The sequence below is a fragment of the Bacteroides sp. 3_2_5 genome (genome assembly GCF_000159855.2).
Classification (GTDB): domain Bacteria; phylum Bacteroidota; class Bacteroidia; order Bacteroidales; family Bacteroidaceae; genus Bacteroides; species Bacteroides fragilis.
In genome coordinates, this window is sequence record NZ_JH636043.1 from 1 (window position 1) to 115,343 (window position 115,343).

Genomic DNA, 115,343 nt, shown 5'->3' on the forward strand with positions numbered 1-115,343 from the left:
AAAAGTATTGTTATATATCCCATAAGGGATGATATTAGCTCTGTTCAGGATGTCGAAAATTTATTGACGGTCATTTTTATATACCTATATAATAAGTATTGACGGTTCTAAATTTGACTTGTACTACTTGTATTGTTTATCAATTTTTCAAAGAACTCTTCTTTTTTAAATTCAGCTTCGTTTCAAAAGCGGGTGCAAAGGTAAGGGGTTTATTTTAAACTGCCAAATGTTTTGGGAAGTTTTTTTTCAATGCCCGTCTTTTATTTCCAAGCCTCTCTGTGCGAAAGGGAAAGAAGAGACAGCCAAAGGCCCTCGCTCTGCGAATCGGACTGCAAAGATAACGACTTTTATAATAATGATCCAAATAAAAAGGAAATTATTTTTGTTATTCTTTAAGGCAAATCCTACGCCGTTGCAACATGTCAAAATCTAAAGACTTTCCGTCTCTTGGAAAGCGGATGCAAAAGTAAGGCATTAGGAGATAAGAGACAAATATAAAAGGGGATTTTTTTGAAAATATTTTGAATAAAAACGTAAAGGGCTGAGGGAGAGGAAGGTTCTGATAATTGATTATGGAAAAGGGAAAGGCCGGGGAAGGAAAGATACACATTATTATATTATATAGGGGAAATTTATCGGGGAGAGGGAAAAGGGGATTTGCCGAGAAAGGGGGAAGGAGAAGTGTTTGCGGGAGGAAATTGAGGAGAAAATAGGGAATTTAGCGGGAACTTGACGGAAATTAAACGGGGTTTAAGCAAAAAACTCGGTGGGACCTTGGCGGGAATCAGACAGGAATCAAACAAAAATTGAACGGAAGACCGCGTTAACATTGTTAATGCGGTTGGGAAGATATTTATTTCAGGGGCGGAAAGAACAAAGCTTTGGCTTCGAAAAGACTTGTTATTTGGAAACAAAAGGCTTGATTTAACAGAAGGTTAAATCAAGTTATAGGAAGAGGAAAAACAAAAGGAGAAAAAAGATTGAGAATGAAGGAAATAGAGAAAAAAGGGGGTCTTTCCTGGAAAAAGGGATAAGTCGCGGGTAGAAAGGGATAGTTGCGATTAGGGCAAGTATAGGGGCAATCCGAAAGAACGCATTTGCGGTCCGGGAAGCTAAGTTGCACAATATTTTCATCAGCGAAGTTCGGGGCGGAAACGGAAGAAGGCTACCTTTCAAACCAAAGACATGTTAGTTTGAAACCAAGAGGGCGTTGATTTAAAAGGTAAAGGACCTTGGTTTGAAACTAAAAGGAAACAGCCGGAGCACAGTACCCCACCCGCTCCCGAAACCGGCTCCTAAAGCAAATGTCTTCCTGTTAAAATCACCCTTTCAGAAAACAAAATCCCCTACCCCATGTTACATAACCAACTTAATTTTTATAACCTAAACCAAAAGAATTATGGCTAAAGAAAGTGTAAAAATCCTGCAAGGAAAGCTCGATGTAAAAAGTTTGATTGATCAGCTGAATGCTGCATTATCTGAAGAATGGTTGGCATACTATCAATATTGGGTAGGTGCATTGGTAGTGGAAGGTGCTATGCGCGCTGATGTACAAGGGGAATTCGAAGAACATGCTGAAGAGGAGCGTCATCACGCACAATTGATTGCTGACCGAATCATAGAATTGGAAGGAGTTCCGGTACTCGATCCGAAAAAATGGTTTGAACTGGCTCGTTGTAAATACGATTCTCCAACAGCATTCGATTCTGTCAGCCTGTTAAATCAGAACGTCTCTTCCGAACGTTGCGCAATTCTCCGTTATCAGGAGATTGCTAACTTTACAAACGGTAAAGACTACACTACATGCGACATCGCAAAGCATATTTTAGCTGAAGAAGAAGAGCATGAACAAGACCTACAGGATTATCTGACTGACATTGCCAGAATGAAAGAATCGTTTCTTAAGAAATAAATATTAGTTTCTTCAGAAATAGAAAGAGGAAATACCCCACCTGAGGCTGTTTCCTCTTTTTATTGTTTATCTCCATACAATAACTTCTCCTTTACTCCCCGGTTATACTCAAATATTCACATTTTATATGTCGCAACCGTGACAAAACAAAAAACTATGCGACTTATGGGATGAATTTCAACTCAATTATTTATCTTTGTTAGCTTTAAAAGAGCTGGCATAAAAACAATATGTACAATGAAAGATTTCTTTAAATTTACGCTTGCTACAGTGACCGGCATCGTGTTATCGGGCATTGTTTTATTCATTATCGGAGTCGTAACGCTTGTTGGAATCATTTCGTCATCGGATACAGAAACTGTGGTAAAGAAGAATTCTGTGATGATGCTCGACTTAAAAGGTACACTGGTTGAGCGCACTCAGGAGAGTTTAGAAGGTTTACTGGGTAAATTTACCGGTGAAACAGCCGATACATACGGACTGGACGATATACTGGCTTCAATCAAGAAAGCTAAAGAAAATGATAACATCAAGGGCATTTATATACAAGCCTCATGGCTGAATGCTTCGTACGCTTCGCTACAGGCGATACGTAAAGCATTGGATGACTTTAAGGAGAGTGGCAAATTTATCGTAGCATATAGCGACAATTATACGCAAGGACTTTATTATCTTTCGAGTGTTGCCGACAAGGTGATGCTCAACCCCAAAGGCATGATCGAATGGCGCGGACTCGCTTCAGCACCTATTTTCTATAAAGATCTATTACAGAAACTGGGAATTGAGATGCAGGTATTCAAGGTAGGTACTTACAAGTCGGCAGTGGAGCCTTTCACCGCCACAGAGATGTCTCCAGCCAACCGGGAACAGGTTACAGCTTTCATCGGTTCTATCTGGAATCAAATATTGGATGGTGTTTCCGCTTCACGTAAAATAGGAAAAGATTCACTGAATATGTATGCTGACCGCATGCTGATGTTCTATCCGTCAGACGAAAGCGTAAAATGCAGACTGGCCGACACGCTGATTTATCAAAATGACGTACGCGACTATTTGAAAACACTTGTAAAAATCGACGAGGACGATCGCCTGCCCATCTTAGGACTTGAAGAGATGGTTAACATTAAAAAGAATGTTCCTAAAGACAAGAGCGGGAATATTCTGGCTGTTTATTATGCTTCCGGTGAGATAACCGATTATGCCGGATCAGCAGCGTCTGATGAAGGTATTATAGGTAGCAAAATGATTCGTGACCTGCGTAAACTGAAAGAAGATGACGATGTAAAAGCTGTTGTATTACGCGTAAACTCTCCGGGAGGAAGTGCTTTTGCGTCCGAACAGATCTGGCATGCCGTAAAAGAGCTGAAGGCTAAGAAACCGGTCATCGTCTCAATGGGCGACTATGCCGCATCCGGTGGATATTATATCTCTTGTGCTGCCGACAGTATCATAGCCGAGCCAACCACTCTGACGGGTTCTATTGGAATCTTCGGCATGATTCCGAACGTTAAAGGATTAACCGAAAAAATCGGATTGACATATGACGTAGTAAAAACCAATCAATTCTCAGACTTCGGCAATCTGATGCGCCCGGTAAACAGCGATGAAAGAGCTTTGCTACAGATGATGATCGGCCAAGGATATGATTTATTTGTAAGTCGTTGTGCCGAAGGACGCCATATGTCTAAAGATAAAATTGAGAAAATAGCTGAAGGACGTGTATGGACCGGAGAGATGGCTAAAAAAATCGGATTAGTAGACGAATTGGGTGGAATAGGTAAAGCACTGGAAATAGCTGCACAAAAAGCCGATTTAAAAGGATACACCATTATATCCTATCCTGCCAAAAAGGATATTCTGTCTACATTGTTTGATGTACAACCCGGTAATTATGTAGAATCCCAAGTGCTGAAAAGTCAACTGGGAGACTATTATAAAGATTTCAGCCTGCTGAAAAATATAAAAGAACGCGCCATGATTCAAGCACGCGTTCCGTTTGAACTGAATGTGAAATAGCAAACTGCATGGAAGAAAACTCTATCAAGATACATAAATGGCTATATCCGGCTTCATGGTTATATGGAGCAGGAGTAGCATTACGAAATAAACTCTTTGACTGGGGAAAACTTCAGTCAAAGAGTTTTAATGTTCCTATTATTTGTATCGGGAACATCGCAGTGGGCGGTACGGGTAAAACGCCGCACACAGAGTATCTGATAAAGTTGCTTCATGATGAATTCCAAGTGGCTGTATTAAGCCGGGGGTACAAGCGCCATACCAAAGGATTCGTACTATCAACAGCAGAAAGTGACGCCCGCAGTATTGGCGACGAGCCTTATCAAATACAATCGAAATTCTCCGATATCCAGGTAGCAGTTGACGAAGACCGCTGCCATGGCATCGAAAGGTTACTCACACTTAAAGAGCCTCCGGTCGAAGTTATCTTGTTGGACGATGCGTTTCAACATCGATACGTGAAAGCAGGACTAAATATTCTTCTGACAGATTATCACCGTCTGTTCTGCGATGACACCTTGATGCCTGCGGGACGCTTGCGGGAGTCTGCACAAGGCAAAAATCGGGCACAGATAGTCATCGTAACCAAATGTCCGCCGGATATCAAACCTATTGACTACAATATTATTAAGAAAAGGTTGAATCTGTTCCCCTACCAGCAGTTATATTTCTCGTCTTTCCGATACGGAAACCTGCGGGCAGTCTTTCCCGATTGTGCCACTGTACAAGAGAGAAAATTATCCTCTTTACAGACAGAGGAACAGATACTGCTAATTACCGGCATTGCATCTCCCGATACGATCATCCGTGAATTGGAAATACATACACGGAACATCGACTTACTCGCTTTTAGTGATCATCATAATTTCAGCCAGCGAGACTTGGCGCAAATAAAAGAGAGATTCGGTAAATTAAGAAAAGGGCAACGCCTGATTGTCACAACCGAAAAAGACGCGACACGCCTGATATGTCATCAGGAGCTGGATGAAGGGCTGAAACCATTTATTTATGCCCTACCCATTGAAGTAGAAATATTACAAAATCAACAAGATAATTTTAACCAACACATTATTGGCTATGTTAGAGAAAATACAAGAAACGGCAGCCTTCCTGAAAGGAAAGATGCACACAAGTCCTGAAACAGCAATCATTCTGGGAACCGGACTTGGCAGTCTGGCAAACGAAATTACGGAAAAGTATGAAATAAAGTACGAAGATATCCCCAACTTTCCTGTGTCTACCGTAGAAGGGCACAGCGGTAAGCTTATTTTCGGTAAATTGGGTAATAAAGAGATTATGGCAATGCAGGGACGCTTCCATTACTACGAAGGTTACTCTATGAAAGAAGTGACTTTCCCGGTACGCGTGATGCGTGAACTGGGTATCAAAACATTATTTGTGTCCAATGCCAGTGGAGGCACCAATCCTGAATTCGAAATCGGTGATCTAATGATTATCACTGATCATATCAACTATTTCCCCGAACATCCGTTACGTGGTAAAAACATCCCGTACGGCCCCCGTTTCCCGGATATGAGCGAGGCATACGATAAGGAACTGATCCGCAAGGCAGATGCCATTGCAGCAGAAAAAGGCATTAAAGTACAGCACGGAATATACATCGGTACACAGGGACCCACATTCGAAACACCTGCAGAATACAAACTGTTCCATATCTTAGGAGCTGATGCGGTAGGAATGTCTACTGTCCCCGAAGTGATTGTAGCCAACCACTGCGGCATCAAAGTTTTCGGCATTTCCGTCGTAACAGATCTTGGGGTAGAAGGAAAGATTGTAGAAGTATCACACGAAGAAGTTCAGAAAGCAGCCGATGCTGCCCAACCGAAAATGACCACCATCATGCGCGAACTGATAAACCGTGCATAGATACTTCCTTATCATAAAATAAGATATATGAGAACAGAGATAGCAACCTTAGGTGAATTCGGACTGATCAAGCATCTCACCGAAGGAATTAAATTAGAAAATGAATCAAGCAAATATGGAGTAGGCGACGATGCAGCCGTCCTCTCCTATCCTGCCGACAAGCAAGTGTTGGTGACTACCGACCTCTTGATGGAAGGTGTACATTTCGACCTAACCTACACGCCGTTAAAGCATTTGGGATACAAATCTGCTGTGGTTAACTTCTCCGACATCTATGCGATGAATGGAACGCCCAAACAGATTACAGTTTCACTTGCTCTCTCCAAACGCTTCAGTGTGGAAGATATGGATGAATTTTACTCCGGACTCCGTCTGGCATGCCAACAATATAAAGTCGATATTGTAGGTGGTGACACCACCTCTTCTTTGACAGGGTTTGCCATCAGTATCACTTGTATTGGTGAAGCCGACAAAGATAAAGTAGTTTACCGTAATGGCGCCAAAGATACCGACTTGATCTGTGTCAGTGGCGACTTAGGTGCCGCCTATATGGGGCTGCAACTGTTAGAACGCGAAAAAGCAGTCTTTAAAGGCGAACAGGATGCTCAGCCGGATTTCTCCGGAAAAGAGTATTTGTTGGAACGACAGCTCAAACCGGAAGCCCGCAAAGACATTATTGAGAAACTGTCCGCCGCAAACATCGTTCCGACTTCTATGATGGATATCTCTGACGGACTTTCTTCGGAGCTATTGCATATATGTACTCAAAGTAAAGCAGGTTGCCGTGTCTACGAAGAGCATATCCCTATCGATTATCAAACTGCAGTTATGGCAGAAGAGTTCAATATGAACCTCACCACCTGTGCCATGAACGGTGGTGAAGATTATGAACTTCTTTTCACTGTTCCCATTGCCGATCACGAAAAAGTATCGGAAATGGAAGGTGTCCGCCTGATCGGACATATTACAAAGCCCGAATTAGGCTGCGCACTGATCACACGCGATGGTCAGGAATTCGAGTTAAAAGCTCAGGGATGGAATCCCCTACAGGAAAATAAATAAAAAATTCCGAAAGAAAAACACTGATAATAAGCAGAATAGCTTTTTATCAGTGTTTTTTATTACCCTAAGGTTTGCAAAATCAAAAACTTTCACTACCTTTGCAACCGCAAACGAGAAAGGTGCCATAGCTCAGTTGGTAGAGCAAAGGACTGAAAATCCTTGTGTCCCCGGTTCGATTCCTGGTGGCACCACTTTTCAAGAAAGAAAAACGATGTAAATCCCTGAATTTCAAAGAAGTTCGGGGATTTTTCATTTCCAAGAATAGGCAAAATCAGTGGGATTAGAGCAAACTATACGTCCTTATTCAAGGGACTGTTTTCAAAAGCCCGAAATGTTCCACTGCGAGGTATTTACTTCATTCTTTTACAGCATGTTGCACTATTTTACATAACAGGGTTCCCGGTTCGATTTCCTAACTTTGTATCATTAAAAATTGAGCCGTATGGAAAGAAAAAGATTCAGCGTGTTGTTCTTCATCAAGCGTAGCAAACTGTTAAAAAACGGGGAAGCACCCGTGCGTGTGCGTGTCACTTATGACCGCCTATACGTGGAACTTCAACTAAAGCGGAGCGTAAAAGTCCCACTTTGGTCGCAGGAAAAAGAGAAATCGACAGGCAAAGACCGAAACTCCGTGGAACTTAACCATTACATTGACGCCCTGCGTGTAAAATTCTATCAGATTTACCAAGACTTGGAACTGGAGGGAAAGATTATCTCCGCACGTGCCATAGTGAACCGCTATCAGGGAAAGGACGAGACTTTCAAGACATTATACAATGTGTTCAAGGAGCATAACGACAACTGCCGGAAGCTAATCGGGACGGACTACGCCGACATCACCGTAAGACGTTACGATAACTGCCTTAAATATCTCATGGAACTGGTTAAACGAGATTACAAGGTAGATGATATGCTACTGCGTGAGGTAAACGGGGAACTGGTGCGTAAATTCGATTTATACCTAAAGACGGAGAAACATTGTGCACAGAACACCGTTATCCGGTACATGAAATGCTTCAAGAAAGTGATAAACCTTGCCATTGCCAACGAGTGGCTGACAAAGAACCCATTTGCCGGAATCAAGTTTCACGAGGTAGAGGTAAACAAACAGTTCCTAAGCCAAGCCGAGATAAACCGGATATGGCAGAAAGAGTTCAGGATTGAACGGCTGGAATTGGTACGGGATGTTTTTATCTTTTGCGTATATACCGGGCTGGCATTCATAGACGTGTATAATCTGCGCCCCGAACACATTTCAGAGGACAGCAACGGCAACCTGTGGATAGTGAAACCCCGTGAAAAAACAAACAACCTTTGTAACATCCCGCTTTTGAGCATTTCCAAACAGATACTTGAAAAATATAAGGATAACCCCTACTGCATGGATAAAGGAACTTTGTTGCCCGTTCCCTGCAATCAGAAGATGAACAGTTACCTGAAAGAGATTGCCGACCTGTGTGGAATCAAAAAGAACCTGACCACGCACACAGCCCGCCACAGTTTCGCATCGGTTATCGCACTGGCTAACAACGTGTCACTGCCGAACGTGGCTAAAATGCTGGGGCATTCATCCACCCGAATGACACAGCACTACGCAAAGGTATTAGACCAAACGATACTAAGGGATATGCAAGCCGTTGAGAAACAGCTATCCGTATAAACACGAAGAAGCCAGCAACACCGTTTTCAAGAAACCGTGATTGCTGGCTTTCAACCAAACAATATAGAAAACAAGACAGCTATATTTCAATACTTCAATATTTCAAGAAAGCAATAAAACAAGATTCCATGTTTTCAAGATTTCATTTCTGATAGAACCTTTCCAACAAATCCATGATGTCACTTTCCCGGTAGATGATTTTTCCCGGAAGCTGCACGTAGCCCAGCAGCCCCGTGTCCCTGTAATCCTGCAACGTCCGTTTGCTGATGCAAAGCCGCCTGCACACTTCATCGCCCGTCAGGTAATGTTCACCGTTCAATACCGGGCGATAGTTCGTTACCACGTACTCCACATTTTCCAGCACCCTGTCAAGGGAGGAAAACAGTACCAGCGTAGTATCGGAATCTTTCGTTATCAAATCCATACGCCTACTTTTTAGAATTGTCCCTTACTTGGTTAAGCAGAAATGTTTCCACGTCCGAAGCCTTGTAATAAATCTTATTGTTAATCTGCGAATAAGGCAGTTTCCCCGTATCACGGTAGGTCTGCATCGTCCGGGCTGAAACGTTCAGCAGGCGGCAGGTCTCGCAGTTATCCAGCCACTTGTCACGCTTCCTGCGTAAAGGCACGCAGAGCGCATCCACACGCCCCACAAAATTTTCAAACCTCTGTTTCCAGAGTTCAAAGGTTCTCTTTTCAATCGTCACTATTTCCATAACTGATACATTTATTCTTGTCAATACTCCGTTTTTCTTCACTGGTGCAAATATATAAGGCTGAACGGCAGGTTGTTTCTTTCTGTCCTCAAATGACCTTGCGTGTCTGAAAATGTCCACCACTGCCCCAAGCGAACAGGAAAGAAACAATAAGAGAACAGAAATCCCGGTTTCCCCCACTTTCTAAATAAGTAAGGTAATAAACACAAAGCCGTTTTCTATTTGCCGACATTAATTTGGTGCAGAGCGCAGCAAAGCGATTCCAAACGGCTGACGCTTTGTTTTTTACCGATTTTTCTTATTTTATTTGTGGTGCTAATTCAAAAAACAAGCACCTATGAATAATCCTTTCGAAGAAATTTTCAAACGGCTGGAGAACATCGAAAAGATGATTGCCCCGGTCATGGGCGCACAGCCCGAAGAACGGCAGGACGGAAAAGAGCCTGTGTTAGTCAAAATATCCGTTGCCAGCGGCATAACCGGGTATTCGGTCAATTACCTGTACCACTTAGCCAGCAAGGGACTGATACCATGTGTCAAGCGTGGGCGTACCCTGCGTTTCGACATGGAGGAACTCAAAAAGTGGATGCAGCAGCAGTATGTCCCGGCTTCTAACAGACTTCCCGATGAAAAAGAAAAGAAGTGATGATACACGGCACATCGAGGGCCGGCAGTCCAAGAACGAGCGCATCGAAAGCCTGTTGAACGTCCTGTACGATTTCCGGTTCAATACCGTAAAGAGCCGGACGGAATACCGGGCTACAAGTTCTTCGGGCTTGTACCAGCCCGTTACGAAATTTGTTCTGAACTCGTTCAGGCGCAGGCTGGATGCGACCGCTGGTATTGTCACCTCTGCCGAGAACATCCGTACCATACTGGAAAGCGATTTCGCAAGAAAGGTACATCCCATACGGGAATACTTCAACGCCCTGCCGCTTCTCAATCCAACCGAACACGGGCATATCGGCAAACTCCTGAACACGGTACAGGTAGCCAACCCCGGCAAATGGGAGGAATATTTTACGAAATGGCTTATCGGTGTGGTAGCCAACGCCATGAACGACACGGGGTGTCAGAACCATACTTGTTTGGTGCTGACCGGGGACAGGCAGGGGCAGTTCAAATCGTGGTGGCTGGACAACCTTTGCCCGACACCGCTTAAGAACTACCTGTTTACCGGAAAGATAGACCCGCAGGGCAAAGACATCCTGACACTGATAGCCGAATACCTGTTCATCAACATTGACGACCAGCTAAAGGAGCTCAACAAGCAGAACGAGAACGCATTGAAGAACCTTATCACCACCCCGGCGGTGAAATACCGCAGACCGTATGATGTTTACATAGAGGAATACCCCCACCTCGCCAGCTTCATGGCTTCGGTGAACGGCAACGAGTTCCTGACCGACCCGACAGGTAGCAGGCGTTTTTTGCCGTTTGAAGTCCTGCACATAGACAAGCCCACGGCAGAAAGTATTCACATGGATAACGTCTATTCCGAAATCATGTACCTGTACCGTCAGGGCGTGCGCTACTGGTTCAATGATGCGGAGATTGGAGAACTGCACCTGAACAATGCAGAATTTGAGGTGCAGACAATCGAGTTTGAAATGCTGACACAATATTTTGAGAAGCCGACAGAGGAAGAAGAACCCCATTTTTTTATGACAACAGCGCAAATACTGGCACGTTTACGGGATATATGCGCCATGCAGCTATCTGAAAAACGGCTGGGGGAAGCGTTACGTAAAGCCGGGTTCAAACGGGTACAGAAACGCATCAACAAACAGAATTATTCGGTATATGGGTACAGAATAAAGCCAGTCCCGGCATCCTCTACAAATGACGATTACGGTTAGCACGGTCATTTTACGATTGGTTATTACTGTAACGCAGTAACCGCCACAGTAAGATGTATTTTCACTTTATAGTATGTATATCAAACATTTAACAGTAGCGCAGTAAGCAGTAAGATAAAACCGTAAACTTTTGGAAAAGTTTGGAAAAAGAAAAAACGCAGAAAATATCAAGGTTATATTTCTATCTTCTTTTGAAGAAAGAACTTACTTATCTTACTGCATAAGGGATAATCCGCTGAAAGAAAAAGAATTGTGCGCAGAAACATAGTAACTTTTCTTCTTACTGACTTCTTACTGTGCTACTGCAATTTATCAACATCAAAAATAAAGATTATGACCTACAAGGAAGCCAACAATATCAGTATCAAAGACTACCTGAACTTTTTGGGAATCCAGCCAGTCACGGAAAAAGGAAGTTACGGGATGTACCGCAGCCCCTTACGGGAGGACAACACGCCAAGTTTCAAGGTGGATTATAACGCCAATTTGTGGTGTGACTACGGAACTGGCGAGGGCGGGACGCTCATCGACCTTGTGATGAAGCAGCACCAGTGCAACGCCTACGGCGCTATCTGCCGACTGGAACAGGGCAACACCGCCTCTTTTTCCTTTCACGGGAAAGACCTGCCTGAAAGGGACACGAAAAGGCAGGCTACCAGCCCGATAGAAATACGCAGAATACAGCCGTTACAGAATCCGGCACTCATGCGCTATTTGCAGGAAAGGGGGATTTCTCCCGGAACGGCAGCCCCATACGTGCAGGAAATGTATTACCGCATCGGTGGAAAGCCTTATTTTGCGCTGGCGTTCAAGAATGATTCAGGAGGTTACGAGCTTCGCAATCCCCGTTTCAAGGGCAGCACATCGAAAGACATTACCCATATACGGCAGCAGGGAGAGCCGAGAGATACCTGTTTTGTGTTCGAGGGCTTTTTGGATTTCCTCTCGTTCCTCACTATCCGGCAACAGAAAAGCCCGAACATGTCCTGCACCGACTGGCAGGACTACGTTATCCTGAACTCCACCGCCAACACGGATAAAGCCTTATATCCGTTGGCTGGTTACGGGCATATACATTGTATGCTTGACAATGACGAGGCAGGCAGGAAAGCGGTTGAAGCCATAAGGCAGGAATACAAATGGCGTGTCCGTGACGCATCATACCTGTACAGCGGTCACAATGACCTGAACGACTATTTGCGTAGTCTTAAAGTGAAACAATCCCAAGACTTGACAGTTGCCGACAAGCCCCAGCCGGAGCAGGATAACAGACAAAATCCGGGTGAAAAAAGAAAGAGAGGGCTAAGGATGTGACCTGCAAGACTGGCGGCATGAACAGGCGGCAGGCTGTGTGATTAGGGAGAGCAAGGTTATGTTTCGGTAAACCGAAACACCTTGCTTTGCCTGACAGCAAAGAAAATTTCTCCCGTTGGTCGCAATTTTTAAGATACCACCTAAAAGCAAAAACGTATGATAGAAATAAGGAACAAACCGGGAGGTCGCCCGGCAAAAAGCCGGATAGACAAGCAGAACCGGGTAGTCAGCACGAAGCTGACCGAGTTACAGTTTTACGCAATCAGGAAGCGAGCCACCGAAGCCGGGCTGCGTGTCAGCGAGTACGTCCGGCAGGCTGTCGTTTCGGCAGAGATAACGCCCCGGCTGAACAGGCAGGATGCGGACACTATCCGCAAGCTGGCGGGCGAAGCCAACAACATCAACCAACTGGCGCACCGGGCGAATGCCGGAGGGTTCGCACTGGTGGCGGTGGAACTGGTGAAACTCAAAAACAGGATTGTTGAAATCATAAACCAGTTGTCGGATGATTGGAAAAATAAAAAAGGGAAGCGGATTTAAAGGCTGCGTGAACTATGTACTCGGCAAGGAACAGGCAGCTTTGCTTCATGCGGAGGGAGTGTTAGCCGAAAGCAACCGGGACATCATACGCAGTTTCATACTGCAAGCCGGGATGAACCCCGACCTGAAAAAGCCTGTCGGACATATTGCACTAAGCTATTCCCCGGTGGACGCACCCAAGCTGACAGACGGGAAAATGATACAGCTTGCACAGGAGTACATGCGTGAAATGAAAATCACCGATACACAGTACATCATCGTGCGCCACCAAGACCGGGAACACCCACACGTGCATATCGTGTTCAACCGCATAGACAACAACGGCAAGACCATTTCGGACAGGAACGATATGTACCGCAACGAACAGGTATGCAAGAAGCTGAAAGCCAAACACGGGCTTTATTTCGCTAAAGGCAAAGAGCATGTAAAGCAACACCGTTTGAGAGAACCGGACAAATCCAAATACGAGATTTATAACGCTGTAAAGAATGAAATTGGGAAATCAAGGAACTGGCAGCAGTTGCAGCAGCGGTTAGCGGAAAAGGGTATTACTATCCGGTTCAAATACAAGGGACAGACAAGCGAAATACAGGGCATATCCTTTTCCAAAGGTGAATACACGTTTAAAGGCTCGGAGATAGACCGCAGTTTCAGTTTTTCCAAACTGGATAAGTGTTTCGGGTATGCAGGACTGAACACTGCCGGAAACAACCGACAGACGGTTTTCGCACCTGTTCAGGAGCCAGCACGGACACCGGGCAAAGCTGACAGTCCGTTACTGGCAGGCTTGGGCGGTCTGTTCTCCGCTTCATCCTCTCCGGCTGATGAAACGCCCGACAATCCCAATGAAAGAAAAAAGAGGAAAAAGAAACGACACTTAAAATTATAGGACATGAAAGATAATTTAATTTTGGAGGGGCTTCTCTCTATGGTTACGGAATTGAAAGAACGGCAGGAGAAGCAGGTAACACCAGCCAGCCGAGAGGAAACGATTAACCGACTGGACGTTATCGAACAGCGCATTTCGGATATGCAAAGTAAATCCGGCATTCCTGAAAACACGGTGCAGGAGATTCTGAACCAAATCGGCAGTATCAGAAAAGGGCAGTCCGAGAACCAAAAACAAGACCTTGAAGATATTAAGGGGCTTATCGTGACCTCGCACCGATATTTCAAGGAGCGGTTAAAAGTATTATTCCCGGTTGATGATACAGCACTGACCGGAGAAGTAACGCCCGTTTCATGGTACGGCAAACTGACATACCGGGTAACTCCCTATCTGAAACCTAAGTTCTTTCTTCTTTCAACAGGGTTTATTATCTGTATCACTTCGCTAATCCTGAATGTTCGTTTTACGGAACGGATGCAGCGGTTACAGGACAACGATATAAAATACCGCTATATCCTGATGAAAGGAAAAGCAGACGGTAGCAGCCTTGATTTGCTGGAAACGAAGTTCAGCCGGGAACGGGATAACGCTTTCGTCCGAAGCCTGACCGATTCGGTGAAAGGGTTTGAATACCGTAGCAGGAAGCAGGCAGAAACGTTGGAACGGGCAAGGCTGTTGAACGAGCAAGCCGAGCAGCTAAAGGAGGAAGCCGACAAGTTGGGCAAGCCATAAACCAAAGCAAAGCCGGAGCAGAACCGCCCCGGCTTTTTAACTCACTTCTTTTTCTTCGTGCAGTGTTCTTTCTCGAACTGGCGCAGCGTGGTAACACTGAACCGTTCTTTGATAAACTCCCGGACATCGGAAGCCTTGTAATACACTTTTCCGCTGATTGTGAAGTATGGTAGCGCACCGATAGCCCGGTAGCGTTGCAGAGTCTTGATACTCACTTTGAATAACAGGCACAAGTCTTGATTATCCAGCAGGTTGTCATCTTCCGGCAGTACCCTGTCGGCATTGCGCAGTACCCGTACATCCTTGCAGAGTTCTTCCAGTTTGGCGTACAGCTTCTGCATCCATACGCTGAAATCGTCATTGTCTATATACATGATTGCTTCATTTTTCTGATTATACATTATTGTTTGTCAATCGATTGATGAAGCAAAGTTCAGAAAACAAGCGCAAAGAAATTACGGGGGAACTAATGGAATCCCCTATAAATAAATCATAAGTCGTTGATTATCTATATCCTTTTTTGTCATGTTCCTTTTTGATAAGCTCTGCCAGTCCATTAAGAAACTCGGTCAGTTTGCCCGGCTTCCGCTTTATCACATCCTCATGTTTTTGGTAACAGTCGCCTATCTTGATATTGAACAGCCATTCAAAGGCTTTGGATAAGTCCACCAAATAGGCGGGTTTTCCGTTCTGATATACGATGTCTTTGGAGAGGAACAGACCGCTTACCATTTCCATGATGTTGATAAGGGTTGTCTTGTCAGCGAGAAAGAGAGGTGAAAGAGATTGCTTATTAGCACGTTGCTGTAGCTGTTCCGGGTACTTGATACGCCATTCGATAAGGCGTATTTCAGTGTTTAAAAGCCCTATCGCTTCATCAATTAAATGTAAATAGGGCATTTTTTTCTTGCTCAAACCGTACACGATACGATTTAAGACGGTGTAAACCAAAGGAAAAATAGCGGAGCAAAACGCTGTAATCCTGTTCATTAATACTAAAATTGGCTACATGCGTAGCCAATTCCTCGATAGCTTCTACAAACTCAGATGCAGAAACTTTGCGCTGCGAGTATTCCGACAATAGCCGAAAAAATCTCTGTTGTAATAACTGTTTCATAATATTTATATTTAAAGGCTATTTTGGAAATAACCTTTATTTGAACAAATTGAATTTTGCCAAACTCTTTATTAGTGACAACATCTACGGTTGTTTCTCACTTTATAGGAATGTCCATAATTACAGTGATTATCATGTTCACAATACCTGCGATATTTATATACAATACTATCATTGCATTTATTCTCATTCATACAATCTGCACATTCCTTATGTTTTAGACATGTTTTGCACTCCGTACAATTTATTCCGCACAAGCATTCTTTGCAATAACATTTCTCACAACAGCATTCTGTTTTTTCTTCTTTTTTATTTTCTGCATTTTGTCCCACTGCGACTAAAGTTGTTCCTAATATCACAACTAAAGCCAATAATAACATCTTTTTCATTTTCGTTTTCTATTTAAAATACAAGAATTTGGTATGGTTTCCCAGCATTTATTACAAGATATACATTTAGGTGTATAGTTTGGATTATCTTCCCATTTATTAATTAAATCAGGTTCGGAAAATAGGGTACGAGCCAAAGAGAAAAGAGGAATATTATCATTGTTTAATATATCATCCATGACAGCAATATTACGATTTCCACCAACAAGAATCAATGGGGTTTGAATATTTTGGGCTATTTCAGATACCTGCTTTTTAAAATAAGATTGTTTCTCTATGGAGCGTGCAATGTGCGGAAAAGATTGAGTTATCCCATTACCTGACGATAAATTAGTTCCACTTGGTTCTATAAAATCAAGTCCTAACGTATCTAAGTGTTTAAATATCTCAAGTGATTCAGGAAATGAAAGACCTTCTCCGGCAGACATATAATCATCAAAATTTACTTTTATCATAACGGGAAAATCTTCACCGACAGCGGAACGTACTTCTGAAACGACCTCATAAATAAGACGAGCACGATTATGTATAGAGCCGCCATATTCGTCCTTTCTTCTATTATAATAAGGGGTAAGAAACTGACTAAGTAGATAACCATGTGCAGCATGAATTTGTACAGCGTCAAAACCTGCTTGTTTCACTCTTAAAGCTGCTCTTTTGTGGCACTCTATTACATGCGAAATATCATCTTTAGTCATTTCTTCTGGCGTAATGCCTGTTACCCTGTTTAAAACGGCTGACGGTCCTATCATCCGGCGGTATTTAGAAGCGACTAAACCACTTTGAGAGCCCCCCGATGCAATTTGGCATGCAATTTTCACTCCTTTAGCGTGAGCATAATCTATAACTTCTTTCCATTCGGAAATAAAAGAATCGTCATACATGCCAATCATGCGAGGATTCGGCTGGTCATTAATGTCTATATAAGCGTATTCAGTAATGATGAAACCAACACCGCCATCCACTAAGGCTTTATACACATTTATCAAATCAGGGGTTAAATGACCTTGTTCATCAGTCATTTCCATCCAAACCCCGGAACGTACAAATCTATTTTTTAGCGTCAGTTTTGGAAAACTAACTTGTTCAAAAAGAGCTTTTCTTTTCATTCTCATTAATTTTTTGTGCAAAATTATAGCTCACATAAGAAATTAACAATAAGGGATAATTTTTTCAGAGGGTGATAAATTTATCACTTTCTGATTATTAGAAATTTGCATTACCTTTGCAAAAAAAAGACTATGTACGAACGGAAAATACCTATAAATTTAGGATGTGGAATAGAAGTAACAATGAATATCATTGGGGGAAAATGGAAACCGTGGCTTATAAACCGTATAAGAGAAGGGCAACATCGTCCGATTGAGATACAACGTGCTATTCCCATTGCTGATAAGCGAGTATTAACACAACAACTGAATGAATTAGAGAATATAGGTATCGTGCGTAAAGTAGTATATCCTGTCATCCCTACGAAAGTCGAATACTTTCTTACTGATTTAGGGAAAAGTTTACTGCCTATTATAGATTTAATGGAAGAATGGGGGCGTAATCATCGAAATTTATTAAAAAATGAAGATTTGTAACTTATTACATTTTGATGTTATAATACTTTATTTATCAAGACATAACGCAATTTTTCATTTTAAAGAAAACATATATTGGAAATTTTCAATTAAATAAATGCGATTCAGTCCTTAAAATATTTTTCTGAAAACATTGATAATTCCAAATAAATATCTACCTTTGCACGCAGAAATCGAACCTAAGACACAAAATTGTGTTGAACGGTGCAAAAATGTGAAAACCTTATTCAAGGGACTAACATCGTAATAAAGATATAACTTGTTGAGAAACAGTGCTATACAAGCCGATTTTCGGTTGCTGGTGGCACCACTTTTAAAAGACTTCAAATTTGGTAAATCCCTGAAAATTAAACATTTCAGGGTTTTTCTTTTTCCCCTAATCCGCATATTTTGGGCAGAATTACGCACTTCCGTAGTGCTAAATCGTGGACAATTTTAGTCTCGAAAAAAGTGTCCACGAATTGTATCATAAGTCGTTGATTGTCTTATCGTTTAATTCCTGCTATTCTGCACGATTCAGTAACTTTAAACATTAATTTTTTGAAGTATGAAACATTGATTTCAAGATGACTAGATGGCTAATCAATTAGATAATTGGCTGGTTGATTGATTAGTTTCGCAGATAGTCACCAAGTGATGAAAGATTAAGCACATCTTTCACTGGATCATAATCTATATAAAACCGTTTAGGAGCAGGAGCTATAAAATACAGACTACCTTCTTTCTGTATTTCATAAGTGGCAGGTGAAGCCTGTTTGGTGGTTTCCGATACATAGATAATAGAGAGAAGATAATCGTTGTCGTTCCGGTAGATGATAACCGTAGGATTCAGATTAATGCTTTCCCATGTGCCAACAATGGAAAACAGGTTGAAAGACGGATAATTTTCTTTAGTTCTTTTCATAAGGCGTGGCTTGTTTGAGTGATTGATTTTGTGTTTCACTATCCGCAATAATTCTTTCCACATCAGAAGACTTATAATAAATCTTGCTTCCTATTTGAGAATAAGCCAGTCGCCCACTACTTCGATAATATTGCAGCGTTCGTTTACTAAAACCTAACAACAGGCACATTTCCTGACTATCCAGCCAGTTTTCGACTTCCTGAGTATGAGTATTGCACAAACTTTCTATTCGTTTAGCAAACTCCGTGAACCTCTCGCAGATATACAAGAATGTTCTTTTTTCAATGGTTACTACCTCCATACTTTTACTTTTAAATGGTTTATAAAACGTGTTGATTCTATTTCACCAGCAAATGAAAGAAGAATCAAGAGCCGTTTTCTAAACTGTCTAAGGATGGCATAGTAAGTTCAGCATTGGCTTGATAGCAAAAAACTTTCTACCACTGCAAATTTACCAAGCATATTATTTGCATGTTTCCGACAAGTAACATATATTTGTTCCCGAATAGTAACAACACGTAAAATGAAAGGAAAAAGCATAACAGGAGAAAGAGATCGGGAAGCTACCGAAAAGCGGTTGCTAGATACTATCGGTAAAATGATTGCCGAAGATGGCTTCGAAAAAATCGGCATTAACGCTATAGCTACCCAATCAGGTGTTTCAAAGATATTGATATACCGTTATTTTGGTTCGGTAGAGGGACTTATGGCTGCTTACATACGGCAACATGATTTTTGGATCAATTTCCCTCTTGAATATCCCAGCCGTGAAAAACTACCTGCATTCGTGAAAAGTATGTTTCAAGGACAGATTGAGCAATTAAGGAATAATCCTACTTTGAAAAGGCTTTATCGCTGGGAATTATCTTGTAATAATGATATGATTGTAAAGCTAAGAGAGCAACGGGAAAAAGTAGGAATAGACCTTGTAAAGAAAGTAAGCGAACTAACAGGACATCCCCAAAAGGAAATTGCAGCGATAGCCTCTATGCTGACAGCATCAATTACTTATTTGGTAATGCTGGAAGATTTTTGTCCGGTTTACAATGGCATTCCTTTGAATGAGAATTCAGGATGGGAACAGATAAACGAAGGAATTGAAGTTTTAATAAATAAGGTATTTCAAGATGAAAACTGATTTCATACAAATAGCCAGTTATGCTTCTAAAGCTCCTTCGGGACATAACACACAGCCTTGGAAGTTTCATATTACGGACAGTACTATTACGGTTCTCCCCAACTTAGATGTAGCGTTACCTGTCGTTGATAGAAACAATCGTGAGTTATTTATTAGCTTAGGCTGTGCTGTTGAAAACTTATGCATCGCTGCCAGCTATTTCGGTTACACTACCCATATAATAGAATGCAGTATAGAAGCAATTATTCTTGAATTAACGAAAAATGCTCTCACAATTGAAGATTCCCTATTCCATCAAATTGAGAAACGACAGACAAACCGCAATATCTATAATGGCAATAAAATATCAGATGGAATTCTACAACAACTTCAATCCATTCCAAAAGAAAATGGTATTCAATTCTACTTTACTGAAATAAATACGCCATTTGCAAATACAATAACCCAATACATAATGAAAGGGAATGAAATTCAAATGGCTGACATTGCTTTCAAAAATGAATTGCTTTCGTGGATGAGGTTTAATAAAAAACAAGTTGAGGCTACACATAACGGGCTAAGTTATTTGGTTTTTGGAAATCCACCACTTCCTAGAATATTAGCACGTCCCATAGTTAGCTTATTCTTAAAACCTAATGCGCAAAACAAATCGGATAGAAAGAAAATAGATTCTTCCTCGCATTTTGTTGTATGCGCCACACAACGAGATACAATTGAAGAGTGGATTAACTTGGGGCGAACACTCCAACGCTTTCTGTTAAAAGTAACTGAGATCGGGATTTCTTATGCTTTTTTGAATCAGCCGTGTGAAGTTGCGGCATTAGCTTTTGACTTACGAGAGAAATTACCTGTCAATAAGGAACACCCAACATTAATAATGAGAATTGGTTATGCAAAGCAAATCCCTTATTCTCCCCGTAAAAAGATTGAAACATTACTAGTCTAATATTTTTTTGCTTACTATGTTCCCGGTTAGTAACAATGATAAAATAACAATTTAATAAAACTAATATGAATAAAATGGGATTGACATTGATTTATTTATGGCTTGTCAGCCTTTGTTCCTGCCAACAGGAATTGATTGAGTATGAGAAAGGAGATGTAAAGGTATGTATCGAACAGGGTGAACAATGGCTGCATGACTTTCCTTTGTTCTTAGGTATCAACAAAAAGAACCCACCTCAAATTGCTGTCTGGTTGGAAGATACACAAGGGAATTATCTTTCAACGGTCTATGTAACTCATAAGATCGCCACTCAATCTTGGCAAGCATCGGGAGGAAACCGACGAAAAGAAGCTCTACCTCATTGGTGTTATTCACGTGGAATAAAATACGATGATGGACTTTATTTGCCCACAAAGAAAGAACCATTAACAGATGGCATATCAGGGGCAACCCCACATGGAAGTTTTGATATCAAATTAAGTCCGACAACAGCACTAAAGAAATTTGTGGTAAAAATAGAAATCAATCACTCTACCGATTTCAATGAAGCCTTTCCCAAATTAGCCAAAGAAGGAGAAAGCAACTATTCTGGTGGTAAAGAAGGAAGTGGACAACCAGCGATTGTATATACTGCCAATGTCGATTTATTATCAGGAGAAAAATCATTTGAAGCAAATTTGATCGGGCATAGTAGTCCAGATGGAAGTTCGGGAGAGATTAATGAAGATACATCCGGGCTTACAACAGCTTTACACATTGTAAAACGCATAACTGTAACGATCCAATGAAAAAGATTATTCTACTAATTATAGCAAGCTGTACTGTTGCAATGGCGACAGCCCAAAAGAAAGAACACTTCACTTTTGCAACAAGTGTAGGAACAGGTATTGACATGAGCGAGCCAGCAGCTACTCCTTTTTCATTACAGGTTCTGGGTTATTATGCCATCAACAAACGGTTCTCTGTCGGTGTCGGGACAGGATTATCTATTTATGAGAAAGTTCTGATCCCGTTATTTGCCGATACAAAATTTTTAATCATAAAACCTAGAAAGTTCACTCCTTATATAGAATGTGGCGTTGGATATAGTTTTGCACCGAATAAAAATGCTAATGGAGGTTTTTATCTGAATCCGTCTGCTGGGGTAGAATATTCTATTTGTAAAAGTAAGAAGTTATTCTTGGCTTTAGGATATGAATCCCAGAAATTTGAACGACTGAAAACGCAAAAGCAATCATTGTTTACAGCCGAGTTTGCAGAGAAGCTAAGCCATAATGCTATTTCAATAAAGATTGGATTCATGTTTTAAAGATATACAGAAATCATTCAGCAACATGTAACAGACTTTAGTCTGATTATTAATACTCATTAATTATTAAACACTTCATGCTTATGAATGATTTATCAAAAACGAGGATTATCATCTTATTGACTGATTCCTCACAAAAAGTAACTGACACAGAAATGCAAGACGCTTATGACGAATTTATCAGGTGCATAGCAACAATTGGCAATTCAAAAGATAACTCCAACATCTTTCGGATGCTGAATCTCACTCGTATTGAGATAGCACCCTTAAAAGAGCTATATCAGTGCGAGCAGGGGGAAAAATGCGCTTAAAAATTCTTATCTGCATAAAGTGCTAGCTATTATCAATGTAGAATTGGAACTATTAAGTCTAAAAATTAAGCATCCTGAATCATTTGTTTCACCTATCTCACCAACATTCGAATCAGATCTATACGTAATCCCTAAATCAAAGGACTTGGGGATTATTGGTATTGCTGAAATAGTAATAGGGTTATCTTTTTTAGGCGAAGTAGTCGGAAAAGACGGAAAGCCCGTCCCATTAGTTCGTTTAGCTCACGGTTTTGAAGTCCTTTTCAATTTGAGATTTGGAAGTATATACGATAAACTGGATGCTATTTTTATGCGTAAACCATTCAATCTGACCAAAACATTAGATGCTTTAAAGAATGCAATTAACAAAGAAGCCCGTAAACGATCTAATAAACATTAGACAAAATGGTTTTATAATTTTCTCATTTACAACTATTTGAATTCTATTTTCAGGGGAGTAGGTAACTACTCCTCTTTTTCTGATTCTCCATTCTGCCGATTTTTGCATCATCAATCGATTGACATTCATAATGTATCACCAAAAAATGAAGCAAAATGTATATAGACAACGAAAACTTTGAAAAATGGATGGAGAAGCTATCCAAGAAACTCACTGAAATAGGGAAAGACTTAAAATCCCTAATCAATACCGATAAAGTATTAGATGATAATGAAAAGATACTCGATAATCAGGATTTAGCCTTTCTTCTGAAAGTATCTTTCCGAACTCTTCAACGTTATAGGGTAAGCGGGCTACTACCTTTCTTTACCATCGGAAAGAAAACTTATTACCGTGCTGGTGATATTCGGTCTTTCGTTCGTGAACGTGCTGATTTCCAAAGCTACAAACAGTTTGAAAAAGCCAATCAATTAGAGAATCAGCCGTGAAAGCAAAAGGTAGCAAATTTAGGAATGAAGCATTACTGCTCCTTCCTTGTACTATCACCCCAATTTAGCAGAAACAGCTACGCCTTCCGGCTTCGCTCGTTTCGCTAAATTGAGCAAGAGGGAACTAGACTTTGTCCTGTTCTCCCTCTTGCCCTGCGGGGCAAAGCCTTCGGCTTTAGCGTGTTACAAGAACACGCTGTAATGACACCTGTAATAAGCATTTTCTTTGCAACGCTTATTATCAGGTATTTATCTATTCATATTTCTATAAAAAAGTAATTATCATGCCCAATAGCAGTCGAAAAACAATATTCACTACCATTTCCATAGACAAGGAAACAGCATCTTTGGTAGAGAAGATATGCAAACGCTATTCACTGAAAAAGAGCGAAGTTGTAAAGTTGGCGTTCGGGTATATAGATAAGGCGCATATCAACCCATCCGAAGCACCTGAATCCGTAAAATCGGAACTGGCGAAAATAAATAAGAGGCAAGATGATATTATCCGCTTCATTCGTCACTATGAAGAAGAACAGCTGAATCCCATGATACGGACAACTAATTCTATCGCTTTGCGTTTTGATGCTATCGGAAAAACTTTAGAGACTCTTATTCTCTCTCAACTGGAAGCCAATCAGGAGAGACAAACAGCCGTACTTAAAAAGTTAAGTGAACAGTTCTGTAATCATGCTGATGTGATAAACAGTCAGTCCAAACAGATTAACGCACTTTACCAGATACACCAACGAGATTATAAAAAGTTGTTTCACTTAATACAACTCTATTCAGAACTTTCTGCTTGTGGAGTAATGGATAGCAAAAGGAAAGAGAACATGAAAGCAGAAATCAGTAATCTGATAAATATATAGAGCTATGCACATAGATTTTGCCCCACCATCGAAGGGTACATATAATAATGCAGGCAGTAGCCGGCAGTTAGCCAATTATTTAGAACATGAGGATTTAGAACGAATGGAAAAGGATATCTATACAGAAGGCTTTTTCAATTTGACAGATGATAACATCTATAAATCAATGGTTATAAAAGATATAGATAGTAATATCGGGCAACTCTTAAAAACGGATGCTAAGTTTTATGCCACTCACGTCAGCCCATCGGAAAAGGAACTCCGAGCAATGGGTAGTACAGAGAAGGAACAAGCCGAAGCAATGAAACGCTATATTCGTGAAGTGTTTATTCCTGAATATGCCAAAAATTTTAATAAAGAGCTATCCGCCTCGGATATAAAGTTTTACGGAAAAATTCATTTTAATCGTAGCCGTTCCGACAATGAGTTGAATATGCACTGTCATTTAATTGTAAGTCGGAAAGATCAGTCTAATAAAAAGAAGCTATCACCACTTACCAATCACAAAAATACCAAGAACGGAGTGATAAAAGGTGGTTTTGACCGAGTGAACCTATTCCAACAGGCAGAACAAGGATTTGATAAACTGTTTAATTACAATAGACAATTATCCGAAGCGTTCGAGTATTACAACATCATGAAGAATAGCACCATCACAAATAAACTACGACTTCAAAAACGAGAGCAGAACACCCCTAAACAGAATTTTACAAGTGAAAAGAAAGACAGTATGCAAATATGTAAACATACAGATAAGCAAGCCGACATGATTGAAAACATATTTACAAATCAACAAGAAAACAATCTTGAAAATAAGTATGATTCTAATTCGACCAATTTCGGATTATCTTCTCTATTTTCCACACTTCTATCAACTACAGATATTAATTCAACGGATAAACAACAAGAACTGATAACCAAGAAAAAGAAAAAACAAAGACCAAGATTAATCTGATAATACTTCGTTTGTAATATGGCACAAGTTATTTCCTATTCATTACTTGCTCAACATTTAGGAGTTGTAAATCTGGGAAAACAACTGTATAATAAGAATAATCTTTGCTAGTTTAATGACCGCTTACAAAGTTTTTGTTTTTTGCACGATAAAAAAAATAGTAAAAATTGCACAACTAATAATTAATCAATATATTTGCAATATACATCAATAATTTTGCAAATGGAATTAAATCGAATAAAAGTCGTACTTGTGGAGAAAAAGAAGACAGGGAAATGGCTTGCTGAAACATTAGGTAAAAATGAGGCAACTGTATCTCGCTGGTGTGCAAATGTATCTCAACCTTCAATCGAAACTCTATTTGCTATTGCAAAAGTGTTGAATGTAGATATGAAAGATTTGCTTGTTTCAGCAAAGAAAACATAATAAGTCTATTATCTACAACAAAATAAAACCTGCTGTAATATGAGTTAATAGAAGAAGAAGAAACAAAAATGTGGAATTGATAAACGAACAAATAAACCATGATAAATAAATTGCAATTTGACGAATTCCAACGAGCTATAGGAATCAGTAAGAATGACACTTTCTCTTTATTACTTGGTGCTGGATGCTCTATTAATTCAGATATACCATCTGCAGAAGACTGTATTTGGGAATGGAAAAGAGATATTTATAAAACAAATAACTCATCTTCTTTTGGTTGGATTGACAACTATAAAAATCCCAAAACTCAGGAGATAATTCAAAATTGGTTAAATAATCAAGGTATATATCCCGAAAGAGGGTGTAAAGAAGAATATTCTTTTTATGCATATAAGTGCTATCCTATCGATGAACATCGACGACAATATTTTCAAAAAATTTGTTCGGGCAAAAAACCGTCTATTGGTTACAAATTAATACCTCTTCTTGCAAGAAAAGGAATGTTAGATTCTGTATGGACAACAAACTTAGATGACTTAGTAGTGACCGCTTGTATCGGAAACGGAATTCAGGCTATTGAAATTACATTAGATTCGGTGCAAAGACTGAATAATCGTCCTCAAAATCGGCATGAACTTCCTGTAATAAAACTACATGGAGATTTTAAGTATGGAGATTTAAAGAATACAGAAGAGGAACTTTTAAATCAGGATAAAACTTTCCGAGAAAGACTTATTGAATATGTTCAAGACAAGCATTTAATTGTTTTGGGGTATAGTGGTCGAGACACATCATTAATGGATACTCTAAAAGAAGCATATTCCAAACAAGGAGGAGGTATTTTATATTGGTGCGGTTATGGTGATAACATAAATTCAGATATAGCAGAATTAATACAAATTGCAACAAAGAATGGACGTCGAGCATTTTACATACCTACTGATGGATTTGATTCTACTTTACGGAAAATTACTCAAATTGTTGTTGAAGACGATAATAATCTTAAAAAAGAACTGCTCGAATTACATCAAACAAGCAATATAAATGACACGATAACACCTTTTGATTTAAAATGTGAAAGAGTTAACAAGCTACTTAAAAGTAATATTTTTAGAATCAGTTTTCCTGATGAAGTTTTTGTGTTTGATGTCTCAATAAGTGATAAACCTTGGAAATTTGTTGATGAAAGAACCCTTGAACGAAATGACATCTCTGCCGTCCCCTACAATAAACAAATTTGGGCATTTGGGAGATTAGATATAATTAAGGATATATTTAAAGATGTAATGAACAGCGATATACAACGTAAGCCTTTAGCTAATATAAAGATTTACAATACAGCTGTTAGTAGATTACTCCTAACTACAATTTGCAAGATACTTGCTCTACAAAGTAATTTGAAAACAGACTATAAGGGCAAAATTTGGACAGAAAATAATTCAAAATCTATTTCCGGTCATATTGTTTATAATGCTGTTTTACTTTCTTTTGATAGAATATCAGGAGAATACTATTTATCATTGAATCCTGATTTTGTTCTTGCAAATCCAAACATTGAAAAATCTAGCATTCAAACTATTGGCTTATTCTTTTTTCAAAAATTATGGAATCAACAATTTAATGAATACATAAATTATTGGAGAGAAATTCTTCTCAAGAAAAACAATGAATATGAATTCCCCATTAATTCAGGAACAGGATTCAAATTTAAAATAAAAAACATTCCTGTATTCACAAATATATGTGACTTAAATAATCCTCGCATAAACAATCATAATGTATCAAGTCATCATTTGCTGCTGCAAGGAGTACAATTTAAAGAAATACCATTATTGTTTTCAACCAATAATGGTAATAGAACCGCCACTGATACACATCCTATGCGAGGTTTATTGATTAATAAACCGTATGAGACAGGAGTAAATGATTTTTTAGAAAAAAGCATTACCTTGGGCATAATATCTCCTTCACAAGATGCTCTAAGATTCTATCAGTTTTTAGAGAACCAAAATTCAAAGATCAAGAAACACAACGATAAAGATAATTACATAATTGATTATGAAGGATTTTTTGCAATCTATGGGGTTAGTTTAAGTTTCCCTACTCCAAATGATAATGAATGGGAAAGAATCAATGAACCTCTAATTATGGGGATAAAAGAAACAGCACAACAAATCAAACAGTTGATTTGCGATAGTATCGTAAAAATTAGTTCGACCACTCGTCGTAAAATAATTGTAATCTATATTCCTCAAAGATGGGAACCCTATACATCGTACCAACTAGATGGGGAGTCATTTGATTTACATGATTATGTTAAAGCTTTTTGCGCAGAAAAAGGTATTATGTCACAATTAATACGAGAGAAAACAATTAATGATACTATCCAAAAATGTCAGATTCATTGGTGGCTTTCTTTATCTTTCTTTGTTAAATCATTCAGAACTCCGTGGATTCTTGCAAACACAAATAATACAACCGCATTTGCAGGTCTTGGATACAGTGTTGAAAACAAAAAGGATATAAACGGACATATTGTTTTAGGATGTAGTCATATTTATAGTTCCAATGGAGAAGGTCTAAAATATAAGTTAGCAAAAATTAGTAATGATAAAATTCAATGGAGACATAAAAAACCACATCTTTGTTATGATGATGCTTATGAATTTGGAAAAAGTATTGTAAATTTATTCTATGAATCTATGAATGAATTACCTAAGCGAGTTGTGATTCATAAAAGAACTTTTTATACGGACGAAGAAAAGCAAGGTATAATTGATAGTATTTCAGATAACAAAAAAATTGAATCTATTGATTTAATTGAGATTAATTTCGAAAATAATATAAAATATGCTTCTAGCAAGATTCACGACGGAAAAGTTGATATTGATGGCTTTTCTGTATCAAGAGGTACTTGTATTCAACTAAGCAGCAAAGAGGCATTATTATGGGCTCATGGGGTTATTCCTTCTGTTATAAATCCTAATTGGAATTTTTATCCCGGAGGCAGATATATTCCAAAACCTTTGCGTATAATTAAACATTATGGAACAGGAAGTTTAGAGCAAATTGCCAATGAAATATTAGGACTTACAAAAATGAATTGGAATTCATTAAATATGTATTCTCAATTACCAGCAACTATATCATCGTCCAATGACATTGCAAGAATTGGAAAATTAATAGGGGCTAATTCTATGCACGAATATGATTACAGGTATTTCATTTAAACAAAGTTTCTCTATTGAATGATTACTAAATCATTTTTAGATTTTGGAAATTTGAAGATATAGTTTATCTTTGTATTCAGTATTCTCCATGAGCAAACTACCGCAAAAGCACGTAACAAATTAGTAGGATAATTCATGGGATATGCCTGAAGCAAAAAATATAAAGTTTTATATATCAGCGTGGTAACTCTGCAAGGAAAATCCCATGCGATATTAAAACAAAGAGATATTTGAAAATAGAATCGTTCTTATAGCAAGCAAAACGATAAAACATAATCGTGTGCTAAATCATGTGGATTTCCGAATGGAAGAAACTATAAAACGGTGATAATCAACAGAGAGAAGATAATAGTTCTCTTGCTGGTGGCACCACTTCAAAATAAAAAACGTTGTGAATCATCTTTCGCAACGTTTTTTATTTATCTCCACAAACTATATTAGTAACCTTTTTATGGTTCAAACTAGTACTTCAACAAAGTAGAAAATCCCGTAATAACCGAACTGAACTAAAGACATAACCTGAATTATATTTTTCTAACTGCTCACAGTCTGTCGATGCAGCCCATGCCGCTGACAAACACTGTATCTTTACGGAATAGCATGCCTCGATATCAGAAACCGCATCTCCTACATATATCATTTCATTCGACTTAAAGCCATAATATAATGATATGGCCTTCATTGCTTCTGATTTTCTGTTCTTTTCAGAAGAGCCGGTTTCTATTCGGTCAAAACACCCATCCATACCAAATTGTTTCAATGTAATATCACAACTTCTTATACCTTTCCCCGTAATAAGAACTACTATTACATTTCTTTCATGTAATTGCCCGATCAATGTTTTCATCCCTTCAAATGGCTTGGGACATAAAATGGCATGCATTTCTTCATAAATTACATAGAAATCATTTAATGCCTTCTCCCGACTATTACCGGAAACCACTTGATTGATCATACCTTCTTCATTTAATCCGAAGGTCCGCGCTATCTCGTCATCTGATAATTCATGATCTACATAAGGAGTAGTCGCCTCTCTGAATGCTGCTAAACATAGCGGAATAGTATCTCCTATCGTACCATCCAGATCAAAAGCTACCAGCCGGATCATATTTTTCAGATTTATTGATTTGACGAATCACCCTACATGGGTTTCCAACAGCCAGACTGTTTGCAGGAACATTTTTGGTAACAACACTTCCGGCACCAATAACACTTCCCTTACCAATAGTAACCCCGGGCAATATAATAACTCCACCACCGATCCAGCAACCATCTTCAACAGTGACTGGAAGGGCAAATGTATGACGGACATATCGAACTCCCTCCGGTGCCTCAACAGGTGTTAACCGTTCATTCAAATCAATGGGATGCGTTGCCGTATAAATCTGGACATTAGGAGCAATCAGTACATTATTACCAACTGTAATCTTATTGCAATCGACAAACACACAGCCTATATTTACCGTAACATTATCACCAATATGAATATTACATCCATAATCGCAGAGAAAAGAATGTCCTACGGAAACCTCTGTTCCGATACTACCGAACATTTCTTTCAGAATCGCATATTTTTCTTCTTTTTGTTCATAAGACAGTGAATTGTATCTCATCAACAAACGGTGAGTTTTTCCTTTTAGTTCTAGAAAAACCGGAGCATGGCAATCATACCATTCACCAGCCAAGCATTTCTCCATCTCTGTTTTCATTCGTTCCCTCCCATGCGGATTTATAAGAAAGTAACAATTTCATCCTTGTCCTTTCGGGTAGTAAAGTGATCAGATTGCTCTTGGATATATCCCAATGATACAATAGCTACCGGATATCTTTCGGACGACAGCCCGAAATTAGCTTTAAACAATTCCGGATCAAAGTTGCACACCCAACAACTTCCCAGCCCTATTTCGGCTGCGGCTAAACAGATATGCTCTGTAGCAATAGCAGCATCGATATCCGCATGATTTTTGTTATCGGATTTACGTACCCATGCTATCGATTTATCGGCACAAACAACAATGTATACCGGTGCCCGTGCGAACCATTCTCTATTATAACATTGCCGTAAATTCTGTTTTTGTTCTTCACTGGCTACCACCATGAAATGCCAAGGCTGATAATTAACTGCAGAAGGAGCTAAACGGGCACATTCAATGATATAGTCGATTTTATCCTGTTCGACCCTGTCTGACTTATAATTTCTCACCGAGAAACGTTTTTTTGTAAGTTCTAAAAAGTTCATATCCTATCAATTTTTTATATTTAAAGCAAAGTTATACCATTTCCAGATCTATTATTATGTATTACTTTTCGTTGTATCGGTAAAATTACGTTTTTTAGACTATATTTGTCTTATGAAAAGAGAAAACTTACATCAACCGTTTGAGATTAATTTCAGTGAGTTTGACGAGTCAATGCTAAAAGAACACGACCATACTTTTTTTGAGTTGGTCTACATCTTATCGGGTACAGGTATCCAATGGATTAACAATAATAAATTTTCTTATCACGACGGACACCTATTTATGATAACTCCCGGAGACTCACATTCATTTGAAATACATTCCACTACTAAGTTTATCAATATTAAGTTCAATGATATCTACATTCATTCCGCTGTTTTCGGTACAGAAAACATAAAACGATTAGAATTTATCTTACAGCATGCCAACCACCAACCTGGCTGTATTTTACGAAATCGAACAGACAAACTACTCGTAAAACCTATGATTGAAGCCATCATCAGGGAATACGTCAATAGAAACTTATATAGCAAAGAAATCATAACGCAACTGATAAACACCATAATAATAGTCGTTGCACGCAATATCGCCATGTTTCTGCCTGAACAAGTAAATGAATGCTCCGAAGAGAAATCACTCGGTATACTGCAATATATCCAGACCTACATTTATCAATCCGAGAAAATCAAAACGAAAGCTATCAGTCAACATTTCGGCATTTCAGAGAATTATTTGGGACGTTACTTTAAAAAACACACAAACGAAACAATGCAACAGTACATACTGAATTATAAACTGAAACTGGTAGAAAACAGATTATTGCATAGCGAAATGAGAATCAGTGAGATTGTAGCAGAATTAGGTTTCACCGATGAAAGCCATTTAAATAAACTATTTAAAAAATACAGAGGTTGCAGCCCCACAAATTTCAGAAAGAATAATGCAGTATAGCCCCAATAATAAGTTATACAAGTTTCAGACGCCCTATTCGTCTGATATGCCCGATATCTTCTCCTTCTTTACATTTTCCTTTTGTTGCTCTCTATACTGTCGCGGAGGCATGCCATACCTTTTCGAGAACAGTTTATAGAATGTTCCGCGGTTGTTGAATCCGGTCTGGTCCATAATCTCTTCAATAGTAAGATTCTTGGCTATTAACAGTCGTTCTGCCATTGTTAGACGGTATTCCTTAATGATATCAGCAGGAGACTGTTCAGTTATCGGTTTTAGTTTCCGGTAGAACTGGCGGGTACTATACCCCATCTCACTACTTAGCAATTCCACTTGTAAATCGGGATTTGCAATATTCTTCTCTATAATCTCGAGCATTTTATCCAGGAACTCCTGATCTTCTTTATGTATACAATTACCATGTTCCATAGTGAAGGAACTGAAAATAGAGCTATAATATTCTTTCAAGTCTGCCTCCCGTTTGATGAGACGATAAACGATTTTCTCCAGATACTTCACGTTAAAAGGTTTGGTAACATAGGCTTCTGCTCCTGACTCGATGCCCTTTACCTGATCGTCTTCGTGATGTAGGGCGGAAAGGAGGATCAGTGGAATATGACTCCATAATTTGTGTTGCTTTATCTTCTGAGCAAACGATAGTCCATCGATACCGGGCATCATGACGTCTGAAATAATTAAGTCGGGTTGCTTCTGCTCCAGACTGCTCAATGCATCTTTTGCATTATCAAAAGAGCACACATTGTATTTGTCTGCAAAAAGTTCTGAAACGAACCATAACATGGAATTATCATCATCAATAACCATGATGGTCCGTTTACCCGTATCAAACTCTATGGCAGTCTTTTCTAAAACAATAGGTTCCTCCGTAGCCGTATGTAATAGTCCGGTTTCATAAGTAGTTTGTGTAGTTTCCCGTTCAGTTATGGGAAGATTGGGCAAGGTAACGGTGAATGTTGTCATTTCATAGAGAACACTATTTACGCTGATTTCCCCATTCAACTGCGTAATCATGCTCTTACAAATAGCTAATCCAAGTCCTGTACGAGAATTCTTACCGTTCATCTCAACAGAATCCAATATTTTATAACGATCGAATATTTTGGATAAATTTTCTTTGGCTATCCCTTTTCCAGAATTGGATATACAAAAAATTAACGACTGGTTTTCCACTTTCAACTCTATTGTGATAATTCCTTTGTCGGGCGTGTACTTAAAAGCGTTGGATATTAAATTGCTGACAATCTTATTGAAGCAACTGATATCCGTATTCCATTCAATGTCCGGAGAAATATGCAACTGATAATTCATTTCTTTATTTTCAGCCAGTTCTTCGAAAGATTCCGCTATGCTTCTAACCTTTTCCGACACGGATAACTGTTGAATAGAAAGTACTTTATTGCCGGTTTCCAATCTGCGAAATTCAAGTAACTCTAAAATCAGATTATTCAGTTTTTCAGTATTTTGTTGTATCATCTTTGCATACTTCTGAGTGTATGCGTCAATCTCCGGATTGGCAAGTATCTTCTCACAAGGACCATAAATCAGGGTCAGTGGCGTACAGAATTCATGAGTGATATTAGTGAAAAAACGCAATTTTGATTCGTAGATTTCTTCTTTCTTCTCCCGGTTCATCTTGTCCAACATACGGTGTTGTTTGCGACGGTATATATAAATGAGCCTATATATCCCTGCAGTGCACAACAGTGCAAATAGAATGAAATATACCATATAGGCCAGCGGACTGAGATACCACGGCGGAGTGATACGAATAATGACGGATTGTGTTTGGCTTTCTTGCCCGTTTATATTGTTTTTGTATTTTACTAATAAAGAATATTCACCCGGAGCAAGATTAGAGAAAATAGCGCTGGTGGATGTTCCGTTTTCTATCCATTGGTTGCTCATTTCTTCAAGCTTATAATAAAAAGAATAGTTGTTGCCATTGATGTAATCAATAGCCATAAAATTTAGCTGAAAGAAGTTTTGACTGTAATCCAGTTGAAGGATTGTTTTACCTTCCTTTTCATAAAGAAACTTATGAATATTGTGTTCTTTGCCAAAGATAGACAGTCCTTTCAGGGTGATTTGCGGCATATACTCTTCGGTGATACAGTCATTTGTCTGAATGGAAATAAAACCATTTGTACCTCCAAAAAACAGTGTTTCCGAAACGACATCTTTATAGAAAGCACCATCACTGAACTCGGTGATTTCCAATCCATTTCCACTGTTATAGGTTTGCCCTGTACGAGTCTCGGGGTTGAAGCGTATCAATCCCTGGTTGGTACTCAACCAAAGATCGCCTTGGTGGTCCTCTAAAACTCCGTGTACAGTGTTATTTAAAAATAAGTCCGCTTTCCTATATAAGGAATCATCTTGTTCAAGATGCAACAACCCCGAGCTAGTTCCTAACCAATAACCTTTTGCGTTTTTGTAAATAGCAAAAATGTCGTTAGCTGTCTGACTGCTTACAATACTGTCAAAACGATGCGGAATCATTTCCCCTGTCTCTACATTCATGCGGTATGCACCGCAACCACGATTGCCAAACCAAAGTATGGAGTCGTTTTCCTGGTAAGAAGTAAAGAAATAGTTCGAAGCCATACGCCCGTTATCAATAACAGTACGGGAAGCAGATTTTACAGTAGGAGTAGCAGTAGAAGCATCAAAGATAACTTTTACAATGCCTTCACCTACCGTAGATACCCATAAGGTCGTATCATTCGGTTGTTTTATAGAATGCACATACTTCACTTTTTCTCCATTGGCAATGATAGGCAGTTCTTTTAATTGCCTGCTTAAGTACGAATAATAATTAATTCCATTTTCGGTTCCGATCCACAATTTATCTTTGCATCCGGGAGCAAAACAATAGACGGAATTATCTGCCAGCGCACTATTATATGGTGTAATCCGATCAGACGACATAGGCATACTGTTATCCGGAGTATACTTTTTAATGCGGAGTATCCCACTTCCTTTGGTTCCTATCCAAAGCGTTTGCTCCTGATCGTAGTAAAGAGCCCTAACCGGATTACTTATTTGATATACAGGAGTGTCTAAAAGAGTATTGGTAATAGAAAAGGTGTCATTATAATACATGTATACTCCTTGTCCGTCTGTTCCTATCCATACAATATCTTGAAATTTATCTTTCATCAGACAGAAAATACCGGAATGTATTTCTGTTTTCTGTATCTGATATTTCATCTTTTGAGAGGACATATATTTTAGAACAATGAGACCACTGTTTTTGAAACCGATGTAGTAATCGTTTTTTTGCTTGATGATGGAAGATACTTCCCCATGCACTTCAATCTGACCTCTTAGGTCAGCTATATAGTATGCTTGCCGGTTATTAAAATCATATTCGTAAAGAGCGTAGGTTTCGTCAATAAAGTAAGCCATATCTTTCTCGGCAAAGGCATGGTATAATTTACACGAATGCGTAAAAAGATTCTTACGGGTTAATGTCAGCCCCTGTTTTGTATTCTCAATACGATAACTTTGAGTCTCTTCATTGGAGGTAAATATCCATAAAATATCGTTTGAATCTACAGTCATAGAGAGTACATGGCTAAATTCAAGATTGGGAATTTCCAATCTATTGAAAGATTGTGCTTCTCGCTGATAATAATAAAGATAGCCATCATCTTTCAGAATAAAAAGCATGTCATCCTTATTGTTAGCCATAAAGTATTGCCCTTTGAATTCAGTGAAACTCTGACTGGTCTGTTGCTTGGTATCTAAGCGATTCAATCCATAATTAGTCTGCACCCATAATATATCCTTCTCCGATTCGATGATTTGATTTATCAAGTTTCCGGAAAGTAAGGTTTTGGAAGAGCTTATTGGGGTATACAAATATATGTCGGTTCCATCAAAGATATTCATGCCATCGCAAGAGCCGATCCAAATGATGCCCCGATCATCCTGATAAAGAGAGAGAATAGCACTATTTGAAAGACCATCTCTATTGGAAAATTGTCTCAAACTGTATGCATGAACCTCCAAAGGCAGGCAAAATAGTAAGCAAAGAAAATACAGTAGTGACAAGTATGTTCGATAAATGTATTTCATGTTAGATATAATGCATTAGTGGGTTCACAAAGATAATACATGCCGGACAAATAATTCTCAAGTGCATGATAAATGTTTTCTCCCGAAGAGATTGCCATTTCTATCAAAATAGTATCCGAATCCGGACTTGCTCCACAACTTCTCCCTGCAAAGCAATATGAAAGGAGAGAAATGATGCAACCAGTCCGGATTGGATAAAGATCAAGATAGGATTATCACTCAATGACAGAGGCAAATCCTCCGTTACGTGCCAGACGCACTATTATTTTATCTCCTTTTTTAAGAGTATATTCTTTTTTTCTGTAATCCATAGCTTGTCGGTTAGCATTAACCCCATCCTCAAAAGAAGTCATCCGATAAGATTGTCCTTCTTTCAGGAAGTCAAAATCCAATTCAAAGGTTCTCTCTTGCTGTCGGTTGTTAGTCATGCCACCGATATACCACTTATCTCCTTTACGTTTTGCCACAATCACATATTCCCCAGCCTTAGCTTTCAAAGCAATGGTTTCATCCCATGTCTGCGGGACTTGAGTAATATATCGGGTACATTCGTCATTGCGATAGTAAAGTGTAGGATTGTCCGCCATCATCTGCAACCCACTTTCGAAAATAACAAATAAAGCCATTTGGTAAGCTCGTGTACCTATACTGGCTGAATTAGGACGTTCGGAACAATAAATTTCCGGTTGCATACTAAGCATGGCACCCGGCGTATAGTCCATTGCACCAACCGCATTTCTCATAAAAGGCAGATATATGCTGTTGTCCGGTCGACATCCACCCATTTGTTCCATTCCTCTTACGCCCTCATAAGACAATACATTCGGATACTTATATTCCAATCCGGCAGGCTTAAATGCCCCATGAAAATCGACAAACAGATGGTGCTTGGCAGCCTCTCGGGCTACTCTTTCATAATAATTCACCATCCACTGGTCACTTCTGTCCATGAAGTCGATTTTGACTCCCTTCACACCCCATTTCTCGAAAGTCTCAAACAGCCCGAAATTGTTTTCTACAGTGAGCCATGTCAACCAAAGCACAATGCCTACATTTTTTTCTTTGCCATAACGAATGAGTTCATGCACATCTACCGCAGGATTTGGTGTATAGGGATCACGGGTACTCATAGCCCAGCCCTCGTCCATAATAATATATGGTATACCATAATTAGCAGCAAAATCAATAAAATATTTGTAAGTATCGAGATTGCATCCTGCTACAAAATTAACATCCGGTCCGTAGGGAGTAGCACCGTTCCACCATTCCCAGCTTGCCAATCCGGGCTTAATCCAGGAAGTATCTTCCAATATGTTCTTTTCGGCCAATCTATAAGACATCGTATTCTCAATGAGTTGGCTATCTTCTGTACTAATGACAAAATAGCGCCAAGGGAAATTACGCTTTCCACTGGTTTGTGCTATATAGTCGGCTTCTTTCAGTATTTTGACACTCCGATCACCGTCTTCTCCAAATTCAAGAGGTACTCTGGGAAATACAGAAACCATACCATTGCTGCCATTACTTTTCAGAAAAACAGCCGGATAATCGGTTAGTGATGTTTCACTGATTAATATCTTACTTCCTTTTTGAGTATCAATCAGAATTGGCAATAAAGCCATTGAGGCAGATGATTTCCATTCTTTGCTATACAAATGGGTATATTCTTCTTCATAAGCCGTTTTAAAACTTCCGGACTGTTGCATGTGTAGCAAATAATTATCAGGGAAGTTCACTTGGAGGGTCTCATTCTTCACATTGATCATTCCTTTCTTATTGGTTATAAAACGGTAGGCAATTCCGTCATTGAAGGCACGAAACTCTACGGAATAACCTCCTTTGAAGTCTAGAAGAAGTTGGTTGTACCGATTACTTACAGACGAAAATTTCAATGGAATAACAGGCTTTAAAGACTCGTCTATATTCTTATGGCTTACTTTAGTCATTTTAGGATTCGTTCCCAATTCCTGGTCACCGATTTCCATTGCAAGGTGACACTGCTTTAACAATGTCTCATTCCGGCAAATGACATCGTAGTAGATTTTATCTGAGAGATTCACTGAAATCTGAATATTCCCATCCGGCGAAGCCAGCTTATGTATGTTCTGTCCCTGAATATACAAAGAAATACTAAAAATTAATAGCAGCAGTAATTGTTTTTTCATACTAAATGATGTGTTTTAAAGTTTTATTATTTGCAAAATTAGCACATAAATAGAACATTCTGTTCTGCATTTGTGACATATATGTATCCATTTATGTCATTATGGGTTCTATATACTTTAATGTCATGTATTTGGGTGCGTTTTTAAGTATAGATTTCTATCTTTGTACAAATGAATAAAACTAAAATAATGTGTATATCAAAGTAAAAACTAAAGGGTATGAAAAACAAATGTATGCTAGTTGTAATTTTACTGATCTTGTCAGGTACAGCATTTGCAAAAATTGTGCTGCCACCTATTTTCTCTGATAATATGGTGTTGCAGCAACAAACCAATGCTCCCATTTGGGGTGAAGCGCAGCCTATGAAAACTGTAAAAGTAACCACCTCATGGGATGGGAAGACGTATGCGGTTCAGGCTGATAAAGCAGGAAAATGGAAAGTAACTGTTCACACGCCTGTTGCCGGAGGACCATACGAGATTGCCTTGACAGATGGTAAGAAAGTAAGTTTAAAAAATGTGATGATTGGCGAAGTATGGATATGTTCGGGACAATCGAATATGGAAATGCCATTAGGGGGATGGGGAAAGATTACAAATTACCAGAAAGAAATTACAGAAGCCGGACACTCTAATATACGACTTCTGCAAATAGAACAAATCAACAGTACCCAACCGGAAACGAATATAAAAGTCCGCAATGACAGTTGGCAGGTTTGTTCACCGATAACCATCCCTGAGTTTTCTGCTACAGCTTATTTCTTTGGCAGAGAAATCTCAGAGAAACAAAATGTTCCGGTTGGCTTGATACATACTTCTTGGGGAGGCACAAACGTTGAATCCTGGATAAGTGGAGAAGTCTTGAAGGAGATGCCGGAATTTGTGAAAACAGTGGAGTCCATTCAGAAGATGCCGGGTGATAAGAAAATACTCAAAGCAGAATATTTAAAGGAGCTCACTGCCTGGAATAACCGTGTGGACGAAGGTTTTGCTGAAGGAAAACCGGTAAGAGCTGCTGCATCATTAGATGACAAAGATTGGGAAAGTATGAATTTCCCGGGTGAAGTGGGTCCACAATTGGCCGGCTTTGATGGAGTTATGTGGGTTAGAAAAGAAATCGAAATTCCCGCTAGTTGGGCAGGTAAAGATGTACAACTATCCCTGGGGGCTATTGATGATAATGATATTACTTATTGGAATGGAATAGAAATAGGCCGTACAGATGGGCCGACTCTTCAACGCAAATACATCATTCCGGAAAAAATGGTAAAGGCTGGAAAAGCAATATTAGCCATTCGAGTCTTGGATACAGGTGGTAACTGTGGCATTTGGGGAGACCTTTATCTTCGCTCTACAAATGATGAACAGATTAGTCTGTCCGGTGATTGGAAATATCAGGTTGCTGCGGATACTCATAAGGTAGGGGCACTTCCGATAGACAGATCCGTAGATCCCAATTTACCGACTTCCCTTTATAATGCAATGATTCATCCACTGATATCTTATGGTATTCGAGGAGCAATTTGGTATCAGGGTGAGAATAATTCTTCCAGAGCCTATCAGTATCGGGAACTTTTCCCATTGGTAATAGAGAATTGGCGCCGGGATTGGAAACAGGATTTTCCATTCTATTTTGTGCAACTGGCCAATTTTATGCATGAAGTTTCCCAACCGGCAGAATCAGAGTGGGCAGAGCTTCGTGAAGCACAAATGCGTGCATTGGCAGTAGGCAATACCGGTATGGCTGTAATAATAGACAGAGGTGACGCCAACGACATTCACCCTAAAGATAAACAAACCGTAGGACATCGACTGGCTTTGATTGCCCGTGCCAAAACATATGGGGAAAAACTGCCTTATTCCGGCCCGATCTATCGCTCCCATCAGATTGTAGGAAATAAGATAATTCTTTCTTTTGATCATACCGATGGTGGATTGAAAAGTAGCGATGGCAAGGAGTTGAAAGGCTTTGCTATAGCCGGGCGCAATCATGAATTCCATTGGGCCAAAGCTGAGATAGACGGAGACAAAATTATAGTCAGTGCACCTGAAGCGGTACCTTATCCGGTTGCTGTGCGATATGCTTGGGCCAATAATCCGGTCTGCAATTTGTATAATGGAGCAGGACTTCCAGCTTCACCTTTCCGAACAGATGACTGGAGAGGAATTACGCAAAAGGATTAATTGTTCTCATAAAATACCCTCATCCTTTGTCACTGTTAAACGAAAGGTATGAGGGTATTTTGTAAATGCTGATATATGGCCTCCAAGGGTATCCTGAATGTTACATAAATAAATTACCGGATTACTACTTTCTGCACCCTTGTCGTATGAGATAAACATTTATCGTCCACGTAAACTATAAAACCTTTTCCCCTACCATATTTTTTCCCTTTCTTATCAAAAATAATGGTAATGGTTTTGCCTTGGCAATATACATTATCCAAACAAAAATAGTCCCAACATCCATCAGGAACAAGAGGGTTTATGATAATACTTCCATCTTCCTGCGGACGAACTCCCATTAATCCTGAAATAATCAAATTACAAAAAGAAGAGTGGTTATAATCTTTCCCTCTTTCTACACCACCTTTAGAATCATCCCAAGTTCCGTTTTTCCATGATTTCAGGCGAGTCCTCGATATCCAGTCTCCCGTATAGGGATTGATATTTTCATCAATCCAACAAATCGTATCGTTATTGACTGATAAAATACGATGACTATTACTGTATATGTTCAAAAGACTTAAATAATCTTTTTTAGTGATGATGGGAGAATCATAACTATTGAAATAGTTAGCCATTGCTGCCAGTGTCATGGAAGTCAAATAGGGCCAGCTGGGACCATTCCATTGACATTCGTGTCCTTCGTATGAAATCTTGAAATCAGGGCAACGCTGTTCTACAGTAGTTGGGCCATAGGCTGCTTCAAATCCCTTGGAATCAAATAGTTGTTTCCATGCTATGGAATAGTTATCCGGCGGTATATTATAGAACCAGGGAATGTATCCAAGAAGTTCACGTGCATAAGAGAATTCCATCTTGCCATTTAGAGGTATAACCTTATAGAAATCAGCCTGTTTATCCCATAGCCTCCGGTTTATTATTCCTTTTAACTTATCAGCCTTCTTCTGATAGGTCCGGGCTTCCATGTCACGATCTACTATTGAAGCTATTTTTGCCAACGCAACAGCCTCACCGTACATATAGCTGTTAATGGTAGGGCGATAACCACGTCCACCTTCTGACAAATGTCCGGAAACAGACATCTCCATTCCATCCCTGTCGTCAACCTGCCAGAACATTCCAGTCGAATCCCGCTTTTCTTCTTCCCACTTTGCAAAGTTATCTTTTAGCTTGGGATACAAATCGGCCAGTAGCATTTTATCATTGTGAATTAAATAGTAATTGTAGATAGCGTCTGCAGCCCCAAAGCTGTATAGCCTCGGATTCCCGCTACCAGAAAACCAGAAAGAAGCATAATCAGATAAAATTTCAGCGTTTCTCAGCCACCGGCCCTCGTAGAAATGATGGTTAGCCGCACAACTGATGGTATTATACTTTCCGGCCCAAGGAACATCCGGCAAGAATTCAGTAATAACGAACCCGTCAGGAGTCTTCTTTATATGCTTTCTATAGGTCCACCATCGAAAATAATATGTTTTCTCCAACTCCTTATCCGGACACTCAAAAAATGGAATATTCTTTCTTAAAAAATCAGATGCACCACAGTTAGGGATATCTTGTTTATACAATTCATTATCTTCACGATTGAATTGATTGACGTAAGACTCGATTACTTCCGGAGCATCTTTAATGAGGAAGTTTTGCCCCTGCATGTGCAGGGGCAAAACTATACCTAAAGCTATAAATAACTTCTTTATTTGCATATAGCTTAGAAATTTAAGTCATGATTGTCATAAATAGCCAAACCAATCTGTTCCAAATGTTCATTCCGCCCATTGTACCAAAGCATCCAGCAGTCTTTCTCTTGAATGGCAAATGGCTTGTAAGTGGCACTGGCATCCCACCCACCTTCCGTAGGAGAAATGATCGGGTTTTCGGAGTATCTTTCCCAATCATTGATTCCGTCTTTGGAACGTGCCATTCCTATCTGCGCAAAATTAATGTCATAGAAACCGATATAAAACATTAAATAATCATTTTCGCGTTCTATCACCTGACATGCGGTAACCTTATGCTGTTCCCAACTTTGTGCAGGATCGGCTTTAAATATCGGATTTTTGTCCCATTTAGTCCAATGTAACCCGTCTTTACTCGTTGCATAACCGATAGCATCGGGTTCATATTGTTCTCCTCCGGAATACCACATTTTAAAAATATTCTCGTGTTTATCCCAAATTACATGAGGACACATGACCGCAACTTTCTCCCAAGGCTGTTCCGCTGACAAGACCGGTTCTTTGCTTTGCCGTTCAAAGTTATAGCCGTCTTTACTTATAGCATATCCAATCCATGACTTACCGTCATTTTGTCCCGTATACCACATGTGATACAGTCCGTCTTTGTAAACAACAACCGGACGATTCATGTCAGCCTCCCAACTACTGCCTTCAACAGGTGGCAAAACTATTTGCGGCGCACTCCAATTTTTTCCATCTTTACTTGTGGACAATGCAATACTTTTTTGGGGGTGCCAAGAACTGTACATTTTATAAGAGTCACTATCTTTCAGTACACAAATATCGAATACCGTACCTAAATCGCCACCACCCAAGACAGGATTATTTTCATATTTTACCCATTTTCCTGTGGCCTCCTCTTTTTGTATTGTTTTCTTTGGGGAGGTAGTGCAACTACAAATTCCGATGATGACGGTAAGGCTAATCAATGTCTGAATTACATTTTTCTTCATATTCATTTTCTGTTTTTTACCTTTGCTTTTCCCCCTCCCTACAGACAGGGAAAAACAAAGGTATGGATATTACATTAAATTTTTAACTTTAACTATTACTATTTTTCCCAGCCGGGATTTTGTTTCAAGTCAGGATTCAACACCAATTGTTCAGTAGGAATCGGCTGAAGATACGCTTTTGTTGGGTCGAAATGAAAATGTCCGTCCGGAATGTGGCGTTGATAAGGTTCAAAATAACCTTCACTGTCCACCCAGTAGTTGTCCTGATTACGTTCGGGACTCCAATGCCCCACCTTTTCCATGAAATCTGCCTTATTGATTGCGGCGGGAATGTGGAAGTCGTTTTGGAAATACTTCACTAACCAATCCAGGTTTTCAAACTGAGCAGCGTTTGCCCCCTGTATTCTATCGTGATTCCATAAGTGGTGGGCACGCCAACGCTTTAAGTCATCGTGGCGGTAACCTTCACATGCTAATTCTATACGGCGTTCACGTCGAATCTCCTGTAGCAGATTGGAAACCGGTACCCCCTCATAACCTCTTGCTGCCGTAAAGTCTCCCTTCGGATCGGTATAACCTACGGAAAGTGTGAGATGTGGCATACCTACCCTATCACGCAGTTTATTAATGGTAATGTCTAAATCATTCTGTGTGATGTTACCCAGTTCAGCTCTTGCCTCTGCATAAATCAGCAGTGCTTCAGCATAGCGAAAAATGATACTTCCTTTGATACTTCCCGAAATGGTCTCCTGTTCGTTGGCATCGGGATCAGCACCTTTGGCCAGTTCATATCCTGTGGAACACTTCTCTACACCGGAAAGGGTAATATTCGGCTTTATGAACACAACCGTTGTATCCTTCCCGTTGATAGTTCTCGGACGTCCGGGAGTAAACATTGTTTGTGCCAAGCGTGGGTCACGGTTGGCAACCACATTCAATAAATTAGTATCCCCTGCATAATTTTCGGCCAGGCTTATCGGCAATGCCTGTGTACCGTCTTCACTGATGCAGAGATAGGAATCAACCAATGCCCTGGTCAATCCTACACCGGCACCATTACGTCCGGGATTACGGTTATCATTGTGCCAAAATCCCAGTGAGCGATCAAATTTCTTCCATAGCATAATCTCCTTGCTGCTTGAATAGTCCCAACGGTTGAACAGTGTGTGATAGCCGTCTTCCACGCCCATGTTGTCCAAGTCAAACAACTGGCTGTCAATGACCAACTTCGCCATTCTGGCCGCTTCTTCCATATAAGCCTGTACATTTCCCTCTCCGGCGAAAGGCGTACCGGCATGATACTTCTCCCAAGTGGCTTCGAACAGGGCAATTCGTGCTTTGTATAGCATAGCTGCCTCTTTTGAGACACGTCCGGTCTCCTGCTGACTATATGTCGGTAATCTGTCTATGGCATCATCCATGTCATTCAGAATCTTATCAGCTAACTCGTGCCGCTTCAGGCGAGGGCCGTACAATTCTCCTGATTCAAGATCCAGTGTTTTATCAATCCAGGGAGCACCGCCAAACTTCCGCAGAAACTGTTCATAGTAGAGCATAGCTCTGAAGAAGTAAGCTTCACCAATGTATTTGCGGGCTTTTTCCGGTTCGGGAGACTTGTCACAGTTATCCAACAAAAAGTTGACACTGCGTATTTTTCCCCATTCAGTAGTTCCCCAGCCTTCGCCACTGGAAGGAACCTGGTGCAAACCTTCAATCAAGTCTTTGTTATCTTGATAATTGTCACTAAGCAGGTTATCCGAACCTCGGTCAATATGATAAATATAGTTGTTAGGCGAGCCCCAAAATGAGGTATAAAACTGATTTACGTACAGTTTGCATTCATCTGCCGTATAGGTCAGATTCACATCCGCAATCTGATCCAGTGGGTCTCTTGCCAACCAGTCTTCACAAGAAGAGATTGCCATGCCGGTAAATAGGCAAAGTGTATAGATTAACTTTTTCATCTTTTTGTATTTTTAGAGTTTTAGAATGTAACGTTAACACCAAAGGAAATTGACTTGGAGATGGGATATGCACCGCCCCACGGAGCTTCGGGATCAAAGTTCTCGTTAATACCGGAGAAAGTCAGCAGGTTATCTCCACTGAAGTAAATGCGTACTTTTTCCAGCCCTACCTTATTAATAATAGCTCCCGGTAACGAATATCCCAACTGAATGTTCTTCAGGCGGCAATAAGCACCAGTATCCATGTAACGGGTCTGTTTCTGCAAATTCTTACTGGTGCTCCACAAATAGAGTCTTGGTAACCATGGATCCGGATTACTTCCATCCTCACGCCAGCAGTCCAGTGTGTTTTTCCATACATTGGAACCCCATTGCCCACCTCCGAGTCCAAAGGCAACAGGACCTTCCAGCCATAAGTCACGTTTCATGGTTCCTTGTAAGAACATCGAAAAGTCGATACCGTTCCAGTCTGCATTGAAGCCAAAACCAAAATTATAGCGGGGAGTATCATTACCAATGATAGAGAGGTCTCCATGGTCTTCCAGCGTCTGATTTCCATCGTTAATGTTAGGATCATCATCCAGATTCACATACTTGATGTCACCTACAACCCAGTCACCACCAAACTTGTTCTGTACGCCAGAATCGTTAATGGCTTTCGCTTCAGCAGGATCGGTCATTATATGATCGGTGGTATATCCCCATATGGTCCCCATCTTCTTACCTACGTAGTAGTCATATATCAGCCCCTTGGGATTTGAATATTTCAAAACAGTTCCTTGGTAATCTGAAAGATTGAACGATACACTGTAGTTGAATGATTTGGATGCCAGCGAGAACTGGTCTCTCCATCCGAGTGTCAGTTCCCAACCCTCATTACGTATATCGGCATTGTTCGTATCAGGAGAGTTTACACCCAGCACGGCAGGCAAAGTGACACCCTTTGTAATAAGTCCGATAATATCTCTTCTGTACCAGTCGAACGACATAGTAAGCCGATTGTTCAGTGCGGCGATGTCAACGCCAAAGTCCAAAGTACGATTCTTCTCCCATGTATTATAGGCAATCATATTAGGAGCACCAAAGGCACTGATTCGTTTGTCACCCATAATATAATCGGTCGTAGCGTTATAAGGTACGGTAGAGATATATTGGTAATTTTTTCCCCGCATATTGCCCAATTCTCCCCAAGATCCTCTTAAACGTAATTCGGAAAGTATCGAAGTATAAGGTTCGAAGAAAGCTTCCTTAGCCACATTCCAACCGGCGGAAAAAGCTGGGAAAGTTCCCCACTGGTGTCCTTTGGCATAACGGGAAGAACCGTCTCTGCGCAGGTCGAACTCAAAGAGATAGCGGCTCTTGTAGTCATAGTTGAAACGACCGAAGAAACCGAGAGTAGCATAATGATCCAGAGAATCCCAGGCCTCTATCTTTCCTGTACTGGTAGAAATGGACGGTTGGCCCGGTAATACCATCCCCATTTTATTGGCATAAAGACCGAAGTTCTTCTTATATTCCGACTGCATACCGGCCATTATCTTGAAATTGTGTCCCTTGAACTCTTTTTCATACGTAGTATATGCATTCATTGATGTGAAGTCATCATTGTTAGATTCCTGCCATACACGCGTATCTTCAGTTCCAAATCCACCTTCAAGGTAAGGCTCGTTGCTCACCGAGTAGGAATAAATGAGACCTTTGGAGTAACTACGTTTGTTCATCCATTTGTTGTAGGTAAAGTCGGCATTGATAGTCCAACCTTTCAGTGGCTTGATGACTACGTTAGCAGTGCCCCAGAAGTTATCGGTGTATGAGGTCTGAGGATTGGCATCGGCAATGAATACCATACGTCCGGCCGGAGAGAAATGTCCATTGGGATCACGCACAGGAATAGTAGGCCACACTACTTGTGTCCAACCAATCATATCGTTGACACTGCCACCCGGATTCATGCCGTAAGCGGGAGATACACTCTTTTCGTGTGAATAACGTACATTCAAGCCCACGGTCAGCCACTTCGTCACGTCAGTCGTAATTTTGGCCAACGCATTGTAACGTTGATAATGATCATCGTAATATCTCAGTTTGCCTTCGTCTTTCAAATATCCCAGAGACATGACGTATGTAGTCTTGTCGCTACCACCCCGAATTGAAATGTTGTGTTGTTGGTTGAGCTGGTTATTCTTGAACATAGCTTTTTGCCAGTCTTCGTTGGCATTTGAACGTCCGTCTCCCCAATCAGCCCAACGGTCCGGATTATCTCGTTGCGGCACGTTGTTGGGAATACTGGTCGGATCATAGTAATATTTTTCAATACGCTCCATCGTCTCCAGGTCAATAATACCACTACCGCCTCCATTGATGTCAGCTTCTCTAAAAAGTCTGGAAAACTCCAATGAACCGGCAGTTTTGGGTAGTACGGTCGGACTGTTGAACGAAAAATTATTGTTATAATTGATGACAGTCTTTTCATTCTTCTTACCTGACTTAGTGGTAACCAATATCACACCGTAGGCAGCTTGTGCTCCATAGATAGCACTTGCAGCAGCATCTTTCAATACAGTCAACGTCTCAATGTCATTGGGATTCAAATCATCGAAATAACCGGTTACACCGTCTATGATAACCAATGGACTGTAGGTTGCGTCCAGTCCGGCATAACCTCGGATATTGAACGATGCCTTCTTACCCGGACCACCGTCTCCATTGGAGATATTCAAGTTGGCTACCTTACCCTGAAGTGCTGCGGCAGCATTAGTTACAGGACGGTCCTCAAGTTCCTTCGCCCCCACTGTGGCAATAGCACCCGTAAGGTTGGCTTTCTTTTGTACACCGTAGCCCACTACCACTACTTCGTCTAACAATTCCGTATTGTTCTCTAATGTAATATTTAGAAAATTACCAGTTACTTTTACTTCCTGAGATAAATAACCGATAAAAGATACCACAATAGTAGAACCTTTTACAGCGTCGATGGCAAAACTACCGTCTATGCTAGTAATCACTCCGGTCGTGGTCCCTTTTACAACTACATTAGCACCAATTACAGGTTCGCCAATATTGTCTACAACCTTACCTTTTACTTGTATAGCCTGCTCTATGGCGGCCATCGCGTCCATACTTCCAAAAAGTAGCAATACCATTAGAGGTATTAGAATGTGTTTTTTTATTTTCATAATACTAACTTTGATTAAAAAGACATTTATTTTTCAACATCTGATAGTTCCTTGTTTATGTAAACAGGAAGAATGAGCTAGGAAGAGTTTTCTTTTGTCATACCAATTCTTTTTTAATAAGTGTTTATATTTATTTAGTTACTGCTAACCGAGCATACATCTCTACCATAGCAGCTTGCGTTAACAGCCACTTGCGGTCATCATGGGTTCTTCCACTGAAATCGATATCAAAAAGCCCCTTCTCATCACGCACATGTTCCCATGCATAATCCATGTTTTGATTGAAAGAGTTGATATATGTTTTATTATGGTCAGTTTGGTAGAGTTCAATGAACCCTCTCAGCATAACGGCAGTAAACCATACATCCCCCTTTTTAAGGAGTTTGAAAGGTTCCCCTTCTTCAGGTATAAAATTTATAAAAAATAGTTATAACACGCTTTTGCTATATTTTGAGCATCCTTCAAAAAATGGCTACGACCGGTAAGTTGATATAATAAAGTGGCAGCCTGCATCATTTGCCCACTATTGTAGGCATATTTAGACTTATCAATTTTCCCATCCAAAGAGATATTGTCAAAGTATAAATAATCGGTCGAATCTTGCAGTCTTTTTTTAGTCCACTCATATAGTTCCTGCCCTTTTATCAGGTAAGAACTATCTCGGATAGCTTTGAACATTTTTAATGCGAACACTGATGCCGGTGCGTTAGAACATGTATTTTTAGATACTTTCTTTTGCTCACACCAATAGATACCTCCACCTAATTTGTCATCTGCTCCACTCTCTATAAATTTCCAGATAAGCTGGGCTTTCTTCAGGTATTTTTCTTCTTTTGTATTTAGATAAGCATCTGTGAAGTCAATACCCAACCAGATATTATCATCGTAGAAGCGGTCGGATTGGGAAGCCGTGTTTATGTACGAGGCATAACCGACAGGGCTTCTGCTGATATCTAAATATTTTTCAAGTCCCCGCAATACCTTGTTATCGAGTAATGTCTTATAGCTCTCATCCCCGGTTGCTGCACATAGTGCATTTACAGCAGAAAATGTCCCGGAATAAGGCCATAAGTAAGAATATTGATTGGGGATTGCTTTTTGTTCTTCAGAAGCCAGATACGTGGCTGTGTAATTTCCTACATTAGAAGGATAATTCTCTCTTAACAAACAGGTTCCTGATACAGAATAATTTGCATATAAAGAATCAAGTGTTTGTGTAGCCCGTATCAGAGTTAAGCCACTATCTATAGTAGTTTGTTCTTGTGTATCGCATCCGGTCACAGTCAATGCACAAATGAAGATGATGAAAAGTACTTTTTTTGAGTTCATTGTCGCTCTGTTAGATTATTATTGTGTATCATTACTTTCTTTTAAAGAGGATATTTTTAAGATATCCTCTTTTCCTTTGTTTATAAAACCTCTTTCACCTAATCAATTTCTCTAATAACTACTGAAATCTGCCTGCAAAAGTATAAGATACACTGAAAGGTGCTTTATAAATCCATGACATAAAAGTATAGCTGTATCTTATGACATAAATTTGGATAATTATGTCCCGAAATCGTATAAGAAAAAGTGAGAAAAGAGAAAAAAAGATGATTTATGAAGAAGGAAAGAGAAAATTATATATTATCCATCAACAACCAAAGTACAATTCCGGTCAAACTTTGACGATTGGTAGAGCATCACTTTATCTCTTCCCCCGGTAGTATAATTAAGATCCGAAAGCAATTCATGTTATTTTGATCGCATTTCTTCTTTGGTAACGGGGATTTATTACATCGATTCCTGTTTTTTGCCTCAAATATGATTAAGCAGATAATAAAAAATGAATAAATATCACCCATTGGAAATAAAATGCCATATTTGCACAATATTATATTCATTTTACCTAAAACAAATTATCAAATCCCATGCATACCACCATTTTAGAAACCGAACGTCTCCTTCTTCGTCCTTTCCGGGAAACGGATCTGCAAGAGCTCTTTGAATGTTGCCAAAACCCAAACTTAGGAAATAACGCCGGCTGGGAACCACATAAAAGTATCGAAGATTCCAAAGAGGTCTTACATACTGTATTTATGGGAAATGAAGGAGTTTTTGCCATAATTCTCAAAGAAGATAATTCACTGGTGGGTTCTATCGGTATTATTACTGACCCCAAACGGGAAAATACCCGGACACGTATGCTGGGATACTGGCTGAAAGAGTGCCATTGGGGAAAAGGTATGGCCTCGGAAGCGACACGAACCATATTGGATTATGGATTTAACGTACTGGGATTGCATTTGATTTCAGCGAACTGTTATCCGCATAACACCCGTTCCCGACTTTTATTGGAACGGAACGGATTTGTATACGAAGGTATACTCCATGAAGCAGAAATGACTTATGACGGACATGTATACGACCATTTATGCTTTTATCAGAAAAAAGGAAGAGTGCCCATGGACTAAAAAGATCTTACGATGATATCCGCAAATAGAGTACGGACTGAACAGCCAACAAAATCACAAAAAGATATTCCGCTGTCAGATATACTGCCAGAGAGGCGGTATAATGACTTAGCAGATACAAATAGAACAAATAAATAACAATCGTTATCAACTGGAACCAAAAGGCAATACGGGTTTTACCCGTACCCGTCACCGCATTAATATACACATATCCAGGCAAAGCAAACACATAATTCAGCAACATCACTGCAAAAGGGATACTTGAAATATTAATAAGTTGAGAACTGTCCGTATAGAATCCAGTAATCTGCCGACGAAAGACCATAGCTAATACTACCAGGGGAAGCCCAATTGCATAGCCCAACTTTAAAATTTTCCTACAAAGCGGAAACAGGTATTGCCTCTCTCCTGCTCCGATCAAATTACTGACTAATGCTCCCGTAGTGGCAGCAAACGAATTGACAATCACAAAGAAGATTGTAGAGACACTTCGAATAATATTAGAAACAGCAAGCTGAGCTTCTCCCAGTCGTTCAATAACCACGAAAAAAAGAAACCACGGAGCAACACTGATAAAGGCATGGAGTATACTCCATACGGAGAGGTGCCATAGCTCCACTAACAAACATTTGTCAAATATAAATTTTAGTCCAAAGTCTGTTCTATCGATTTTCAGCCAAGTATAAACCACAATAATCAGAAGAGAAGCAGCTTCGGACAAAGAAGAAGCTATCGCCGCACCCGCTATTCCTCTATCAAGAACAAAAACAAACCAATAATTACAGGGAATATTTATTAGAACGGCTGCCAGTGCCGCCCATGACAAAGCATTGGTTCGGACAATACCAATATAAAAAGAACGAAATGCCAGAAAGGGAAAAGAAAAAAGCAAACCGAAACATCTCCAATCCAGATAATCAATCACGGCACAATATATCTCAGAAGAGTGCACAAAATATCTCAAAAGAAACGGAGAAAAAAAATAAGAAGAGAGGCTAAGCAAGATAGCAAGTACACATAGAAAGACTAACCCCTGAAAGAAAGTTCCGCCTGTTCCGGTATAATGTCCCTTTCCATTGTACTGTCCAACCATCACTTGTACTCCCAAGCTAAAACCAAATCCTAACATATAAATAGCAAGATAATAAATACTGCCAAGAGCGGAAGCACCAAGTTCCACCTCACCAACATGCCCTAGAAAAACAGCATCGGTTATATTGATTAATTGTTCCATCAGAATGCTCAACATCACAGGATAGTTGATAAGCCAAATTTGTCGATAAGTATAATTCATTGCTCAACTTTATGAATACTGCACATTTATGACACAAGGAAGATATCCTACCCAACAGTATCAACATGTACATAACTGATAAATAAATAAATAGATATGAAACTCAGGGAGAGAAGCCGAGGCATCCATCCTATAGCTGAATAATTTTATTTAGAAAAAATTATTCGTCGAGCTTAGCTATATACAAAGTTTCATGTAGGAGATTAATGACTTAATGATGAATACGGAACAAAAGTATAAAAAAGAAGCGGATAAACAATTTTCTCCCTCAAACGTTTTATTTTCACATAGAATGAAAAAACAAATAAGAATATGGAACAGTCATTCAAAAAGGGAATTGTACTCCATCTAGCCTCATTAGTAGAATATTCTGAAGGTGGAATTATCAGTAAGCAGTTAATCAAAAGCCCTGCCGGAAACATTACTTTATTCTCATTCGACAAAGGCGAAGGACTTAGCGAACACAGTGCTCCATTCGATGCTTTAGTACAGGTATTGGAAGGATCTGCGAATATTGTTGTAAATGGACAAGTTTTTACGGTAAATGCAGGAGAAAGTATTGTATTTCCGGCTAATGCGCCGCATGCATTGACAGCTATTGAAAGATTTAAAATGTTACTGACAATGATTAAAGAGTAGAATCCTCTGATACAACATTCTGGATTGAGATAGAAGAATAATGTATTAGGTAAGTTTATTCTTGATTTTTTTAATATCTTTGTTGAAATCAAATCTTACCTCAATACGATGAATGTCAAAATAGAAAGTAGCTGGCAACAGCGCCTGCAAGAAGAGTTCGATAAACCCTATTTCGAAAAATTAGTGAACTTTGTCAAGAATGAATACGGGAAGGCACATATACTTCCACCCGGACATCAAATTTTTCATGTATTCAATTCATGTCCTTTTCAGAATGTAAAGGTAGTCATTTTAGGTCAAGATCCATATCCTAATCCGGGACAATATTATGGTATATGTTTTTCCGTACCGGACGGTGTCGCTATTCCCGGTTCACTTTCCAACATTTTTAAAGAGATACATCAGGATCTAGGCAAGCCGCTTCCCAATTCGGGTAATCTGGATAGGTGGGTCAAACAAGGAGTATTCCCCATGAATTCCGTACTTACCGTACGAGCTCACGAAACAGGTTCACACCGTAATATAGGATGGGAAACTTTCACCGACGCAGTCATCAAAAAATTAAGTGAAGAACGTGAAAACCTGGTATTCATGTTATGGGGATCATATGCCAAAGAAAAAGCATCACTAATCGATACCGATAAACATTTAATATTAACCGCCGTACACCCTTCTCCCCGATCCGCCGATTATGGATTTTTCGGTTGCAAACATTTCAGTAAAGCCAATACCTTTTTACGAAGCAGAGGCATAGAAGAAATTGACTGGTAGCATTTTTATTTGCATTCAGCAACATCGGACAAGTGCCCTCTTTCTTTTCACCCTATCTTTGCAACATTGAAATACCAATTGAATCATGGAAGGAAAAAAGACAACGCAAGAAGAATATCAGAAGTGTGTAAATGCAGTAGTAGATTATATTAATCTCCACTTGGGTGAAGAAATTGACCTGAAATCATTGGCCAGAATTTCCCATTTCTCCCCCTTCTACTTTCACCGCATTATGAAAGCGTTTTTGGGTGAACCCATCGGTACCTTTATTGTCCGGACACGAACTGAAGCAGCGGCACGCCTATTACGTTATTCATCAACTTCCATATCCGATATTGCCTATCGGATCGGATATGCTTCTCCATCGTCTTTTTCCAAAATATTCAAACAAATGTATGGTATCTCTCCAACAGAATATCGTAATAATAAAAACTATGTAATTATGAAACCAGCAATTATTAAACCGGATCTGGAATTGAAAAAGGAAATCAGAGAACTCCCCCAACGAAATGTAATTTATATCCGCCTCTTTGGTGATTATAAACTAAATGACTATGCAGGCACATGGATGCACCTCATTCAGTTTGTGAAAGAACAAAATCTTCCGATGGGAGACCCTTCTCCACTCTGTATCTACCATGATGACCCCAAAGTAACCCCAACCGATAAACTTCGTACTGACGTATGTATGTTGTTACCATCAAATGCAAGGCCGAAAGGAAATGTAGGATTCAAGCAATTGCCTGCCGGACGTTATGCAACCTTCCTATACAAGGGTTCATACGATCAGTTGCAAGCCGTGTATGACACAATTTACGGCAAATATCTACCTGAAATGGAGTGTACACTAAGCGATGAACCAAGTGCTGAAAGGTATCTTAATGATCCATCATGTACTCCTCCCGAAGAGTTATTAACCGAAATCTACATTCCAATCCGGTAAATCTTCAAAAGAATATAGGCAGGCAAGGCATTTTCTCCTCTTGCCGGCCTATTGGTACTACTGCAATAAATATATTCAATACAAATAATACATACTAATCTCTCCCCCAACTACCCTTTCTCTTATATAATAATGTAAGCATCGTATCCAATTAAACAATTATTATATAAATTCAAAATATTATCGTAATTCATAGTAATAATTATATTAATAATACTAGTTTTGTTATCACATAAACCAAACGACTAAAAAGACAAATAAATAACCCCAAAACTAAATCATGAAAAACAAGTCAATTGCATCTTTTATGATAAAAATCGTAATGATGCCTCTACTCTTTACAATCTCATGTGTAAATGAAATTTCAGAAGATCCTGTAGATATTCCCGGAGAGATACCCATCCGTCTTTCTACACAAATTTTATGTAACCACACACGTGCTATCAATAACGAATTTCAGGAAAAAGATGCCATCGGTCTGTATGTATTGACACAATTATCAACCATCAACCAGAAACGATACATTGACAATATGCGTTTCACATGTTCCCAAGCAACCGGTTTCGAACCAGAAGAAACAATCTATTATCCCAAGGGAGACGGTAAATGTGATTTTATAAGTTATTACCCTTTTCAAGAAACAGGTATTAACCAAGACCAAAGTATAATGCAAGTCCAAATACATACCGACCAAAGTTCTGTAAGCAAACACTCGCTCTCCGACTTTATGATCGCTACAAACAGTGATATTACCCCCAGTCAAAATATGGTATCTATGGAATATAAACATAAACTCTGCAAACTGAAAATCACTATAAAACCAGCTCCGGGAGAAGATATAGATGAACTTTTAAATGACAATCCATCTCTATCATTAAATGGATTCCATTCGGACGCATCATATGATTTTCTCACAGATCGATTCGAGCCATCGGGACAAACAATTAGTGTCACACCTCATGGAGAATGGAAAATAGAGAATAACGCTCTGACAGGCAAAGAAGTCATATTAATACCCGAAAAAATAGAATCTGACAATCACTATATAAATATAGATATAAACGGTAAAAGCTATAGTTGTCCATTTCCTGATAATTTTCAATTAGCCAGTGAAAAAAATTGTTCTATAGCCATTATTTATAAATCATCCGAAGGTATCCAAATCAACAATTTCGATCATAGCATTACAGACTGGACAGAAGGGGATTCCGGTGAAACGACAGCCCAGGAAACATCAGGCGTAATTCATCTCTCAGCTCTAAAATTCAGTAAAAGTAACGTTTATAAGGCAATTAATGAAGGAACTCAGGTAGCTGAAATATGTAAAGAGTATCTTTTAGCTGATAACATCGACGCACAAGCCATTGTCGTCTATCCCGTCCTAAACGGAGCAACAGATCTGAATAACGGAACAGTAATTTGTTTACTTGACGAACCAGCATCCATTCATGGAGGTAAAGTCTCTTGGAACAAAGTTAATAACGCATTAGACTACACGCCAGGCAATCAAAGCATCATCAGCGACTTCTATATAACCCAAGACAACTCAATATCAATTTCTAAGCCGGAAAACCCTCTACCGGTGCGATTACAAGAAGAGGTCTTGACAGATATACGAAATACGGAAACCCAAACTTACCCTATAGTCAAAATAGGAATCCAATATTGGATGGGACGTAGTCTAGAAGCGACACACTATACTGACGGTAAAGCAATTACTTTAAAAAAAGATTTTACAACAACAGCAGGCTATTACACCGGCAAATTTAAAGATGCACCTCAAGACTTTTACTTTTACAATTCAGAAGCTGTTATTTCAGGCAAGCTATCACCTCAAGGATGGAGTATTCCTACCGAAACCGAGTGGGAACTATTAAAGCAATATATAAACAACGATGCTTCTAAACTGAAATTCGGACCATGGTCGAGCGATGAAAATGGTGACAAGCTTCCCATACTAAACATTACGGGATTCAATGGAGTACCAGAAGGATATATTCTAAAAAGTAAGAACGGATATACCAACGGCTTATATACGGTGGTATACTGGTCTACCAATTCATCTGGAAATCAAACAAACAGAGCAATCTATTTGCTGCATACCACAAATGAAATAAAAGATGGTAATATAACAGACAGAGCTCTTTCTGTCAGATGTATCCGTAAATAACAAGCATTTTGCATAGCATACAGAATCTAAAGTTTAGGTCAGTAACGGTGATAGCGATCTACCTAAACTTTAGATTTTAGATTTTATATTTTATCGTAAAATTATTCTTATCATCCGAATAGGGAATCTTCTTATTTTTTCTGTCTTTATAATCAAGAAATCAATTATAAAACCAAAAACAGAAAACATATGCAGAAAGTACTCTTTATCACCACAATCCTACTTACATTATTCGCTCTTTCTATCCGTGCCGAACACAATCCTCGAAAAAGGCCCGATGTATCTGCCCAATTCCAAACCGTCTCCGGTCACAGCATCAGTTTAAATGGCATCAGACTAGCCTATAGTTATGAATATGCTTTTACCCCCAAAGGGACTATTATTTTTAGCGCAGGATCTTCTTATGCTTTTGGAAGAATACTACAGCTCAAAATGGAATCACTCCGCGAATTTCATATCGACACCAAAGACTATCATTTAGTAACCGGAGATTTAGCCATAGAACCACGTTTTTATTATAACCTGAAGAAAAGACATCGCAATGGCAAACGTACTTGGGGCAATTCCGGCGGGTATTTATCTGTTAATTTCGGATATTCTTTTCCAATAACCATTACCAGTGGAGTGAAAGCAGCCCACATATATGTTATCACCCCCTATTGGGGATTCCGTCGCGTATGGAAGCATTTTCTATTCGATCTATCGGGTGGAGTCGGCTATATCGGATCCTCAAATAGAACTTCTGCCGTTTATCCGGGTTTAAGAATAGGTTTAGGATACAGATTCTGATCCTCCTATTTTAATTGTAGAATAAGCAACCAAAGTGTCTTATACAAAAAATGGCTACTCATCCCGAGCAACCAATCTTTTGTTAACCTTAAATCTAATACTTATGAAAAAAACACAATACAAATATACCGAATTTCAATCAATTAGCAAATATCAGATCAAAAATATTCCGTATTATAACACCGTTTAATATTCACGCCTATTTTGTTAATACTTCGCATTAAAAACGTTAACAATTAACACATTCGTTCACAATTCTCTTGTAACTCTATAGCCTTTGGGAAAACAATATTGTTCTCCAAATGAATATGATGGTGCAAATTATCTTCAAACGTCCTCAACATCTCAAGTAGCAACCTATAACTACTACAAGCATCACCAGGTACCAGATATCCATGAGTTAACCCGGAAATCCTGCGAAAACGTTCTCCTTCGGCATCATGTTCGCTCATCATTACCGAAATAGGGCTACTCACACTTCCACAATGGAAAGCCGGAATAGGACGATGTTGAGCCACCGCATCAAATAAATCATATATATAAGGAAACAAAACCATCTCCTCCTTAGTAAGATGATTGTTCAAATCTATCCAGGATTCCTGAAACAGTTCACGCACTTCATAAAGTTCCGGGTGCTTTCTGGCATGTGCTTCACAAACCCTATCAAGCAACTGGAGAATTTGCGGTCCCTGATAACGGATATTACGATGATGGAACTTCAAAATGTAATCTACTAATAAATCTATAGGCCAACTTTTAAAGTCAAGAGTTAAGGACCGTTCCGATTTTATTTGCTTCAATTCTTCAAGCAAACAATCTGCGTCTATCCCCATTTTCCCGCAAGCATCAGCCAGGGAAACATCTCCATTACAGCAAAAATCAATACCATACTTATTGAAGACCTTTGCATAATCAAAACAATCGGCTACAATTTGTCCAACCGCCATTAGTTTATAATCTTTCATAACTTTCATCTTTTATTATTCAGTGGGCAAAGGTCGGAAATGAGATACAAATAATTTGTAACCAATGTTACAGGATGGATTTTCTTTCGTTTTTTAAATAAATAGAGCGAGTACACCAAATGAGGATGTGTCAAAACCCGGATACGCCACAGATCAGCATCGTTAGTTATCAATAGATTAAGTTCACTTTGTGGAACCCTGTGTTACTCTGTAGTGAGTTATGACACACCTTCAGTACTACTCTCAATTAAAATAATACAAGAAGATAGCGATACCTTCAAGGGCTTTCTTTGGCTGATCTTTAATCTCAATCGCAAATTTAATCTCGGCTTTAGCCACACCACGCAGATTAGTCAAAGAATGGAGACTTGCTTTCAAACGTACACTTTGGCCTGACAATACAGCTTGTCCAAACTTCATCTTGTCCATACCATAATTGATCATCATTTTTAAATTATTGACCTCAATAATCTGATTCCATAAATGAGGAAGCAATGACAATGTCAAATATCCGTGAACAATAGTGCTATGATAAGGACTCTCCACTTTAGCACGTTCCGTATCCACATGAATCCATTGATGATCCAATGTTGCATCAGCAAAAAGATTGATACGTTCCTGAGAAACTTCCAGATAGTCAGAGACTCCAATCTGCTGACCTATCAACTTCTCAAAATCTTCATAAGAATTAATAATCACTTTATCCATATTTCTTTATTTAAAAATGTACATCTTTGCCACAAAGATATATTTTTTTTAGATAAGTTAAAATTAATCTGATCTTTTAGATTCTTCCGAAGAAAAACCAAACGGTTTTATACATGAATCTGCTTTCCCAAATATTCTATACCGATATTTCGAAACCAATAAATAAATCGCATCCCTCAGCTTAGCCGGAATAAGAATTAATGGATAAAGACACTGCCAGAATCCCCCCAAATCTTTTAAAATATAGAGTATAGCTGTAGATTTGGAATAACAACGATTATTCCGAAAATAATAAAGAGTTTTATTAGTACTTTCAACAGCATATCGTTTCAAGAGGGATTTCCCCGTTTCGGACTGTAATGAAACAAAACGAAACAAGCCTTTTCTATCCCTCTTTACAACAAATGTAACCGCACCATTGCAAAGGTTACATATACCATCGAAAAGTATAACATTCATTCTAATATTCTAAATGATGGAAGTCTCGAATGCACTGGTCAGCATATCATAATCAGCGTCGCTGTATTCTCCTTTTTCCCTTACTTTCTTCACCTGTTTTATAAATGTTTCCACTTGTGAAAGGAAAGCCTGATAAGACTTCATTTCGCCTTCATGACCATTCACAACAGGAAGTTTTTTCGCCGCATCCAGTTGTTGGGTTAGCTCGGCTACCTTCAGATCAATACGTGGACCGTCCATCCTATGTTTACGTGCATAAAGATTCAGAATACTCTGCATCGTGGAAGACATTTTTCGGACAGACATAATTTGTGCTTTTAACGGATTATCCACCAAAAGTACCAGCTCGGCCTGTTCGGTGAACGGACTCAGAATATCAAAAATATTCTGTTTATATTCGGACATCTGCGTGCTTAACTGATAATTCACATCCAACAATTTCTTCGCATTCGTTACATCTTTCTTTTTCAAATAAGAAAGATAAGTATCAAAGTTGGCATAAAATTCTGTCCTTGCCTGAAACAATCCGGTATAGTTCTGTTTCAGATTCTGGCGGGTCTCCTCGTTGAAACAGTTACCCGGATTCAACACTATTGCCGAGTCTTTTGAAACAACGGCCGGAGGAACAATGGCAGAAAGAGCCGGGGCTTTTCCTTTTTGTTCCATATAATCCAATACAGCATTTACATCTTTTTCCTTCACCATATCTTTCAACACCCCAAGCGAAGTATTATAATACTTGATTACTTCTGCCGCATTTTCAATATCTGCCGTACTGACAACAGGAGCTTTACTCTTATCCCCGCCTGAGCAAGAAGCCAACAGGAAAGCACTTACAAGTGCTCCAACTAACAATAGATTTTTTTTCATAATGTTTCCTTTAATAATTAATAAATAGAACAAGCTTATAGAACGTTGATATTGCACTAATAACAATATAAAAATCATTTTGCTTTCAAAATCATCTATAAATTATAAAGGAAACCAATCGGATGGAAGAATAAAGATTAATATAGGGAAACTATATAACCATATAAAACAAAAAATGGCTACTCATCCCGAGCAACCAATCTTTTGTTAACCTTAAATCTAATACTTATGAAAAAACACAATACAAAAATACCGATTTCCAACTAATTAGCAAATTTACAAGCCATATCCAGTCATAATATAACATGGTTTAATGTTGTCGGCAACTTATTAACATTTCACATTTATACTGTTAACAATTAACAAGTTCTTTTTTACCTCAACAGATATAAAGAAGGCTAATCTATCCCAAACTATTTATTATATCCTCCCAACTCACCGAATATAAAACATCATCCAAAAGCATCGAGTAAAGAAGCACGTATAAATCTATAAAAGCACGATTAATAATCAGATTTCAGCAATTGCAGAGATATGCAATCTGTTACTTCTAAAAGTAGAACAATGAAGTCAACACTGTATTTATAGTCTCTTCATATATGGGCATAAAAAAAGGCTATCTATCCCAGACAGCCAATCTTTTGTTAACCTTAAATCTAATACTATGAAAAACACATTGCAAAGATACGGACTTTTATCAACTTTGCAAATTTACCAAGCGAAACGGACCATCTTATAACATGGTTTAATAGAACGACCGCCCTATTAACATTTAGGCTTTCTTTCGTTAACATTTAACGGATTTATAAAGATTTGGCGGAATAAAAGATATACAGATGCAAAAGTCAGGGAAATGGTGCTAAAGAGGGTTTATTCGAATAACAAATTCTGAAACAGACTGTTTATGTAAGTATCAATCCTCAAAACCATCCTATTATGAACAGATTTGAAAATAAGATAATCATTATCACGGGAGCTGCCGGTGGAATCGGCGCATCAACCACACGCCGCATTGTATCTGAAGGCGGCAAAGTAGTTATTGCTGACTATTCAAGAGAAAAAGCAGACCAATTTGCTGCCGAGCTTAGTAATTCGGGAGCAGATGTACGTCCGGTTTATTTTTCTGCTACAGAATTGAAAAGCTGCAAAGAACTAATCACCTTTACAATGAAGGAATACGGACAGATCGATGTACTGGTAAACAATGTAGGAGGTACAAATCCCAGACGGGACACAAACATCGAAACTCTGGATATGGATTATTTTGACGAAGCCTTTCATCTGAATTTATCTTGTACCATGTATTTGTCCCAACTGGTTATCCCCATTATGAGCACACAAGGTGGTGGAAATATTGTAAACGTAGCCTCAATAAGTGGAATCACGGCCGATTCGAATGGTACTCTTTATGGAGCCAGCAAAGCAGGAGTCATCAATCTGACCAAATACATTGCCACCCAAACGGGAAAGAAAAACATCCGTTGCAATGCAGTAGCACCAGGATTGATCCTGACCCCGGCCGCACTGAATAATCTTAATGAAGAGGTACGCAAAATATTTCTCGGGCAATGTGCGACACCCTATTTAGGTGAACCGCAAGACGTTGCCGCGACCATCGCTTTTTTAGCCTCCGAAGATGCACGTTACATTACCGGACAGACCATAGTAGTAGATGGCGGATTGACAATACACAATCCGACAATAAACTTAGTATAAAAAGAATCTTATCAAGTTACTGAGGTTATATCAAAATCGAGAATAGCTTATAAATCCCGATAATGCATCCGTCGCTTCCGACAAAGGTATTTTTAATCACAAATCATACAGCGAATATTATTTTAACAAAATGTGCTCCTTCTCTCTAGAAGCGAGCACATCTGAATAAAACAAACAATCTTATTTATCTTCATGAGATAAAAATACAACGACACTTTCCTATTCTACCGAACCAAAAAGTATTCTAACTAAAAACATAAACTAAGCTCGTTTCAAAACGTGAATAGACAGTTTTTATACAAAAGCAAATCAAAGAAAACTAATTGACCACTTACTATATCTGTTATATTCCTGTTCTTTTGTAAAGACATCTACGCAGTTCCCCAATATCTCCCGCTCAAAATTACCACAAATCATCCTCTTTAAACAAGCCATATTTCTTCACTAATAGAGATAATTCCGGATCTAGATTGGCTCGGAATCTTATCCGGTCATCCACTTCCGCCGCACTGAGCAACAACGATACAGCCCGCTGCTCATTACCCAGACGAGCATTCAGAATAGCTTGCATATATTGGGTTTCGGCAGTCTGCGACGATTGTTCAAGTATTCGTAAGGCAGCCTTATCATATCCCAAAGACATATAGGCAATTGCAGTATTTACATCCTCGTACGGACGCAGAATTTCCAAAGCTTGCCCATACTTACGTTTCTCCAGATAATCCACAGCTCGGGCATACATTGTATCCGGTTCATTGGTATAGAGTGTGTCCTGCCGCATACCCCGACGGGAGAGACTGAAAAGGAAATCCACCCTACGTACTGCCGGATAGAGTTTGTCAAACATATAGGCATATTCTGTCTTATACTGACTTTTAATCAGCCATTCGCGCCGATCGGGCTCCTGTTCACGATCAATAATTCTCAAGATTGCACCTTTATTGCCTTGAAAATTTTTATCATTTACAATCAGACGGCGCAGTTTCTCCCACCCCTCAGGTACGGTACGTATCTTTATCAACTCCGGCAAGTTCGGAATCCCGTCCTTCATCTCCTGTCGGATGATGTTGCCCGCCTCATCCATCTCGATAGCAGCACCGATAGCCAATGAATCATAAAGCTGTTTGAAGTCCTCCACCAAGATATTACGGATTGATTCCGCACGTTTTCGGGCTATTTCTCCATTAACGTGCCAATTACCTTCGGGTGACGAGGTAGCCAAAAGTGTCAGACTGTCTATGATATATACCGGATCGGTCATTAATGCCAGAGTAAGGTTATGTACCTGCTTCACTCCCTGCCGGTTTACGTCAATAGTTTCATCCATACGAAAACTGTTTTTTGGAAAGTAAAAGTTTACACTAGCATTTGCTTCCGCATCACGGGTAACTATTTTTCGAACAAAGCGTGGCGTCCTGTCAACAAACTTAGTCATCGAACTCACCAGATAAGTCAGCGTATCCGAGTACGGAAGGGAAAACCTGCTTCCATTACTATTCAGCACATCACCAACTACATATACCTTCATACGTGCCGAATTTTCATCTGCCGGTACTTTCTGCGAGTAGAGGAAATGTACCTGATCAGTAGCATAAATCACCGTATCGAGTTGCGCTTCAGGATTGAACGGAAAACGAACGATATCACGGTATTTTGTATCTTTCATCGCCTTACGCGCCTCATTACGGGCAATTTTCTGTGTATTATAGAACATCTTTATCAGACTGGTCGAATCAAGAGAATTGATACGTGCCAGTCGCTCTTCATAGCTCGCCTGCCGAGCCGCATGCCGCAGAGCAGGCGGATGTATGTTATACAATTTACGTATCAAACGGTATTGCGGATAAGTTGACCGCAGAAACTCGTAACGACCGATATAACGATTAACCGTAGTAGCCGAATCAAACCGGCTGAGTTCAAAATCCCGCCGTGTTTTACGTCCCGGGACACGCGATACTATAGAATCGGGCAAATCACGATGATAGGTATATAGAGGCAGAAGACCACGAAAAGGTCCTATCATTCCCCTATCAGATACCCCTTGTTGCTGCCGGACATAATATTCGTATATATCTTCTTTTGAAAACTTCGACAGCAATGTATGCCGTGTCTGCATTGTATCTATCCGTGTCCTCGTCTCCCACAAAGGAGATAACGTATCCGGATCCGGACGACGGAAATGAAACATCGGGAAAAAATTTTTCACCTTCTCGTAGCGACGAATATATTTCTCCGTTAATTGGTTGCGGTTCAGGTACGACGAAGTAGTATCACGTCCCACCATAAAAGCTCGCAGAAATCTTACTCCTTCCCTACTTTCAGCACGCGCGCCTTTAGTACGATAATATCGGTAAAGGGTAGCATCCAGCCGTTCTATTTTATCATTAAAATAGCCAAAGCGAGAAGCATATATTCGTATCGCAGCATCCGGGTCCGCTTTATAGAGTGCGCGCTTTGCCTGCCACATAGGGGTACTCAGTGCTTTGTCGCGAAAATAATTCTTGCGGGCTATCAGTCCATCGGATTGGAAAGCGGCATTATCGGCCCATTTATTGTTGAAGAAGCGGAAACGTTCCAGCAGATGCCTACTTTGAAACTGTAAGGTGTCATTCATCCGCTCCCATGCACGACCGTATCGCCACCACTGCCGGGTAATCATTCGTTGAGAGTTATCCAACATACGACTTTTCATCAGGCTATCCCGCCTGCCTACCTGACGGTTGAACATATCAAAACGCAACAGCAAAGGGTCCGGACGACGTTTCCTGGCATCCTGTATTGCCCAACGTTTCTCTAACCCGCGTTTATACCACTTCAAACGCTCCAGATAGCGCTCGAAAGAGTGATAGTTTACATAAGTCCGGTAAAAATTGACAGAATCCGGGATGATTTTTTCGACAAAACGGTCATAATGCCGATAATCCCGCTCTTGCGCCTCCCGAAAACGTTGGCCCGTGAAACGCAATTCTTTTAATGAATCGGGCGTATCCCCCCGCATTAATACCGGGCGGATATTAAGCATCCAGTTATCCTTCTGCAGGGCTTGCGGCACCGTTACTACAAATTCTATGTTAACCATCCCGTTGCGCTCCGCCGTGTTACGGGTAGAACGGGCCGACACCACAACCTCATCCAGAGCCAGCGTAGTCAGGTTCTCTTTATGGATACTATCCCATTCTACAGACATACCCACAGGAATAGAATCTCCTTTAGAATTGACAAATGTAAAATTTGAAACCGGAAGCAAGCTAACAGAATCACGCTTTACCACATTCATCGGTCCCGTTTCCTGCCTGGCCGGCAATGCCAGTGTCACTCTGGGCTGCTCTTTATGGAGAAGACCGAATGGCGTACATGCAGTAATAACCATTATCAGAAATATAATATAGAAACTTTTAGTATTCTTCATACACTCGTGGGTCGAATAAAAAATCAACCTCAGAATAAATAAACAAGATTAAATGCCAATTTAGGAGTCGGTAAAAAGTAAGTTCCCGATTTTACCTTATCTCCACAATGTTCGCAACGGTATTTTGTGTACGGAGCCACAAGCAATCCCAATCCTGCCTCCACTTCCATATTCCAGCGTTTACTCAGCAACCAGGAACGTCCGTAAGTCATTCCGGCACCATACCCCCATCCCTGATAACGGTAGTCACCACCCAACAGCCCATCCCAAGCCACATTGTAACGGGCCCCCATGGCATACATACTGATAAAACTACCTGCATAGGTTTGCCAAAACCAGTACCGTGCACCGGGTTCTATCAGAAAGTGTTTTATCTTACGTGTATCGCTGAAGTTCCACGGATTATAAGAAAAACCAAGATTCAACGTCCAATGGGTACTCAAAAGCATACTGCCCTCGGCATTAAAAGTAGTGGTAGCCAATTTAAGCGTATTGGTCTGTACTGAATAAAACTGTGCCTGCAGATTACTCGTAAGACTACCTGCAAACAATAGAAAAAAGAATAATAAACAATATCGTATGATTCGTCTCATTGATGTTTCAATATATGAAGTTTATTTTTGTCAACAAATAGTTTAGCACACCATTTGTCATAGCCATTTCGATAGCTATAGACCGTAGGTGGAACGCTAACCTGTATATGGGTATCCGAGACCAGGGTATTGTAATAATCTGAGAGGTTTAACAAACAGGGTTCGGTAACAGGAAGGAAAGGCAGACAGTCTCCATCACTCGTAAAAAATGCCTCGCCAAAGTCATCCAACTCAGGATACATGATACTCAAGTAATACGCAGAACAGCCAAATGCACACCACCTATCATCAACATAAAAAAGATAGATGTGATACAGATTGTCAAGTTCCATCGTTTTTGCTAATACCGGAATTTCCATATTACATTTTATTATTGGTTAATAATCACTTACGCATCTCACATTGCTTGAAGTAGTTTTAAGCTGCCAGGAACACTGAGGCACCCCCTGTTTGAAATCGAAATACCATGCATTGGCAGCATCTTCCTCTGTGGCAGCCCAATATATTTTTGACGATACATTTTCCATCTGTGCTGCCGGATAGATAATTCCCACAGGCTCACGAAACAGCCACATCAATTGCAGCTCGCGCTGGGTAGGAACACGCCATTTACGGTTTGGGTCACCGGCTATTTTGTAACTACGGCAGCCCGTGGCAGCAGTTGATCTAAAATCTGCATTCAGATTTCCATTTCCATCGCCTGCACCTTCTGCCTGCATCCAGGTGACATTAGCTACATCGGTAGGAGCTATAATGAAACGCATCGGAATCCTGTCATTGACAATCGGATTCCCACCATTTCCACGGGATACCTGGTGACGGATGGTTGCGTCGTTTTTCATCATTTTGAACCCGGAGACCCATTGGGCGGACCCTGCCAATCCTTCCGCATAAATCACGGCATAAACCTGGCTGTTGACAGTCTCTTTTTTGATATACTGCCCGAAAGCATCTGAAGGGAAACAGAGGCATACCCAAACAATCGGCAGGAGGATATAATATTTAAAACTCATAATTTTCACTTTTCAATGGGTTATATTATAATGAATGGTGTTAACTGCATCCGGATCCCGAAAGCCCCGTACATAGTGACGATCATCATTACTATTGACAGGTGCGGTTTTCACTTCTCCTTTATTCGTGATGATAAAAGCATTAGGACTACCAAGGGCGGTAGATGACCAGTAGCTGGCACTCAACTGACTTGCCGTACTTGCAGAAGAAATCCATGTTCCGATCAGTTCCGAGACGGAAGGAAGATACCATGAAAATGATGTATCACCTCCATTAACCAGTCCATTCAATCCTCCATAACAGGCCTGCGCCGCCGGATAATGCAGATAAAAAATATCATTTGCCTCCAGTTGTCGGGTATTGCCATAACCGTCTGTCAGGGAGGTGGCTCCACGATTATTATACGAACCTATAACCTGCCATCTCACATCCTGTCTGCCGTTTTCCTCACCCCCCACCTGTTGTCCCGTATACTTGCTATCCTGAAAGAAAGCCTCCAGTCTTTTGGAATATTCCCATTTAACGGCAGACGGATCGGTTTTTGAAGCCAAGGCGTTGTCATTTGCATCATACGCTTTAAGTTCTCCGGAGAAATAGCCGGGAATAAACCTTATGACATTGGTGTCATCGTCCGACCTTCCCTTCAGGGTGATATTATAGGTCAGGTTATTATTGGAGTACACACTGAAATCAGTAGTCAGGTTCTTTCCCAGATAAATCTGATAGAGAACGAAATCTTTTACTACGGGAAATGAACCCACTCCATCAGGAGACATCTCTCTACCCATAATTTGGAGATAAGTACCTCCGATTGGCGCGTTATCACGGCGAGTGCCCGAAGTGGAGATCGCTACTGACTGCTGAAGATTGACAGGGAGATAGGAAGACTTCTCATTCAGAGGAAGAGCCTCGCCTACTGTGGAGGTAAGTGGCTTGAACCAATAAGCCGAAAACTGGTTCAGGGGATCTACAGTGGGGAAAACAGCGAACCGCCCCAATGTGTTAAAGTAACTTTTATTGGGAATACTCATTAATATCAAGTCCCAATTTTTTAAGTTACTAAACGCCGGATTATCTGTCTTAACATTAAAAGTGACCTTCGCTACCGTCCGTTTCAAAGCTATGGATAGCTGTTTGGCTTCACCGGTATTTATGGTGGCATCAACCAAACCAGACATGATTATTGCATCTTTCTTCACTCCGTTTACTGTAACTTTATGCAAAGGGAAGTCTTGGTTTCCTGCTTGCGAAATATGCATATTCTGCAAATCCGAATATGTGGAAGTATTTTCCTGCAAAGTATTAAAATCTGTCCCATCAACGTTCGCTATAACCACGAACCGATGTTTAACGACAGTCCCGCCGGGCCCTGTTGTAGTTGCCTGAAGCTCTACATCCGCTGTTGTGATTACCCCATCCTTACAAGGATAGGTAGCTTTACCGAGTAAAGTGGCAGTTTCCGTTATTCCGGCGAACTGTAATACGGTATAGTTATAGACGGCGTTTTCTTTATCAATGGCTGCGACAGCATCTCTTGTAACGGGTGTTTTCACCAATTCGATGTCCATATCCTGATTGGAAACGGACAAAACAGTACTTTCTCCTCCCGAACGCGTGTCGCCCTGAAAGGGGGTATTAAAAGCCTCGGTGCTGAAATTCAACCTGACGGGAACGGTTTCCGAGGATAGAGGCATTTGGGATGAAGGCATCATGTCGTCGTCCGTACACCCCGCCAACAACGGGCATATCATGCATATTGAGAATATTAATTTTCTAATCATAAGAATATTATTCATTCATGAAATTATATGATGTCGTTATTGAAGTTGCCGGATACAACGTACAGAGAGTCTTGTGCTTTTGTCTTGAGCGGATATGTTAGGGCCTCTACCAACAAGAGTGTTATCATCATAATAGAGCATAGCCCAAGCTTTGTCCTCACTTTCTTCGGTTCCTGTCCAGTAAAGTTTCTCCCGGTTTACATCATTCGTTAGTTTCAAATTTATAAATTGTTTAGTACCGGCACCATATATTGCATATACCAATAGTGCCCTGAGCTCGGATGCCCTTGGAAGCCTCCAGTCTTTAAAGCCCCCCCCGTTATATTTCCTGCAAAGTTCTTTTGCAACCAACTGTCCCATTTCATCTTCCCACGGCACCGGTTCAATGGAAACATCTTTTGTAGTCATCTGAAATAGCCTGCAAGCCGGTTCCTGGGTAGCAACATTAGCATCATCCTCTATGATTATACCTTTGGGAGGAGGCGGATCCGTCACCGGTTTGGCCGGCACATATTCTCCGTTGCCACCATACTTCACAGTAGTAAGGTAATTATAATACCGACGGTCACCAGCTGGCAAGTCTTTGTATTTTGGAGGAAATACTTTGCCATTAGCCGTCGTCCAACCACCATTATCCTCGGCATAGTAGAAACTCATCTCTTGATAATTTGTAGGATTAGTTACATTTTGACCAAAATCTCCATCAATACGTGTTGATGTCCAGTTTAAAAGCCGCATATTCAGAGACGAATTATTGAATTCAACGTTATAAGTATTGGCATAACCCTGCTTGAAACCATATGTGTCTCCGTCATTGTTCAGGTGCTCTCTTCCGAGAGAAAAGATTTCTTTCTTTCCGTCAATTATCAATGTGAAAACAAGGTCGTCGTCTTTAACATTTCTATCCATAAATGCAGGAACCAGAAAGTCGTATATTATAGGAGTTGCTGTATCTCCGGAGGGATCCAGTACCTCTGCAGTCCTCACTTCTCCTATCGGTCCCTGAATAGCTCCCTGCATTGCCATACCCGTTGCCGGATTGATCTTTCCTTTGTTTTTAATCCATCCTCCCGATAGGTTGTCTATGGATACGCCGCTCAGCTTGTGACTGCCTTTATCAACAGATTTCGTTACCTTGATACTTATCCAGGAGTAGGCATGCTGAAACTTCAGAGGAATAGTCACCTTGTCTGAGCCACCGGATGAAGGTATCGTATATGAAGTGTTGGTATTGTAGAGTATTTCCTTCTGTTGGGGGTTATTGGTCTGTGTAAAATCAAACGGAATTCCATCAGTGAAGTTCTCGGTTCCGGCAATGGCAGGATAATAAGCGATTACCCTTAGCGGCTTTCCTTCCGGTCCCCGGGGAGTTACCACTGTACCACTAGCGTTATTGCTGAATTCCCAGTTCCAAGGCGCATCGCCCGAAGGTCTACTCATGGTTGCTTTCAGATTACGGGATCCTTCAAAAATCTCACCCCGTGATGCATTATCTTTGGTAACAGACATGCCAAAAATATATTCGTTTTTGGCAAAACCTTCAATGGGAACAAAACTTCTTGTTTCAGTAGTGGTTGCATCAATCGTCGACGCATTGAAATTCAGGAGCACACCGTTTGCCTGAGTCTCTGTCTCGATCCGGTCACTATTATCACAGGCTCCTGCCAGTAATAAAAAGCACGATACAAGGATGATTGTCCCGGATAAATTATGTTTCTTTTGAGTATCCATATTTATTGTATATGATATTTTTTCATTTACTGCGTTTGTCGTACACACCGGATTTTAAATTTTTTCGTTGTTTTGTCATAGGGTGCCGCATTGCCCGGATTCGTAGCATCAAAGTTGATTCCCCAAGCCTGTTCGGAGTGTCTTTTATCTACCTTCGAATCACTTACCAGATATTCCGAACCGCTCCAGTAAGTTCCGCTTAGTGGAGCAAACCCTCTCATTGCCTCCAGGCTCCCTCTATTTAAATAGAGCAAAGCCAGCTCGGAAAGCCGCGGAAGCCTCCAGTCGCCAAATCCGTCTCCTTCATAGTTGCGGCAAATGTCAAAAGCCGTAAGGGTTTTACCCGTTTTCCACGGATTGGCATCTCCACCCGTCACGTCAGTGACATCATCGGCCGATACCATAAGGGAGGGGTATACTCCCTCATAATCAAAAGCCACCTCTATGGTGTGATATAGCGATCCGTTTCGAGGTTCTATCGGATAGGTTATAGCATAAGCGTTATTTGTTTCGTCATAAAATCCGTTATAGTTAAAGTTCATTTTAGTCCCCTTCCAGGTATCTCTCTTTTTAGGAATAGTAAGTCCGGTTGCTGTATTCCACAACAACATGCCACCATTCGTGTTTTGGTACACCATACGGTAACCGATTATGGAAGGCACGGAAACCGCAGGAGGGAATGTCCATGGAGTAAGCTCGGCAGTAAAGCTTATATCTTTCGGTATACTTTTATAGGCCAGTTCGGCTGTATCATAACCGTCATCCGTTACCTTCGTTACGGTAAACCGATAAACATGGTTACGCAATATGTCCATTTTTTCACCCGAAACATCATTTTTGAAATCCACGCGGTAAAATGTTTCTGTTTGCGAACCGTTATATTTACCCCCTACAATAACTGCCAGGCGATCTGTGTGGTTAGCATCATATACATCTCCCCAGTTCAAATCGGCTTCAGGAAGATAGATCTTTCCAGAACAATAAGTATTGTTTATAATATGTGTAATGTCATAAACCTTCGTTTCCGTAGTCCCCACGGGAGAAGGACCTGTTATAGTCACTCCATCCACTCGTCCTGTGGAGGAAAAATTATTTTCAGAAGGCATGTACGCATATTGCTTGCCCGCTTTCCAGATCTGAATCTGGGTCATGTTAAATTTCACCCCGTTTTTATTCCATGTATCATCTGCATTTTTTATACCAATGCCGATATCCACACGCGCCACTCCGCGTATCAGGGACACATCGGACAGACTCATGTTTTCAGTGATCTCTATTGAATTTCCGGAATTGGCTACTCCGAACATCGGGAAGGGACGGGATCCATCGAAAGACGGAATATTGTTCGTCCCGCTAAGCTCTTCGCTCAGCAATGTCTTTTGCACCTGGTCATAAGATTTCCCCGACAGACTGTTCAGGAAACCGTAATCGGGCAGGTTGGCAAGCAACACAAGTTTATACTTGTCATCCGGATTTACACTCTGCAACAATGTAGCATTGAAAGTCCCCGCACTTGCCGGTGAGCCCTTGGCCACATGACGCAAATTGCCGAAACCTGTGCCGTTTACATTAAATTGGAGAATACAAAGGTCTCTGATGGATGAAGCCGGATCATCGGAAGCCGCTACCGCACCACTGTTGGAAGCGGACACAGACAGACTTACAAGGGTGGTGGGGCCCGGGTGACTACTATATGAATCATCGTCCTGACGGCAGGAAGACAATAACAGCACCACCGCAAGGAGCATTACCAACCGAAGTAACTTCGATATAGGGTTATTCGTCATATTCTCTAATTTTATCTTCATTCTATAGTTCTATACTCTATGGAAATCAGTTATACTCTTTCCAGATATATTTCTCTCCCCAACCGGTTATCTCTACCTGCACATCGACATCGAGCTTGAAGTTCAACAGCACGTTCAGGGTTTTACCCACTACGGGAACAAGAGGGCGATTACCGCTATCCGTACTTACGCTTCTCAATAACTTACCGTCATGGTAGATATCAATGATTATACCGCCGCTCCCCATAACAGGAAATAGGTTAAAGGTAGGCATCGTACAATCTTTTCCCACCTCGAAAGAGGGAGTGAATGCATAGGAAGCGGGATCGCCTCCATAACGGCCTTCAAAATCCAGACGGCTGGCGGTTTCATGCACAACGAGTGAGTAAACACCCCGGTTGCTTTCTCCCAAAAGCTCCAATCCGCGGATTGTTATATTCATTGACGCAACCATCCGGGAGACAGACAGTTCCTGCTCTTCCATATGATTAGACGTCGAGGTATTTTCTAAAATAAGTTCTCCGTAAAACAAATCCGCAGGAGGGTTGAAGAGACTCATCTGTGCTCTTGTAGCAGCAGAAGGTTTCAAAGAGATGAAACCGGCAGAGAGCGGATCGCCTTTTTTCAGTGAACCGGCGGACACAGCACCATCCCCGGTATTACACCAAGTGATACAATGAAGTACGGGAATGCCCGGATAATCTAATACAACAAATTCCGAACTACTTATAGGCAGGATGTCTAACAACAGGTCTTTATCATCGAACACGTAGAGGTTTATATCCTTCATTGTTTCTCCGGAGACATCGGCAGGCAGCTTCACCTGAAGGGAAACTCCCTTGAAACAATCATCGGTATTCTCGGCTATGCACCCGGATAACAGCACTGCTGTGAATATCAAGGATAATATCCCCGGCATAAACCGGAATTTGTAGTCACCTGTCATAATGGATATTCTTTCTTATTTTGGATCTTTGATTAAAAAAAGGGGGGACCGTCGCAAGCGAACCGGCAAACGGACACCCTCCGTTTTCTAAAATTTATCTTTCCCGTTTAGAGGAAAAGATTCTCTGAAATGATGAAGTTAGTTGAATTCTTTATTGATTACAGCAACAGCTGTCCATTCGGCAGGAGCTACGGTTATTTCAACATTGGCATCTACACTGGGCTTGGTCGGATCTGTCGTACCACCACCACCGGTTCCGTCTCCCGGATCGAAACTGCCATTCAGGGCTATGTTGATAGAATACCTCTGTCCTGCGTTGAGAATAGGCTGATTCCCTGAGTCTCCGGTTTTCTTCTCTCCAAAATACATTGTAAAGTATCTGGATTCTTTCTCCAGAGTATTATTATCTTTTCTGACATTACATACAACTTCAAGGACTACTCCGGTTGCATTTGGAGAAGCATTTTCAAACACATACCAAGGGGCGGATACAAGAATATTATCTATGACATTGCTTGTAGCACCGGCAGGGATAGTGGTTTGCAAATAATCGGTTGCCTTGACAGGATCAGGGTTTACAGGAGGATTCTCCCATGGCCTCGTGCCCCATGCCAAACCGCCGGCATAAGCGAAGGTTGCAGGAGTGAATGCACCTGTCCATGCACCAAGGTCGGTAGCGGGTAAAAGAACAGAATTGGTCTGTGCCATCATCAGGTAAGCCTGTTTGATAGTAAACCATTTGTCATCTGTAACTCCATCTTCAGTGTCTGCATAGTGCCCTACGTTCTTGCCACCGATAGTAACTTTCAGCGTTTCGATCTTTGCAGCCATAAAATGCAATTTTACGTTGGCAGTGCCTGTATTATCATCAGCATTCATATTAATAGCTCCCCAACCGCTCATCGTCAGGTTAGTTTTTGTCTGGTTGATCGGAAAATTGCCACTCGCCTCCGTACCCAGAGAAGAAACCACAAATTCTTTCAACTTAGAAAGACTAGTTACAGCGTCGAATTTAGTACCGGCCGGTACATTGGCAACCAAAACCACCTGAGAGGCATCCGTAGTGGTGGCAAGCGTTATTTTAGGCTTTAAGTCGTTCCCAGCCACAGGCATCGGGGTCTTGATAAGTGCACCTGCCGTGTTAAAGAAAAACGCAGTCAGGTTATTAACCACTGCATCGTCACTTCCGATAGCTCTTGTCATGCCTTCGCTTCCTGCAAAACGGATGGTCACTTTAGCCGGCGGGGCACTGTCCGTAGGAACAGCCACGTCATCATTCTGCGAACAACTTGCCAATGCCGCTATCGCACACATTGATAATAAGATTTTTTTAACTTTCATTCTGTGATTTTTTTAATGAATAAAATTGATAATGTTTATTTGTTTCAAGCTTAAATATTGTTTTTTACTGCATCTCTATTCTATAATAGAGATTGAAAGGAGAGTAAGCAAATCATAAAACTCTAGTTATCAACAAATTAGTATCACACAACCGACATAATACCTTATGAAAAGAACAATTAATATAATAAGCTAAGGTTTAATTCACAGTATTTTAGTACAATACGAAAAGCTATCAGAACAAGATACTGAAATAATACTGAAGTAAAATGAATAAGCCACCAAACTCAATATGATATGAATAAGAAATCTTCACTTAACAATTTGCTCTATATACAAGAGCATCGTTCATGCAGAAATTACCTGGAAAAGGTAGAAAACGGATTCAAATATATTGAATTCTCACATGAAGAAGTTATTCTGGAAAAAGAAATTTCATGGAACTATCTTTTATTTGTTCTCGAAGGAGAATGTGTCATCAATTGTAATCAGTTTAGAGAACGTTTGTTTCAGGCTAACTGTATGGTGCTACTCCCCAAAACGGCTATGGTTGAAATTAAAGTCATAGCCGGTACCCGGTTACTCTCCTTATCCTTTGATGTTCCCTTAAATGTATGTGATAAGTTCATATTACAATCGTTAACAGGACTATGCAGGAAACTGGATTATAATTTCCAGTCACTCGCTATCCGTTATCCCCTTCCTCCTTATTTGGAGATTGTTACGTATTGCCTGACCAATAAGATGGATTGCGGACATTTTCACACTTTGTTGCAACAGGAATTATTTTTTTTACTCCGGGTTTTTTATCTGAAAGAAGAATTAGCCTTATTGTTCCACCCGATCATCTCAGCAGAATTATCTTTCAAAGATTTTGTCATTGGCAATTATTTTAAAGTAAGCAATGTAAATGATCTCATCTCCCTCTCCAATATGTGTAAAAGCAGCTTTTACTGTAAATTTAAAGAAGTATTCGGAATGACGGCCAAGCAATGGTTGCTGAAACAACGGAACACACATATATTAAATAAAGTGATGACCTCAGAGACTACAGTCGGAGAGTTGATGGAGGAGTTTAGATTTGAGTCACAAGCTCATTTCACCCACTATTGCAAGCAGCATTTTAATTGCACACCACGGGAGTTGATTATGAAATATCAGGTTGTAAATCAGTAGTTTTTAACTACTTTGTGAAGTTTTGTACGAAATATCAAAATTATTGTTCTTTTTGGCAATAATGGCAAACTGACAATGTCGTACTTTTGTAGCGAGAAAGATAGATTGATGAAAAATATGAAGTATTAATCTCTATTATAGAATAGAGAAATACAGAGGAACTCATTTTCTCTCCAGAAGATTATTTACCATCTTATTGATCCGGTGAAGAGGAGCCAAATCCAATTCCTTAAGATAGACAAGTGTCATTTCTTCTTTGGTATGCCCTAATCCCGCACTGATTGCCGAAACCGGGGCCCCGTATTCTCTGGCCAGTGTTGCCCATGTATGGCGCGCGGTGTACGTAGTCAACGGAGGATCAATCTTCAGTTTCGCAGAGATTATTTTTAAGTGCCTGTTGGTACGTCCTAAAGCTGTACGATACTGAGTATATTCATTTGCATTGTTTTTGATAACCGAGAATACATACTCTTCTGCATTGTTCGTATTATTCCCATGCTCGTCTATAATGGATTTGATCTGGGGTGTAATGACTATTTGTATCAATTGTTTTGATTTATGTCTTCTATAGATAATCCGATTACCACTTATATTTTTCCACTTCAGATATGCAATGTCAACAAAAGCCATTCCCTGGGCATAGAAACCAAAAAGAAAAAGATCCAATGAACGTTTTAACTCTGCATCGGAATGCAATGACAGACAAGCCAATTTAACCATCTGTTCCCGATCTAATGCACGTTTTACTGTTTTACAGGGCTTGGTACATATTTCCTTGAACGGATAATCGCATGGAGAAACCAAGCCGTCCTTTACCGCGAGATTATACAATGCCCTGAAGTTCCTTAAATAGTATCCGATCGTATTTTCCGTAGCCCCATTTTTGGATAAAAAGTCTCTGTAGCAAGTTACAAAGCGGTGGTTCACTTGCGATATTTTCACCTCTTTCTTACCGATATATTTGGCAAGTGAAGCATAGGTACTTTGATAAGCAGCGGCGGTTCCGTTTTTCATTATTGATTTTTTCCATTCTATTTGTGTATCAATGTAAGGCAGTAATAAGAATTTCCCGGTCACTTTTGAAAACATGACAGTAGTGATATCATTTATTGTATATTCCTCACCACGGCTTTCCAGTCTGCGAACTCGTGCGGTCAGTTGCTTATAGATCCTCAACAATTCGCGACTGATTTTGCAACCGGTATGGCAACCCGAAACAACATTTCCGGCAATAATTATAAAGTCCTCTTCTTTCATACGGTATTTCGTATAAATTATTTTTTTGCGCTTTTGGTGGATTAGCTGGAATACCACCGGATAATTCCCATCTTTCAATGCACGGGTCTTGTTCAATTTTAATTTTACTGATGTCATAAGTTTTAATTTAATATAACAAAATTATCTTTTCGGGTTGCAAATAAAAGATTCCTCCAGCAATTGCGCAAAAGATCGATACCAAATCCTTTATTGAACTTTTGTATTCCGAAATAATTTTGTTAACGAGCCTCCTGTTTACATCAGGAGGCTACAGTATACCGGACGTCAAGTGACTTTCGCAGTTATTTTATTTGTGTGCTTTAAATTCATTTTTTTAAGAAGTTATACTGCATAATCCAGCGACAGAACTATGTGTGTGCTACTTGTCCTAATGCCTATCATATAAGATCTGCGTCTTTATTAATTCTCTTTTCTTCATTACCATAAATACTGAATATGAGTGCAGGTTATGTCTTCTTATTTCTTGAATACAAAATTATGCAATAAAAAGAAGAAGCTTATTACCAATTTGCGTATAAAATCTACCAATTAAGGCAAGGTACTCATATTATCATCCTTATTGCTGTTTCTTATTTGCATCGGAGCGGCACCCAAATGTTGCTTACAATAAAAATTAAAATGCGAAGAGGTTGCAAATTTAAATTCATACATGATCTGCTTCAATGAGATAGCGGGATTCATCAATCTTTGTTGTATCTGCAAAGCCTTCCGTTTCTGCATCCATTTATAAGGAGATTCATCAAAATTCTCTCTGAAAAGCTTTTCAAACGTCTTTATGCCATACCCTAAAAGACCGGCTAACTCTTTAACGGTTTTCACTTTTAAATAATTATCCAACACCCGTTCGTTAAAGAGCGGATTGCTGCCTAATATAAGATAAAATATCTGTATTATCTCCTCATACGTATAGAAGTGCTTGAACATGAGATACAGTTCTTTATGTTTCAAAATGTACATATGATGACAGTTTATTCCGGACTCAAGATAATGCTTCATTTGATTCACTACTACTTTGACTTCGTCCTTCATCACTACTCCACGGCAATCGAACTTCACGCCGGCCTTTATTTTATATAAAATTCTTGCCCTGACACTCGTACATGGGAAAATGGTGGCGTTGTATCCTGTAAGAATCAACACTGTTTGCGTAACAGCTTTCCATTTAAAACAGTTGTTTTTAGGCAGAAAAAACATTTCATTTTCCAACACGGACCGATTAGTGTACTGCTCAAAACTAATTGTAATTTCACCTGAAAGAATAAAAATAAAAAAACTGGTAGTTCTATTATTCAATTCCATGCACTCTCCCTCTTTCATTATAATATACTGAGGTATCACTTTAAATTCCGGAGAGAAATAAGGACAAATATCCGGTTGTTGGTTTAATTTTTGCATGATTGTTTGTATGCGATTAAGTTTTAAAACTAATAAAAAGATAGAAAAGCACCAACTTATAAGATCTTTTTTTGTATTTATAACCATAGAACAACCAAAACTAATCAGAAATATCCGAGTGTAAATCTTTAATTACCAGCATATTCTAAAATTTAACACTTTTCGGTTGCCATTTGTCGCTTCCCAAATTTCCACATATTTTTGAGACGTATTTCTGACGTGGAGAATTTGCGGGGCTTGTTTTTTGTCACACCGTGCAGACAGTTGACAAGGGTTTACAACCGTTTACGACAAGCGACAATAACCGCCCCGATATGCGGAAACAGTCACACTGTGTAGAAAAGCGACAATGGTTGACTTCCGTTCACATCCGTTTACCATTTCAGAGATATAGGATTGAAGAAATGAACCATTAAACGATAAAACGGTATGAAAGCAACCAGAAAATGCAGTTTTTGCGGCAAGTCCTTTGTAACCCGAAGCGGTATGCAAAGATATTGCAGTGAGGCTTGTCAGGCAGAAGCCAAACGAGCCAGAGTGATGCAGAAGAACAACCTCTTCAAAGTCGCCCAACCCTTGATGGAGATACAGCATCAGGAGTATCTCACCTTTTCCAAAGCAGCCATCCTCATGGGCTGTTCCCGACAGTACATTTACAAACTTGTAGCCATCGGCAAGCTGAAAGCCTCACGCATCAGCAACCGCATGGCATTCATCCGCAGAGCCGACATCGAGCAGATGTTGGAGGGCAATCCCTATCACCGCATCCTGCCCGGCAACACCTCCACACCAAGGAAATCATCTTCATCTTCCTTACCTGCCAAAAGAGAAAAAAGGGAAAAGGAAAGCGAAGAAGTGTTGGACTTCTATTCGGGCGAGGAGGTGATGTCCCTTTTTAAGGTAAAGCAGTCATGGCTTTACACTTCCGCCAAGCGTAACCATATCCCCATCTGCCGTATCGCAGGAAAGAACTATTACAGCAAGAAGCATATTGACGAGTTTTTCGGTGTGGCAGTTGATATTAGCGAAATTACCGACTGGCTACTGACCGAGGAGGTGGAGGAACTGTTCGGCATGAAGCCGACCGCACTCCGTGCCTACACCTATCGCCATAAGATACCCACTAAAAGAGAGTACGGGCGTACCTATTACTCCAAATCACATTTGAACGAACTCCGCAGAACTGACCTTGTGAACGATGAACGCTACTATACCGTTGAGCAGGTGCAGCAAATCTATGGTCTTTCGTCAGCCAACATCTGCCATATCGTCAAGGTGAAGCACATCGAAAAGATAAAGGTGGGTGTGAAAAACCTGCTTTTGCGCTCAGATGTGGAGCGTGTCATGGCTGAAAGGAACAAATAACCGTGAAAAATCGGGATTATCGAAAATTATTTCAAAATGATGTATCGTGGAGGTATTCACGGATATTTCACGTTGTTCCTTTGCCATCGGAAACATGGATACAACTCCAAAATGTATACAACCAATTAAAACATAATTATTATGAGTAAATGCAAAACAGTTACCTTGCGTAAGCGCAAGATTAAGAACGGGACACAGTATTCACTATGCCTTGACTACTATCCCGGCTACCGTGACAATGTCACCATGAGAGTGATTACACGTGAAGCCTTAGGAATTTACATCTTCGCCAAACCTGCAAACCAGCAGGAACGGGACTTCAACGCACGCATGATGAAGAAAGCGGTCATCCTGCGCAACCAGCGCTACGAAGCCATTTTCAATGAAAACAACGGCTTTTTTGACAAGACCAAGATGAAGGGCGATTTCCTTGCCTATTTCAAAGGACTGGCTGACCGCAAGAATATCAAGTGGCAGCACGTATACAAGCATTTCCAGCGGTTCGTGAACGGCAAATGCACCTTTGAGGAGGTGGATGTGGATTTGTGCCGCAAGTTCATGGAATACCTGCTTGATGCACCCCAATCCATCCACACCAACCAAAAGCTGCACATCAACTCCGCAGCAGGCTATTGGTCAACTTTCCGTGCCGTGCTGCACACCGCTTACCGTGACAGGAAGATAAAGGAGAACCCAAACGGCTTCTTAGACCGCATCGAGTGCATTCCCACCATCAGGGAGCATTTGAGCCAAGAGGAACTGATACGGCTTGCCGAAACACCCTGTGAGGAGGAGGTCTTGAAAAAAGCTTTTCTTTTCGCCTGTCTTACGGGACTGAGAAAGAGCGACATCAGACAGCTCACGTGGCAGCAGATACAACCATACACCAACGGCAGGATGTTCGTTACCACCCGTATGCAGAAAACCAAAGAAATAGTGCATAACCCCATCAGTGATGAAGCCTATGGACTGCTGGGAGAACGGGGCGAGGGACTTATCTTTGAGGATTTCAAGGACAAGATGCTGCAAGGACCACTCCAACGGTGGCTCACGGCAGCAGGGATAACCAAGAAAATCACCTTTCACTGTACCCGCCACAGCTTCGGAAGCCTGCACGTGGAAATGGGAACGGACATGGCTGTCATCCAAGCCTATCTCGGACATAAGAACATTACCACCACACAAATCTATTCCAAGATAGCAGCGCAGCAGATGTGTCAGGTGGTGGACAAGATAACCTTGAAGCGCAAGGAGGCATAAATGTCTCACATTGACAGGTATTCAGAGGGGCGGTTATGGCTACAAGGCTATAATCGCCCCTCTATGTTTTTGGCTTGATGCCACCATTTATAAGCCCCTCAGAGTATGAAACAGAGTATGATATGATGACATTTCGTGAAATACATTGAAAAAGACCGTTCTAACCGCAAATAACGGGCAGTAATTGGGAAAAATAGCATTAACTTTGCACAAAATAATACAGGAACATTCAATCTCTCAACGAAATATGGAATCATCAATCAAGGACAAATACATCATCTTGGGCTTTGTCGGCTTCGCCATCGTCCTAATATCTTCCATTGCCACGCTGGTAATAGCGGACAGCTTCAACCAAGACAACTTTGTCAGGTGGATAGTATTCGTATGCTGTAACCTGTTGGGATGGTTGCTCTATCTCTCCTTTCAGACACTTATCTTTGATACATACGAAATCTACAAAATCAAGTTCGGCAAGAAAGAAACGATTGCCGAAGCCATAGAGGTGCAGGAAGAACTGTCACAAAATACACTTGAAGAAGCCACATCTGTGCCTGGACCTACATCAGTCCCTGAGCCTGTACCCGAATCATCCCCGACAAAAGAAGAGACACTTATCCAAACACAACCGATAGAGCTTACTATCGCCCCGGATCTTCACGAAAAGAACCGTGCCAATTACGCAAGCAGAGAGCAACGGGAAAAGGAAGAGCGCATCCGCATGGTCATGGAGTATTGCCATTATTACCTGCCTCGCATTGCCGACCAAGAAACCGTGAACCACATCTGTACTGAGGTGGACAAATGGATGAATCTTAACACTTATACCCCGAAGCCCATACAAAGACCGTTTACCAAAGACATCAACAACATTCCACTCCGTCACTTCGTATGGAATATCTCTGAGCGTTTCCTGTACAAGAGATACTACAATGGGGATAACCGTGCCAAGTTCATCAAAGCCCTTTTCCCGAAATCGTTTGCTGATACAGACTTATCAACCATCAAGAATTTCAAGGTAGAGCCGTTAAAGACGGAAATTCCCATTGATGAACCCGAAAACGGCAAACTTGATTTCCACTATCCCGAGGATTATGTGCGGAATTAGGATAATCACGACACCAACGACAACCATCCGGTAACTCATAACCGCCTGTTTTACATCGTTTCCCGAGTAATTTTACCCGTCATTTATGGCTGGGCTTAATTATTCGGGAATTATTTTGCAATGACGTGTCGTGGAGATATTCACGGATATATCATTTCAGTCCTTTGCGCCAAGTCTTACAAAAGAGACGAGTACGCGAATGGAAAAATCAATTCTTACCTTCAACGACCTCCCCGAGGTTGTCGCTCAGCTTCGAGACGAAGTGATGAGCCTGAAAAGCCTGCTCGCCGAGCAGCGCAGTGTGAACAATGCCAAAACGGTGGACACCCACGTGCCCATGTCTGTGGACGAGGCAGCAGAGTATTTAGGTATCCCTAAGGGTACGCTCTACATGAAACTGTCAGAAGGGACAATCCCTGCCACCAAGCCCGGCAAACGCTATTGCCTTTACCGTGACGAACTGGACAAGTGGCTGGAAACCGCCCGAAAGAATCCCATACCGTTGTCAGACGAGGAACTGAACAAGTCCTTATCCTCTTCCCACCGTCGCAAGCCCAACCCACGTAACTGGTGAATGATATGGAAGAGGATAAGAACTATATCAACCTGATACGTGGCGACCTCACAAAAGCATCCCAAGCGCATAACGGTATGCCCGACAGTGTAGGCATGATGAATATCAAGACGGCAAACCAAACCATTCTTGAAGCATCGTTATTGCCTACGCCCCGTGCGCTGTGGGACAGCTTTTGGTACGAGGGGGAACTCTCCTGCTTGTTTGCCGATTCCAACGTGGGCAAGTCCATCCTTGCCGTGCAGATAGCCGACCGCATCGCCCGAACCGACAATGTGCTGTATCTGGACTTTGAACTGTCCGAAAAGCAGTTCCAGCTCCGCTATACCAACGAGCATGGAGAGCTCTACACCTTTCCCGACAAACTCTATCGGGTGTCTATTGACTGCAACCAGCTTTTGGATGCCAACTTTGAGGAAGCTATCATAGGCGGCATTGAACAGATGGCTGTGCAGACCGACTGCAAGATTTTCATCATTGACAATCTTACCTACCTGTGTTGCGCCATGGAGAAAGGCGATGCCGCAGGACGGCTGATGATTCAGCTGAACAATCTCAAAAAGAGATATGCGCTCTCTATCCTTGTCCTAGCACATACGCCCAAACGCTCTTTGGATTGTCCCATCACATCCAACGACCTTGCCGGAAGCAAACGGCTCTACAATTTCTTTGACAGCGTGTTCACCATTGGAAAAAGTGCCCAAGACGGAGGGCTTCGCTATGTGAAGCAGCTTAAAGTGCGCTATGGCACGTTCTCTCATGATGCGGATAATGTAATCGTTTACGAGATTGACAAGGTGGATGCTTTCTTGCAGTTCGTGTTCAGGGGCTATTCCACGGAAAAGGAACACTTGAAAAAATTGGGCGACAATGAATCAAGCCAAAGGGATTGCCAAATTCTGCAACTCTCCCAATCGGGCAAGTCCGTCAGGGAGATAGCCTCACAGGTGAATTGTGGCAAGTCCACCGTAAACCGTATCATCCAGCGCAGCAAAGAGAGTAAAAACGCAGGTGTCCCAAGTGTCCCACTGTCCCAACCCTTAGAGTGTGGGACAATGGGACAGGATGGGACAGCCGACAATCAACCATCAAAAACGGACTAAGCTATGGGCAATTATTCATTACAGAAGTATAAAGGAACGGCAACACGGCATACCTGCCCCAAATGCGGAGACAGGCATTCTTTCGTCTATTACGTGGACGAAAATAATGTGCCGTTGCATCCATCGGTCGGCAGATGTAACCACGAAAGCGGTTGTGGGTATCACTACACTCCGAAAGAGTATTTTCAAGAGCATCCTGAACACAGAACTACCAATGATTTCTCTTTTGACAGGCAAAGAGCAGAGCAGAAGAAAGTGAAGCAGCAAAGTAAGCCGACAGCCATCGGCTATATTCCCCCTCACTATGTGGAGAAGTCGCAAAGCGAGCGTAGCAATTTCTTCCGTTTCCTCTTCACACTCCTTACTTCCTACTATGGCGACAAGGCGAAAGAGGTGTTGAAGCGGTTGTTGGAGGAATACCGTTTGGGGGCTACCCGTGACGGCTCTGTTATCTTTTGGCAGATAGACAGGACGGGCAAGGTACGCACGGGAAAGGTGATGCAGTACAATCCCGAAGACGGACACCGTATCAAGGGAGGACAGACATCGGCAGTGAACTGGATACACAGCATATTGAAAAAGCAGCGTGTGTTGGCAGAGGATTGGCAACTATCCCAATGCCTTTTCGGGGAACACTTGTTGAAAACGCATCCCGACAAGGTGGTGGTCTTGGTGGAATCCGAGAAGAGTGCCGTTATCGGTTCTGCTATCTTCCCCGATTATGTATGGCTGGCTACGGGTGGTAAGAGTCAGATGAGAGAAGAGAAACTCCGTGTACTGTCAGGGCGAACCGTGCTTCTCTTTCCCGATGCCGATGCTTATGCCGAGTGGAAACAGCGAGCCGAGAGCATGTACTTTTGTAAGGTGGTGGTTTCGGACATCATCGAAAGGAATGCCACCCCGAAACAAAAAGAAGCCCATATCGACATAGCCGATTGGATTATCTTTCAGATACGGGAGGGCAAGGTGATGAGTACAGCCAACCACTTGGTCGAGGCTGAGAGAATCCTCCAGCGGATGATAGAGAAGAATCCCGTCCTGCAAAAACTGATAGACGATTTAGACCTTGTGCTGGTCGGTGCATCTCCAATCGGCAACGATGATGAAAAACCTCCCTGACGGAGGAGAGCGGAAGCCGTAGGCTGGAGTTTGCAGACAATGGCTTGCCATTGATATAGCCCACTATAACTACACGCTCCGCTTACGTAGTTGTGGGCTCTCCCGAGGGGATTAGGGTTTTACCCTAATGACCCACTCAGGGCGTTTCTCCCCTGAGAACCCAGAGCAAAGAGTGACCCTCTCTTTGCAATCTCCGCTTATGGGTTGCACCCCTAAGAACCCCATGCGTTTACGGACAGCGGAAAAGCAAACAATAAAGTACAAACCAAAAAACAAGTATCTATGGCAACAAAATCAAGCATACATATCAAGCCCTGCAACATCGCATCGAGCGAGGCTCACAACAGGAGGACTGCCGAATACATGCGCCACATCGGAGAGTCCAGAATCTATGTCGTTCCTGAACTATCCACCGATAACGAACAGTGGATAAATCCCGACTTCGGCAGTCCGGATTTGCGGATGCATTATGACAATATCAGACAGATGGTAAAGGAAAAGACCGGACGTGCCATGCAGGAAAAGGAGCGTGAACGCAAAGGCAAGAACGGTAAAATAGTCAAGATTGCGGGATGCTCCCCCATACGTGAAGGAGTGCTGCTTGTCAGGTCGGACACCACACTGGCAGACGTGCGTAAATTCGGTGAGGAGTGTCAAAGACGCTGGGGAATCACACCGCTGCAAATCTTCCTGCACAAGGATGAAGGGCATTGGCTGAACGGTCAGCCGGAAGCGGAAGACAGGGAAAGCTTCAAAGTCGGGGACAGATGGTTCAAGCCGAACTATCATGCCCATATCGTTTTCGACTGGATGAACCACGAAACAGGAAAGAGCCGAAAGCTCAATGACGATGACATGATGCAGATGCAGACCCTTGCATCCGACATCCTGCTGATGGAACGCGGGCAGTCAAAGGCTGTCACTGGTAAGGAGCATCTGGAACGGAACGACTTTATCATTGAGAAGCAGAAAGCTGAACTGCAACGCATGGATGCAGCCAAACGGCACAAAGAAGAACAGATAAATCTTGCCGAGCAGGAACTGAAACAGGTGAAATCAGAAATACGCACTGACAAGTTAAAGAAGACAGCCACCACGGCAGCGACAGCCATAACTAGTGGAGTTGCTTCTCTTTTCGGGAGTGGAAAACTGAAAGAACTGGAACGTGCCAACGAAAAACTGCAAGACGAGGTTTCAAAACGGAACACCAATATTGAAAAATTGCAGAGCCAAGTACAGCAGATGCAGAAACAGCATGATACGCAAATCCACAATCTCAGAGAAATGCACAGGCAGGAACTTGACATGAAAGAAAAAGAACTGTCACGGCTCGCCAGAATCATAGACAAGGCTTTCAGGTGGTTTCCGATGTTCAGGGAAATGCTGCGCATGGAAAAGTTTTGTGCCATGCTGGGATTCTCTAAAGAAATGACTGAAAGTCTTATAGTCAAAAAAGAAGCCCTGAAATGTAGCGGTAAAATCTATTCCGAGCAACACAGGCGGAACTTTGATATAAAGGATGATATTTTAAGGGTGGAAAATGACCCTGACGATGAAAGCAGGCTGAACCTGACAATAAACAGGAAGCCGATTGCCGACTGGTTCAGGGAGCAATGGCACAGGCTTAGATATGGAGCAAGAGTGCCGCAACAGGAAGAAAGAAAAAGTAGAGGATTCAAATTATAATAGAAGCAATTTGATTAGTAATCTAAAAGCACTCCGATAACGATTAGAGTGCTTTTAGATTGTTTATCATTAATTATCAAAGCAAGTGCAGTTTAAGATTTTACTGAAGTTTGCATTAATAAAGAATATACTACAGCTGATATATGCGCAACATATTGTGACGCTTGTGATTCATTTCCCTTGAAATCCTTAACAAATACCGCTAAGGTATAACTGATATTATTAGGCAGACATATATAGGCAACATCATTGTGAGCTGCAAGAACACCATTTTCATTAACATAACCTGAACCTGTCTTATGCGCTATAACAACCCCTTCTTTATCAAGAAGTGGAGCTGCTATCCTATCTACACCTGTTTTGCATTCTTTTAACGTATTCTTAATGAAACTTTGTTTCTCATCATCGATAAGACCTTCAGTAAACAAACGATTCATCAACATTGCAGCACCAAGAGGAGATGTATAGTTAGAGTAAGCCTTGTTATGGTCAGCCGACATTTCCTCTTCCGTATAAGCTATCTGAAAACTTGAACGAGGAATGAGTGTGGCTATAAAACTATCTGTTTGAGCGACATTAACCATATCCTTAAACATAAGGTTGCTTGCATTGTTGTCACTCTGAGTAAGAGTATAACGCAGCAAATCTCTCACTGTCAATGATATGACTGGCCCTGAATAATCTTTCAGCATAGGACTCCAAGTCTTTGGGTCAAGTTTATCCCTATTTATATTTACTAAGGTATCAAGTGAAATTCCTTTATTGTCAAAGTCATTACAAAGAGCTAATGCCTGATGAACCTTAAACACACTCATCATAGGATAAACACTCTTATTATTGACCTTAACCGTATCTCTGTTATTAACAATAACCGCCACACCAATTTCGCCAGGACAAGCTGAGACAATTTGAGAAATGCTATCAGTCAAAACATTTGTTAAAGGAGGATTTGCGCTATCTTTTGTCGCTGATTTATGGAACAATGAAAATACCAAGATGAAAATGCAAACTAAAGCTATACTCAAAACTACGATTTGTTTTTTTCTGTTTTTTTCCATGTTTATATTATTTATATTTGTTTGACGAGAATATCTTTATTTGCCGACAAAGGTACATAACTTTACGGAAAAATATGTTTCTAAAATATATAAATAGACAGCTGTGGGGAAAATGTGGGGAAAAATTAGATAATTAAAAAGGCTAAATGACTGGAAATAATCACTTAGCCTTTTAATCCGTACCCAGACCCGTACTTCGTAATTGCTGCGCCCATCATTCAAGACTGTCAAATCGGGTCTTTCCTGTCAAGCCAATGATGCCTATGCGTATGCCAAACACATGGATTACGGATTTCTCGTTCCGTGAACAAACACTTTATCCGCAACTCTGCTATGTGGTGTATTGGCTTAACTCCATTTCTATGGGCAACACTTTTGTTGCAGATTTCAAGCAGCTTTTATCGAAATACCCATCAGTAAGAACTCGTTTATTAGGCTTTCCTCATAATTGGGAACAAGAGCCTTTGTGGAGATAAAATAATTGCCCTGTTTCTTAAAAAGCACTGGGGCAAACCAGCTCCGTCTTTAATTGTTTCCAATAAATGGATTGTTTCAAGCCCCTATAGAAAGAGAACAAAAATTCCTGTGTGAAAATTAATCTACGACAAGGAGCAAGCAAGGAGCAATATCAAACAAAAATCAATACCTTTGCAGTACATATGAGATAGACCAAAACAAAAGTGGAATATCGGAAACGAATAGCAAGGAAAAGAGAAGAAACGACCCAAGTTGATGTCCTTTTTGAGTTAATAATCAATAAAAGCGTTAAATCTTCACCTTTTAGAATGTGCAATTAAAAATAACAACCATATTTCTGACTTATTATCTATAAAATATTGAGTAATAATCGGTTGTAAATACCAACATTGTTTTTAATATCAGCTATCATCATTGAAATGAACACCGTGTATAAAGAAAATACTTTATCTTCGGAATGATGATTTTGCCATATGAACCGATACGGAATGGATTACTATAGAATATTTTGTATCTTTGACGAGAATAACAGAGAAAAAAGAACCCAATGATCATTCGTACCATACTCGATACAGACCTTTATAAATTCACTACTTCGTATGCTTATATCAAACTATTCCCGTACGCAATAGGCACTTTCAGCTTCAAAGACAGGGACGGGACTGAATATAGCGACGAGTTTGTGGAAAGATTGAGAACGGAAATCAGTCAGCTATCACACGTGGCACTGACCGAAAAAGAACTGGAATATATGATAAAGAACTGCCGCTTCCTGCCCAGGGTCTATTGGGAGTGGCTCTCTTCTTTCCGTTTCCAACCCGAGAAAATAGAAATCCGTCTGGACGAGAATCGGCAGCTTCACATCGAAGTGAACGACTATCTTTACAAAGCAACGCTTTATGAAGTACCTCTACTCGCCATCGTTTCGGAGATAAAGAACCAATCGTCCGGCAATGTTGCCAACCTGGAAGACATCCTGTACAAACTGTCCGAAAAGACAGAACTGTCCAATAAGCATCAGCTACTTTTCTCTGAATTCGGAACCCGAAGGCGCTTTTCGTTCGATGTGCAGAATCAAGTCATCGGGCACCTGAAACAGACAGCCCATTACTGTATCGGCACTTCCAATTGCCATTTCGCCATGAAATACGGCATGAAGCCCATGGGTACGCATCCCCATGAATGGTTCATGTTTCACGGAGCGCAATTCGGCTATAAACATGCCAACTATATAGCCCTTGAAAATTGGGTAAATGTATACGATGGCGACCTTGGCATCGCCTTGTCCGACACTTATACATCTGCCATCTTTCTAAGCAATCTAAGCCGCAAACAGGCTAAGTTGTTTGATGGCGTGAGGTGTGATTCCGGTGATGAATTCCGGTTCATCGATCAGCTGACCGCACGTTATAAAGAGTTGGGCATCGACCCGACCACCAAGACAATCGTATTCAGTAACGCACTCGACTTTGACAAAGCACTGGATATCCAGGAGTATTGCCAGGGAAAGATCCGTTGCTCTTTCGGCATCGGGACAAACCTGACCAACGATACGGGATTCAAGCCATCAAACATTGTCATGAAGCTATCGCAATGCAAGATGAACATGAACCAGGAGTGGCGCGAATGTGTGAAATTATCAGACGACATAGGGAAACATATCGGCAGCCCGGAAGAGGTGCGTGCCTGTCTATACGACTTGCGGTTGGAGTAACCTCCAACCGCAAATACATTTTATCATAACAGTGCTTTGATGGCATCTGTGATTTCTTCATCGGTCCGCCCCATTCGATACCCCCGGATGACCTTTCTGATCACCCGATCCTGATCTAATATAAAGAATAAAGGTGCCGCGCCATAAGTCCGGTATGACTTGACAATACCTTCATCACCGCACAAAAAACTATAATTTATTTGATTCTTATCCGCATAAGTTCGCAGCGAATGGGGTTCACGTCCCCAGGTTTCTATAGAAACCACTTCAAATTCACCGGCATTGAACTTCCCTTTCAATCCGTTCAGAAAAGGAATGGATGCATGGCAAGCACCACAACCGATACCGGTGAGGTTCACCAATAGCACTTTACTTTTAAATTCGGATAACGCCACCGGTTTCTCATACATATCTTTCAACATCCAGTCGGGAGCTTTCTGTCCTATAAGATCTGTCGCCGCAGGCTGAGTGACCTTTTTTTGCTCGCCATACTTGCGGATCTCATAGTCTTGGGGCACATAATCATATAAGTTTAAACCGGCTATCGACAATTGATTCAAGACTACATCCGAACAAGTAGTAGCAGAAATCTGATGCGACATTTCCCTGCGCATTTTATAAGGCAGACCGTCCGCTTTGCTAATCCACAATTCGTAAATCGAGGTCGGGTCTCCCAAATCAAAAGGAGGCTTCGGTATGTAGTACGCTTTTCCAAAAAATTCAACCTGCCTGTCTTCATGTATCACCAACTTGAAGTAATACGCTTCTCCTAAATCCTTCCATTCGGTGGTGATGCTATCTCCCGTACTCAAAGCATATCCGATGATATTCCGGGTATAACAAAAAAACGGAGGAGCCACCAACCTGAAAGGAAGGGATCTGGTCGTGAAATCATCGATCATAATCCCTTTATGCTCATGATAACTTATCATCCTCACGTTTCCATCATAACCAAATTCAAATCGCGTCGTATCCTTGGCGTCAAGACACACATAGCTCGCGCCGATGGTTGAATCAGAAGGATTGGTGTATTCTTTAATAAAACGATGAAAATTGGTAATGGCAACGGTATCGCCGGGTTGCCAGGACTGAGATTGCTCATGATAGGAAGCTGATTCTATCTTACCAAGATTACCGAGAACTTTTTTCAAATAAGTTCTCATATCCACATCATTCTTACCACAGACATTCATGACTAACAAGAATGAAATAACAGATAACAAAATGGACTTCATAGTATTTTATATTTTAGATACACGCAAATATAGCCAATGAAAACAGAAATCGACAAGCGGTATCCCAACTTTTATACTTAATAATAATATTATAATATCTACTAACTTTTCATAGAAAAGAGACACTTTAATGGCCCGAACACAAATAGACGAAGATATTCCTATTTTAAGATCAGAAAGAAACGATTTCTCTCTTTTTAATAACACACCGTCTATTCAAAACTTATGTAATAGAAAGATACAACGCATAGATATGACATTTACATACAGAAATCTACATTATATTGAGTAAATATACCATTTTACGTACCCAAAGACTTAACTCTTTCCGAAAAAGAAGTTAATGTTTTCCCGGTAAGAAGTTAGTCTTTTCTTCAGAAGAAGTTAGTCTTTTGTCCGGAAGAAATTAATAAAGCAAAAGAAGAGGTAAAATACATGCTTTCTGAAGTTATCAGAGACCTCAGAGGGAGCATTTACCAACTATCATTTTAGAGAACGGAATTGAGTTACATCAACAGAATGCTTCTATACCGGAAGATTATCAATTCATAATATCAGATAAAGAGCCCCAATCACATCATTTTAATTTTGACTAATGGCAAAACAACAGCTTTTTCGGGAGCAATCGCAAAGAAGCCCGGAAAGAAACGAATACAGCCCGTATTAAAAATACAGAATGACAGTTCGACGTGCTTCTGTCAAAATGAAAATCTTCATCTGAATCGTTTGTCTTTCCTCCTCTCTTTACTTACACATGCTTTTTCCGCATCAGGAGTTGTCTGATCTTCTCCCTGTCACCCACTATCCATACCAGATCTCCCAAACGGAAAACCGTACTTTGATTCATGGAAATCAACTCGTCTTCCCGCTCAATGGCAACGATAAGGCTGTCATACTGTTTTCCCAACCGTGACTGGGCAATACTTTTATTCAGGAGCGGAGATTCTTCATCTACCGTGAAAGAGTGAAGCGTCACCTCTTGTCGCACATTCTTTTCGTCCGGAAAATCCTGCCGGATGTCGAGTTCCGAACGAAACTTCTGTAACTGGCCGTCTGTACCGACCACGATCAACTTATCCTGCGGATAAATGCACTCGTCACTTTGCGGAATGTATATCCTCCGTTCTCCCCTGACAATCCCCACTACATTGACACCAAACTCACGCCTGAAAGGAAGTTCCTCCAGCGACTTCCCTATATAAGATGAATAAGGAGATACCCAAACGGAGGTCAACTCGATATCTTTATCACTAAACTCACTGTTGAAACGGCTCTTCAGCGGATAGCGATTCCGGGCTGCTTCCTCCCTTCCGTTCAGATTGGTCAGGAAGTGGTTCTCCAAATGCGAATATTGGGTGAGGTTCTCCCTGAGAAGAAGTATCAGTCCCAACACGGCAACAGCTATGACAATACCTATCCCGTAATTAAGACTAAAATAACTGATGACAACTCCCGCTATGAAAAAAACAGCCACCGAAACACGGAACAGAATCAACGCTACCAGCCTCCCGTGATTGTAATTGTCGTCATTCCACAACTTCAGAAACACGTCCGGAGAATTGTACTTATCTGAAACAAGAGCCCACAAGAAAGGAGTCATCAGCAAAAGGGTGAGCAGGCACATCACTACACTCAGCCATCGTCCCGGGGAATCAAACATTCCGTTTATCGTCGGGTATACGGTCTGAACGGACAACAGCCAAATAGCAGTAAGGAGGACACTGTAAATAATCACTCTTCCGACAATCGTTTTCAGTAACCGCTTCCAGTCACTATCATGATTGACGGTCTTCTTGCCGGAAGCATAACGGTCCAGGAATTCACGGGTCCGAGGGGAAAGTACTTTATAAAGCCATTCGGAAAACGGATTTGCCAACCGGATAAAATAGGGAGTGGTAAAGGTAGTGATAACGGATACCGCAACGATAATCGGGGGAACAAACGGGTCCAGCACCTTGAGCGAGGCTCCCAATCCCGCGATAATAAAAGCAAACTCTCCTATCTGGGCCAGACTGAACCCGGACTTGACGGAAACCTTCAGTGGTTCGCCGGATAGCAAGACCCCCAATGAAGAGAAAATCGATTTACCCACAAGAGTCACCAATGTAATGATAACCACCGGCCAGGCATACTGAAGCAGGACAGACGGATTGACCAGCATACCGACGGATACAAAGAAAATAGCTCCGAAAAGCTCTTTCACCGGCTGTATGATGTGTTCTATATGTTCGGCCTCAACCGTCTCAGCAAGAATAGATCCCATAATGAAAGCACCCAGCGCAGCCGAAAAACCGGTACGGGTAGCCAGCACGACCATTGCCAGGCAAAGCCCGAGAGAGACAATCAACAGAGTTTCATTATTCATCAACCGCTTTGCTTTTTTCAGGAAGAACGGAAGGATGAATATACCGACCAGAAACCACAAAATCAGGAAAAAGGCAACTTTCAGGACACTCATCAAGAGTTCCTCACCCACAAACTCTTTGCTCACCGCCATAGTAGAAAGGATGACCATCATCAGGATAGCGATCAGGTCTTCGACCACCAAGGTTCCGAACACAATGCCTGTAAACCGTTGGCTGCGCAAACCAAGATCATCAAAGGCTTTAATAATAATCGTGGTAGACGACATGGACAACATTCCACCCAGAAACACAGAATTCATCGTACTCCACCCCAACAGATGCCCCACCATAAAACCGATCAGTAACATACTGATCACTTCGGTTGTTGCCGTAATAAACGCTGCCGATCCGACATTCATCAATTTTTTAAAGCTAAACTCGAGTCCGAGAGCAAAAAGCAAAAAGACAACTCCGATCTCAGCCCAGGTATTGATGTTCTCCATATCGCCAACAGTCGGGAAGATGCGGACATAAGGCCCGGCCAGCAATCCGGCAACGATATATCCCAGGACCAGGGGTTGCTTCAGCCATTTAAATAAAAGAGTAATGATACTTGCGGACATCAGTATTAAGGCAAGGTCAGCAATCAAGGTAGGTAAATGTGACATAGTATGGTATGTATATTTCGTTAGTACTTCATTCCGTTTTATGCTCGTTTATTGTACCCAAAGAACAATCGGTAGTCCGTTTGTGTTCCGTATATATGACATTTATTTTGAAAAAAAGCTGCGGGGGCATTGCACAAAACTGAACTTTTCGTGCAAAAAGTATCCATCCTATTCAATATTTCTCTATATTTGTCGCCGAATTGGTTCGGAATCCGTGGTCAACGGACGAAGATTAAAAGGGAATCGGGTGTAAATCCCGGACAGTCCCGCTGCTGTGAAACTCTGTATAGCATCTTATCAATCAGCCAATTTCGTACCACTGACAGAAAAAGCAAACTCTGTCGGGAAGGTCCCGGTAAGATGTAGAGTCAGTCAGAAGACCTGCCATTCGTGAATAAGAGCATTCTCTCCTCGTGGGTTAGGAAAGAAAGCATCGTTGTTAAGCCCCAAATCGTAGAAATACTGTGTTTTCATCGGGTGGACGTATGTCCGCAGGGTGGAAAAGCGCGAATATGTATATGCATTTAATTGAGAAATGAATATGATTAAAAGAATCTTAGTCGCCAACCGCGGTGAAATTGCCGTGAGGGTGATGCGCTCCTGTCGGGAGATGGAAATAACGAGCATTGCCGTTTTCTCGGAAGCGGACCGAACAGCGAAACATGTGCTTTACGCCGATGAAGCTTATTGCATCGGACCGGCAGCATCGAAAGAGAGTTATCTGAATATAGAAAAAATCATTGAAGTGGCAAAGTCATGCCACGCAGACGCCATTCACCCGGGATACGGGTTCTTATCGGAAAATGCAACCTTTGCCCGCCGTTGCCGGGAAGAAGGCATCACCTTTATCGGTCCTGACCCGGAAACAATGGAAGCCATGGGAGATAAAATCTCGGCACGCATCAAGATGATCGAAGCCGGGGTACCGGTAGTTCCGGGCACTCAAGACAACCTGAAAAGTGTTGAGGAAGCCGTAGAACTCTGCAACCAAATCGGCTATCCGGTAATGCTGAAAGCCTCGATGGGCGGTGGCGGAAAAGGAATGCGACTGATTCATCATGCAGACGAAGTGGCCGAAGCCTATACAACAGCCAAGAGCGAATCGCTTTCCTCGTTCGGAGACGACACGGTCTATCTGGAGAAGTTTGTGGAAGAACCCCATCACATCGAGTTCCAGATACTGGGCGACAAGCATGGCAACATAATTCACTTGTGCGAACGTGAATGCTCGGTGCAGCGCCGCAACCAAAAGATCGTAGAAGAGAGCCCTTCAGTTTTTATCACACCGGAACTGCGCCGGGACATGGGCGAAAAGGCAGTAGCCGCTGCCAAGGCCGTGAACTACATCGGCGCGGGAACCATTGAATTCCTGGTGGACAAGCACCGCAATTATTACTTTCTGGAAATGAACACCCGCCTGCAAGTGGAACATCCCATCACAGAAGAAGTAGTCGGCGTAGATCTGGTAAAAGAACAAATTAAGGTAGCCGACGGACAGGTACTGCAACTGAGACAAGAGGACATCCAGCAACGGGGACACGCCATCGAATGCCGCATCTGTGCGGAAGATACGGAAATGAATTTCATGCCCAGCCCGGGTGTCATCAAGCAAATCACAGAACCCAACGGTATCGGAGTACGCATCGACAGCTATGTATACGAAGGATACGAGATTCCGATTTATTACGATCCGATGATCGGCAAACTGATCGTGTGGGCCACCACACGGGAATATGCCATCGAACGGATGCGCCGCGTGCTTCACGAATATAAGTTGACGGGCGTAAAGAACAACATCAGTTACCTGCGCGCCATCATGGATACACCCGACTTTGTGGAAGGACACTATGACACAGGCTTCATCGCCAAAAACGGTGAAGTGCTTCAGCAATGCATCACGCGCACCAGTGAGCGTGCGGAAAACATTGCGCTGATTGCCGCCTACATGGACTACCTGATGAACCTGGAAGAAAACAACAGCGGACTGGCAGCGGATAACCGCCCGATCAGCAAGTGGAAAGAATTTGGATTGCACAAAGGGGTATTAAGAATATAAAAGTATGGAAATACATATAGGAAATCGCGTGGCCGAAATAGAATTGGTCAGCAAGGAAGACAACAAAGTGGTTCTCACCATCGACGGAAAAACGTTCGAAGCGGACGTTGTCATGGCAGAGAACGGGAATTGCAACATCCTGATGGACGGACGCAGCTCCAACGCCCAACTGATTCGCAAAGAGAACGGAAAGAGCTACAAAGTGAATACACACTACAGCAGCTTCAATGTCGAGATTATAGACAGCCAGGCGAAATACCTGCGCATGCGCAAGAAAGGTGAAGAGGAGCAGAACGACCGTATCACTTCGCCCATGCCGGGCAAGGTGGTGAAAATCCCCGTCAGTGTGGGACAAGAGATGAAGGCCGGAGAAACGGTCATCGTCATCGAAGCCATGAAGATGCAGAGCAACTACAAGGTGACTTCGGACTGCCGGATTAAAGAGATTTTGGTGCAGGAGGGCGATAACATTGCCGGAGAGCAGACGCTGATAACGTTAGAATAAAATTAAAGCAAGAATAACAATGGAAGATATAAATAAAGCTTATGCCACGTTCGCCGAACGTGATCGCATCGCTTCTCTGGGTGGAGGCGCAGCCAAGATTGATATACAGCACGAAAGCGGAAAAATGACCGCCCGCGAACGCATCGACATGTTGCTGGATAAGGGTACATTTGTAGAGCTGGACAAGCTGATGGTGCACCGTTGCACCAACTACGGCATGGACCGGAACAAGATTCCGGGAGACGGCGTCGTGTCGGGTTACGGAAAGATCGACGGACGGCAAGTATTTGTCTATGCCTATGACTTCACCGTTTACGGCGGTTCGCTATCGGCATCGAATGCCAAGAAGATAGTCAAGGTGCAGCAACTGGCTTTAAAGAACGGTGCCCCGATCATTGCACTGAACGATTCGGGCGGTGCACGTATCCAGGAGGGAATCGAAAGCTTGTCGGGTTACGCTGACATCTTCTACCAGAATACGATGGCAAGCGGAGTGATTCCCCAGATCTCGGCCATTCTGGGTCCTTGTGCCGGAGGAGCCTGCTACTCTCCCGCACTGACGGATTTCATCTTTATGGTGAAAGAGAAAAGCCACATGTTCGTTACCGGGCCGGACGTCGTGAAAACGGTGATCCACGAAGAAGTCAGCAAAGAAGAGCTGGGCGGCGCCATGACACACAGCAGCAAGAGCGGTGTGACACACTTCATGGCCAACACCGAAGAAGAGCTGTTGATGTCGATCCGCGAGCTCCTCTCATTCCTCCCGCAAAACAACATGGACGAGGCACGCAAGCAGAATTGCACCGACGACGTCAACCGTGAAGACGCCTCACTGAACAGCATTGTCCCTGCCGACCCCAACGTACCGTATGACATGAAGGAGATCATCGAAAGAGTAGTCGATGGAGGCTATTTCTTTGAGGTGATGCAGAACTTTGCCAAGAACATTATTATCGGTTTTGCACGCATGGGCGGACGCTCGGTAGGCATCGTAGCTAACCAACCGGCTTATCTGGCCGGAGTGCTCGACATCGACGCCAGCGATAAAGCAAGCCGCTTCATCCGCTTCTGCGACTGCTTCAACATTCCGCTGATTACATTCGAAGACGTACCGGGTTTCCTGCCGGGGTACACCCAAGAGAACAACGGCATCATCCGCCACGGAGCCAAAATTGTGTATGCTTTTGCTGAAGCAACAGTACCCAAGTTGACCGTAATCACCCGGAAGGCTTACGGCGGTGCTTACATCGTAATGAACTCCAAACAGACGGGAGCAGACGTGAACTTTGCCTATCCGAGTGCAGAGATCGCTGTAATGGGTGCCGAAGGTGCGGTGAACATTCTGTTCCGCAAGGCAGACGCAGAGACGAAAGCCCAAGAGCTGAATGCCTACAAAGAGAAGTTTGCCACCCCCTATCAGGCTGCCGAACTGGGATTCATTGACGAAATCATCCTGCCGAAGCAGACCCGCAAACGCCTGATACAGGCATTGGAGATGACAGAGAACAAGATGCAGACCAATCCGCCCAAGAAGCACGGAAACATGCCGCTTTAAACAGCTGGCGGATGGAGTAATCATAAGAGAGAGGAGGGTGAATACCAGTTTCAACACCTCCTCTCTCTTTTTTTAACCTGACTACTTTAAAAAAACGCTTTCACTTATCGCTGCCGCATCTCGTTTACAAATTCATCCGTTGTATACACCTTTTCCGCCAACAACGTGAAGTTGATAAACGCTGCCGTATCGGCATCCATCCCCGGAAGCTTGGCAGAAGCCGTAGCATCAAACACCACCGCTGCCTCAAATCCCCGTTCCTGCAACTCGCGCAAATGGGATTCTGCACAGAGATTGCCGGACATGCCGCACACCACTACTTTATTGACCCCGCGCTTACGGAGTTGCAGAATCAGATCATTGTTTTCCGGACCGTAAAGTTTGTGCGGAGCTGTAACGATGATATTCGTGCCTTCGTTGATATAAGGCTTGTAGAGATCCAGCCAGTCGGCACCCGAACCTTCAAATCCCTCACCGGTCAGTTGTCCCCGGCGCTCAAACATACCCGTGTCATGCATCAGTTTCTCGATAGGCCCCTCAAAAAGCCATTGGTGATCGTGTTTGTAATAATAGTGTGGAGAGATGAATACCAGCATACCTTTCGCTGCCGCTACCTCAAAGATGCGGCGGAGGTTCTCTACCGTACCGTTCTTCTGTATATTCTCTCCAAAAGCTCCCCAACCTAAACCGTTCTCACTCAGGAAATCGTTTTGTGGGTCTGTCATTACAATCGCTGTATGTTCGTCAATAACGAACGGGGTATTGATACCTTCCATAATCTTTTTCTGTTTTTAGATGTTTATATTCATTTTCAACCCGGGTGCTGCCGTATCGGGCAGCCTCCGTTTTTTTCGACTTTGCAAAGGTCGGTATTCGGTACGGTACGGGAAATGGCCATTCAACCGGATAATTTGGCAATTCTTCCCGATTACACAAAAGCATCTATTTTCATCCCGGAAAGGGACCGGTATAGGAAGGAAGCCGGAGCAGGAACACCTATTTATATATAAAACACTTATGTTATAAACCATTAGACAGTAACTCCCGAGAGTTCTTTTTTGTATTCGGGAATAATTGCCTATTCAATATGTGATATCGCTATTTCCCGTGAATTAAAAGCCGCCTATCTTTGCAACATCAGATTGAGACAACTAAAAGAAGACCCAAAACGTTATGAAAAAGAATTTATTAATTTTAGTCGCACTGCTGACATCGGCAACGATATCGGCACAGAACGGAGGAACCATTATGAAGAAGTATGAGAACCAACTACCGCAAGCCGGCAGAGGAAACGTACATGTTGCCTACCAAGGCAAAGCCATCGACCAAATGATTTACGATTTTATGGAAGAACAGGGAATACCGGGCATGACACTTGCCATCGTACAGGCACCTTATATTCCGCGTGTAGCAGGCTACGGAGTGACGGACCTTGAAAAAGGAAACCTTGCCGCTGCCAAGACTCTTTGGCCCATCGGTCCCATCTCACAAGGATATGCAGCCGTGGCAGTGATGCAGCTCTACGAAAAAGGAAAACTAGACCTGAACGACCCGATCGGCAAGTACCTGAAAGATATACCCGAAAACTGGAAACCGATCAGTATCCTTCAGTTGATGCAACACAGTTCGGGCATTGCGGACTATCGTAATGAAAAGGGATTCGATGTATCGGCCGATTATCGCCCGGAACAACTGATCGAAACGGTAGCCGCCATTCCGCTCGCCTTCGAACCGGGGACAGACGTGAAACAGAGCGCCACAAACTTTCTGCTACTGACTTCTATCATCGAAAAGACCGGCAAGATGCCGTATCACGACTTTGTGAAAAAGTATCAGATCGACTACCTGGGACTGAAACAGACATTCTTCGGCAAAGACCTGGCGAAAGTAAAACAGGAGGACGTGACCCTCACCGGCAACGTGCATCAGACATTCAAAAAAGATAAAGACTACATCAATCCCTCAGAAACGACTACCGGATATGTGGAAAAAGAGGGTCGCCTTGTCGCCGCACCGGCTGTCAGCCCGACGGCACTGAAAGGATTCTCCGACATCTGGGCATCAGCCGAGAATGTGAGCCACTGGGACATCGGACTGGCGGGAAGTGCATTGATCGAAAAGCCCGAAAACCGTGACATGGTGTACAAGCCAACCCGGCTGGCCAACGGCAAGGTAGTACCTGCCATGGCAGGATGGCAGTTCTATAACCACAACGGCCTGATGGACATCAAAGGCAACGTATCGGGCCATTCGGCTTTCCTGAGTCGATTTACGGACGCCTCGGAACTAGTGTGCGTTACCCTACTGGCCAATAAAGAGGGGGTAGACCTGACAAATCTGGGACGCCGTATCGCAGCCGCTTTCGACAGTGATAAGATGGGTACGGGAGCCAACGACAACCTGCTCTATACTTATGAAAGCCAGTTCAGCGTGCCCGAAACCATGACGCGCATCGAGCAGACCCTCCACACGATGGGCGTTCCCGTCTTTGCCAAGTTCGATCACGGGAAAAACGCCGAAGAAGTGGGATTACAACTCCGCCCCAACCAGGTCATCGTTTTCGGTTCACCGAAAGTTGGCACAAAACTGATGCAGGACAACCCGAGTATCTCGATCGAACTGCCGCTGAAGATCTCCGTTTGGGAGGACAAGAACGGAAGCGTATGGGCCACGTTCCCACAGATGAGGACGATGGCGGCCGAATACGGGCTGGAAGCCGAACCGGTAATCGGAAAGATGCAAGAACTACTGGAGAAAATCGTAATTAAAGGGGCAAGCGTATACTAACTTCCTGCTGTAGGGATAAACGCTTTTCCTATAGACATCACTTTTAAAGAAAGAAAAACGATACAAGGGGCTATCCGACTTTTGGGATAACCCCTTGTACTATCGTCTATTTCGGTAAAAAGCCTTATCTTACCATTGCAAAAAACTGAATAGCAATGGCCAAGATAGTATTTAAAGAGTTAACTTCCAATCAAAATGTACCTTTTCCGGCTCGTTTATCAGAAGAGTCACCTTCATACATATGAAAAAGGATCATATGAAAAACGGCCAATTGAAACCCACCTATAAATACAGATTACTACAGAGAAGCAGTTCGTTACAAATCCGGAAACTTATAGGCAAGCCGGAGATACGGCAACTTTTATTCCTTTTTTGAAAGATTTTCAAGAGATTTATCATAGACAATCCCTTATACAGTAGTAATTCATGCCGTTCTGGTCAGCATCATACATCAGGCTATACGCATTGGTCTCTTCGAAGAGCCGTTGTGGAAATATAAAAACAAAAAAGAATTGTTATATTTATAAATGAAATTTAATGTAGAACCTGATATAACTGATAGGGAGAATAGAAAGAAAATAGGAATTGTCAGGATGGAAGAATGGAAAAATTTAACAGAGAGTAAATGCAGTGAATTAAGGGGAAGGACTTCGAGTGGATATTCCACAGCCATAGACAAAATATATTGCAAAACCAACAACTTAAAATCGCAACAAATAACTATTTTTGTACCACTATTACAAAAGTTCATGCTGAATACAGAAAATATACAATCACTCATTGATAGTGGAGAGGGCTACAATGTGGAATTTAAGGTTCGTGTTCCTTCTAAAGTTCGCGAGCTGACAGAAGAAATATGTGCTTTCGCCAATGCAGATGGAGGATATTTGCTTATTGGTGTGGATGACAATGGGCAAGTCGTAGGTACAAATTTAGAAAACGACAAGCGTTCCGCCATTCAAGGCTCTATTAGCGAAATATCTCCGGCACTTCATTGCGAATTGTGTCCGGTAAGCATAGAAGATAAAACAGTTTGGGTGATTGATGTTCCGTCCGGCAAGGATAAACCTTATATATTTTCCGGTTCTATCTATGTACGTGAGGGAGCAAACTCACAGAAACTCCGCACAGTCGAAGAAATGCGCAGTTTCTTTCAGGAGTGTAACAAAATCTTTTTCGACCATATTCCCTGCTATTGGTTCAATATCTACACGGATGCAGATGAACAGATGATAAAGGATTTCCGAACAGAAGCCAAACTAAGTCCGTCCACACCCGGCAAACAAATATTTGAGAACTTGGAATTATTTACTGAAAATGGAACGGCAAAGAACGGTGCAGCAATGTTCTTCGGCAAACAACCTGAACGGAAGTTTCCACACGCTGTCACAAGATGTGTTCTCTTCAAGGGAACAAACAAAGTCTATATTATAGATGATAAAACATTCGGAGGTTCACTATACCAGCAATATTTATATGCTATGGCTTGGCTGGAAAGTAAACTGCAAGTAGCCTATAAAATAGAGGGAGCAGGACCGAGAGAGGAAATTTGGGAAATACCTCTAACCGTATTTAAAGAAGCCATTATAAACGCCCTGTCACATCGTGACTATTATGAACAAGGCGCAAGTATTATGATAGAAATGTTTGATGACAGAGTAGAAATCTCCAATCCCGGAGGACTTTTACCCGTTGTAGCTAAAGATTTCGGGCATAAAAGCATGACACGTAATCCGTTAATTTTCGGTTTATTTACCCGTATGCACTTGGTTGAAAGAGTTGCATCCGGCATTCCTCGTATGCGGGAAGCTATGCGGAAAGCTAATCTGCCCGAACCAGAATTTCATACGGAAGGGATATTTACAGCAGTATTCAAAAGGGGTATCAGTATCAATCATGATACCGTAAATGATACCGTAAATGATACTGTAAACTCAAAAGAGCAGGAGGTTCTAAACATCATCAAGCAATATCCGGGACTTAATTCGTCTAAGATAGCAGAATTAATAGGGAAAAGTGTACCTACTGCTAAACGCTATTTAAATTCTTTGGTTAGATTGGAATTAATAGAATTCAAAGGTGCTCAAAGAAATGGTGGATATTATTGGAACAACAAAAATAATGAAACATCAGGTAAAAATTAATCTTTATAAATTCGTACTATGAGGAATATCAATATTCTATCTATCATAGAAGCTTATCGAAAACTAAGTAATACTCTATTCCAAAAACTTATGAATAGTTACGGAATAACTAGTGGAATAAAGAATTACGAACTTAATGGTATAGAATCCTTTGTGGATGAATTGCTAAAAGCAAATAATAACATTTCTATTGTTAACAGATATTATTTAGGTTATTCAATACCACAAATTGGAAAAGAATTTGACTTACTAAGGTTTGGCCATAACTATATTATCAATATAGAAATTAAAACAGAGAGTTCAATAGAGAAGATATTAAAACAACAACAAAAGAATAAATACTACCTCAGTTTTTTGGATAAGCCACTTCATATTTATACCTTCATTTCAAATGAAAATAAACTGTATAAACTTGTAATCAGAAATAATGGGGATGAAATAGAAGAAATAACCTTTAATGAATTATGCAATATATTGATGTCTCAAGAAGTAGTGACATTTAATAATATCGATGATTTATTTAATCCATCTGATTATTTAGTTTCTCCTTTCAATTCTCCGGAAAAATTTATGTCAGAGGGCTATTTCCTGACAGTTCAGCAGGAACAAATATATAAGGAAATTCAAACAAAGTTATCTGACACCGCAACAAATTTCATAGCCTTAACAGGGGGCGCAGGAACAGGTAAAACATTATTAACTTATCACATAGCTAAAGAAACTATCCAGAGAGGTAAAAAAGTACTCATTCTACATTGTGCCCCACTAAATAGTGGCCACCAAATTTTAATGGACGAATATAATTGGAGTATATATATGCCTAAGTATGCTCCCAATACGATAGATTTCGACTTAATCATAATTGATGAAGCTCAACGAATGTATCCATATCAATTTGATAAATATATAAAAGAAGTACGTACTCTCAATAAAAAGTGTATCTTCTCATACGATGAAAAACAATATTTACGTGACAATGAGAAACAATATCATACCAAAGAAAGGATTGAAAAAGAATTATTATGCACTCCCTATAAGCTAACAGATAAAATTAGAACAAATAAAGAAATTGCATATTTTATAAGACAACTTTTCAATATCAAAAAGAATATACCCAATATAGACTATACCAATATTGAGCTTACATATTGTAAAGATTGTTACTCAGCAAAGTTATTATTGCAAGAATTATTGGAAAGAGGTTGGAAAACACCTAATTATACCCCAGGAACACGCTCTTTTTTCCACTATGAGGCATATTTATCTAATGATACAGAAAGCGCACATTCTGTAGTTGGTCAAGAATTCAATAATGTTGTAGTAGTCATAGACGAATCTTTCAAGTACAACTCCCAAGGAGATCTAATTGCTGATAATACTTATTATTCACAAAGACAAATGTTATATCAAATAATCACTAGAACTAGGAAAAAATTGCATATCGTAATAATTAACAATGAAGTCATGTTAAATAGATGCATAGACATACTAAGTAAATAGTTTTACCAATAAGCAATCTCAACCAAAGAAATATAAAGAGACACACTATCTTTACATTTAGAAATCGTACCCAAGATACAAACTAGTGTCAAATGGTGCTAAGTTGTGAAAACCTTATTCAAGGGAGTAACATCATAACGAAGATATAACTTATTGAAAAGTAGTGCTATGCAAACCAACTTTCGATTACCCAAAATTATTTATAAAATATTTGGAGGAAACACACGGGAAAAGTCACAAGCGGCTATAGAACAACGCAGCATGACTTCTCCCGTATTTTTTTACTATACTCAGGCATGCAAAACAGGTTTCATTCTTTTGAGTAGGTTTGTTTATCCGAAAAGATAATATTTTTGTCTTCCGGGAACAATCGTTGAGAAATAAAACAACCGACATTTTGCGTTCAGCGAACATCTGATACGGAACAGGCGGATTGAAACGGACCTCCGGAGGGTATGTACCCCACCTGGAATCCGCATCAGTCCGCCTGTTCTACATTTATCTGTATATCCGTATTCTTAACTCGCTATTGCGAGAAACGGAATGACCGTTATTATCCTTTTTCTTTCAGGATCACATCGTGTGCACCACCCTCTACGATACTTGTGGATGAAACCAGCGTGATCTTGGCATTTTGTTGCAAATCGGGAATGGTAACAGCACCGCAACTGCACATCGTAGCCTTGATCTTACTCAGAGTGGCCGCCAGGTTGTCTTTCATCTTGCCGGCATAAGGCACGTAACTGTCTACACCTTCTTCAAACTTAAGCGATTCACTTCCACCCATATCGTAACGTTGCCAGTTCTGGGCACGATTTGAACCTTCGCCCCAATACTCTTTCACGTAGTTGTTCTTGATGCAGAGCTTCTTGGTAGGCGATTCGTCAAAACGTGCGAAATAACGACCCATCATCAGGAAATCGGCTCCCATGGCAAGGGCAAGCACCATGTGATAGTCGTGCACCAATCCGCCATCACTACAAATAGGTACATAAATACCCGTCCGTGCCTGATATTCATCGCGGGCACGAGCCACATCTTGCAGGGCAGTCGCCTGTCCGCGTCCGATACCTTTCTGCTCACGGGTGATACAGATAGATCCACCTCCGATACCCACCTTCACAAAGTCGGCACCAGCCTCTGCCAGATAGAGGAAACCTTCTTTATCTACCACATTGCCGGCACCTACCAGCACTTTATCTCCATATTGTTGCTTGATCCATTGCAGGGTCTCATACTGCCATTCCGAATAACCATCCGAAGAATCGATACAGAGCACATCTACTCCGGCTTCTACCAAGGCAGGGACACGCTCCTGATAGTCACGGGTATTGATACCGGCACCTACCAACAATTTCTTGTCGGGACTCGACACCTCGTTCGGATTCTCCTTGTGGCTGTCGTAGTCCTTGCGGAAAACAAAGTAAGCCAGACGTCCTTCTTTGTCGATAATAGGAAGTGTATTGAGTTTATGATCCCAGATAATCTGGTTGGCCTCGCTCAGTGTCAATCCCACTTCACCCACAATCAGCTTCTCAAAAGGAGTCATGAAGTCTTTGATCTTTTTATCCAGCGGGTCTCTGGAGATACGATAGTCACGGCTGGTTACCAATCCCAGAAGATGTCCGTTTGGCGAACCGTCATCCGTTATTCCGATAGTAGAGTGACCGGTCTGGCGCAACAGGCGGAGTACGTCTTCCAACGTATGTTCCGGCGTCAGATTCGAATCACTGGTCACAAAACCGGCTTTAAATTTCTTCACTTTCCGCACCATTTCCGCCTGACTGGCGATGGGTTGCGAACCGAAGATAAACGAGAGTCCTCCGTTACGCGCCAACTCGATGGCCAGTTCGGGACCGGAAACCGATTGCATGATTGCCGAAACGAAAGGGATGTTCAATTCGATTGCTGCTTGTGTGCCTGCCGCATGTTTCACCAGCGGGGTGCGCAAAGAGACATTGGAGGGTACACACTGTTTGGTGGTAAGACCGGGAATAAGTAGATATTCACCGAAAGTTCTTGAAACTTCTTCTACGTAAACTGCCATAAGATAAGTTATTTTTTGGCATGCAAAATTACATCTTTCTTTTTAATTATGTGACTGGGGAAGGGAGATTTTTTCAATAATCCTCTCAAAAGCTTGTTTTTAATCACATCGGGGCAATAAAGAGGAGACTCACTCCTGAAAGCACGCCATGTAAACCACCTTCTTACAATATCACATTCTCCTGATGTCTGTCCATTCAACTACGGATATTATTGAACACAATCTTCATATCAACCTATTTTTAAAAGTTCCTTGAATCCTTCTACCGACTTATTCGGTTCAAACTCTATCACCCGATAGTCTGCCACAGCATTAAAAGGGTCCTCACCGATTATCTTTTCTACTTCTGCACGGCTCTGAGCACGGCAAAGAATAACTCCCCCCGTCCGGGGCACCTGCGGCCCGGAAGCAAGAAAGATTCCGGCAGCATAATACTTATCCAGATAGCAACAGTGTGCTTCCAGCAATTCGATCACCTTTTCGATAGGTGCTTTATAAGTCAATATTAATACGAACATGGCCCGATTTATTTTAGTTCTCCCGCAAAGGTAACACAAATCGGCCTACGTTAGGCTTTTCTTATAAATTTAATCTGAATCCGGAATATTTCTTTTAAATTAACAGGAAACAACACTACTTGGCAAACACTTTCATACCTCCGGTGTTATACATCAACATACAAAAAACAACCGCCTATGTCACAAGAAATGAAAGCATTCCCAGGAATGAAAGCTTCACAGAAACTCAACTTCAACCATTCCGAAGTTATTATCAACAGCGCACCGGACCGGAAGGTTATCTTGGAATCGACTCTGTTAGAGCAGTCATTCGTGGAAAAAGGATGTGGGGAAACCACTCCGCATGCTTGGAAAACAACATCGAAAGAGTCTCTGAAAAGACCCGTGTTTAACGAGATATGGTACACATAATGCCAGCTTGACCTGACAGAAACCTTATCCTGCCAATTCCGCCCTGTACTCCATCGGCGAAACCCCTTCGTGTCGCTTAAAATACCTACCCAGATACGACTGGTCGGGAAAATTCAGCCTGTCTGCTATCTCCTGAATACTGAGATCGGTCGATTGGAGGAGTACCTTTATTTCAAGTGCCGTAAAATCATCAATCACTTTTTTGGCCGAATGACCTGTCAGCGAACGACAGATGCTCGTCAGGTACTTAGTAGAAATACAGAGTTTGCCTGCATAGAAAACGACATCCCGTTGCGAACAGCAATATTCGTGCACCAGAGCAACGAACTTATGAAAAAGTTCGTTCGGACGACTGCCGCCCTCAATCTCTTTATGGGTGAAAAGGCGGTGTACTTTGTCGTATACATCAAGCAGGAAACTTTGCAGGTGATTGCGCGCTATCTGGTTGCGGAAACGATGATCGGTATCGGCATAAATAGCAGACGTAGCATGCAGGAGACCGTTTATGGGGGCGGTAAATTCGGAAGGAAGTGTATAACAGGGCTTCTCTTTTATAAAATGAAAAAAGGAGGGTTCAAAACGGATACAAGCCTCACGAAACATTTCAATATGTGAAGCGAAAAAGGAGACCCGAAAATCATCGCTCTTCTCATCAAGGCTGATAACAGCACCCGGAAGGAGTACAACCTGGGTATTTACCGTTATCTCGTATTTCTTCAGATCGATGGCCATTGTACCACGGCCGGCACGGCAATAAAGGATAATGGCACAATTGAGTTTATGCAAACGGTTGTAAAAGGGAGAAAAATCATCGGTCCCTGCCACAAACGGCTGGTCGAGCGTGAGGGTAAGCGGGTTTCTTTTTTCCATATCATGTTCTTTATTTTGCCTACAAAAATAGGTCTTTTTAGTGAATTAGCCCGCATACTGTTCCGATAATGAACAATACTGGGGCGGGTATGAAAAGCAGTCGACAGTGAAAACGCTCTACCTTTGCCACGACAAAATTAAATAGGAATTATGATTGAAAAGGTTAGTAAAGTAAAGCAGGCTATATTATTCGCCTGCTGTTTGGCCGCCACCGGATGCAAGCAAGCACCGCAGGCAACTGTAGAATCGGGATACAAAGTAATAACCCTTGCGCCTACCGACCGGACGCTATCGAGTACGTACTCGGCAACAATACGCGGACGCCAAGACATCGAAATCTATCCGCAAGTGAGCGGTACACTGACACAGGTGTGTGTCAGCGAAGGAGAACGGGTAAAACGGGGACAGTCGTTGTTCATCATCGACCAAGTGCCTTACGAAGCTGCCCTGCAGACAGCATTGGCAAACGTGGAAGCAGCCAAAGCCTCACTGGCTACAGCACAACTGACGTATGACAGCAAACAGGAATTATATAAGCAGAATGTGGTTTCGGCCTTCGACCTGAGTACGGCCAAAAACTCTCTTTTGGCAGCACAAGCGCAATTGGCACAGATGAAGGCTCAGGAGGTGAACGCCCGGAACAACTTATCGTACACATTGGTAAAAAGTCCGGCGGACGGAGTGGTGGGAACACTGCCCTATCGGGTAGGAACGTTGGTGAGTGCCAGTCTGCCTGAACCGCTGACTACCGTTTCGGACAACTCGGACATGTACGTCTACTTCTCGATGACGGAAAACCAACTCTTAGGACTGATCCGACGCTACGGATCGAAGGAAGAAGCACTGAAACAAATGCCGGAAATCGGCCTCCAACTGAATGACCGATCGGACTATCCGCAACAAGGACGAATCGAGACAATCAGCGGAGTGATAGACCGGAACACCGGAACAGTCAGCCTGCGGGCAGTATTTCCCAACCGGGAAGGATTGTTGCACAGCGGCGGCGCGGGCAATGTGATTGTACCGACAGAAAAAGCGGGTGCATTGGTCATTCCGCAAGCTGCCACATTTGAGGTACAGGATAAAGTATTTGCATATAAGGTTGTGGACGGAAAAGCGCAATCCGCTCCGGTACAGGTGACACGTGTGAACGGCGGGCAGGAGTACATTGTGGAGAGCGGTTTGCAGCCCGGCGACGTAATTGTGGCAGAAGGTGTAGGATTGCTTCGCGAAGGAACAGAGATAAAAACAATAAATGGTGAATGATGAACCGAACTGCCACAGCCGCCCATCCAAGTAAGCCGGCTTTTAATATCCACTTATTAAACGTATTACTAACAAGAATATTATGAATTTACGAACTTTCATTGAACGGCCTGTCCTATCGGCTGTTATATCCATAACCATTGTCGTGGTCGGGATTATCGGATTGTTTACGCTACCCGTAGAACAATATCCGGACATTGCCCCGCCCACCATCATGGTGAGCACCAGTTACTTCGGTGCCAGCGCAGAAACTCTGCAAAAGAGTGTTATCGCACCACTCGAAGAGGCCATCAACGGTGTGGAAGACATGACCTACATGACCTCCAGCGCTACCAATGCCGGAACAGTCTCTATCACCGTCTACTTTAAACAGGGGACTGACCCGGACATGGCGGCGGTGAATGTACAGAACCGAGTTTCCAAAGCTACCGGACAGCTCCCCTCGGAGGTAAACCAAGTAGGTGTCACCACTTCGAAGCGGCAGACGAGTATCCTGCAAATGTTCTCGCTCCACAGCCCGGACGACTCGTACGACGAAGCCTTCCTGGCCAACTATATCAGCATCAACCTCAAACCTGAGATTCTCCGTATCTCGGGCGTCGGAGACATGATGATTATGGGAGGAGATTATAGCTTGCGTATCTGGATGAAACCGGACGTAATGGCACAATACCGGCTGATCCCTTCGGACGTATCGACTGTCCTGGCGGAACAGAACATTGAGTCGGCCACCGGATCATTCGGTGAAAATTCCGATGAAACGTATCAATATACCATGAAATACAAAGGACGCCGAATCACACCGGAAGAATTCGGTGAGATCGTGATCCGTTCCACCGACGACGGACAGGTGCTGAAACTAAAAGATATCGCCACAATCGAACTGGGACAGGAAAGTTATGCTTACAGTGGTACGACGGACGGGCACAACGGTGTCTCGTGTATGCTCTTCCAGACAGCCGGCTCCAATGCCACAGAGGTGAACAACCAAATCAACCGATTCCTTGAAGAGGCAAGGAAAGAACTTCCCCAAGGAGTGGAACTGACACAACTGATGTCGTCCAACGACTTCCTGTATGCCTCCATCCACGAAGTGGTGAAGACACTGTTGGAAGCCATTCTGTTGGTTATCCTTGTCGTGTATGTCTTTTTGCAGGATATCCGCTCAACACTGATTCCACTGGTGGGGATCATTGTATCACTTATCGGTACGTTCGCTTTCATGGCGATAGCCGGATTCAGTATCAACCTGATTACGTTGTTTGCCCTGGTACTGGTCATCGGTACGGTAGTGGACGATGCCATTGTGGTGGTCGAAGCCGTGCAAGCACGGTTTGACGTGGGATACAAATCATCCTATATGGCAAGTATCGATGCCATGAAAGGAATCAGCAATGCCGTCATCACCTCCTCATTGGTGTTCATGGCAGTTTTTATCCCCGTATCGTTCATGTCCGGCACATCGGGTACGTTCTATACTCAATTCGGACTGACAATGGCCGTTGCGGTAGGTATCTCGGCAGTAAACGCCCTGACACTGAGTCCGGCACTTTGCGCCCTGCTACTGAAACCGTACATCAATGAAGACGGTACCCAGAAACAGAACTTCGCCGCCCGTTTCCGTAAAGCATTCAATGCAGCTTTCGATGTTGTGGTAGAAAAATACAAAGGCATCGTTCTCTTCTTCATCAAGCGCCGGTGGCTGACAGGATCACTCCTGATAGCTTCCATCGCCTTACTGGTAGTACTGATGAATACAACAAAAACCAGTCTTGTGCCCGATGAAGACCAGGGCGTCGTATTCGTCAACGTCAGTACGGCCGCAGGCAGTTCGCTACGGACGACAGACGATGTAATGAAACGTATCGAGGAACGCATGGAACAGATTCCACAAGTGAAGCATGTGCAAAAGGTGGCAGGATACGGATTGCTGGCCGGACAAGGAAGCTCCTTCGGTATGCTGATCTTGAAACTGAAACCATGGGACGAACGCCCCGGAAAAGAAGATGATGTGCAGGCAGTGATCGGACAAGTGTACGGACGGACGGCAGACATCAAGGATGCCAGTGTATTCGCCATCTCACCGGGTATGATTCCGGGCTACGGAATGGGTAACGCACTTGAACTTCACATGCAGGATAAGACCGGAGGAGACGTCAATGAATTCTTCCAGACCACACAGCAGTATCTGGGAGCCCTCAACCAACGTCCGGAAATCGCCATGGCCTACTCTACATTCGACGTGCGCTATCCGCAGTGGCTGGTCGAAGTCGATCCGTCGAAATGCAAGCGTGCCGGTATCACACCGGACCAGGTATTGAGTACTCTTTCCGGATACTATGGCGGACAGTATGTGTCCAACTTCAACCGATTCTCAAAGGTGTACAAGGTGATGATCCAGTCCGACCCGCAGTACCGGCTTGACGAAGCGTCACTGAACAATACATTCGTACGCATGTCTAACGGAGAGATGGCTCCCCTCAGCCAATTCCTCACACTGACCCGTACGTATGGCGCCGAATCACTGAGCCGTTTCAATATGTACAACTCTATTGCCGTAAATGCCATGCCGGCCGATGGTTACAGTACGGGTGACGCCATCCGTGCCGTTCAGGAGACAGCTTCCACTTCCCTGCCCAAAGGTTATGGATACGATTACGGAGGCATCACCCGCGAAGAGAATCAGCAAAGCGGTACGACGGCCATCATCTTCGGTATCTGTTTTCTGATGATCTACCTGATCCTGAGTGCACTCTACGAAAGCTTCCTGATCCCGTTTGCCGTCCTCCTGAGCGTACCCTGCGGTCTGATGGGTTCATTCCTCTTCGCACGCATGTTCGGGCTGGAGAATAACATCTACCTGCAAACGGGACTGATCATGCTCATCGGATTGCTTGCCAAAACCGCCATCTTGCTGACGGAATATGCCGCCGAACGCCGTAAGGCAGGCATGGGACTGATTGCTTCCGCATTGAGTGCCGCCAAAGCCCGCCTGCGCCCGATATTAATGACGGCATTGACCATGATCTTCGGTCTGCTCCCGCTGATGGTAGCCAGCGGCGTAGGTGCAAACGGTAACCGCTCGCTGGGAACAGGTGCTGTAGGTGGCATGGTCATCGGTACACTGGCACTGCTGTTCATCGTACCATCGCTGTTCATTGCCTTCCAATGGCTACAGGAACGGATACGTCCCGTACAGATAGAACCAAGTCATGACTGGCAGATTCAGACAGAGCAGGAAGTGAGTGAACACGAAAAAGAAGAAGCTAAGAATCGCCCTCTAAAATAAATAAACAAGCATGAAAAAGTTAATCATATCCCTTGCCGCTATCCTCGCCCTAAGTAGTTGCGGCATCTACTCCAAATACAAACCCGTCACGGAGATTCCCGACGGACTTTACGGACACGGAGGAACAGACACCCCCGGGTTGACTTCCGCCGATCCGGAAATCCAACGAAGTGATACTGCCGCCAACTTCGGCAACCTCAGCTGGCGGGAGGTTTTCACCGACCCATATCTGCGCGTACTGATCGACTCTGCCCTCGTGCGCAACACCGATCTGCGCACTGCCCACTTACGGGTGAAAGAGGCTGAAGCTACCTTGCTTTCCGCACGCCTCTCCTATCTGCCGGCTTTTTCACTTTCTCCGCAAGGTACGGCAAGCAGCTTCGATGGCGGAAAAGCTACTCAGACCTATTCACTGCCCGTCAGTGCCAGTTGGGAGATCGATATCTTTGGCCGGCTGACCAATGCCAAACGTCGTGCCCAAGCTGTCGTGGCCCAAAGCCGAGATTATGAACAGGCGGTGCAGACCCAACTGATTGCCGCCGTGGCCAACAACTATTTTACCTTGTTGATGCTCGACGCCCAGATCGAAATCTCCACCGCTACGGAAGCTGCCTGGAAAGAGAGCGTCGCCACCACCCGTGCCATGAAAGCAGCGGGAATGGTGACCGAAGCTGCCTTGTCGCAAACCGAAGCTACCTATTATAATATATGTACGACTCTGCTCGATCTGCAAGAACAGCTCAACCAAGCCGAGAACGCCCTTTCTTTGCTGCTGGCGGATGTCCCCCACCGTATCCCCCGCGGACGTCTGGCCGACCAACAGCTCCCGGAGAATCTATCGGTAGGCGTACCCCTGCAGATACTCTCCAACCGGCCCGACGTACGCAGTGCCGAACAGTCGCTGGCACAGGCATTCTACACTACCAATGCTGCCCGTTCCGCCTTTTACCCCTCGATCACACTGAGTGGCAGTGCGGGATGGACCAATTCGGCAGGTGCCATGATTGTCAACCCCGGTAAGTTTCTTGCCACAGCAGTAGCCTCTCTTACCCAGCCCTTGTTTAACCGCGGAGCAAACATCGCCCAACTCCGCATAGCCAAGGCGCAGCAGGAAGAGGCACGCCTCAGCTTTGAGCAGACCTTACTCAATGCCGGAAGTGAAGTCAACAATGCTCTGGTACAATATCAGACGGCACGAGACAAATCGGCCTATTTCAACCGTCAGGTAGCCTCTCTGGAGAATGCTGCACGCAGCACGCAACTACTGATGAAGCATGGTAACACGACTTACCTGGAAGTGCTCACCGCACAGCAGACACTGCTTAATGCGCAACTCTCCCAGGTGGCCAACCGCTTTACCGAAATCCAGGGAGTCATCACCTTGTATCAGGCATTGGGAGGGGGCAGGGAAACTGCCTCCGGAGAAAGAAATTCTTAACAGAAGAATACAGCCTAACTTTTCAACCTTTCTTAAATGATGACGACTGTCTGTCCGGTACCTTGTGTACCGGGCTGCACAGAAAAAGCCCGTACTACCTCTTCTCTAACAAAAAGGATGTACGGGCTTTCCTGTTTTAAACGGTATCTTATGCGTTCAGCGCCTGTTCGATGTCCGCGATAATATCATCCGCATTTTCGATTCCCACCGACAAGCGGATCAGATCCGGACGAACACCGGCTTCTATCAATTGTTCGTCTGTCAGCTGGCGATGCGTATGACTGGCGGGATGAAGCACACATGTGCGTGCATCGGCTACATGGGTAACGATGGCCGCCAGCTTCAGCGAATCCATAAATTTGATGGACAACTCACGACCGCCTTTCAAGCCGAAAGAGATCACACCGCACGAGCCATTCGGCATATACTTCTGCGCCAGTTCGTAGTATTTGTTGCCCGGCAGACCGCAATAGTTTACCCATGCCACCTTGTCGTTCTGCGCAAGATATTCGGCTACCTTCTGTGCATTGCCACAGTGCTGAGGCATGCGCAAATGCAACGTCTCCAAGCCCAGATTCAACAAGAAAGCGTTTTGCGGACTTTGAATACTGCCCAGGTCACGCATCAATTGCGCGGTTGCCTTTGTCATATAAGCGCCCTTGCCGAAAGCCTTGGTATAGGTCAGTCCGTGATACGATTCATCCGGTGTGCAGAGTCCCGGGAACTTGTCCGCATGGGCTTCCCAATCGAAGTTTCCGCTGTCTACGATGCAGCCGCCTACACTGGTGGCATGCCCGTCCATGTATTTAGTAGTGGAGTGAACCACGATATCGGCTCCCCACTCAAACGGACGACAGTTGATCGGTGTCGGGAATGTATTATCAACAAT

93 protein-coding genes, 1 tRNA gene, 1 pseudogene and 1 riboswitch (1 of these 96 running past the window's edge) are annotated in these 115,343 nt (G+C 41.8%); of the genes and pseudogenes, 53 read left to right on the plus strand and 42 right to left on the minus strand.

The window, feature by feature from the left end; genetic code table 11:
• Nucleotides 1–1,399: 1,399 nt before the first annotated feature.
• From BSHG_RS19930 to BSHG_RS19900, 7 genes are all read left to right on the plus strand, one after another.
• Nucleotides 1,400–1,912, plus strand: coding sequence for a ferritin-like domain-containing protein (locus BSHG_RS19930; RefSeq protein WP_005782541.1), 513 nt, complete (start codon nucleotides 1,400–1,402; stop codon nucleotides 1,910–1,912).
• Between the two features lie 237 nt (nucleotides 1,913–2,149).
• The gene (gene sppA, locus BSHG_RS19925) at nucleotides 2,150–3,928 is read left to right on the plus strand and encodes a signal peptide peptidase SppA (RefSeq protein ID WP_008657121.1); all 1,779 of its coding nucleotides are present in this window, start codon (nucleotides 2,150–2,152) and stop codon (nucleotides 3,926–3,928) included.
• A gap of 8 nt (nucleotides 3,929–3,936) precedes the next feature.
• A complete protein-coding gene (lpxK, locus tag BSHG_RS19920; RefSeq protein ID WP_008657123.1) occupies nucleotides 3,937–5,067 on the plus strand; it encodes a tetraacyldisaccharide 4'-kinase in 1,131 nt (376 codons plus the stop codon).
• A complete protein-coding gene (locus tag BSHG_RS19915) occupies nucleotides 5,006–5,815 on the plus strand; it encodes a purine-nucleoside phosphorylase (protein ID WP_005789915.1) in 810 nt (269 codons plus the stop codon). The genes lpxK and BSHG_RS19915 overlap by 62 nt, the downstream gene beginning before the upstream one ends.
• Before the next feature lie 27 nt (nucleotides 5,816–5,842).
• Complete coding sequence (gene thiL / locus BSHG_RS19910; RefSeq protein ID WP_005789917.1) at nucleotides 5,843–6,877, plus strand: thiamine-phosphate kinase; 1,035 nt, start codon at nucleotides 5,843–5,845, stop codon at nucleotides 6,875–6,877.
• 118 nt (nucleotides 6,878–6,995) lie between these two features.
• A tRNA-Phe gene (locus BSHG_RS19905) sits at nucleotides 6,996–7,068 on the plus strand.
• Nucleotides 7,069–7,319: 251 nt separating this feature from the next.
• Complete coding sequence (locus BSHG_RS19900; RefSeq protein ID WP_008657126.1) at nucleotides 7,320–8,537, plus strand: site-specific integrase; 1,218 nt, start codon at nucleotides 7,320–7,322, stop codon at nucleotides 8,535–8,537.
• A gap of 142 nt (nucleotides 8,538–8,679) precedes the next feature.
• Here the strand turns inward: BSHG_RS19900 and BSHG_RS19895 are convergent, their stop codons facing one another.
• Nucleotides 8,680–8,961 carry a helix-turn-helix domain-containing protein gene (locus tag BSHG_RS19895; RefSeq protein WP_008657128.1) on the minus strand — a complete coding sequence of 94 codons (282 nt, stop codon included), beginning with the start codon at nucleotides 8,959–8,961 and terminating at the stop codon, nucleotides 8,680–8,682.
• A gap of 4 nt (nucleotides 8,962–8,965) precedes the next feature.
• Nucleotides 8,966–9,253 (minus strand): helix-turn-helix domain-containing protein, encoded by a 288-nt coding sequence (locus BSHG_RS19890; protein ID WP_008657134.1) that lies wholly within the window; start codon nucleotides 9,251–9,253, stop codon nucleotides 8,966–8,968.
• A 337-nt stretch (nucleotides 9,254–9,590) separates the two neighbouring features.
• Between BSHG_RS19890 and BSHG_RS19885 the strand changes: the two genes are divergently transcribed.
• From BSHG_RS19885 to BSHG_RS19860, 6 genes are all read left to right on the plus strand, one after another.
• Nucleotides 9,591–9,899, plus strand: a complete 309-nt coding sequence (locus BSHG_RS19885; RefSeq protein ID WP_008657135.1) for a helix-turn-helix domain-containing protein — start codon at nucleotides 9,591–9,593, stop codon at nucleotides 9,897–9,899.
• Nucleotides 9,880–11,112, plus strand: a complete 1,233-nt coding sequence (locus BSHG_RS19880; RefSeq protein ID WP_008657137.1) for a VapE domain-containing protein — start codon at nucleotides 9,880–9,882, stop codon at nucleotides 11,110–11,112. Before BSHG_RS19885 ends, BSHG_RS19880 begins: the two co-directional genes overlap by 20 nt.
• Nucleotides 11,113–11,445: 333 nt before the next feature.
• Nucleotides 11,446–12,426 (plus strand): toprim domain-containing protein, encoded by a 981-nt coding sequence (locus BSHG_RS19875; protein ID WP_008657138.1) that lies wholly within the window; start codon nucleotides 11,446–11,448, stop codon nucleotides 12,424–12,426.
• 156 nt (nucleotides 12,427–12,582) lie between these two features.
• Complete coding sequence (locus tag BSHG_RS19870) at nucleotides 12,583–12,966, plus strand: MobC family plasmid mobilization relaxosome protein (protein WP_008657139.1); 384 nt, start codon at nucleotides 12,583–12,585, stop codon at nucleotides 12,964–12,966.
• Entirely contained in the window at nucleotides 12,932–13,855 is a 924-nt protein-coding gene (locus BSHG_RS19865; protein ID WP_008657140.1) for a relaxase/mobilization nuclease domain-containing protein, read from the plus strand. The genes BSHG_RS19870 and BSHG_RS19865 overlap by 35 nt, the downstream gene beginning before the upstream one ends.
• Nucleotides 13,856–13,858: 3 nt before the next feature.
• Entirely contained in the window at nucleotides 13,859–14,587 is a 729-nt protein-coding gene (locus tag BSHG_RS19860; RefSeq protein WP_008657141.1) for a hypothetical protein, read from the plus strand.
• A gap of 41 nt (nucleotides 14,588–14,628) precedes the next feature.
• On the opposite strand, the gene BSHG_RS19855 is transcribed toward BSHG_RS19860, so the two are convergent.
• From BSHG_RS19855 to BSHG_RS19840, 4 genes are all read right to left on the minus strand, one after another.
• A complete protein-coding gene (locus BSHG_RS19855) occupies nucleotides 14,629–14,961 on the minus strand; it encodes a helix-turn-helix domain-containing protein (protein ID WP_005645903.1) in 333 nt (110 codons plus the stop codon).
• Nucleotides 14,962–15,091: 130 nt separating this feature from the next.
• Nucleotides 15,092–15,511 carry an RteC domain-containing protein gene (locus BSHG_RS19850; RefSeq protein ID WP_032497303.1) on the minus strand — a complete coding sequence of 140 codons (420 nt, stop codon included), beginning with the start codon at nucleotides 15,509–15,511 and terminating at the stop codon, nucleotides 15,092–15,094.
• The gene (locus BSHG_RS19845; RefSeq protein ID WP_008657143.1) at nucleotides 15,465–15,704 is read right to left on the minus strand and encodes a hypothetical protein; all 240 of its coding nucleotides are present in this window, start codon (nucleotides 15,702–15,704) and stop codon (nucleotides 15,465–15,467) included. The genes BSHG_RS19850 and BSHG_RS19845 overlap by 47 nt, the downstream gene beginning before the upstream one ends.
• Before the next feature lie 385 nt (nucleotides 15,705–16,089).
• Complete coding sequence (locus tag BSHG_RS19840; RefSeq protein WP_008657147.1) at nucleotides 16,090–17,202, minus strand: NADH:flavin oxidoreductase; 1,113 nt, start codon at nucleotides 17,200–17,202, stop codon at nucleotides 16,090–16,092.
• Nucleotides 17,203–17,334: 132 nt separating this feature from the next.
• Between BSHG_RS19840 and BSHG_RS19835 the strand changes: the two genes are divergently transcribed.
• Nucleotides 17,335–17,679, plus strand: coding sequence for a winged helix-turn-helix transcriptional regulator (locus BSHG_RS19835; protein WP_008657150.1), 345 nt, complete (start codon nucleotides 17,335–17,337; stop codon nucleotides 17,677–17,679).
• A 610-nt stretch (nucleotides 17,680–18,289) separates the two neighbouring features.
• Here BSHG_RS19835 and BSHG_RS19830 read toward each other — a convergent pair.
• Nucleotides 18,290–18,583: a DUF3876 domain-containing protein gene (locus tag BSHG_RS19830; RefSeq protein ID WP_008657151.1), complete on the minus strand. Its 294-nt coding sequence runs from the start codon at nucleotides 18,581–18,583 to the stop codon at nucleotides 18,290–18,292.
• Nucleotides 18,570–18,884, minus strand: coding sequence for a helix-turn-helix domain-containing protein (locus BSHG_RS19825; RefSeq protein WP_008657152.1), 315 nt, complete (start codon nucleotides 18,882–18,884; stop codon nucleotides 18,570–18,572). Before BSHG_RS19825 ends, BSHG_RS19830 begins: the two co-directional genes overlap by 14 nt.
• Before the next feature lie 222 nt (nucleotides 18,885–19,106).
• Between BSHG_RS19825 and BSHG_RS19820 the strand changes: the two genes are divergently transcribed.
• From BSHG_RS19820 to BSHG_RS19770, 11 genes are all read left to right on the plus strand, one after another.
• Complete coding sequence (locus tag BSHG_RS19820) at nucleotides 19,107–19,721, plus strand: TetR/AcrR family transcriptional regulator (RefSeq protein ID WP_008657154.1); 615 nt, start codon at nucleotides 19,107–19,109, stop codon at nucleotides 19,719–19,721.
• A complete protein-coding gene (locus BSHG_RS19815) occupies nucleotides 19,711–20,667 on the plus strand; it encodes an Acg family FMN-binding oxidoreductase (protein ID WP_008657156.1) in 957 nt (318 codons plus the stop codon). The genes BSHG_RS19820 and BSHG_RS19815 overlap by 11 nt, the downstream gene beginning before the upstream one ends.
• 65 nt (nucleotides 20,668–20,732) lie before the next feature.
• Nucleotides 20,733–21,455, plus strand: a complete 723-nt coding sequence (locus BSHG_RS19810; RefSeq protein ID WP_008657158.1) for a hypothetical protein — start codon at nucleotides 20,733–20,735, stop codon at nucleotides 21,453–21,455.
• Nucleotides 21,452–21,976, plus strand: a complete 525-nt coding sequence (locus tag BSHG_RS19805) for a hypothetical protein (RefSeq protein ID WP_008657160.1) — start codon at nucleotides 21,452–21,454, stop codon at nucleotides 21,974–21,976. Before BSHG_RS19810 ends, BSHG_RS19805 begins: the two co-directional genes overlap by 4 nt.
• A gap of 83 nt (nucleotides 21,977–22,059) precedes the next feature.
• Nucleotides 22,060–22,287, plus strand: coding sequence for a hypothetical protein (locus BSHG_RS19800; protein WP_005814760.1), 228 nt, complete (start codon nucleotides 22,060–22,062; stop codon nucleotides 22,285–22,287).
• 19 nt (nucleotides 22,288–22,306) lie between these two features.
• Nucleotides 22,307–22,687 (plus strand): hypothetical protein, encoded by a 381-nt coding sequence (locus tag BSHG_RS19795; protein ID WP_008657164.1) that lies wholly within the window; start codon nucleotides 22,307–22,309, stop codon nucleotides 22,685–22,687.
• A gap of 155 nt (nucleotides 22,688–22,842) precedes the next feature.
• On the plus strand, nucleotides 22,843–23,175 hold the full coding sequence (locus BSHG_RS19790) for a helix-turn-helix domain-containing protein (protein WP_008657165.1): 333 nt from the start codon (nucleotides 22,843–22,845) through the stop codon (nucleotides 23,173–23,175).
• Nucleotides 23,176–23,459: 284 nt separating this feature from the next.
• Nucleotides 23,460–24,044 carry a BfmA/BtgA family mobilization protein gene (locus BSHG_RS19785; RefSeq protein WP_008657167.1) on the plus strand — a complete coding sequence of 195 codons (585 nt, stop codon included), beginning with the start codon at nucleotides 23,460–23,462 and terminating at the stop codon, nucleotides 24,042–24,044.
• Between the two features lie 4 nt (nucleotides 24,045–24,048).
• The gene (locus BSHG_RS19780) at nucleotides 24,049–24,999 is read left to right on the plus strand and encodes a DUF5712 family protein (protein WP_008657170.1); all 951 of its coding nucleotides are present in this window, start codon (nucleotides 24,049–24,051) and stop codon (nucleotides 24,997–24,999) included.
• 222 nt (nucleotides 25,000–25,221) lie between these two features.
• The gene (locus BSHG_RS19775; RefSeq protein WP_008657173.1) at nucleotides 25,222–25,425 is read left to right on the plus strand and encodes a helix-turn-helix transcriptional regulator; all 204 of its coding nucleotides are present in this window, start codon (nucleotides 25,222–25,224) and stop codon (nucleotides 25,423–25,425) included.
• 98 nt (nucleotides 25,426–25,523) lie between these two features.
• Nucleotides 25,524–28,655, plus strand: coding sequence for an SIR2 family protein (locus BSHG_RS19770; RefSeq protein WP_008657175.1), 3,132 nt, complete (start codon nucleotides 25,524–25,526; stop codon nucleotides 28,653–28,655).
• A 469-nt stretch (nucleotides 28,656–29,124) separates the two neighbouring features.
• On the opposite strand, the gene BSHG_RS19765 is transcribed toward BSHG_RS19770, so the two are convergent.
• Genes BSHG_RS19765 through BSHG_RS19755 form a run of 3 tightly spaced genes read right to left on the minus strand, consistent with a single transcriptional unit; the run spans nucleotide 29,125 to nucleotide 30,894 of the window.
• On the minus strand, nucleotides 29,125–29,763 hold the full coding sequence (locus BSHG_RS19765) for an HAD family hydrolase (RefSeq protein ID WP_008657188.1): 639 nt from the start codon (nucleotides 29,761–29,763) through the stop codon (nucleotides 29,125–29,127).
• On the minus strand, nucleotides 29,741–30,364 hold the full coding sequence (locus BSHG_RS19760) for a sugar O-acetyltransferase (protein WP_008769794.1): 624 nt from the start codon (nucleotides 30,362–30,364) through the stop codon (nucleotides 29,741–29,743). Before BSHG_RS19760 ends, BSHG_RS19765 begins: the two co-directional genes overlap by 23 nt.
• 20 nt (nucleotides 30,365–30,384) lie before the next feature.
• Entirely contained in the window at nucleotides 30,385–30,894 is a 510-nt protein-coding gene (locus tag BSHG_RS19755; protein WP_008657198.1) for a nitroreductase family protein, read from the minus strand.
• A gap of 112 nt (nucleotides 30,895–31,006) precedes the next feature.
• Here BSHG_RS19755 and BSHG_RS19750 point away from each other — a divergent pair, with 112 nt between their 5' ends.
• The gene (locus BSHG_RS19750) at nucleotides 31,007–31,846 is read left to right on the plus strand and encodes an AraC family transcriptional regulator (RefSeq protein WP_008657200.1); all 840 of its coding nucleotides are present in this window, start codon (nucleotides 31,007–31,009) and stop codon (nucleotides 31,844–31,846) included.
• A gap of 33 nt (nucleotides 31,847–31,879) precedes the next feature.
• Here the strand turns inward: BSHG_RS19750 and BSHG_RS19745 are convergent, their stop codons facing one another.
• Nucleotides 31,880–35,947, minus strand: coding sequence for a hybrid sensor histidine kinase/response regulator transcription factor (locus BSHG_RS19745; RefSeq protein ID WP_008657201.1), 4,068 nt, complete (start codon nucleotides 35,945–35,947; stop codon nucleotides 31,880–31,882).
• 215 nt (nucleotides 35,948–36,162) lie between these two features.
• Nucleotides 36,163–38,112 carry a glycoside hydrolase family 97 protein gene (locus BSHG_RS19740; protein ID WP_008657202.1) on the minus strand — a complete coding sequence of 650 codons (1,950 nt, stop codon included), beginning with the start codon at nucleotides 38,110–38,112 and terminating at the stop codon, nucleotides 36,163–36,165.
• Between the two features lie 219 nt (nucleotides 38,113–38,331).
• Here BSHG_RS19740 and BSHG_RS19735 point away from each other — a divergent pair, with 219 nt between their 5' ends.
• Nucleotides 38,332–40,296 (plus strand): sialate O-acetylesterase, encoded by a 1,965-nt coding sequence (locus BSHG_RS19735; protein WP_008657203.1) that lies wholly within the window; start codon nucleotides 38,332–38,334, stop codon nucleotides 40,294–40,296.
• 113 nt (nucleotides 40,297–40,409) lie between these two features.
• On the opposite strand, the gene BSHG_RS19730 is transcribed toward BSHG_RS19735, so the two are convergent.
• From BSHG_RS19730 to BSHG_RS0219940, 5 genes and pseudogenes are all read right to left on the minus strand, one after another.
• Nucleotides 40,410–42,002 (minus strand): MGH1-like glycoside hydrolase domain-containing protein, encoded by a 1,593-nt coding sequence (locus BSHG_RS19730; protein WP_008657204.1) that lies wholly within the window; start codon nucleotides 42,000–42,002, stop codon nucleotides 40,410–40,412.
• A gap of 5 nt (nucleotides 42,003–42,007) precedes the next feature.
• On the minus strand, nucleotides 42,008–42,994 hold the full coding sequence (locus BSHG_RS19725; protein WP_032497304.1) for a hypothetical protein: 987 nt from the start codon (nucleotides 42,992–42,994) through the stop codon (nucleotides 42,008–42,010).
• 92 nt (nucleotides 42,995–43,086) lie between these two features.
• Nucleotides 43,087–44,952: a RagB/SusD family nutrient uptake outer membrane protein gene (locus BSHG_RS19720; RefSeq protein WP_005790207.1), complete on the minus strand. Its 1,866-nt coding sequence runs from the start codon at nucleotides 44,950–44,952 to the stop codon at nucleotides 43,087–43,089.
• Between the two features lie 20 nt (nucleotides 44,953–44,972).
• A complete protein-coding gene (locus tag BSHG_RS19715; RefSeq protein ID WP_005790209.1) occupies nucleotides 44,973–48,128 on the minus strand; it encodes a SusC/RagA family TonB-linked outer membrane protein in 3,156 nt (1,051 codons plus the stop codon).
• Between the two features lie 130 nt (nucleotides 48,129–48,258).
• Nucleotides 48,259–49,457 (minus strand): annotated as a pseudogene (locus BSHG_RS0219940) (glycoside hydrolase family 76 protein).
• A gap of 584 nt (nucleotides 49,458–50,041) precedes the next feature.
• On the opposite strand from BSHG_RS0219940, the gene BSHG_RS19710 reads away from it, so the two are divergent.
• Entirely contained in the window at nucleotides 50,042–50,584 is a 543-nt protein-coding gene (locus BSHG_RS19710) for a GNAT family N-acetyltransferase (protein WP_005797752.1), read from the plus strand.
• A gap of 7 nt (nucleotides 50,585–50,591) precedes the next feature.
• Here the strand turns inward: BSHG_RS19710 and BSHG_RS19705 are convergent, their stop codons facing one another.
• On the minus strand, nucleotides 50,592–51,878 hold the full coding sequence (locus BSHG_RS19705; RefSeq protein ID WP_008657206.1) for an MATE family efflux transporter: 1,287 nt from the start codon (nucleotides 51,876–51,878) through the stop codon (nucleotides 50,592–50,594).
• Between the two features lie 312 nt (nucleotides 51,879–52,190).
• On the opposite strand from BSHG_RS19705, the gene BSHG_RS19700 reads away from it, so the two are divergent.
• The 5 genes from BSHG_RS19700 (at nucleotide 52,191) to BSHG_RS19680 (ending at nucleotide 57,190) form a co-directional block, all read left to right on the plus strand.
• Complete coding sequence (locus BSHG_RS19700; protein WP_005790218.1) at nucleotides 52,191–52,517, plus strand: cupin domain-containing protein; 327 nt, start codon at nucleotides 52,191–52,193, stop codon at nucleotides 52,515–52,517.
• Nucleotides 52,518–52,625: 108 nt separating this feature from the next.
• Nucleotides 52,626–53,288 (plus strand): uracil-DNA glycosylase, encoded by a 663-nt coding sequence (ung, locus tag BSHG_RS19695; RefSeq protein ID WP_005797756.1) that lies wholly within the window; start codon nucleotides 52,626–52,628, stop codon nucleotides 53,286–53,288.
• A gap of 85 nt (nucleotides 53,289–53,373) precedes the next feature.
• On the plus strand, nucleotides 53,374–54,231 hold the full coding sequence (locus BSHG_RS19690; RefSeq protein ID WP_005790222.1) for a GyrI-like domain-containing protein: 858 nt from the start codon (nucleotides 53,374–53,376) through the stop codon (nucleotides 54,229–54,231).
• Between the two features lie 280 nt (nucleotides 54,232–54,511).
• Nucleotides 54,512–56,401: a fimbrillin family protein gene (locus tag BSHG_RS19685; protein WP_008657207.1), complete on the plus strand. Its 1,890-nt coding sequence runs from the start codon at nucleotides 54,512–54,514 to the stop codon at nucleotides 56,399–56,401.
• Between the two features lie 189 nt (nucleotides 56,402–56,590).
• Entirely contained in the window at nucleotides 56,591–57,190 is a 600-nt protein-coding gene (locus BSHG_RS19680) for a hypothetical protein (RefSeq protein WP_008657208.1), read from the plus strand.
• 236 nt (nucleotides 57,191–57,426) lie between these two features.
• Here the strand turns inward: BSHG_RS19680 and ric are convergent, their stop codons facing one another.
• The 4 genes from ric to BSHG_RS19665 all read right to left on the minus strand — a co-directional run bounded on the left by ric (nucleotide 57,427) and on the right by BSHG_RS19665 (nucleotide 60,192).
• Nucleotides 57,427–58,155: an iron-sulfur cluster repair di-iron protein gene (gene ric / locus BSHG_RS19675; protein ID WP_008657210.1), complete on the minus strand. Its 729-nt coding sequence runs from the start codon at nucleotides 58,153–58,155 to the stop codon at nucleotides 57,427–57,429.
• 243 nt (nucleotides 58,156–58,398) lie between these two features.
• Nucleotides 58,399–58,863 (minus strand): MaoC family dehydratase, encoded by a 465-nt coding sequence (locus BSHG_RS19670; protein WP_005790230.1) that lies wholly within the window; start codon nucleotides 58,861–58,863, stop codon nucleotides 58,399–58,401.
• Nucleotides 58,864–58,926: 63 nt separating this feature from the next.
• A complete protein-coding gene (locus tag BSHG_RS20950; RefSeq protein WP_005790233.1) occupies nucleotides 58,927–59,322 on the minus strand; it encodes a thiol-disulfide oxidoreductase DCC family protein in 396 nt (131 codons plus the stop codon).
• A 9-nt stretch (nucleotides 59,323–59,331) separates the two neighbouring features.
• Nucleotides 59,332–60,192 carry a DUF6845 domain-containing protein gene (locus BSHG_RS19665; protein ID WP_005802529.1) on the minus strand — a complete coding sequence of 287 codons (861 nt, stop codon included), beginning with the start codon at nucleotides 60,190–60,192 and terminating at the stop codon, nucleotides 59,332–59,334.
• A gap of 936 nt (nucleotides 60,193–61,128) precedes the next feature.
• Between BSHG_RS19665 and BSHG_RS19660 the strand changes: the two genes are divergently transcribed.
• Nucleotides 61,129–61,908, plus strand: coding sequence for an SDR family NAD(P)-dependent oxidoreductase (locus tag BSHG_RS19660; protein ID WP_008657214.1), 780 nt, complete (start codon nucleotides 61,129–61,131; stop codon nucleotides 61,906–61,908).
• Nucleotides 61,909–62,311: 403 nt separating this feature from the next.
• Here BSHG_RS19660 and BSHG_RS19655 read toward each other — a convergent pair whose 3' ends face one another.
• From BSHG_RS19655 to BSHG_RS19615, 9 genes are all read right to left on the minus strand, one after another.
• On the minus strand, nucleotides 62,312–65,317 hold the full coding sequence (locus tag BSHG_RS19655; RefSeq protein ID WP_008657215.1) for a hypothetical protein: 3,006 nt from the start codon (nucleotides 65,315–65,317) through the stop codon (nucleotides 62,312–62,314).
• Between the two features lie 29 nt (nucleotides 65,318–65,346).
• Entirely contained in the window at nucleotides 65,347–65,910 is a 564-nt protein-coding gene (locus BSHG_RS19650; protein ID WP_005790242.1) for a DUF3575 domain-containing protein, read from the minus strand.
• Entirely contained in the window at nucleotides 65,907–66,269 is a 363-nt protein-coding gene (locus BSHG_RS19645; protein ID WP_008657216.1) for a hypothetical protein, read from the minus strand. The genes BSHG_RS19650 and BSHG_RS19645 overlap by 4 nt, the downstream gene beginning before the upstream one ends.
• 18 nt (nucleotides 66,270–66,287) lie before the next feature.
• Nucleotides 66,288–66,923: a DUF1566 domain-containing protein gene (locus BSHG_RS19640; RefSeq protein WP_005814717.1), complete on the minus strand. Its 636-nt coding sequence runs from the start codon at nucleotides 66,921–66,923 to the stop codon at nucleotides 66,288–66,290.
• Nucleotides 66,924–66,935: 12 nt separating this feature from the next.
• Nucleotides 66,936–68,705: a DUF4906 domain-containing protein gene (locus tag BSHG_RS19635; protein ID WP_008657217.1), complete on the minus strand. Its 1,770-nt coding sequence runs from the start codon at nucleotides 68,703–68,705 to the stop codon at nucleotides 66,936–66,938.
• Between the two features lie 36 nt (nucleotides 68,706–68,741).
• Nucleotides 68,742–70,436, minus strand: coding sequence for a fimbrillin family protein (locus BSHG_RS19630; RefSeq protein WP_005802524.1), 1,695 nt, complete (start codon nucleotides 70,434–70,436; stop codon nucleotides 68,742–68,744).
• Between the two features lie 26 nt (nucleotides 70,437–70,462).
• Nucleotides 70,463–72,223 carry a DUF1566 domain-containing protein gene (locus BSHG_RS19625; RefSeq protein WP_008657218.1) on the minus strand — a complete coding sequence of 587 codons (1,761 nt, stop codon included), beginning with the start codon at nucleotides 72,221–72,223 and terminating at the stop codon, nucleotides 70,463–70,465.
• Nucleotides 72,224–72,269: 46 nt separating this feature from the next.
• Nucleotides 72,270–73,169 (minus strand): FimB/Mfa2 family fimbrial subunit, encoded by a 900-nt coding sequence (locus BSHG_RS19620; RefSeq protein WP_008657219.1) that lies wholly within the window; start codon nucleotides 73,167–73,169, stop codon nucleotides 72,270–72,272.
• A 138-nt stretch (nucleotides 73,170–73,307) separates the two neighbouring features.
• Nucleotides 73,308–74,510 (minus strand): fimbrial protein, encoded by a 1,203-nt coding sequence (locus BSHG_RS19615; protein WP_008657221.1) that lies wholly within the window; start codon nucleotides 74,508–74,510, stop codon nucleotides 73,308–73,310.
• A gap of 297 nt (nucleotides 74,511–74,807) precedes the next feature.
• Here BSHG_RS19615 and BSHG_RS19610 point away from each other — a divergent pair, with 297 nt between their 5' ends.
• Nucleotides 74,808–75,686: a helix-turn-helix domain-containing protein gene (locus tag BSHG_RS19610; RefSeq protein ID WP_008657224.1), complete on the plus strand. Its 879-nt coding sequence runs from the start codon at nucleotides 74,808–74,810 to the stop codon at nucleotides 75,684–75,686.
• 162 nt (nucleotides 75,687–75,848) lie between these two features.
• On the opposite strand, the gene BSHG_RS19605 is transcribed toward BSHG_RS19610, so the two are convergent.
• Together BSHG_RS19605 and BSHG_RS19600 are read right to left on the minus strand one after the other, a co-directional pair.
• A complete protein-coding gene (locus BSHG_RS19605; protein ID WP_008657226.1) occupies nucleotides 75,849–77,060 on the minus strand; it encodes a site-specific integrase in 1,212 nt (403 codons plus the stop codon).
• A 432-nt stretch (nucleotides 77,061–77,492) separates the two neighbouring features.
• On the minus strand, nucleotides 77,493–78,359 hold the full coding sequence (locus BSHG_RS19600) for a helix-turn-helix domain-containing protein (protein WP_005797785.1): 867 nt from the start codon (nucleotides 78,357–78,359) through the stop codon (nucleotides 77,493–77,495).
• A gap of 429 nt (nucleotides 78,360–78,788) precedes the next feature.
• On the opposite strand from BSHG_RS19600, the gene tnpA reads away from it, so the two are divergent.
• From tnpA to BSHG_RS19565, 7 genes are all read left to right on the plus strand, one after another.
• Entirely contained in the window at nucleotides 78,789–79,724 is a 936-nt protein-coding gene (tnpA, locus tag BSHG_RS19595) for a transposon Tn4555 protein TnpA (RefSeq protein WP_004292844.1), read from the plus strand.
• A 141-nt stretch (nucleotides 79,725–79,865) separates the two neighbouring features.
• Nucleotides 79,866–80,984, plus strand: coding sequence for a tyrosine-type recombinase/integrase (locus BSHG_RS19590; protein WP_004338318.1), 1,119 nt, complete (start codon nucleotides 79,866–79,868; stop codon nucleotides 80,982–80,984).
• Between the two features lie 247 nt (nucleotides 80,985–81,231).
• The gene (gene tnpC / locus BSHG_RS19585) at nucleotides 81,232–82,089 is read left to right on the plus strand and encodes a transposon Tn4555 protein TnpC (RefSeq protein ID WP_004339687.1); all 858 of its coding nucleotides are present in this window, start codon (nucleotides 81,232–81,234) and stop codon (nucleotides 82,087–82,089) included.
• 199 nt (nucleotides 82,090–82,288) lie between these two features.
• Nucleotides 82,289–82,663, plus strand: coding sequence for an excisionase family DNA-binding protein (locus tag BSHG_RS19580; RefSeq protein WP_004338328.1), 375 nt, complete (start codon nucleotides 82,289–82,291; stop codon nucleotides 82,661–82,663).
• Nucleotides 82,664–82,668: 5 nt separating this feature from the next.
• On the plus strand, nucleotides 82,669–83,766 hold the full coding sequence (locus tag BSHG_RS19575) for an AAA family ATPase (protein WP_004348225.1): 1,098 nt from the start codon (nucleotides 82,669–82,671) through the stop codon (nucleotides 83,764–83,766).
• A gap of 3 nt (nucleotides 83,767–83,769) precedes the next feature.
• Nucleotides 83,770–84,885 carry a DUF6371 domain-containing protein gene (locus BSHG_RS19570; protein ID WP_004292742.1) on the plus strand — a complete coding sequence of 372 codons (1,116 nt, stop codon included), beginning with the start codon at nucleotides 83,770–83,772 and terminating at the stop codon, nucleotides 84,883–84,885.
• 282 nt (nucleotides 84,886–85,167) lie between these two features.
• Nucleotides 85,168–86,571: a hypothetical protein gene (locus BSHG_RS19565; RefSeq protein WP_004292734.1), complete on the plus strand. Its 1,404-nt coding sequence runs from the start codon at nucleotides 85,168–85,170 to the stop codon at nucleotides 86,569–86,571.
• A 92-nt stretch (nucleotides 86,572–86,663) separates the two neighbouring features.
• Here the strand turns inward: BSHG_RS19565 and BSHG_RS19560 are convergent, their stop codons facing one another.
• Entirely contained in the window at nucleotides 86,664–87,629 is a 966-nt protein-coding gene (locus tag BSHG_RS19560) for a CfxA family broad-spectrum class A beta-lactamase (protein ID WP_004339683.1), read from the minus strand.
• Between the two features lie 1,024 nt (nucleotides 87,630–88,653).
• On the opposite strand from BSHG_RS19560, the gene pncB reads away from it, so the two are divergent.
• Entirely contained in the window at nucleotides 88,654–89,820 is a 1,167-nt protein-coding gene (pncB, locus tag BSHG_RS19555; RefSeq protein ID WP_008657231.1) for a nicotinate phosphoribosyltransferase, read from the plus strand.
• 23 nt (nucleotides 89,821–89,843) lie between these two features.
• Here pncB and BSHG_RS19550 read toward each other — a convergent pair whose 3' ends face one another.
• Both BSHG_RS19550 and BSHG_RS19545 read right to left on the minus strand, forming a co-directional pair.
• Nucleotides 89,844–91,055: a peroxiredoxin family protein gene (locus BSHG_RS19550; protein WP_005802516.1), complete on the minus strand. Its 1,212-nt coding sequence runs from the start codon at nucleotides 91,053–91,055 to the stop codon at nucleotides 89,844–89,846.
• Between the two features lie 748 nt (nucleotides 91,056–91,803).
• Nucleotides 91,804–94,068 (minus strand): cation:proton antiporter, encoded by a 2,265-nt coding sequence (locus tag BSHG_RS19545; RefSeq protein WP_008657233.1) that lies wholly within the window; start codon nucleotides 94,066–94,068, stop codon nucleotides 91,804–91,806.
• Between the two features lie 184 nt (nucleotides 94,069–94,252).
• A riboswitch (cobalamin riboswitch) is annotated at nucleotides 94,253–94,472 on the plus strand.
• A 137-nt stretch (nucleotides 94,473–94,609) separates the two neighbouring features.
• Here BSHG_RS19545 and accC point away from each other — a divergent pair.
• From accC to BSHG_RS19530, 3 genes are read left to right on the plus strand one after another with little or no spacing between them, the layout of a single operon-like run.
• Nucleotides 94,610–96,124 (plus strand): acetyl-CoA carboxylase biotin carboxylase subunit, encoded by a 1,515-nt coding sequence (accC, locus tag BSHG_RS19540; protein WP_008657235.1) that lies wholly within the window; start codon nucleotides 94,610–94,612, stop codon nucleotides 96,122–96,124.
• Nucleotides 96,125–96,128: 4 nt separating this feature from the next.
• A complete protein-coding gene (locus BSHG_RS19535; protein WP_005790282.1) occupies nucleotides 96,129–96,629 on the plus strand; it encodes an acetyl-CoA carboxylase biotin carboxyl carrier protein subunit in 501 nt (166 codons plus the stop codon).
• A gap of 19 nt (nucleotides 96,630–96,648) precedes the next feature.
• Nucleotides 96,649–98,184 (plus strand): acyl-CoA carboxylase subunit beta, encoded by a 1,536-nt coding sequence (locus tag BSHG_RS19530; RefSeq protein WP_005790286.1) that lies wholly within the window; start codon nucleotides 96,649–96,651, stop codon nucleotides 98,182–98,184.
• 104 nt (nucleotides 98,185–98,288) lie between these two features.
• On the opposite strand, the gene BSHG_RS19525 is transcribed toward BSHG_RS19530, so the two are convergent.
• Nucleotides 98,289–98,960, minus strand: coding sequence for a cysteine hydrolase (locus tag BSHG_RS19525; RefSeq protein WP_005797789.1), 672 nt, complete (start codon nucleotides 98,958–98,960; stop codon nucleotides 98,289–98,291).
• Between the two features lie 397 nt (nucleotides 98,961–99,357).
• Here BSHG_RS19525 and BSHG_RS19520 point away from each other — a divergent pair, with 397 nt between their 5' ends.
• The 3 genes from BSHG_RS19520 to BSHG_RS19510 all read left to right on the plus strand — a co-directional run bounded on the left by BSHG_RS19520 (nucleotide 99,358) and on the right by BSHG_RS19510 (nucleotide 104,615).
• Nucleotides 99,358–100,971: a serine hydrolase gene (locus tag BSHG_RS19520; protein WP_008657241.1), complete on the plus strand. Its 1,614-nt coding sequence runs from the start codon at nucleotides 99,358–99,360 to the stop codon at nucleotides 100,969–100,971.
• A 749-nt stretch (nucleotides 100,972–101,720) separates the two neighbouring features.
• On the plus strand, nucleotides 101,721–103,115 hold the full coding sequence (locus tag BSHG_RS19515) for a helix-turn-helix domain-containing protein (RefSeq protein WP_032497305.1): 1,395 nt from the start codon (nucleotides 101,721–101,723) through the stop codon (nucleotides 103,113–103,115).
• Between the two features lie 90 nt (nucleotides 103,116–103,205).
• Nucleotides 103,206–104,615 carry a DNA/RNA helicase domain-containing protein gene (locus BSHG_RS19510; protein ID WP_225550901.1) on the plus strand — a complete coding sequence of 470 codons (1,410 nt, stop codon included), beginning with the start codon at nucleotides 103,206–103,208 and terminating at the stop codon, nucleotides 104,613–104,615.
• A gap of 553 nt (nucleotides 104,616–105,168) precedes the next feature.
• On the opposite strand, the gene BSHG_RS19505 is transcribed toward BSHG_RS19510, so the two are convergent.
• Nucleotides 105,169–106,662, minus strand: a complete 1,494-nt coding sequence (locus tag BSHG_RS19505) for an IMP dehydrogenase (protein WP_005790298.1) — start codon at nucleotides 106,660–106,662, stop codon at nucleotides 105,169–105,171.
• Between the two features lie 230 nt (nucleotides 106,663–106,892).
• Nucleotides 106,893–107,180 (minus strand): YciI family protein, encoded by a 288-nt coding sequence (locus BSHG_RS19500; RefSeq protein WP_005790301.1) that lies wholly within the window; start codon nucleotides 107,178–107,180, stop codon nucleotides 106,893–106,895.
• A 177-nt stretch (nucleotides 107,181–107,357) separates the two neighbouring features.
• On the opposite strand from BSHG_RS19500, the gene BSHG_RS19495 reads away from it, so the two are divergent.
• On the plus strand, nucleotides 107,358–107,591 hold the full coding sequence (locus BSHG_RS19495) for a hypothetical protein (RefSeq protein ID WP_005790304.1): 234 nt from the start codon (nucleotides 107,358–107,360) through the stop codon (nucleotides 107,589–107,591).
• A 24-nt stretch (nucleotides 107,592–107,615) separates the two neighbouring features.
• Here the strand turns inward: BSHG_RS19495 and BSHG_RS19490 are convergent, their stop codons facing one another.
• Nucleotides 107,616–108,461: an AraC family transcriptional regulator gene (locus BSHG_RS19490; protein ID WP_005802510.1), complete on the minus strand. Its 846-nt coding sequence runs from the start codon at nucleotides 108,459–108,461 to the stop codon at nucleotides 107,616–107,618.
• Between the two features lie 150 nt (nucleotides 108,462–108,611).
• Here BSHG_RS19490 and BSHG_RS19485 point away from each other — a divergent pair, with 150 nt between their 5' ends.
• From BSHG_RS19485 to BSHG_RS19475, 3 genes are all read left to right on the plus strand, one after another.
• Nucleotides 108,612–109,727, plus strand: coding sequence for an efflux RND transporter periplasmic adaptor subunit (locus BSHG_RS19485; protein WP_005802509.1), 1,116 nt, complete (start codon nucleotides 108,612–108,614; stop codon nucleotides 109,725–109,727).
• An 82-nt stretch (nucleotides 109,728–109,809) separates the two neighbouring features.
• Nucleotides 109,810–113,016, plus strand: a complete 3,207-nt coding sequence (locus BSHG_RS19480) for an efflux RND transporter permease subunit (protein ID WP_008657247.1) — start codon at nucleotides 109,810–109,812, stop codon at nucleotides 113,014–113,016.
• Between the two features lie 10 nt (nucleotides 113,017–113,026).
• Nucleotides 113,027–114,454: a TolC family protein gene (locus tag BSHG_RS19475; protein WP_005790315.1), complete on the plus strand. Its 1,428-nt coding sequence runs from the start codon at nucleotides 113,027–113,029 to the stop codon at nucleotides 114,452–114,454.
• A 148-nt stretch (nucleotides 114,455–114,602) separates the two neighbouring features.
• Here the strand turns inward: BSHG_RS19475 and BSHG_RS19470 are convergent, their stop codons facing one another.
• Nucleotides 114,603–115,343 carry the 3' portion of an O-acetylhomoserine aminocarboxypropyltransferase/cysteine synthase family protein gene (locus BSHG_RS19470; RefSeq protein WP_008657251.1) on the minus strand. Its footprint extends 540 nt past the window's final position, so 741 of the gene's 1,281 nt are visible here — the last part of the coding sequence; its start codon lies off the right edge, out of view — the gene reads right to left on this strand; it ends in the stop codon at nucleotides 114,603–114,605.

Excerpts from the sequence above, each read along its gene's own strand:
- BSHG_RS19930 (WP_005782541.1), top strand. The coding sequence starts at position 1,400 with ATGGCTAAAGAAAGTGTAAAAATCCTGCAAGGAAAGCTCGATGTAAAA.
- sppA (WP_008657121.1), top strand. The coding sequence starts at position 2,150 with ATGAAAGATTTCTTTAAATTTACGCTTGCTACAGTGACCGGCATCGTG.
- lpxK (WP_008657123.1), top strand. The coding sequence starts at position 3,937 with ATGGAAGAAAACTCTATCAAGATACATAAATGGCTATATCCGGCTTCA.
- BSHG_RS19915 (WP_005789915.1), top strand. The coding sequence starts at position 5,006 with ATGTTAGAGAAAATACAAGAAACGGCAGCCTTCCTGAAAGGAAAGATG.
- thiL (WP_005789917.1), top strand. The coding sequence starts at position 5,843 with ATGAGAACAGAGATAGCAACCTTAGGTGAATTCGGACTGATCAAGCAT.
- BSHG_RS19900 (WP_008657126.1), top strand. The coding sequence starts at position 7,320 with ATGGAAAGAAAAAGATTCAGCGTGTTGTTCTTCATCAAGCGTAGCAAA.
- BSHG_RS19895 (WP_008657128.1), bottom strand. The coding sequence starts at position 8,961 with ATGGATTTGATAACGAAAGATTCCGATACTACGCTGGTACTGTTTTCC.
- BSHG_RS19890 (WP_008657134.1), bottom strand. The coding sequence starts at position 9,253 with ATGGAAATAGTGACGATTGAAAAGAGAACCTTTGAACTCTGGAAACAG.
- BSHG_RS19885 (WP_008657135.1), top strand. The coding sequence starts at position 9,591 with ATGAATAATCCTTTCGAAGAAATTTTCAAACGGCTGGAGAACATCGAA.
- BSHG_RS19880 (WP_008657137.1), top strand. The coding sequence starts at position 9,880 with ATGAAAAAGAAAAGAAGTGATGATACACGGCACATCGAGGGCCGGCAG.
- BSHG_RS19875 (WP_008657138.1), top strand. The coding sequence starts at position 11,446 with ATGACCTACAAGGAAGCCAACAATATCAGTATCAAAGACTACCTGAAC.
- BSHG_RS19870 (WP_008657139.1), top strand. The coding sequence starts at position 12,583 with ATGATAGAAATAAGGAACAAACCGGGAGGTCGCCCGGCAAAAAGCCGG.
- BSHG_RS19865 (WP_008657140.1), top strand. The coding sequence starts at position 12,932 with ATGATTGGAAAAATAAAAAAGGGAAGCGGATTTAAAGGCTGCGTGAAC.
- BSHG_RS19860 (WP_008657141.1), top strand. The coding sequence starts at position 13,859 with ATGAAAGATAATTTAATTTTGGAGGGGCTTCTCTCTATGGTTACGGAA.
- BSHG_RS19855 (WP_005645903.1), bottom strand. The coding sequence starts at position 14,961 with ATGTATATAGACAATGACGATTTCAGCGTATGGATGCAGAAGCTGTAC.
- BSHG_RS19845 (WP_008657143.1), bottom strand. The coding sequence starts at position 15,704 with ATGAAACAGTTATTACAACAGAGATTTTTTCGGCTATTGTCGGAATAC.
- BSHG_RS19840 (WP_008657147.1), bottom strand. The coding sequence starts at position 17,202 with ATGAAAAGAAAAGCTCTTTTTGAACAAGTTAGTTTTCCAAAACTGACG.
- BSHG_RS19835 (WP_008657150.1), top strand. The coding sequence starts at position 17,335 with ATGTACGAACGGAAAATACCTATAAATTTAGGATGTGGAATAGAAGTA.
- BSHG_RS19830 (WP_008657151.1), bottom strand. The coding sequence starts at position 18,583 with ATGAAAAGAACTAAAGAAAATTATCCGTCTTTCAACCTGTTTTCCATT.
- BSHG_RS19825 (WP_008657152.1), bottom strand. The coding sequence starts at position 18,884 with ATGGAGGTAGTAACCATTGAAAAAAGAACATTCTTGTATATCTGCGAG.
- BSHG_RS19820 (WP_008657154.1), top strand. The coding sequence starts at position 19,107 with ATGAAAGGAAAAAGCATAACAGGAGAAAGAGATCGGGAAGCTACCGAA.
- BSHG_RS19815 (WP_008657156.1), top strand. The coding sequence starts at position 19,711 with ATGAAAACTGATTTCATACAAATAGCCAGTTATGCTTCTAAAGCTCCT.
- BSHG_RS19810 (WP_008657158.1), top strand. The coding sequence starts at position 20,733 with ATGAATAAAATGGGATTGACATTGATTTATTTATGGCTTGTCAGCCTT.
- BSHG_RS19805 (WP_008657160.1), top strand. The coding sequence starts at position 21,452 with ATGAAAAAGATTATTCTACTAATTATAGCAAGCTGTACTGTTGCAATG.
- BSHG_RS19800 (WP_005814760.1), top strand. The coding sequence starts at position 22,060 with ATGAATGATTTATCAAAAACGAGGATTATCATCTTATTGACTGATTCC.
- BSHG_RS19790 (WP_008657165.1), top strand. The coding sequence starts at position 22,843 with ATGTATATAGACAACGAAAACTTTGAAAAATGGATGGAGAAGCTATCC.
- BSHG_RS19785 (WP_008657167.1), top strand. The coding sequence starts at position 23,460 with ATGCCCAATAGCAGTCGAAAAACAATATTCACTACCATTTCCATAGAC.
- BSHG_RS19780 (WP_008657170.1), top strand. The coding sequence starts at position 24,049 with ATGCACATAGATTTTGCCCCACCATCGAAGGGTACATATAATAATGCA.
- BSHG_RS19775 (WP_008657173.1), top strand. The coding sequence starts at position 25,222 with ATGGAATTAAATCGAATAAAAGTCGTACTTGTGGAGAAAAAGAAGACA.
- BSHG_RS19770 (WP_008657175.1), top strand. The coding sequence starts at position 25,524 with ATGATAAATAAATTGCAATTTGACGAATTCCAACGAGCTATAGGAATC.
- BSHG_RS19765 (WP_008657188.1), bottom strand. The coding sequence starts at position 29,763 with ATGATCCGGCTGGTAGCTTTTGATCTGGATGGTACGATAGGAGATACT.
- BSHG_RS19760 (WP_008769794.1), bottom strand. The coding sequence starts at position 30,364 with ATGAAAACAGAGATGGAGAAATGCTTGGCTGGTGAATGGTATGATTGC.
- BSHG_RS19755 (WP_008657198.1), bottom strand. The coding sequence starts at position 30,894 with ATGAACTTTTTAGAACTTACAAAAAAACGTTTCTCGGTGAGAAATTAT.
- BSHG_RS19750 (WP_008657200.1), top strand. The coding sequence starts at position 31,007 with ATGAAAAGAGAAAACTTACATCAACCGTTTGAGATTAATTTCAGTGAG.
- BSHG_RS19745 (WP_008657201.1), bottom strand. The coding sequence starts at position 35,947 with ATGAAATACATTTATCGAACATACTTGTCACTACTGTATTTTCTTTGC.
- BSHG_RS19740 (WP_008657202.1), bottom strand. The coding sequence starts at position 38,112 with ATGAAAAAACAATTACTGCTGCTATTAATTTTTAGTATTTCTTTGTAT.
- BSHG_RS19735 (WP_008657203.1), top strand. The coding sequence starts at position 38,332 with ATGAAAAACAAATGTATGCTAGTTGTAATTTTACTGATCTTGTCAGGT.
- BSHG_RS19730 (WP_008657204.1), bottom strand. The coding sequence starts at position 42,002 with ATGCAAATAAAGAAGTTATTTATAGCTTTAGGTATAGTTTTGCCCCTG.
- BSHG_RS19725 (WP_032497304.1), bottom strand. The coding sequence starts at position 42,994 with ATGAATATGAAGAAAAATGTAATTCAGACATTGATTAGCCTTACCGTC.
- BSHG_RS19720 (WP_005790207.1), bottom strand. The coding sequence starts at position 44,952 with ATGAAAAAGTTAATCTATACACTTTGCCTATTTACCGGCATGGCAATC.
- BSHG_RS19715 (WP_005790209.1), bottom strand. The coding sequence starts at position 48,128 with ATGAAAATAAAAAAACACATTCTAATACCTCTAATGGTATTGCTACTT.
- BSHG_RS19710 (WP_005797752.1), top strand. The coding sequence starts at position 50,042 with ATGCATACCACCATTTTAGAAACCGAACGTCTCCTTCTTCGTCCTTTC.
- BSHG_RS19705 (WP_008657206.1), bottom strand. The coding sequence starts at position 51,878 with ATGAATTATACTTATCGACAAATTTGGCTTATCAACTATCCTGTGATG.
- BSHG_RS19700 (WP_005790218.1), top strand. The coding sequence starts at position 52,191 with ATGGAACAGTCATTCAAAAAGGGAATTGTACTCCATCTAGCCTCATTA.
- ung (WP_005797756.1), top strand. The coding sequence starts at position 52,626 with ATGAATGTCAAAATAGAAAGTAGCTGGCAACAGCGCCTGCAAGAAGAG.
- BSHG_RS19690 (WP_005790222.1), top strand. The coding sequence starts at position 53,374 with ATGGAAGGAAAAAAGACAACGCAAGAAGAATATCAGAAGTGTGTAAAT.
- BSHG_RS19685 (WP_008657207.1), top strand. The coding sequence starts at position 54,512 with ATGAAAAACAAGTCAATTGCATCTTTTATGATAAAAATCGTAATGATG.
- BSHG_RS19680 (WP_008657208.1), top strand. The coding sequence starts at position 56,591 with ATGCAGAAAGTACTCTTTATCACCACAATCCTACTTACATTATTCGCT.
- ric (WP_008657210.1), bottom strand. The coding sequence starts at position 58,155 with ATGAAAGATTATAAACTAATGGCGGTTGGACAAATTGTAGCCGATTGT.
- BSHG_RS19670 (WP_005790230.1), bottom strand. The coding sequence starts at position 58,863 with ATGGATAAAGTGATTATTAATTCTTATGAAGATTTTGAGAAGTTGATA.
- BSHG_RS20950 (WP_005790233.1), bottom strand. The coding sequence starts at position 59,322 with ATGAATGTTATACTTTTCGATGGTATATGTAACCTTTGCAATGGTGCG.
- BSHG_RS19665 (WP_005802529.1), bottom strand. The coding sequence starts at position 60,192 with ATGAAAAAAAATCTATTGTTAGTTGGAGCACTTGTAAGTGCTTTCCTG.
- BSHG_RS19660 (WP_008657214.1), top strand. The coding sequence starts at position 61,129 with ATGAACAGATTTGAAAATAAGATAATCATTATCACGGGAGCTGCCGGT.
- BSHG_RS19655 (WP_008657215.1), bottom strand. The coding sequence starts at position 65,317 with ATGAAGAATACTAAAAGTTTCTATATTATATTTCTGATAATGGTTATT.
- BSHG_RS19650 (WP_005790242.1), bottom strand. The coding sequence starts at position 65,910 with ATGAGACGAATCATACGATATTGTTTATTATTCTTTTTTCTATTGTTT.
- BSHG_RS19645 (WP_008657216.1), bottom strand. The coding sequence starts at position 66,269 with ATGGAAATTCCGGTATTAGCAAAAACGATGGAACTTGACAATCTGTAT.
- BSHG_RS19640 (WP_005814717.1), bottom strand. The coding sequence starts at position 66,923 with ATGAGTTTTAAATATTATATCCTCCTGCCGATTGTTTGGGTATGCCTC.
- BSHG_RS19635 (WP_008657217.1), bottom strand. The coding sequence starts at position 68,705 with ATGATTAGAAAATTAATATTCTCAATATGCATGATATGCCCGTTGTTG.
- BSHG_RS19630 (WP_005802524.1), bottom strand. The coding sequence starts at position 70,436 with ATGGATACTCAAAAGAAACATAATTTATCCGGGACAATCATCCTTGTA.
- BSHG_RS19625 (WP_008657218.1), bottom strand. The coding sequence starts at position 72,223 with ATGACGAATAACCCTATATCGAAGTTACTTCGGTTGGTAATGCTCCTT.
- BSHG_RS19620 (WP_008657219.1), bottom strand. The coding sequence starts at position 73,169 with ATGACAGGTGACTACAAATTCCGGTTTATGCCGGGGATATTATCCTTG.
- BSHG_RS19615 (WP_008657221.1), bottom strand. The coding sequence starts at position 74,510 with ATGAAAGTTAAAAAAATCTTATTATCAATGTGTGCGATAGCGGCATTG.
- BSHG_RS19610 (WP_008657224.1), top strand. The coding sequence starts at position 74,808 with ATGAATAAGAAATCTTCACTTAACAATTTGCTCTATATACAAGAGCAT.
- BSHG_RS19605 (WP_008657226.1), bottom strand. The coding sequence starts at position 77,060 with ATGACATCAGTAAAATTAAAATTGAACAAGACCCGTGCATTGAAAGAT.
- BSHG_RS19600 (WP_005797785.1), bottom strand. The coding sequence starts at position 78,359 with ATGCAAAAATTAAACCAACAACCGGATATTTGTCCTTATTTCTCTCCG.
- tnpA (WP_004292844.1), top strand. The coding sequence starts at position 78,789 with ATGAAAGCAACCAGAAAATGCAGTTTTTGCGGCAAGTCCTTTGTAACC.
- BSHG_RS19590 (WP_004338318.1), top strand. The coding sequence starts at position 79,866 with ATGAGTAAATGCAAAACAGTTACCTTGCGTAAGCGCAAGATTAAGAAC.
- tnpC (WP_004339687.1), top strand. The coding sequence starts at position 81,232 with ATGGAATCATCAATCAAGGACAAATACATCATCTTGGGCTTTGTCGGC.
- BSHG_RS19580 (WP_004338328.1), top strand. The coding sequence starts at position 82,289 with ATGGAAAAATCAATTCTTACCTTCAACGACCTCCCCGAGGTTGTCGCT.
- BSHG_RS19575 (WP_004348225.1), top strand. The coding sequence starts at position 82,669 with ATGGAAGAGGATAAGAACTATATCAACCTGATACGTGGCGACCTCACA.
- BSHG_RS19570 (WP_004292742.1), top strand. The coding sequence starts at position 83,770 with ATGGGCAATTATTCATTACAGAAGTATAAAGGAACGGCAACACGGCAT.
- BSHG_RS19565 (WP_004292734.1), top strand. The coding sequence starts at position 85,168 with ATGGCAACAAAATCAAGCATACATATCAAGCCCTGCAACATCGCATCG.
- BSHG_RS19560 (WP_004339683.1), bottom strand. The coding sequence starts at position 87,629 with ATGGAAAAAAACAGAAAAAAACAAATCGTAGTTTTGAGTATAGCTTTA.
- pncB (WP_008657231.1), top strand. The coding sequence starts at position 88,654 with ATGATCATTCGTACCATACTCGATACAGACCTTTATAAATTCACTACT.
- BSHG_RS19550 (WP_005802516.1), bottom strand. The coding sequence starts at position 91,055 with ATGAAGTCCATTTTGTTATCTGTTATTTCATTCTTGTTAGTCATGAAT.
- BSHG_RS19545 (WP_008657233.1), bottom strand. The coding sequence starts at position 94,068 with ATGTCACATTTACCTACCTTGATTGCTGACCTTGCCTTAATACTGATG.
- accC (WP_008657235.1), top strand. The coding sequence starts at position 94,610 with ATGATTAAAAGAATCTTAGTCGCCAACCGCGGTGAAATTGCCGTGAGG.
- BSHG_RS19535 (WP_005790282.1), top strand. The coding sequence starts at position 96,129 with ATGGAAATACATATAGGAAATCGCGTGGCCGAAATAGAATTGGTCAGC.
- BSHG_RS19530 (WP_005790286.1), top strand. The coding sequence starts at position 96,649 with ATGGAAGATATAAATAAAGCTTATGCCACGTTCGCCGAACGTGATCGC.
- BSHG_RS19525 (WP_005797789.1), bottom strand. The coding sequence starts at position 98,960 with ATGGAAGGTATCAATACCCCGTTCGTTATTGACGAACATACAGCGATT.
- BSHG_RS19520 (WP_008657241.1), top strand. The coding sequence starts at position 99,358 with ATGAAAAAGAATTTATTAATTTTAGTCGCACTGCTGACATCGGCAACG.
- BSHG_RS19515 (WP_032497305.1), top strand. The coding sequence starts at position 101,721 with ATGCTGAATACAGAAAATATACAATCACTCATTGATAGTGGAGAGGGC.
- BSHG_RS19510 (WP_225550901.1), top strand. The coding sequence starts at position 103,206 with ATGAATAGTTACGGAATAACTAGTGGAATAAAGAATTACGAACTTAAT.
- BSHG_RS19505 (WP_005790298.1), bottom strand. The coding sequence starts at position 106,662 with ATGGCAGTTTACGTAGAAGAAGTTTCAAGAACTTTCGGTGAATATCTA.
- BSHG_RS19500 (WP_005790301.1), bottom strand. The coding sequence starts at position 107,180 with ATGTTCGTATTAATATTGACTTATAAAGCACCTATCGAAAAGGTGATC.
- BSHG_RS19495 (WP_005790304.1), top strand. The coding sequence starts at position 107,358 with ATGTCACAAGAAATGAAAGCATTCCCAGGAATGAAAGCTTCACAGAAA.
- BSHG_RS19490 (WP_005802510.1), bottom strand. The coding sequence starts at position 108,461 with ATGGAAAAAAGAAACCCGCTTACCCTCACGCTCGACCAGCCGTTTGTG.
- BSHG_RS19485 (WP_005802509.1), top strand. The coding sequence starts at position 108,612 with ATGATTGAAAAGGTTAGTAAAGTAAAGCAGGCTATATTATTCGCCTGC.
- BSHG_RS19480 (WP_008657247.1), top strand. The coding sequence starts at position 109,810 with ATGAATTTACGAACTTTCATTGAACGGCCTGTCCTATCGGCTGTTATA.
- BSHG_RS19475 (WP_005790315.1), top strand. The coding sequence starts at position 113,027 with ATGAAAAAGTTAATCATATCCCTTGCCGCTATCCTCGCCCTAAGTAGT.